Below are 115,343 nucleotides of genomic sequence, written 5' to 3' on the forward strand. Positions count from 1 at the left end.
CTTACAAGGGCAAGGGTATCAAGTACGACGGCGAGTTCATCTTCCGTAAGGAAGGGAAGAAGAAGTAATGACCAAGGGTCTCTCTCTTTTCGCAAAGCGGCGTCGCCGCAATCGTACCGCGCTCCGCGCACGTGCAGGCACCCGTCCGCGGTTGTCGGTGCATCGCTCGGGCAAGCACATCTATGCCCAGGTGATCGACGATGCCGCTGGCACGACGGTCGCCTCGGCCTCGACGCTGGAGAAGGACGTGCGCGGCACGTCCGGCGCCAACATCGACGCGGCGACTTCGGTCGGCAAGCGCGTCGCCGAGGCTGCCAAGGCAGCGGGCGTGACTCAGGTCGTGTTCGATCGCGGCGGCTTCCTCTACCACGGTCGCGTGAAGGCTCTTGCCGACGCCGCGCGCGAAGCCGGATTGGAGTTCTAAGACATGGCTGACGAAAACAACACGCCGGCAGTGATCGCACCCGAGACGACTGCACAGGACGTCACGGCTCAGAACGTACCGCAGAGCACCGGATACCAGGGCAACAACGGCGGTGGCCGTGGTCGTCCCGGCGGCGGCGGCGGCGGCGGCGGTCGTGGTGGCCCCGGTGGCGGTCGCAGCGGTGGCCCGGGCGGCAACCGCGGTGGTCGTGACGGCGGTCGCGGTGGTCGTGACAATCGTGGCGGTCGTCCTGGTCAGGACGATGGCGGCGAAGAGCTGATCGAGAAGCTGGTGCACATCAACCGCGTCTCGAAGACGGTCAAGGGCGGCAAGCGCTTCGGCTTTGCAGCACTCGTCGTCGTCGGCGACGGCAAGGGCCGTGCAGGCTTCGGTCATGGCAAGGCACGCGAAGTGCCGGAAGCCATCTCGAAGGCGACGGCTGCTGCCAAGAAGAAGATGGTTCGCGTTCCGCTCAAGGACGGTCGCACGCTGCATCATGACGGCAACGGCCACTTTGGTGCCGGCAAGGTCACGCTGCGGTCGGCGCCTCAGGGTACGGGCATCATTGCCGGTGGCCCGATGCGCGCCGTCTTCGAGTCGCTGGGCGTTGCAGACGTCGTGACCAAGTCGGTCGGCACGTCGAACCCCTACAACATGATCCGCGCAACGTTCGAAGCCCTTGGCGAGCAGACCTCGCCCAAGGCCGTCGCACAGCGTCGCGGCAAGAAGATCGCCGACCTGCTCGGCCACGGTGGGTCGAAGACCCCCGAGGCAGACGCAGCTGCGATCACGGAGTAAGCGATCATGGCTACCATCAAGATCACGCAGACCGGTTCGCCGATCCGCCGCGAGAAGGACCAGCGCGCAACGCTGGTCGGTCTCGGCCTCAACAAGATGCACAAGACCCGCGAGCTGGAAGACAGCCCAGAGGTCCGCGGCATGATCCGCAAGGTGCAGCACATGGTGTCGGTCGAAGGCTGAGCCTTCACGACCCACGTGACAAATACGGGAAAGGGGGCTAACGGCCCCCTTTCTTATTCCAGAATCCATTTCCACAGCGCGTAACAAGCGAAAGCGAGTGCATACCATGAAGCTCAACGAACTCCGCGATAACGAAGGTGCCCGTAAGTCCAAGATGCGCGTCGGACGCGGCATCGGCTCGGGCAAGGGCAAGACCGGCGGCCGCGGCCAGAAGGGCCAGAAGAGCCGCGAGGGCGTGTCCATCGCCGGCTTCGAAGGCGGCCAGATGCCGCTCCACATGCGGCTGCCTAAGCGCGGCTTCAACAACATCTTCCGCAAGGACTTCGCAGAGGTCAATCTCGGCGCGATCCAGCTCGCGGTCGATGCCGGCAAGATCGAGGCGAACGCCACGCTCGACCACAACGCGCTGAAGGCTGCCGGCCTGGCACGCGGCGGCAAGGACGGCGTCCGCCTCCTCGCCAAGGGCGAGCTGACCACGGTCCTCTCGTTCACCGTCGACGGCGCGTCGAAGGGCGCGATCGAAGCGGTCGAGAAGATCGGCGGCAAGGTCGAGGTGATCCACTTCGTCCCCGCAGCCGAGAAGGCTGCCGCCAAGAAGGGCGTGAAGTACAAGGAGCGTGCGGCGCACAAGGCGTCGTTCAAGGCCTGACTTTGATGGGGAGGGGGCGCCGGGTGCGCTTCCTCCCTTTTTCGTTCGTGCTGCCTGAGCTTTCTGCAGCATTAACTCGTTCGACCTTAGCTCCCATGCCGTTCGTGCCGAGTAGAGGTCGAGCGTAGTCGAGACTTCGTATCGAGGTATGAGACCCAAGCGGGCCAGTCCTTCGATACGCCATCTCGACAGGCTCGACGGCTACTCGGGACGAACGGAAATGGGGCCGTAGCCTGGGATTTGGTGGTCAGCGTGGTCCTCCACCTCGCCATATCCCACCTAGGCATTAGACAAGCGCGCTCCTGCGCCTATATGAGCGGCGGGGGCGGTCATAACGCATCCCGCCTTCTTTGTTTCCAGGACGATCACACGCATGGCATCCGCAGCCGACCAGATGGCGCAAAGCATCAGCCTTTCGAAATTCGCGAAGGCGACCGACCTCAAGAAGCGGTTGTGGTTCACGATCGGTGCGCTGATCATTTTCCGCCTGCTCAGCTACGTGCCGCTGCCGGGTGTCGACCCGACCGCGCTCGGCCTGCTCTCGCAGCAGACGCAGGGCGGCGTGCTCGATTTCTTCAACACCTTCTCGGGTGGTTCGCTCAGCCGCATGTCGCTGATCGCGCTCGGCGTGATGCCCTACATCACCGCCTCGATCGTGGTGCAGCTCGCGACCTCGCTGTCGCCGACGCTCGCCGCCATCAAGAAGGACGGCGAATCGGGCCGCAAGCGCCTCAACCAGTACACCCGCTACGGCACCGTCGGCCTGACCGCGGTGCAGGGCTATTTCATCGCCGTCGGCCTTGAGACGCTCGGCGCGGCACAGGGCATCCAGGCGGTCATCGAGCCCGGCATGATGTTCCGCGTCGCCGCGGTCATCTCGCTGATCGGCGGTACGATGTTCCTGATGTGGCTCGGTGAGCAGATCACCAGCCGCGGGATCGGCAACGGCGTCTCGCTGATCATCATGGCCGGCATCGTCGCGCATCTGCCCGTCACGCTCGTAAACCTGCTCGAAGGCGGCCGTTCGGGCTCGCTCGATCCGATCAAGCTGATCGGCATCATCGTCGCGGTGGTCGTGCTGATCCTCTTCATCTGCTTCATGGAGCGCGCGCAGCGCCGCATCCTGATCCAGTATCCCAAGCGCCAGACTCAGCGCGGCATGCAGGCCGACCGCAGCCATCTGCCGCTCAAGATCAACACCGCCGGCGTCATCCCGCCGATCTTCGCGTCGTCGCTGCTGCTGATGCCGCTGACGATCTCGCAGTTCGCGGGCCAGCGCGTGGCGGGCGAATCGAAGTGGGGCGATTTCATCATCACCCTCAACCAGTATCTGCAGCACGGCAGCCCCGTGTACATGCTGCTGTACGGCGCCGGCATCATCTTCTTCTCGTTCTTCTATACCGCGGTCGTCTTCAACCCCGAGGAAACCGCCGACAATCTGAAGCGCAATGGCGGGTTCATCCCCGGCATCCGCCCGGGCAAGAACACCGAGAATTATTTCGATTACGTGCTGACTCGCATCACCGTCATCGGTGCGGCGTATCTGACGATCATCTGCCTGTTGCCCGAATATCTGGTGACCGCGTTGCAGATCCCGTTCTACCTCGGCGGCACCAGCCTGCTGATCGTCGTCAACGTGACGATGGACACGGTGACGCAGATCCAGTCGCATCTGCTGGCACACCAGTATGGCGACCTGATCAAGAAGGCGAAGCTCAAGGGCAATCGACTTCGTTAAGTTGCGGGGCTAACCCGGTTTAATTCCTGCACGAACGAGGGGAGTGCGTTTCGTGAATATCATCCTTCTTGGACCGCCTGGCGCGGGCAAGGGCACCCAGGCCGCCACGCTCGTCAGCGAGCGCGGCATGGTGCAACTTTCGACCGGCGACATGCTGCGTGCAGCGGTCGCCGCCGGAACGCCGGTCGGGCTTCAGGCGAAGTCGGTGATGGAATCGGGGGGTCTCGTTTCGGACGAGATCGTGTCGGGCATCATCGGTGAGCGGCTCGACCAGCCGGATACGGCCAACGGCGTCATCTTCGACGGCTATCCGCGGACTGCGGCGCAGGCCGAGGCGCTCGATGGCCTGCTCGCCGATCGTGGCCGGACGCTCGATTACGTGATCGAGCTGGGCGTCGACGAGGCGGCACTGATCGACCGCGTCGTCGGCCGCTACACCTGTGCCAAGTGCGGCGCCGGCTATCATGATCGGTACAAGAAGCCGGCCGTCGCGGGTGTCTGCGACGTGTGCGGGTCGACGGAGTTCAAGCGTCGTCCCGACGACAATGCGGAGACCGTCCACAACCGCATGTCGGAATATCGTGCGAAGACTGCGCCGATCCTGCCGATCTATGACGCGCGGGGTTTGGTCCACCGCGTCGACGGCATGGCCGACATCGCGCATGTCGGTGCGGCCATCGCGGCGGTTCTCGACCGCAAGTGAGCGTGCTCCCCCGCGAAGGCGGGGGAGCAAGCCTTGGGGTGCGGCGGTCTGCCTACCCTTAACGCCCACCCCTCGGATTAAGTCTTCGGTCGGGTAGCCCTCCCCCCTCCGTCATCCCGGCGAACGCCGGGACCCACGGACACGGCGGACCAGGCGAGAGCGTGTAACCATCACCTTCCCCGCAACCATGGGTCCCGGCTTTCGCCGGGATGACGGAGGAGGGGTGTATGCCTGTCTTTCGACTGCCCAGCGCGCGCTTGAGCGTCGCCAGTTACCTCGGCATCGCCAATCCCATTGCACGCATCACCAAACCCGCATCAACATGACGCAATTGTCACCCGTCGGTCATCGCCCTGACCCCCGCCAGATCCTAGAAAGACCCCGTGGCCAGCAACGGCCGCGCGACTTTCCAGAGATCGGTGCCCGTCACTCCCGGGGGTACCGTGGGGGCCGGTGGGAAGACTTCTTTCCGCCGGCCTTTCCGTTTATGAGGGCAGGAGATAGTGACCGATTTCGGTGGCAGGGAAGGTGATAGCGCGTTGAGCCGCAAGATTTTAATCGTCGAGGACGACGCCTCGACGTCCGCCTATCTTGCCAAGGGCCTTGCCGAAGCCGGCCACGCTATCGAAGCGTGCGCCGACGGCCGCGATGGCCTGTTCCTCGCCAGCGAGGGCATCTTCGATCTCATCATCGCCGATCGGATGTTGCCCGGCCTCGACGGCCTGTCGATGGTCAGCGCGATCCGCGCCGCGGGCATCGCCACCCCGGTCCTGATCCTCTCCGCGCTCGCCGCCGTCGACGACCGCGTCGACGGGCTGAAGGCGGGCGCCGATGATTATCTCTGCAAGCCTTTCTCGTTCGCCGAGCTCTCCGCGCGAATCGAGGCGCTCGTCCGCCGCTCCGATCGCGCCGCGACCGAGCCGCAAAAGACCAAGCTGTCGGTCGGCGATCTCGAAATCGACTTGCTCGCCCGCGCCGTCTCGCGCGCCGGTCGTTCGATCCCGCTCGGCGCGCGCGAATTCAACCTGCTCGAATTTCTCGCGCGTCATGCGGGGCAGGTCGTCACGCGGACGATGATGCTCGAGAAGATCTGGAATTATCATTTCGACCCGGGCTCGAACGTCGTCGACGTGCATATCGGCCGCCTCCGTCGCAAGCTCGAGGACGGGTTCCCGACGCCGATTCTCCACACCGTCCGCGGTGCCGGATATCGCCTCGCCGTTGAGAACTGATTTGGCGGCGTGATTCGGCTTTCGGTCACGGCGCGGATCGCGCTTCTCTCGATCTCGCTCGCGCTGGTATCCAACCTCGCGCTGGTTGGTTTCGTCTGGAAGACCACCAGCGCCGACGCGATCTACGCGATCCGGCGGGAGACGACCGAACAATCCGAAGCCTTGCGTGCGGTGTGGCGCAATGGCGGCCTCCCCGCGGTCCGGCAGGCGATCGATAGCGCGGTCGTACCCGGTGACGTGTCGCTGGTGCTCGCGGTGATCGATCCGAAGGGGCGCGCGGTCGTCGGCATCTCGCCCGCGCGACTCGCCGTGCCGCTGCGCGTCACGCAGTTCCGGATCGCGCGGCTTGGTTCGGACGAACTCTGGTCCGCGCGCGAGACGGGCTATGCGCTGCACCCGCTCGGCGATTACTGGCTCCTCACTGGCCGCAACCTCGACCTGATCGCGGCGGAAGAGCGCGCGATCGAACGCGCGCTGGCGGTCGCGGTGTTCCTGTCGCTGGCGCTCGGCGTGTTCGGCGGGCTCGTGCTGACCCGCTATGTCGGGCGCCGTCTCGACGGCATCGCCAAGGCAATCGAGGCCGCGGGCGAGGGTGACCTTTCCCGCCGCGTCGATATGGTAGCCGGAGGGGGGGATGCCTTTGACCGCCTTGCTGCGCGGCTCAACGTCATGCTCGGCAAGCTCGAAGGCGTGATGGCCGAGCTCCGGATCGTCACCGACAGCCTGGCGCACGACCTGCGTTCGCCATTGGCCCGCCTGCGCACCAAGACCGAGCAGGCGGTGCTGATCTCCGACCCGGACGCGCGCGAGGCCGCGCTTGGCGGGCTGCTCGTCGAGACCGATCTCGTCATGCGGATGCTCACGATGGTCATCGAGATCAGCCGCTCGGGCTCGGTCTCGCGCGATCGCTTCATCGAGGTTTCGCCGGCCAATCTTCTTGAGGAGATCGGCGAACTCTACGCCCCCGTCGCCGAGGATGCCGGGCTCGTGTTCACGATCGCAATCGACGACCGCCCGCCGCCGATGAAGCTGCATCGTGAACTTATCAGCCAGGCGATCACCAACCTGATCGACAATGCGCTCCGGCATGGCGCCGGCGGTGGCGAAGTCACGCTGCGGATCGTCCACCGCACCGACGGCGTCGCGATCCAGGTCGAGGACCGCGGCCCCGGCATCGCTGCCGCCGACCGCGCGCAGGCGCTGAAACGATTCGGCCGCCTCGACAGCGCGCGCTCCACGCCCGGTGCCGGCCTCGGCATGGCGCTGATCGAGGCGGTGGCGCGGCTGCACGATGGCCATTTCGAGCTCGCCGACAACGCGCCTGGCCTGGTCGCGCGGATCGTCCTCCCAGCCTGATCCTTCCCTTGGCGGGGGAGGATCTCGCGCGGCAATCGGTTGACCGCAATCGTCGGTGCGGCGATGCCGTGCACATGACGACCTTAGCCTCCAACCGCCGCATCCTCGCCGCCAGCCTGGTCGGTACTGCGGTCGAGTTCTACGATTTCTACATCTACGCGACCGCCGCCGCGCTTGTGTTCGGCCCGCTGTTCTTCGCCGGGCAATCGGACTCGGCGCAGTTGCTGCTCAGCTATGCGACCTTCGGGCTCGCCTTCGTCGCGCGCCCGGTCGGCGCGATCGTGTTCGGACATTTCGGCGACCGGGTGGGGCGCAAGTCCACGCTCGTCGCGTCCTTGTTGCTGATGGGAGGATCGACCGTCGGGATCGCGTTCCTACCCACTTATGCGCAGGTCGGCTGGATCGCGCCGGCGTTGCTCTGCCTGATGCGGCTGGGGCAGGGGCTCGGGCTCGGTGGTGAATGGGGCGGGGCCGCGTTGCTCGCGGTCGAGAACGCGCCGCCGCACCGCAAGAACACTTGGGGGATGTTTCCACCGCTCGGTGCACCGGTCGGGTTTCTTGCCGCCAACGGGCTGTTCCTGGTCATCGGCCTCGTGCTCGACGAAGCACAGTTCGTCGCATGGGGCTGGCGGATTCCGTTCCTGTTGAGCGCGATCCTCGTCGGGCTGGGGCTCTGGGTGCGGCTGAAGCTGACCGAAACGCCCGCCTTCCTCGAGGCCGAGGCGAGCGAAGCGTTGCCCAAGGTGCCGATCGCGACGTTGCTCACAAAGCATCTGCGCGCGACGCTGGCGGGGACGTTCGGCGTCATCGCGTGCTTCGCGCTGTTCTACCTCGCGACCGCGTTCGCGCTTGGCTACGGGACAAAGACGCTCGGTTATTCGCGCGAGGCGTTCCTCGCGGTCGAACTGGTCGCGATCTGGTTCCTGGCGGGCGGCGTGATCGTGGCGAGCGTGCTCGCGGACCGCCACTCCGCCGCGCGGATGCTGGCGATCGGGTTTGCCGGGTGCATCGGCGTCGGTGCGCTGATGGGGCCGATGCTGGGCTCGGGATCGCTGTTCACGGTGTGGCTCTGGCTGTCCGGCGCATTGTTCGTGATGGGGTTCGCCTATGGGCCGCTTGGCGGATGGCTGCCGAGCCTTTTTCCCGCGGGCGTGCGCTACACCGGCGTGTCGATGACGTTCAACCTGGGCGGCGTACTGGGCGGTGCGCTCGCGCCGATCGTGGCGGAGGCGCTGGCGCCGCATGGCCTGTGGCTGGTCGGCGGGTATCTGATGGCGGCGGGCATGCTGAGCCTTGGCGGGCTGCTGATCCTCGGCCGCACCGCCCAACAATAGTATGTTCTCCCGCGAAGGCGGGAGCCCAGTCTGGGCTCCCGCCTTCGCGGGAGAACAAGTTTCTACGCTGACACGGGCCGTAACAGAGTCAGTCGCGCCTTGCCGTGGACGCGAGTCGCGTCGACCTCAAAGCCCGCGAGTTCGACGACTTCGGCCTTTGCCGTCTCCAGGCTGATCCACGTCGCGGGCCCGACCCAACCCAACCGCGACAGCTTGTCGAGCGCAACCAGCCCGGCGCCGGTATTGTACGGCGGATCCATCAGGATCACGTCGAGCGGTGCAGGCGCGGGCCCGAGCGCCATCACCGAGGTTGCTCGGACGTCGCCGCGGATCTCGAGCTTGGCGAGGTTGGCTTTCAGAGCGTCGACCGCCAGCTTGTCCGATTCGACGAACATGCACGTCGCCGCGCCGCGCGACAGCGCCTCGATGCCGAGCGCGCCCGAGCCCGCGAACAGATCGGCGACCGCGAGGCCTTCGAAACTGCCGACCCGGCTGGTCAGCATCGAGAACAACGTCTCGCGCATCCGGTCTGCGGTCGGACGGGTGGAATCACCCTTGGGCGCGACGATCGGGCGTCCACGCCATTGGCCTGCGATGATCCGCATCAGCGTTTCCCTCCACGCGGTGCACGGGGCGGATGACCGCGCCCTCCCGACGGACCCTTGCCGGGTGCGGCAGGCCGCGTGCCGCGCTCAGGCCGGGGCGGCGCATCGCGCATCGGCCGCGGCTCTGCGCCGGGACGACCGGCAGCACTGCGCGCGGCGCGCTTGTCGAGCGAACTGCGCCCGCGCGAATCATCGGCCTGCGGGCGGAAGCCGCGCGGCTGTTCCTGACGCTGCGGCGTATCGGCGCGGCGCGGCGTGGTCACCCCGCCACCGCCTACCCGCGACGGCGCGGCGCGGTCGCGCGGCGGCTTGGCAGCGCGGAAATGCTTGATCTTCGGGCTGGTGCTGAGTTCCTCGCCGCGATCCGCGCGCTCCTGGCGCGCATAGGGCTTGGACGTCTCGCCACTTGTCGGCCGGGCGTGATGCGTCCCCGTCGGCAGGGCGGCGTTCCGCGTATCCGGCCGCGCCCAGGGATCGTTGACGTCGCCGCGCTGCATCGCCGCAGTCGGGCGGATCCGCTCGGGCCGTGCAGGCCGCGACGGACGCTCAGTCGGCGCGTTGGTGCTGGCGAAACCCGAACTCGCAGGCGCGCTGTACGGCGTGCGGAGAGGCGTACGCGCGCCGCCGGGCGCGGGCCGCGCGCCGAAGGCCGGTCGCCCCGTCGACGCGGAATGCCCCGTCGATGCAGGACGGGCGGCGTTGGCGCCGCGCTGGCTCGACCGCGCACCGATCCCGGCCCCCGCGCCGGCACTCGCGCTGATCCCGATATTGGCGCGCGCACCCGGACCCTCGGGCCGCCCCTTCGCCAGCTCCTTCTGGAACGCGACGACGTCATGCTGGAGCACTTCGCCGATCTGTCCCGGCGGCAGGTCGCCAAGCACGAACGGGCCATAGCGAGTCCGGATCAGGCGCGAGACCTGCAACCCCAGATGCTCGAGCACGCGGCGGACTTCGCGGTTCTTGCCCTCGGTCAGGATCATCTCGATCCACACATTGGCACCGGTCCGACGCTCGATATTGGCGTTGATCGAACCGTAGCGCACGCCCTCGATCTCGATCCCCTCGATCAGTTCCTCGAGTTGCGGCTGCGTGATGTTGCCGTAAGCGCGTGCGCGATAGGCGCGCTCGACGCCGGTCGCGGGAAGTTCGAGCTGCCGCTTGAGGCCACCATCGGTGGTCATCAGCAACAGCCCTTCGGTGTTGAGATCGAGGCGACCGACGGGCACAAGCCGCGGTAGGTCCTGCGGCAGGCGATCATAGATCGTCGTGCGTCCGGCGGGATCGCGCTCGGTCACCAGCAGCCCGGTCGGCTTGTGGTAGAGGAACAGCCGCGCCGCGCTGGGCGCCTCGACGGGATCGCCGTCCACCGTCACGCCGGCGAGGTTGCGCAGGATCGTCGCGGGCGTATCGAGCGTCGAGCCGTTCAGCGCGACGCGGCCCTCGGCGATCATCCGCTCGATATCGCGGCGCGAGGCGATTCCTGCGCGGGCGAGCAGCTTGGCGATACGGTCGCCTTTTACCGGAGTGGCGGGGGTTGCAGGCGCGTCGTTCGACGGGCTGGCAGTCGGGTTATCGTCTTTTGAAGTCGTCATGGCGGGACTGATACTATGGATCGGCCGCCAGCGCGAAAATATTTGCGACCGTTCGTGCAGCGGCGCGTTAGGACCCGAGAGCGTAACGACCATTTCGCGTGCGACCGGGGGCCTTTCGGTAATGTTGTTCGGTAAGAAGAAGCGGCAGATCGTCCGGCTCCTCGTGGTAGAGGACGAACCCTTGGTGGCGTTCGACACCGAATATTTCCTGGCAGAGGCAAAATTCACGATCGTCGCGACGATCGACCGGGTGGCCGACGCGCTGCCGATCCTTGCCAGCGACACGGTGATCGATCTCGTGCTGGTCGATGTAAACTTGGCAGACGGTTCGGGGATCGACGTGGCCCGCGCGGCGCAGGCGCGCGGCGTACCGGTGATGTTCGTGACGGGCAGTTGCCCGGTTGAGGCGACCACGCTCGCCGCCGGGTGCCTGTCCAAGCCCTATGCCCCGCGCGACCTGATCGCCGCGATCGAGGCGATCGAGGCCACGCGCGGCGGCATTGCGCCGAAGCGCGTGCCCTTCGGGTTCAAGCTGTTCGACGCGAAAGTCTGAGGTTTCCGACGGTCCATCGCCTGACGGGTAGCGCGTTTGCGATTTCCCGTTAGGGTTCGCGCGAGCGAGTGGGAGCGTAGGTGTAATGGATCGAACCGAAGACAAGCGGTGGAGCGATGGGTTCCGGCCGTATGTCGAGAAGGCGCCGCTGGCCGCGCTCGCGCTCGGCATCTCATCGGGATTCCCGTATGCGATGATCGGCGCGACGCTCACGACGCGGCTGGCGGCGAGCGGTATCGACAAGAAGACGGTCACGGCGTTCAGCCTCGCCTTCCTCGTATATAATCTGAAATTCCTCTGGGCGTGGGTGGTCGATGGCGTCCGCTTGCCGGTGATCGGGCGGCTCGGCCAGCGCGTGTCGTGGCTGATCGTCACCGCCGCGCTGGTGGTCGCCGCGGTCGTCAATCTCGCCTTGGTCGATCCTGCGGCAAGCATCGCCGCCACCGCGACCGCTGCGATTCTGGTCGGCGCGGCGGGCTCGACCTTCGACATCGTCATCGACGCATTCCGCATCGAGACGCTTGAGCCGCGCCAGCTGGGCGTCGGCTCGGGGATGAGCCAATATGGCTGGCGGATCGGATCGGCGGGCGCCGGCGCCCTTGCGCTCGTCGTCGCGGAACGCGCGGGCTGGAGCACCGCCTATCTGGCCTGCGCCATCTTCGCGCTGCCCGCGGTGCTGGCCGGACTGGCGCTGGGCGAGCCCCAGCGCCGCCGCCCGCCGATCGAGCGTCGCGGGCTTGCCGAGGGGTTCCGGGCGATTTCGGGTCCGTTCGTCCAGTTCTTTTCGCGCGAAGGGGCGTTCGTCGTCCTGGCGTTCATCCTGATCTTCAAGGTCGGCGATACGCTCGCCAACCTGACGCTGCGGCTGTTGTTCGACGATCTCGGCTTCACCGGCGACGAGATTGCGTTCTACGATGTCGGGATCGGCTTCTTCGCGTATCTCGTCGGGATCTTCATCGGCGGCATCCTGTATGCGCGGATGGGGATGAAGCGCTCGGTGCTGCTGTCGCTCGTCCTGATGGGCGTGTCGAATCTGTCCTTCGCGGCGCTTGCGGCGGCAGGGCACTCGAACTTCGGGATGGCGGCGGCGATCGGCTTCGAAAACGCCGCCAGCGGGTTCGGCGGCGTCGTCGTGATCGCGTATTTCTCCGCCTTGTGCGATCTCCGCTTCACTGCGGCACAGTTCGCGCTGATCTCCGCCGCGGCGAGCATCGTCGGGCGGATCGTGACGGGCACCACGGCCGGCGCGTTGATCGAGGCCATCGGCTATGTCGACTTCTACCTGCTGACGACTGTGCTCGCGTTGCCCGGCGTCGTGCTGTTCTGGTGGATGAGCCGGTCGGGGATGATCGATCGCTCGATCGGCAGTGCGGGCGTCGAGGGGGAAGGCGACGCCCGCGCCGGCGATCCGGTCTAGGTCGCACTCACATCGTGACCGGTCGTCCTTCGTCGGCAAACGCGGCGGCGAGCGCGGCGGCGCTGGCGAGGACGCCGTCGACCCGGCGGACGCCAAGCAGGTCGGCCATCAGATAGCGTGCGCTCTCGGGCGCGGTCTCGACGCGGGCGAGGATCGACAGCATCGCCGATTCCGCGGGCGTCATCCGCGCGCAGCAGCACGGCGCGATCGCGATCGTCCCTGCCGAGGTGGCCGCAAGGTCCGCCATCAACGCGCGCAATAGCACCAGCGGGCGGCGGAAGCTCTGCCCGAACGCGGTGAACATCGTGTGCGCCGCGCGCGCATCGGCAAGGCCGTTCGCGCCCATGCGTCGCATCGCGAACAGGGCTATTCGCGCGTTTTCACAAGCCGGTAGCGGATGCGGCAACAGCGTCGTCGCGCTGGCGAGCGCATTGGCCGAGGCGGGCGTCGAACTGGGGCGGGTATCGGTCATTCACGCGACTCCGTGGTGGTGCCTACAAACTCGCCTGTTGGTTATTGATAGTCAATAGCAATAAGGACTCAGTCCGGCGGCTGGTCGTTTGCGGCGAGCACTTCACCCGCAAGGTAGAGCGATCCCGCGATCAGCACGAGATTGGGCTGGTCGCTCCCGGCCGCGATCCGGTCGAGCGCGTCCGCCGGGGAGGGCGCGGTGTCCGCCGTGGTCCCATATGTCCGCGCGATCGCGGCAAGTGCCTCGGGCGCGTGATGCGCGTGGCCCGGCACCGGGATCGCGATGACGTGCCCGATCGAGGGCGAGAGGATCCGGATCACCGCGTCGGCATCCTTGTTGGCGAGCATCCCCAGGATCAGCGTCACCGGGCGGCGCTTCGCCAGCGTCCGCAGCGCGCGCGCGACGGGTTGCGCGGCGTTCGGATTGTGCGCGCCGTCCAGCCAGAGGTCGCTGCCACGCGGCAACCGCGCGAGCAGCGGTCCGTCGGACAGGCGTTGCATCCGCGCCGGCCAGTGCGCCCAGTCGGCGGCGGCGCGCATTGCGGCTTCGGGGATGTGCAGCGCGCCCTGATGCCGCAGCATCGCGATCGCCAGCGCAAGGTTGCGCGACTGGTGCGCGCCGACAAGCCGTGGGCGGTTGCTGACGAGCGAGAAACCCTGGTCCGCATAGCGCATCGTCGACCGCGCGGTCTCGCTGGACCACGCCGCGCCGCGCGCAACGACAGGCGCCCCCGCTGCGGCGGCCACCGCGGCGATTTTCGCGCGCAATGGCTTGGGGTAGTCCATCGTGACGAGCGGAACGCCAGGCTTGGCAATGCCAGCCTTCTCGCCCGCGATTTTCAGCACCGTGTCGCCAAGGAACGCCTGATGGTCGATCCCCAGCGCGGCGATCCCGGTCACGACCGGGTTGGGGATGACGTTGGTCGCATCGAGCCGCCCGCCGAGACCGACCTCGACGATCGTCGCGGCAGCGGGCGTGCGCGCGAACGCGAGGAAGGCGGCGGCAGTCGTGACTTCAAAGAAGCTCGCCTGCAGGTCGGCGGCGTGGTCGAGCACCTCTTCCAGCAACGCGGCGAGCAGGTCGTCCTCGATCAGCGATCCGGCAAGGCGGATGCGTTCGTTGAAGCGGACGAGGTGCGGGCTCGAATAGACATGGACACTATGGCCGGCCGCCTCGATCGCGGCGCGCAGGAACGCGCAGGTCGAGCCCTTGCCGTTCGTCCCCGCGACGTGGAACACCGGCGGGAGCGACAGATGCGGATCGCCAAGGCGGCTCAGGAGCGCGGTGATCCGCTCCAGGCCGAGGATGTCAGCGCCGGGCGACAGCATGGTCAGCCGGTCTAGCTGGGCCTGTACGGCGGGCGAGGAGGAAACGGCGTGGTCGGGCATTCTAGCTCCCTCTCCCCTCCGGGGAGAGGGCTGGGGTGAGGGGCTGTTCCAGGCGCAGCATTGCTGGGCTGCCCCTCACCCCGACCCTCTCCCCGAAAGGGGAGAGGGGGCAGAGATTACGCCGCTTCGCGTGCGCTCAGATAGCCGATGACGGTGCCGAGCTGCTCGCGCAGATCCTTCCGGTGGACGACCATGTCGATCATCCCGTGCTCGAGATAATATTCCGACGTCTGGAAATCCTCGGGCAGCTTCTCGCGAATGGTGCTCTCGATCACGCGGCGGCCGGTAAACGCCAGCGTCGCCTTGGGCTCGGCGATCTGCACGTCGCCGAGCATCGCATACGCCGCCATCACGCCGCCCGAGGTCGGATCGGTCAGCACGACGATGTACGGCAGGCCCGCATCGTGGAGCATCTGGATCGCTACGGTGCTGCGCGGCATCTGCATGAGGCTGAGGATGCCCTCCTGCATGCGCGCGCCACCGCTCGCGGTGAAAATCACGTAGGGCACGCGGTCCTCGATTGCCGCCTCGACGCCGCGAACGAAGGCTTCGCCGACCGCGAGGCCCATCGATCCGCCCATGAAGCCGAAATCCTGCACGCCGACGACGACGCGGTGGCCGTCGATCGCGCCGCGGGCGTTGACCAGTGCATCCTGTTCGCTGTTGTCGGTGCGCGCGGCCTTGAGGCGATCGGTGTAGCGCTTCTGGTCGCGGAACTTGAGCGGATCCTCGGGCACTTTCGGCGCAGGGAGTTCGCTGCAGCTACCCTCGTCGAACAGCTGCGCGAAGCGGACCTTCGGCCCGATGCGGTCGTGGTGATCGCATTTCGGGCAGACGTAGAGATTGTCCTCGAGCTCCTTGGTGAAGACCATCTGCCCGCAACCCTTGCACTTGTGCCAGAGATTCTCGGGCGTCTCGCGCTTCGCGACGAAGGGCAGGACGTTGCGGACGCTGTTGAGCCAGCTCATGCGGGAACCTTTCGGGCCGAAGCGACTGCGTCGGCGAGAGATTTGATATAGGCGCGTACGGGCTCGGCCGCAGCGGTGCCGTGTTGTGCGACCAGTTCGACGATCGCCGAGCCGACGACGACGCCATCGGCGACGCGTGCGACGTTGGCGGCCTGTTCGGGCGTGCGGATGCCGAAGCCGACCGCGACCGGGATATCGGTCTGCGCTTTCAGCCGCGCGACCGCGTCCTCGATCGAACCCTGCTGCGCCTGTTGCAGCCCGGTGATCCCGGCGACGGAGACGTAATAGAGGAACCCGCTCGCGCCATCGAGCACGGTCGGCAGGCGCGCGGCATCGGTCGTCGGCGTGGCGAGGCGGATCAGGTCGATCCCCGCGGCGCGCAACTGCGGTCCGAGCGCATCGTCCTCTTCGGGCGGTACGTCGACGCAGATTACGCCGTCGACTCCAGCCTTTGCCGCGGCTTCCGCGAACCAGTCGGCGCCGCGGCGGAGCATCGGGTTGCCATAGCCCATCAGCACCAGCGGCACGTCCGGGTGGCGCGCGCGGAACGCGGTGGCGATCGCGAGGATGTCCGCGGTGCGCGTGCCCTGCGCGAGGCTGCGAATGTTGGCGGCCTGGATCGCGGGGCCGTCGGCCATCGGATCGGTGAACGGCATGCCGAGCTCGATCGCGTCCGCTCCGCCTGCGACGAGCGCGTCGAGGATCGGGCCGGTCGCGTCGGTGGTCGGATCACCCGCGGTGACGAACGCGACGAGCGCGGCGCGGCCGGACGCTGCGGTGCGGGCGAAGGTGGCGGCGAGGCGGCTCAAATCGCCACCCCGAGTGCTTCGGCGACGGTGAAGATGTCCTTGTCGCCGCGCCCGCACAGGTTGGCCAGGATGATCTGATCCTGCCGCATCTCGCGCGCCTTCTTCGTCACGGTGGCGATGGCATGCGATGGTTCGAGCGCGGGGATGATGCCCTCGGTCCGGCACAGCAGCTGGAACGCGTCGAGCGCCTCGGTGTCGGTCGCGCTGTCATATTGGACGCGGCCGATGTCGCGCAGCCAGGCATGCTCGGGGCCTATGCCCGGATAGTCGAGCCCGGCCGAGATCGAATGCGCCTCGGTGATCTGGCCGTCCTCGTCCTGCAACAGATAGGTCTTGTTGCCGTGGAGCACGCCGGGGAAACCGCCCGCCAGGCTCGCCGCATGCTGCTTGTCGAGCCCGTGGCCCGCGGCCTCGACGCCGAGCATCTGCACGTCGGCATCGTCGAGAAACGGATGGAACAGCCCGATCGCGTTCGATCCGCCGCCGATCGCGGCGACCAGCATGTCGGGCAGGCGGCCGGTTCGCGCGAGCATCTGCGCGCGCGCCTCGGTGCCGATCACGCTCTGAAAATCGCGGACCATCTCGGGATAGGGGTGCGGGCCGGCGGCGGTGCCGATGATGTAGAAGGTGTCGTGGACGTTGGCGACCCAGTCGCGCATGCCCTCGTTCATCGCATCCTTCAGCGTGTGCGCGCCGCTGGTGACGGGGCGGACTTCGGCGCCGAGCAGCTTCATGCGGAACACGTTGGGCGCCTGACGCTCGACGTCCTTGGCGCCCATGTAGATCACGCACGGCAGGCCGAAGCGCGCGCAGACGGTTGCGGTGGCGACGCCGTGCTGGCCCGCGCCGGTCTCGGCGATGATCCGCGTCTTGCCCATCCGGATCGCGAGCAGGATCTGGCCGATGCAGTTGTTGATCTTGTGCGCGCCGGTGTGGTTCAGCTCGTCGCGCTTGAACCAGATCTGCGCGCCCATGCCCTCGGGAGCGGACTCGCGCAGGGCCTCGGTGAGGCGCTCGGCGTAGTAGAGCGGGCTCGGGCGGCCGACATAATGTTCGAGCAGGTCGTCGAACTGCGCCTTGAATGCAGGATCGGCCTTGGCGGCGCGATACGCCTCGTCGAGTTCGAGGACGAGCGGCATCAGCGTCTCGGCGACGTAGCGGCCGCCGAAGTCGCCGAAATGGCCGCGCTCGTCGGGCTGGGCGCGGTAGGAGTTGGGGGCGAGGGGAGCGTTCATGGGACGCGCTTTAGCACCTCGGTACGGTGCGCCAAGCCCTTGTATCCCCGCGAAGGCGGGGATCCAGTCTGGGCACCCGCCTTCGCGGGTGAACATGTCAGGTGGTGGTGGCCTTCAGGAACGCCGCGATCTTGGTTTCGTCCTTCGTGCCGGGCGCGCTTTCGACGCCCGAGGACACGTCGACCAACGCCGCGCCGGTGCGCCGGATCGCTTCCGCGACGTTCGCCGGATCGAGCCCGCCCGACAGCGCCCAGGGCAGCGGGTGCTTGAACCCGTCGAGCAGGTCCCAGTCGAACCGCAGCCCCATGCCGCCGGGCAGTGCGGCCGAATCGGGCGTCTTCGCGTCGTAGAGAATGCGGTCGGCGATCCCGGCAAAGCCATGCGCGGCGTCGAGGTCGCCGCGTGTGCGCACCGCGACCGCAACCCAGGTTTCGATCCCGATCTTTGCGCGGATCGCGGCGACGCGTGCCGGCGTTACCTTGTGAAGTTGCAGCACGTCGAGCGCCGCCGACTCGACCGCCTGTTCGAGCATCTCGTCCTCCGGATCGACGAACACGCCGACCTTGGCGACGTGCCCCGGCACGCGGGCGGCGAGTTCTGCTGCCTTGGCGAACGTCACGTGGCGCGGCGAGGCGGGGAAGAACACGAACCCGACATGGCTGGCGCCGTGCTTGATCGCGGCGTCGAGCGTCGCGGGGGTCGAAAGGCCGCAGATCTTGGCGGTGGTCATGGTTTTCCTTTTATGCCTCGCTGCGAAGGCGGCGTGGGCCACCCTCGCACCCACTCGTCATCCTGACGAAATTCAGGACCCAGAGTAACGAGCGCCACCCCTCATAACCCTGGGTCCTGACTTTCGTCAGGATGACGGAAGAGGTGATGGCAGGGCGTGGGCAGGAGGCGCGTCCCTACAGCGTCGCGCCGATCGCGCGGGCGGCGGTGTCGGGGTCTTCGGCCTGCGTGATCGGACGGCCGACCACGATGATCGACGCGCCCGCGTCGAGCGCCTGGCGCGGCGTGACGACGCGCTTCTGGTCGCCGACGACGCCGTCGGGCAGGCGGACGCCCGGCACCACGAAGAATCCCTTGGGCCAGATTTTCTTGGCGGCGGCGACCTCCGCACCCGAGCAGACGATGCCGTCGACACCCGCCTCGCGCGCGAGTTCGGTCAGCCGCGAGACCTGGTCGTGCGCGCTGCCGACGATGCCGGTCGCCGTCAGATCGGACGCGTCGAGGCTGGTCAGCATCGTGACCGCGATCACCTTGGTCCCCGTCGGCGCCGCTGCCTTCGCATCCTCGAGCATCGCCCGGCCGCCGCTGGCATGCACCGTCAGGATCGCCGGCTCGAGCGCGCCGAGCGCCTGCACCGCCTTGGCGACGGTGTTGGGAATGTCGTGCAGCTTGAGGTCGAGGAAGATCGGCAGGCCGAGCTCGGCCATCGCATGCACGCCGGCCTGGCCGTGCGCGGAGAAGAATTCGAGGCCCAGCTTGATTCCGCCGACATGATGGCGGACGCGCGTGGCCAGTGCCTTCGCGCGCGCGAGATCGGGGGTGTCGAGCGCGACATAGACGGGGCTGCGCATCACGCGACTCCCGGCGGCACGGCGCTGGGCGCGGAGAGCGGCGGCACCGTCGCATGCGTCTCACGCTCCGGCGACTGTGCGGGCGCTAGCGGCGGCGCGAAATCCGGGTGCGGCGTGCGGAGTTCGGCGAGCGACCGCTCGGCAGTGGCCAGGCGCTGGCGCAGCCGCCAGCGGATCGCGTGGTTGTACAACATCGTCGGCACGAACCCGATCAGGAACGTCACCAGCAGCAGCAGCGGCAGGTTCACGTCGGCGATCAGCCCACCCCACAGCTGGATCTGGACGGTGTTCCAGTTCGATATGGTGAACACCGCGGCGATGAACGCCAGCAGGCACCAGAACAGGATTTTCAGGAACTGCATGCGGCCACCTCTATCGTCTCCCCCGATGCCGAAGCGCCGATTGGTGTGCCAGAGCTACCGCCAAGCGGCCGGTTTGGCCAGTCTTGTGCAGAACAAGCGCAGCGTCAGCCAATTTCGGTCCTGATCTGCGCGATCAGCGGGAGGATCGCGGTCAGCCGCGGCTCCTCCTCGTCGAGGATCGCGAGGAACGCCGCGCGCTTGATCGCCGCGACCCGCCCGGGCTTCATCCGCACGGTCTGCGGTAGCGTGGAGACGGTGATGTCGATCATCCGCTCCGCCCCGTGCAGCCGCCCCCAGAGATAGTCGTTCTCGCGATAGGCGCGGCTGAAGAACGCGCCGAACGTGCCGAACTGAATCCCCTTCAGCGTCGCCTCCGCGCCCCCCGACCGGATCGCGGTCGCATCGTCGGGCGCGATCCGGTCGACCTTGATCGGATCGAACTCGTCGAGCCCCTCGCCTTGCAACAGCGGCAGCGTCGCGGTGTCGAAATAGGGGAAGCCGAGATAGGCGAGCAGCAACGCGCGCCGTGCCGGCTTGGCCAGCGCGGCGAACGCGTCCGCCAGTCGCCGGTCGGTCTTCGCATCGAGTTGTTCGAGCGCGAACGTTTCGCCGAGCGTTTCGAGCACCGCGGTCGCATCGCCCTTCATCGCGCGCACCGCGTCGTGCATCCCGGCGTGCATCTCGCCACGCAGCCGATCGAGATAAGGCGACAGCGATTCGTAGATCGCGTCGCGCATCGGGGCGAGTTCAGGCTCGTCGGCGGCGGTCTCGACCTCCGACAGGCGCCGCGCCATCAGCCGCAGCCGGCGGATCCGAAAGCCGATGTCGAACGTCCGCAGGAAGGCGATCGACGCGGGACTGGCGCCGCCTGCAAACCCCGATCCGAGACCGTCCGCGCCCGTGGCCACGACCCGCGCGACGATCGCGGCGCGGATCTGCACCAGCCGCCGCGGGCTGTGATGCCGCCCCGCCTCGTAGAGAAGCGCCGCGATCGTCTCGATCACCGCACTGCGTTTGAGATGCCCATAAGCGACGAAGCCATAGCCCGAACTCGCCGCGGCAGCCTTCTGTGCGCGCCGGCGCCACGCGATCAGCCGCGGCGCGGTCGGCCGGTCGAGGAACAGCGTGTGGCCGAACAGCGATTCGACATCGGCCTCTACCTCGGGACGGATCGCGGTGACGATCCCGCGCATCCGGTCGATCCGGGCAGAGCGTTCGGCGATCGCCTCCAGATTGTCGCGGATCGGTTGCTGGCGCGGAATGTCGCTGATCGCGCCGATGATCGTCTGGAAGAATCCGGGCGTGCCTTCGGCGCGGTTGAGACGCAATTTGATGCCGGGGGAGGGGTCGATATAGATGAAGCGCCGGTCGATCTGGCGGCGCGCAGGGCGGTCCTTCAATGCGTCGAGCGCGGGGCGGAACGGCGCGTTGGCGAGCACCGACCCATCGATCAGCACCGCGCCCTCGGCCGCATTCGCCGCGGTATGGCGGGGCAGCACGCGCGCCAGGAATCCGCTGCGTCCCGGCCACGCGATCTCGCGCTGCTCAAGGACGCCGTCCAGTTCGGCAACCGTGAACGGCGGGAACGCGCCCGGAAAGCTCGACGTCGCGCGCGCCGCGAAGGCCAGTTCCGCAGGCGGCGCCAGCGTGTCGCAGGCGCTGCCATTGTCGGTGAAGTCGACCACGAGCCGGTGCTCGGTCTCGACCACTTCGGCGGGCGAATTGAGCTGCAGCCGCTCGGGATGCCCCGAAAAATCGGTCACCGTCACGAACAGGTCGAGCGGCTGGCCCGGCGGTAAAAGCCGCGGTCCGCGCTCGCTCGCCGCCATCGCGTCGAACGCGTCGAGCAGCAGGTTGGTGAAGGTCTTCCCCCCGAACGGCGGCTCGAACCAGCGCGAGCGGATGAAATGCGACAGCTTGGTGCGCACCTCCTCGCGAGTCGGATCGTCGAGCGCGTCGACCTTGTCGGTGCTGCGTCCCGCGGCCATCCACGCCAGCGGCATCGCCCAGGCCTTCGAGAAGCGCGATTTGGGTGCCGCCTCGGTATCGATCAGCGCCTCGACATCGGCAGACGTCATCCACAGGTCGGTCAGCGGATCGAGGCTCTGGCCGGTCGCGATCGCCTGCGCGAGGAAGATGCCGTTGATCCCGCCCGCGCTCGCACCCGCGACGATGTCGGCGAGCACGCGAACGCGGATCGCCGCGTGCGTCTCGATCTCCTGGAGCAGCGCGTGATACACGCCTTGGCTGCCGCCCTTCGGGGCCTCGCCATCATGGAACGCCCGGCTGGCGCAGACCAGCCGCCAGATCTCCTTGGTGATCCCGTGCATGTAGACCGCCAGGCTGATCCCGCCGTAACAGACGAGCGCAAGGCGCAGCTCCTTCTCGCGCATTCTACATCCCGTCCTGCATCGTCGTTGCGGCGATTATGCGGTTTCCTCGACCATCGGCTCCAGCATAGCCCAGATCGGCAGATGATCCGATGCCTTGCGCGCCGCCGGGCTCGTATGCACGCCGCATTCGACCACGCCGAGCTCGCGCGACACCATGATCCGGTCGAGCCGCGCGATCGCGCGCCGTGAGTGGAAACTCGGCCCCGTCTCGGCAAACGCATAGTCGCGCCCGAAATCGCGCAGGCAGCCCGAGCCCGCGCTCCATTCGTTGAGATCGCCCATCATCACGGTCGGATGCCGGTCCGCGCAGGTGTCGACATGCGTCATCACCGCCGCCGCCTGCTTGCGTCGCCACAGTCCCGACAGGTCGAGATGCATGCCCAGCACGCGGATCGTGCCGCCCGGCAGCCTTACGTCCGCCATCACCGCGCCGCGCGGCTCGAGCGCGGGCAGATGGATCGCGGTGCACCCCAGGATCTCGGCGGATTTGCGGACGAGGATGACGTTGCCGTGCCAGCCCATGCTGAGCGAGCGCAGGCCGAAATCGACCGGGACCCAGTCGCTATGCTCTTCGAGAAGATGGTGCGGCAGGACGCACGCCTTGGCGCCGAACCGGCGATCGGCCTCCTGCAGCGCGATGACGTCCGCGTCGATCTCGCGCAACACCTCGACCACGCGCTCGGGGTTGCGCCGACGGTCGAGCCCGATGCCCTTGTGAATGTTGTAGCTGGCGACCTTGATCATGCGTGCGGCCTATAACGCCGCGGGGCGATCCCGGTTGCGGCCGGGCCGTTTATGGCCGGTCATTCGCTGTCGATCGAGCCAACACGTCTCAGTTGGCGTAGCATTTCTGCATGTTGACCATGCGGCCGCGGCCATCGGTGTGCGTCGCGTCGCCGGGAAAGTCGCGCATCGTCGCGCCGAGCTTGGTCAGATCGTCGGGCGACAGCCAGCCCTGGATCTTGCCCTGCTCTACCGCCCAGCAATCGGCGGCGGCCTCGCCCGGACCGAAGATCTGGTGTGCGCATTCATGCGTGTACCAGAACAACTGCTGCGCGCGCGGCAGGTTGAGAACGCGCGGGTGGAGGATGATCCGGCCCTTATAGGCAGCGGCGATATCGTCGATCGGCTGGATCATCGTATCGACCGGGCCACAGGTCGCGCGGTAGCCGGCGAGCAACAGCGCGCCGGGCAGGATCAGCCGCTGGGCAGCGGCGGGTTGCGGGACAAGGGCGAGCAGCGACGCCGCAGCGCCGGCGAGGATATTTTTGAACATGGAGATCCTGGCCCCGCGAGACGCGAGGACGAGCAAGAGTGTCACGCGACGATCGGTCGCGGGCTGGTCAGTGGCGCGGCGGGCGATGCCGGCGGGCGCCGCTACCCAAAATACAGGTACAGGAGGCCGACCCAGATCAGCGCCGACACGAGTGCCGCGGCCGCAGTCAGGCGTGGTGAATGATCCCGGCCGTACAGTCCGGGGTTCGAGGCGAGGCTCAAGGCAAGGGGGCTCGGATGCATGGTCTGTCTCCGCCGATATCGGTCAAATCGCGTCATTCGGTGCGCTCGCCGGCAGCGGCGCAGGGAATGTTTCCGAACTCTTTGGCCTGGTGCGACTTAGCGCATCCAAAAAAGCGGGGTGGTGGCGAATTTCGCTCAACCGAGCCTAACCTATGTTGGTCGTACTTGATATACGCATGACAGGCGATAAGGGTGCATCAACTAAAGATATAAACCTAGGATAAGTTTCGTATTTTCGGATACTATTGGCCCGGATGAACGAAGTGACAAAAATATGTCTGAATTTCTAGATACTGGCGCCTGGTCGACCGGCGGTACGAAAACCGCTCCACCGCAAGCACCATCCCTGTCCGCACTCGATCTGCGCGACGGCTATATGGAGGCATTGGGGCGTTCCGACTCCGCGGCGCGCGTTCGCGAACGGATCGTGCACTATCCCGGCGCCGTCCGGATCCCAGCAAGCGACGTCGAGCTCTACATCGTCCGCAATTTCCTATCGCTTGCGGAATGCGCGGCGTTGGTCGCGCTGATCGATGCCGATCGGGTGCCGTCGCCGGTCGTCGCCGACGACCCCGTGCCGTCCTATCGCACGAGCGAAACCTGCTATCTCTACCCCGGCCCCGATGCGGTGGCGGTGGTGGAAAGCAAGCTCGACGAGCTCACCGGGATCGAATCGATTTTTGGCGAGCCGCTGCAGGGGCAACGCTATGCGGTCGGGCAGGAGTTCAAGCCGCATCACGATTTCTTCGACACCACCCAGCATTACTGGCGAAACCAGGTGCCGATCGGCGGGCAAAGGACGTGGTCGGCGATGACGTTCCTCAACGAACCCACCGAAGGCGGTCGCACGAACTTCCCGACCGCCAACGTGGTGATCGCGCCCAAGGCGGGCAATCTGGTGATCTGGAACAACATGGATGTGCTGGGCCGGCCAAATCCGGGCTCGCTGCATCAGGGCATGCCGGTCGAGCAGGGCGTCAAATACGTGCTGACCAAATGGTATCGCGAGCGGCCCTGGGGCTAATGACGATCCGCGGCTGAGCGCCTTAGTCTATCCGCTCGCTCCGTCTAGTTCGCGGCACCCGTCGGGATCGCGAAGACGCTGCGTAACGGCTTGGTCTCGGGCAGGATGTAGACGATCCCGACCGTGCCGGTGAAAAGCGGCTTGACCACGCCGTCATAGAAGCCCGGCGGGACGTTGACGCAGCCATAGGAGATCCGGTTGTCGCTCGGCGTCGGCGAGGCGAGCCGACCGGCGCGGTTGTCGACCCGGCGGCCGACGATCACCCGGTGGAGCGACAGCGCGGCATCATAGTCGATCCACAATATGTCCTGCTCGAAATCTTGACCGAGCGACGCCTTGAACCGGCCCGCGGGGGTGGTGCGTTCGGCGGGGAGGATAGTGGCGAGCTTGCGCTGGCCGATCCCGGGCACGCTGGCATCGCCGTGCGCCATGCCGAGCAACGCGGGCGCCGTGCCGCGCAAACTGCCGCTGCCATCGAACGCGAAGACGACGGCGTTGACCTTGTCGATGATGAGGAACGGCAGGCTCTGGTTGTCGTGCGACGTCGCCACCCAATCGGCGGTAGCGCGCGCGTCGTCGGAGACGGTCTGGGTCCCGAATCGTGCAGGCGTTGACGCAGGTGCCGGCGTCGCCGTGGGTGCAGACTGGGCGGCGCCCTGGGACGTCGTTGCCAAGGCAACGAGTCCCATCGCTAACGCCCTGCGCCACGACCTGCCGATCATATCAATGCCGCGCCTGCTTGCGGGGGTAGTTGGGCACCGCCGGCGCATTGGGCGGGGTCGGCTGCACGAACGGACGATCGGGCACGGGCTGCACGGTTTGCGGCGGGACGGGAGTTTCGAAAACGGGTTGCACCGTCTCTGGCGTACCCGGGTTCTCGACGATGACCGTTCCCGGACGGACGGGCGGCGGGAACAAGACGCCACCCTCGACCACATCGACCGGCGGCGGCGACGATACCCGCAGGGGAACGGGTGGCACCTCAAGGAACGGACGCGCCGCGGTCGGCAGGTTGGGCACGGGTGTCGGCGTGACCACGATGGGCGTCGTCGGCGTCGGCGTCGGCGTTGGGGTTGGCGACGGTGACGGTGCCGGCGAGGGAGCCGGAGCAGGCGCTGGTGCCGGAGCAGGCGCTGGTGCCGGAGCAGGCGCTGGTGCCGGAGCAGGCGCTGGTGCCGGAGCGGGCGCTGGTGCCGGAGCGGGCGCTGGTGCCGGGGCAGGCGCAGGTGCCGGAGCAGGCGCAGGCGCAGGTGCCGGAGCAGGCGCAGGTGCCGGAGCAGGCGCCGGAGCAGGCGCAGGTGCCGGAGCGGGCGCAGGTGCCGGAGCGGGCGCAGGTGCCGGAGCAGGCGCTGGTGCCGGAGCAGGCGCTGGCGCCGGAGCGGGCGCTGGTGCCGGAGCGGGCGCTGGTGCCGGAGCGGGCGCTGGTGCCGGAGCGGGCGCTGGTGCCGGGGCGGGCGCTGGAGCAGGCGCAGCGGTGATCGTCCCGGTCGTCCGGAACCCGGCGACGCAGCACGAACTTGCCAGCGCATATTGGTCCGCGTTCGCGCCGGTCAGCGTGTAACCGCTATAGCTGACTCCGATCCCGGAGCCGGCATCGGTGCTGTCGAACGTCGCGGTCGCGTTGGTGCCGGCGACCAGCGACACGCCCGTCGGGCTGCCCGAGGTGGTGGTCGTGTTGAACCCGCTGAGCACCGCCGCATTGGTGCCGTCGGCCACCTTCTGCGCGGTCGGGAACAGCAGCATGCGCTGCGTGATCGCCGCGCCCTCGGTCAGGACGAACTCGGTCGAGAAGTCGGTGGGCGTGGTGTACGAGACGGGGTTGTAGTTGATCGACACCGGCGCCGCGGTCACCGTGGTCGGCGGCGACAGCGCGGAGAACACGATCGTGCCGCCGTTGACGCCCGGTCCGGTGCCGTCCGACCCTGCGATCAGCGTCAGCCCGACCGGCAGGCCGAGGCTCTGCGCGGGGATCGTCGTGCCGCGCGTCAGCGTGACCGCCGCGTCGATCATCACGTCATGCCCTGCGCACAAGGCGATGTTGCCGTCGGTCGTCGTGATCGCGTGAAACACCTGCACGTTGCGGCCGGCGTTCAGCAGGATGCTGCCGTTGGTCGTCGTCAGATCGGCGTTGACGTTCACGTCGCGGCCGCAGCACGCGACGATATTGCCGTTGGTCGCGGTGATCGGCGCGTTGATGTTGACGTCGCGGAACGCGTTCATCGTCAGCGTCGTCGGCACGCCCGACGCGGTCCACGCGACCGCGTCGTTGACGAAGATGTCGCCATTCCCCGTCGTCGTGTCACCCGCGGCGGGGATCGTGCTGATCGTGATGCTGGTCGTCACCAGCTGTGCCGACAGCGTCGAGCCCGAGATGTTGCCGCCTGCACCGATCACGTAATCCTGCGGATCGATCAGCCACATCCCGGTCGCACCCGATGGTGCGAAGGTCGAGACCTGCGTGCCGTCGGCGACGTTGACGGTGGCGGCCGACGTCTCGACGAAGCCGCCATTGCCGCCCACGGGGGCGCTGGCGTCGAGCGTGCCGGCGAGGCTGAGCGTGCCGGTCTTCATGTCGCCGAGCAGCAGGATCGTGCCGCCGCGGTTCTGCAACGTGCGCGCCTCGACGATGCCGGTGTTGTTGACCGCGGTGTGGAGCAGGTCGCCCGCGCCTTGCGCGGTCATCACGACCTTGCCGCCGTCCGCGCGGATCAGCCCGCCATTGCGGACCAGCGCGCCGACCGCGCCCTTGTCGACCGCGACGTTGAGCAGCCCGTCGCCGGCCACGTCGAGCGTGATGGCCTCGCCGCCCGCCAGCACGACCGTGCCGAAATTCGCCTTGATCGTGCCGCCATTCCCGACGTTCGCACCGAGCAGCGCGACATAGCCGTTCTTGGCGTTGATCGTGCCGTCATTCTGGACGCTCGCGCTGCTCGTGCCCGCAAAACTGGTCTTGCCGGCGAGGAAATCGGCATCGGAGATATTCAGCGTCGACGCGACAAGCCCGCCGACGTTCACGTTCGCGGTCTGACCGAACAGGATGCCGTTGGCGTTGACCAGGAATACCTTGCCGTTCGCCGACAGGTTGCCGAGGATCACCGACGGGTCCGTACCGAGCACGCGGTTCAGCGCGACCGAGCTGCTGGTCGGCTGGTCGAACACGACGCTCTTGCCCTTGCCGATCGAAAAGGACTGCCAGTTGATCGCCGCGCGGTCGCTGGTCTGCGTCACGGTCAGCGACTTGCCGCCGGTCGCGATGCTCGCCTGGCCCGCCACGACCTCGCCGCCGGTCGGCAGCGTCTGCGCCTCGACCGGACGTGTCGCCGCGGTGCCGGCCAGGCTGAACCCGATCAGCCAGGCGAACCGCGCAAGCCCGGTGGTGCCGAACAGGCCGCCACGCCGCGTCCGCGAGATGGCGGGGACGGCAGGCGCCGATGCGGCCGCCGGTCGGCGGGTATTTCTGATCGATGACGGGATGGCGGTCATGGGCGGTATCCTCGGTAGCGGCGTCGGGCCGCAGAATTTGGGCTGGCCAGCGGAGTCTGGCAGCGCGGTCAGAAGCTTTTCGAAACCTGGAACCAGGCGCGGCCCGACTTGTCGGGCGCGGACGTCGCATCGGCATCGCCAAGCTTGCGCGCATAGGTCGCGCGGACCGTGAAGTCGTAGGGTGCGCTCCACGCCAGGCCGGCGCCATAGGCGCTGCGCTTCGCGTGGTTCGAGCCGGTGAAATACGGATGCTTGACGTAATCGACCTCGCCGACATCGACGAGCCCGAACAGCTGGAGCGCACCCGGCACGATCTGCGGCAAGGCCACCCGCGCCTCGGCGGTCGCGACATAGCCCTGGTCGCCGTAAGCCTCGCCCTCGGGATAAGCGCGCACCGCATAGGCACCGCCCAGCTCCATCCGCTCGGAGATGTCGAGGTTGCTGAACGCGATCTGCCCGCGCGCCGAGGCGAACAGCGACAGCGGGCCGGCGATCGTCTGCAACCGCGCGAAGCTAAACTGCAGCTTCCCGTAGCTGCCGTCGGTGCGCGCGGTCAGCGCATCGATCGACCGCTCATAGGCGCCGCGGATATCGAGATTGCCAACCGAATAGCTCAGCGAATAGGCGCTCCAGCCGCCGCCGAGCAGCGTGTCGTGCTCGTCGCCGCTCAGCCCTGCGGTGATGACCTGCGCACGGCGATAGCTGGTCGTGTCGACGATGCCGATCCGATCGTCGAACCATTTCACGTCGCCGCCGACGGTCACGTACAGATTGTTGTTGCGCGAGCGGATCAGCGGATAGCTCGCATAGATGCTGGCGACATCGGCATTGCCGCTGCCGTCGAGGCTGTCGAATTCCTTGCCGAGTGAATATTCGAGATGCGCATAGGCGACGCCCAGCGTGACCTGGCCGATCGGCGCCTGATAGGCTGCGCGGCCATAGGCGAGGCCGGTGAACGAGGTCAGCGCGCGCAGGCTGAGCACGTCGCCGGAGCCCGTCGGGTTGTTCCAGTTCACCACGCCGCCGACGCGGTACGCGCCGGTGTAGCGGTTGCCGGCGTTGTCGGCGTCGACGCTGCCGGTGATGCTGCGGCCTGGCGCGACGTTGACGAGCAGGTCGGATGTCCCGACCGCAGTGCCGGGGCTCAGTGTCGAGCCGACGCGTACGCCCGGCAGGTCCGACAGCATCAGCAGGCGGCGCTCGAGCGGCGCGGCTGCGACCGGATCGCCGACGTCGAGCCCGGTGAGAATTCCGTTCACGACACGATCGGACAGCGGTGATTCATTCTTCACGCCGATCGCGCCGAAACGCCCCTCGACGACCGCGAGCGTTACGGTGCCGCTCTGCACGTCCTGTTCGGGAAGATAGGCCTGCGCGACGAAATAGCCGCGGCTGGCATAATAGGCCGTGATCCGTACGGCGAGCGTCTTGATGTCGGCCAGATCGAGCTCGCTGTTCGGCGTGAATCCGGACGCAGCGATCAGGTCGGCTTCGGGAAACAGCGTCGCGCCGCTCACGCGGAGCGAGCGGACAAGTGTCTTGGGGCCGCCGGTTGCCGGAATCGCGACCGGGGTCTTGCGCTCGAACCCGAGTTCGGGCGCGGGCTTCTCGACGAGCGGGGTCGGCGGGATCTGCTGGAGCTGTCCGCCGGCACCGATGGGAACCTGCGCCTCCGCAGCCTGGGCCGAAACCATCAGGGCAGCCGGGCTCACAGCCGCAAGCGCGGCCGCCCATAGGGTCGACTTGAACATGAACACCTCGAAAGTCGCCGCGGATGGAAGGCACGAGTCTCCCATCCGCAGCAGCGGGAGCCGTTCGAAGGGGGGTAGTGCGCCCGAAGCGAGGACGAAGCCTTAACGGATCGCAGCGGCCCGATCTGCGTCGAGCTGCACCGCCATCAAATCGGATGGTCGAAGCGTGAATACCGAGCCCAAACCCGGCGCTTGGAGTCGCGCGGGATGGACTGATGTTCCGCTCTTAACCTATGTAAGTCTTCTGAAATTAATACAAGATAGAAACATGCTGCCGTTGTGAAAAAATCACACGTCAGCGGATATTTAACCAACTTATTACCATATGTTACAGAGTAGCCCGCCGGACTGGATTCGCATGCGTGCGGTTTCACGGGTGAAACTGGATACTATCTTATGCCGTTCCGATTATTTGCTCGGTGAAGACTCGCCTCGAGCCAGGCTGTTTCGAACCCGGTACAGACGGCATCATGGTTGCATCGAGCGGGCAATAGTTCGGCTAGGGGGCAGGGGGCGCCGGTATCCGCACTTGCTGTCCCGCATGCAGATAATCCGTCGAGAAGCCGGCGATGTCGCGAAGGCCGTGCCAGTCCGCGAACCGGACGTGACGCCAGCTTCGCTCGACCAGCCCGGCGGTGTGGAGCGTCTTGAGCATCCGGTTGACATGGACCGCGGTCAATCCAGTCGCTTGCCCGATCTGCTCCTGCGACATCGGCAGTTCATAGCCGTCCTCGGGGGTGCGACCGGCGGCGTCGCTGCGCACCGCGAACTCGCACAAGAAATGCGCGACGCGGCGCAGGCCGTCGCGCGCGCCGATATTGACCATCCATTCGCGCGTGATCGCGTGGCGGATCGCCTGATGGACCCCCAAAGCCTGCGCGATCGCCGGGCGGCGCGCGGCGATCTGTCGCACTGCCGCCAGGGGAACCGTCGCGACGACCACGCCGGTCAGCGCGCGCGTGTCGTGATCCACCGCCCGCAAGTAGAGATGCTCAAGCCCGATACTATCCCCGGTGATTGCCAGCGAGACGATCTGAGACTTTCCCTCGCCATCATCCTTCTGACCGTAGCAATATCCGTCGAGCACGATCGACAAGGCATCGCCCCGGTCGCCCTGCCGCATCAGATAGCCCGCGGCTGGATAGGTCTTCCGCGCGAACGGCAATTGGAACAGGTGATTCCGGTCGTCCTCATCTAGCGAGGCGCCGGTGGCAAGCGTGTCGAAGAAACGGGCAAGTGTCGTATCGATGTCGCAGTGTCTCTAAAACCGAGTATGTTGGACTGACGGTCTAGATCGACGCCGCCACGCATATCCCGCCGAATTAGAGGCAGATACTGGAAGAAACAGTACGACATCGCGGCTGTATTGGGAAGATAAGTTGTAAATATGTGCTTCGTCGGTAACGCTATGAATAGTTTGCGTTTCCGTTTAGGTAAATGGCCGATGCGGGCATGATCGCCAGCGGATCTTGCGATCCGTTGGCTCGAAATGCCGCGCCGTACCGCGACACGATCTGGCTCGATCATGTCGCGGTACGGCCGTGATCAGCTCGAGCGCGCCTGCCGTCCGTCGATCGCGATCGTACCGGCGCGCGCCTGCATGGGCACCGTCACCGTTGCGGTCGCTGCAGCATTGTTGTTCACCACGGCCACCCGCGTGGTCTTCGCCAGCGCCGCGCCGGCACCGGCCCAGTTGTGGACGGTTACCGCGATGCTCTTCCACCAGGGCTTGAAGCTGCCCTCGGGCTTGGCGAAGTCGATCGACAGGCCGGTCGGCGTGATCGTGCAGCGCACCGTCTGGCGGAAATAGCCGCGGCGCGTGTAGGCCAGACTGCGGCCATCGTCCTCGTAGAGCGTCCCCATGCAGTCCGCGCCGGGATAGACGTCGAGGCGCAGCGGACCGTTCGGGGTTTCGCTCGTGCTCTGGACCAGCGGCTGGCGGGGCAGGATCGTTCCTGCGCGCACGAACACCGGCAGGTGATCGAGCCGCGGCGTCTCGATCACGCGGTCGCCGAGCGTGCGCGCGGTGGGTACGGCCTGCGTCGCCGACTGGATCGGCCCGGCGGCGGCGGGTTCGGGCGTGCCGACGCGCTGGCCGGTCCAATAGTCGTACCAGCCACCCGCGGGCAGGCAGACGTCGTAGGTCTGCGGCGATTCGGGCTTGGGCGGCGGCGCGACCAGCAACGACTTGCCCAGCGTGAACGCCATCGACTGGTCGCACGACGCGCTTGCGGCTGCCGGATAGTCGTAGAAGACCGGGCGCATGATCGGATCGCCTAGCCGCGCATTCTGGTCCGCCAGCGCGTAGAAATACGGCATCAGCCGATAGCGCTCCTCGATGAAGCGGCGGCGGATCGCGAGATGGTCGGGGCCGTCGACCCAGGGCTCGACGCGCGGCGTGCCGGTCGCCGAATGGTTGCGGAACACCGGCGTGAACGCGCCGATTTCGGTCCAGCGCGTGAGCAGATCGGGGCTCGGGCCCCCTGCGAACCCGCTAACGTCGGCGGCGCTGTAGCCGAAGCCCGACAGGCCGAGGTTGATGATCTGCTGCACCGACAGCTTCAGATGATCCCAGGTCGCGCTGTTGTCGCCGGTCCAGGTCACCGCGTAACGCTGCCCGCCGGCGTAGCTGGCGCGCGTCATCACGAACGGGCGCTCGTCGGGGCGCAGCTTGAGCAGGCCGTCATAGGTCGCGCGCGTGTTGAGCATGCCGTAGACGTTGTGCGCCTCGCGGTGATCGGTGATTCGGCCTGCGAAATCGTCGCTGTCGATCCGGTGGCGCGTGTCGAGCGGCATCGTCTTGGTCGGCGTCTCGAAGATCGCCGGCTCGTTCATGTCGTTCCAGAAGCCTGCGATCCCCGCGTCGAGGACCCCCTTATACTGCTCGCCCCACCAGGTCCGTGCGGTGGTCTTGGTAAAGTCGGGGAACACCGACGGGCCAGGCCAGACCGGCGCGACATAGGGGGTGCCGTCCGCGTTCTTGATGAACGCATCTGCCTTCATGCCACTCTGGTACGGCGCATAGCCCTGCTCGACCGCGGCGATGTGCAGATCGGTGATCGCGACGAGCTTGATCCCGTCCGCCTTCATCTCGGACGCCAGCTTGGGCAGATCGGGGAAGGTCTTGGCGTCGGTCGTGAACGGGCGGTTGCGATCCTGATAGCCGATGTCGAGCCAGATCACGTCGGTCGGCACGCGATCGCTGCGCAGGCGGGCGGCGATCTGGCGGACCTCGTCGGCGCTGCCATAGCTGTAGCGCGACTGCTGGTAGCCGAGCGCCCATTTCGGCGCGAGCGGGGCGTGGCCGGTCAGGTCGGCATAGCGCCGCGTGACCTCCGCCATCGAGGGGCCGGCGATGAAGTAATAGTCGATCGGGCCGTCGGGGCCGCCGAACGAGAGCGTCTCGGCATCGCGGTGGCCGAAATCGAACCAGGTGCGATAAGTGTTGTCGAGCAGGATGCCGTAGCTGCCGCCCGCACCGCCGCTGCCGATGAAGAACGGGATCGACTTGTAGATCGGATCGTCTGCGCTGCTGAACCCGAACGCATCGGTGTTCCAGTCGACAAAGCCGTGGCCGCGGCGGTCGAGCCCCTGAGTCTTGTCGCCGAGACCGTAGAAATGCTCGGCGATCGGCAGCGTCTTGGCGATCGTGAACGCCTTACCGTCGGTGGTGACGGGGGCGGCGTCGGCGGAGATGATCTTGCCGTCGAGCGTCTCGAACGTGATCGCGCCGCCCGCACCGATGCGGACGCGGACGCTGGCGGTCGCGAAGCCGTCGGGGGCAGCGGTCACCTTGGTGGTCTGCTTGCGGGTCGCGGCCGTCACCGCCCAGCTCGCATCCTCGGCGAATGCGCCGTTCTTGGCGACGCGGACGCGGACGAGCCCGTCGGTCATCGCGGTGATCCGCAGGGTCGTCGCGCCTGCACGAACCTCGACGCCGTCATTGCGCGGGGTGAGCGTGGGCGCCGCGAGCGTGCTCGTCTGCGCCTGGACGGGGACACTGCACAGGCCGGCGGTCGCGGCGAGCAGGAGGGCGATATGTTTCATGCAATATCCTTGAGGTCCGCGGCGCGGAGACGAGAGGCGTGCGACCCGAAATTCATCGCGCATCGGGTCAGGAAATCGTCGATCCGGGTCATGTCGACCGGGTCGATATCCGCACCGGGCGGGATCAGCCGCGCAGGCTCGGGAAAGGTGCCGTAGCCCGCGAACAGGCAGTGCCAGCTGATCGCGGAATAATAGCGGGCAAGCCCGGCGCGATCGATCGCCGCGACCATGTCGGCGCCGGTAAACCAGGCGGACATCAGCATCTTCAGGTCGTCCGACAGGACCTCGATGCCGCGCGCTTGCGCCCAATAGCCGGTCGGATCGTCGTGGCGCTGGTTCAGCCTGTAATGCGCGACGATGTAATCGCGGACGCCGTCATAGCGTGCGGCGATCCGCGCGTTGAACGCGTTTCGCACCGCATCCGTCGCGCCGCCTGCGTCCACCCCGTCGAGGAACGCCTCGACCGTCGCGATCACGAAATGCAGCGCGGTCGCTTCGAGCGGCTCGAGAAAGCCCTGCGCCAGCCCGACCGCTAGCGCGTTGTGCGACCAGCTGTCACGCACGCGACCGACGCGCATCTTGAGGTGGCGGGCTTCGCCAGCCTCGGTCCCGACGTGCGCGCGCAGCTCGGCCTCGGCCTGCGTTTCGGTCAGGTGGCGGCTGGAATAGACATAGCCGTTGCCGTTGCGACTGGTCAGCGGGATGTGCCACGCCCAGCCTGCCGACAGCGCGGTGGCGCGAGTCTGGCTGGGGATCGGCGCGCCGGGGGCGTGCGCGGTCGGCATCACCACCGCGCGGTCGTTGAACAGCGCGTCGGCATAGCTGACGAACGGGACGTCGAGCGCCGCGAAGATCGTGCTGCGAAACCCGCTGGCGTCGACGAAGAAATCCCCGGAGATCCGCCCGCCGTCGGTATCGATCAGCGCCGTGATTTGGCCGGTCGGGATGCGCTCGACGTTGGCGATCCGGCGCTGGAGATGGTCGACGCCGAGCGTCCCGGTCGCATGTCCGGCAAGAAACGCGCCGACCTTGTACGCGTCGAAATGATAGCCGTAGCTCACCTCGAACGGGAAGCTCTCGGCGGGCTGCGGCGCGCAGTGCGCGGCGGCGAGGCGGGCGGGGAGCAGGAACCGGTCGGGATGCGCCTCGACATCGCGGCCCGTTCGGCGCGCGCGCGCGTTGTAGAAGAATTGCGGCGCGGTGTGGCCGTCGAGCGCGGTGGGGAAGGGGTGGAAATAGCGCTCGTACCCGGCACGGTCCGACCAGCCCTCGAACCCGATCCCGAGCTTGTAGGTCGCGTCGCACGCGGGCATCCACGCGTCCTCGGCAATGCCCAGCGTGTCGAAGAAGTGCTCCAGCTGCGGCGTCGATCCTTCGCCGACGCCGACGATGCCGATCTCCGGGCTTTCGACCAGCGTGACCCGCATGCCGCGTGCACGCCAGCGATGCGCGATCAGGCACGCGGTCATCCACCCGGCGGTGCCGCCGCCGAGGATGACGATGTGCTGGCCGAGCCCGTCGATCACCGCCGCAGCACCAGCCCCGACAGCGGCGGCAGGCTCGTCGTGTCGGCGCCCTCGGTCGCGAACAGACAGTCGCCATAGGTCGCGATCCCGATCGGCCAGTCGCGCGGCTGCTCGCCCAGATTGAACGCGCAGAGCAGAGTCTCGTCGTCGCACACGCGCTCAAACGCGATCACCGCGTCGTCGCTGTGCACGATCCGCAGGCTGCCCGTCCGCAGCGCAGGATGCGCTTTCCGCGCGGCGATCAGCGTCCGGGTCCAGTGCAGCAACGACGTCGCGTCCGCTTCCTGCACGTCGACGGCGATTGCCCGGTGGTCCTCGCCGAAGGGGAGCCAAGGCCGCGTGCTGCCGAATCCGAGATCCGCCGCCGCACCGATCCACGGCATCGGCGTGCGCGCGCCGTCGCGCGACAGCGTCAGCGGCCAGTTGGCGATCGCCTCGGGATCGAGCAGGTCGGCAAACGCGATGTCGACCTGCGTGAGCCCCAGTTCCTCACCCTGGTACAGGAAGATGTTGCCGCGCAGCGCGACCAGCAGCAGCATCTTCATCCGCGCGAACGCCTCGCGCCGGTCGGGCGTCGTCCAGCGCGAGATTGCGCGCGGCGCATCGTGGTTCTCGAACGCCCAGCTCGGCCAGCCGAGCCCGGGCGTATCGGGCCAGTTTCCGACCGCGTCGACGATCAGGTCGGGCGTCAGTCGGTCCGCATACAGGAAGTCGAATCCGTATGCGCTGTTCAGCCGTCCGTTGCCGCCGGTGAACAGCTTCATCTCGCGGTCGCTGTCGTCGCCGCCGACTTCGGCGACCGTGAACCCGGTGCCATGGTCGTCGAGCAGCGCGCGGATCCGCTCGATGAAGCCGACGATGTCCGGATGGCTCTGGTTGTGCAGCTTCAGCTGGAAATCGAACGACCGCGTGCGTGCGCGGTTGGTCGCAGGCGCGGGCGGATTGTCGGTCAGCGCGGGGTCGTGCATCGCGAAGTTGATCGCATCGAGGCGGAAGCCGTCGACACCGCGATCCAGCCAGAACTTGGCCGTGCCGATCAACGCGTCCTGCACCGCGGGATTGTGGCCGTTGAGCTGTGGCTGGTCCTTGAGGAAATTGTGCAGGTAATATTGCCCACGCCGCGCATCCCACGTCCAGGCCGGGCCGCCGAACACCGACTGCCAGTTCGACGGCGGGGTGCCGTCGGGCTTCGCATCCGCCCAGACATACCAATCGGCCTTGTCGCTGCTGCGCGACGCGCGGCTCTGCCGGAACCAGTCATGCTCCTCCGACGTGTGCGAATAGACCTGGTCGATGATGATCTTGAGGCCCAGCGCATGCGCACGTGCGATCAGCGCGTCGAAATCGTCGAGCGTGCCGAAGATCGGATCGACGTCGCGGTAATCCGACACGTCATAGCCGAAATCCTTCATCGGCGAGGTGAAGAACGGCGACAGCCACACCGCGTCGACGCCGAGCGCGGCGACATAGTCGAGATGCGCGGTGATGCCGTTCAGGTCGCCGATCCCGTCGCCATTCGTATCGGCGAAACTGCGCGGATAGATCTGGTAGATCGTGGCGCCCTTCCACCAGGGCGTCGTCGGTGTCTGGGTAGCGGTCATCGGTCTCGATCGTAGAAGGGGGGCGTCGGCGGGGGTCATGCCGCAAGGCTCGGCGCGGCGGCGCAATGCTGGGCGACGAACGCCGCATGGTCCTGCATCTGGTGCGCCTCGCGCGCGTTCAGCTTGTCGATCGTGTCCATGAATTCGCCCAGGTCGGCGGTCGATATCGCGTCTGCCAGGGGGTGATGGCCGTCCGGCACGATGCCTTGTCCGGCCAGCACCTGCAGCCAGCCGACTTCGGTGAACAGCTCCTCATGCTCGCGTACGATGTGACCATTGCCGCGCCACAACGCGATCTTCGCGGCCAGCGTATCGGGCACGGCCATGTCGCGGCACTGGCGCCAGAACGGCGTGTCGTCACGCTCGGTCGCCTTGTAGTGAAGGATGATGAAGTCGCGGATGCGCTCGTATTCGAAGTCGCTCTGGCGGTTGAACTCGGTGCGATCGGCCTCGGCGATGACTCGCCCCGGCAGCAGCTTGAGCAGCCGCGCGATCGCCGACTGGATCAGGTGGATGCTGGTCGATTCGAGCGGCTCCATGAACCCCGCCGCCAATCCCAGCGCGACGACATTGTGGTTCCACATCCGCTTGCGACGACCGGTGCGGAACGTGATCGTGCGCGGATCGGCCATCGCCGGCGTGTCGAGCCCGCGCAGCAGCGTGGCGGTCGCCTCGTCCTCGCTCATATGCGCGCTCGAATAGACGACGCCGTTGCCGGTCCGGTGCTGCAACGGGATCCGCCACTGCCAGCCGGCAGCGTGCGCGGTCGAGCGCGTGTAGGGCGTGAACTTTTCGCCGCGCGCCGACGGCACGGCGATCGCGCGATCGCACGGCAGCCAGTGCGTCCAGTCCTCATACCCCGTGCCGAGCGCCTCCTCGATCAGCAGCCCGCGAAACCCGGTGCAATCGATATACAGGTCGGCAGCGACGGTCGTGCCATTCTCGAGCACCAGCCCGGACACATCGCCGCTATCGCCGTCGCGCGTCACGCGGACGATCTTCCCCTCGATCCGGTTGACGCCGCGCGTCTCGGAATAGCGCCGCAGGTAGCGCGCGTAGAGGGCCGCATCGAAATGATAGGCGTACGGCATCGACGGCAGCGTGCGGGCGGTGCGCGCAGGTCCGCGTTGCATGCGATTGGCGAGCGCGGCATGCGTGTTGAGCGAATAGGCGCCGAGGTCGCCGGCGAGCCCGAGCGACCGCGCGCGCAACCAATATTGGTGGAACGGCAACAGCCCGACATCGCGGCCGACATCGCCGAACGCATGCAGGTAGCGACGGCCCGGCTTGAACCAGTCGATGAACTCGATCCCCAGCTTGAACGTACCGCCCGTCGCGCGCAGGAACGCGTCCTCGTCGAGACCGAGCGCGTCGTTGAACAGGTGGATCTGCGGGATCGTCGCCTCGCCGACGCCGACCGTGCCGATCGCATCGGACTCGATCAGGTCGATCTCGTATCCCGTCTCCAGGAACCGCGCGAAGGTAGCGGCGGCCATCCAGCCGGCGGTACCGCCACCGGCTATCACGATACGCAAAGGGTGATTGGCCATCGTCTGCGTCCCCGCCTCGAAACCGTCAGGTGCCGCCATTGCGGAGCAAGCGCGGGGCGGCGTCGGCCGCCCCGCTATCGGCATCAGAACTTGTACGTGATGCCGACATAATAATCGCGGCCATAGCGCTGGTAATCGATCACCTGGCGCGGATCGTCGTTCTGGTACGTAACAAACGGCCGGTCGGTCAGGTTCTTCGCCTGCGCCAGGATCGCGAAGTTCGCGAGCGGCCCTGACTGGAACTCATACCCGATCTGCGCATCCAGGATGCCCTCCGACCGCGCGGTGCGGTAGGTCGGGTTGGCCGACAGACCCGCGACCTCGGCGAGGAAGCTTGACCGGTAGCGATAGTTCGCGCGCGCCTGGAAGCCCCATTTCTCGAAATAGATCGTGCCGCTGGCGGTGTATTTGGACAGGCCGGGCAGCGTGATCGCCTCGGTCGGGTTGCTGCCATATTTGATCGTCGACTGCGTGTAGTTGCCGCTCGCGAACATGCCGAACCCGTCGAGCGCCGACGTGATCGCCTTGAACGGCAGCGACAAGGTCGCCTCGACGCCGAGCACTTCGCCGCGACCGGTATTGGCGGGCGAGGAGACGTTGCCGGTCGTCTGGCCCGCTGCGATCACCTGCGCCTGCTGCGCCGCGGTCAGTGCGGGGAGCAGCGCGGAGAAGTCATAGGGCAGCGAGTTGTTCGGGTCGACGAAGTCGGTCAGGTGCTTGAAATAGCCGGACAGCGCCACATAGCCGCCCCCTGCGAAATACTTCTCGAATGACAGATCGACGTTGGTCGACTGATAGGGCTTCAGGTTGACGTTGCCGCCGGTCGAGGTGAACACCGGGAACAGCCCGGCAGGCGTCTGGCCGATATTGGTCAGGTTGATCGCGACGTCCTGCGTGACGCGCTCCTGATCGAGACGCGGGCGCACCATCGTCTGCGACGCGCCGACCTTGACGAAGCCCAGCGGCACCAGTTCGACCGACATCGTCGCGGAGGGCAGTAAGTTGGTGTACTTCACCGACTGCGTCACGGGGGCGATCGTCACCGCGCCGCCGACGACGCTGGCGATCTGCCCGGTCGAGCTCTGGTCCGAATGCACCACCTGCGCACCGATCGAGCCCTTGAGCGGCTTGTCGCCGACCAGGCCGTCGATCGTGACCTTGGCATAGCCGGTCCAGATCTTCTCGAGCACGACGTTGTCGCGGACGAGTGCCGAGGGACGGCCGTCGAACGCCGAGGTCAGCGACTGGTTGTAGAGGTACAGCGGATCGAGCGTCAGCATCTGGGGGATGCCGAGATAGTCGAGTGCCACGTTCGAGCCGAGCAGCGCCTCGCTGGGGACGTTGCCGCTGAGCGGCGTTCCGCTGGCGACGGTGCAGTTGGTGCCGCCGCCGCTCGGGCAGAGGAAGTACGACGTGTACGCGCTGGTCTTCTTGCGCTGGCTGTAGTTGGCGCCAGCTTCCCAGCCCTTGACGACGCTGTCCGAAAACTCGCCGTTCAGGCTGGCGCGCAGCGACTTCAGGTCGTCCTTGAAGCTCGGCCGGTTGAGGAAGCCCGTCTGGACCACCGGCTGATTGCCGTTGTTGCCCCACCCTTGCGGATCGGTCAGCTTGAAGATGTTGGTGTTGGTGTAGTCGAGCGTCGGCGCGAAGGTGTAGGTGCCGTTGCCGTTCTGCTTGACGGTGACGGTGTCCGCCGCGCCGCTCTTGGCAAAGCCGGTGCCTGTGTTCGTCTCGAGCAGGAAGTCGGTGCGGTCCGCGCGGCTCCAGCTCGCATCGACGTTGAGGTGGATCGTATCGGTCAGCTTGAGGTCGTTGTTCCAGCCGAACGAGTAATTGTCCGCCTTGCGCTGGTTATAGTCGTTGCGCTGCACCGCGAAGACGTTGCTGAACGTCGCACCCGTGGCAAAGCCGTTGCTGACGGTCACCCCGGACACCGTCGTGCCGTTGGGCGACGTCGGCGTCGTCAGCTGGCCGGCCAGCGGGAATTCGATGCCGCGCAGGATCTGCGTTTCTTCGAAATGCGAATACAGCGCGTCGAAGGTCGAATGGAACGTGTCGGACGGCTGCCACTCGATCGTGGCGACGCCGCCATAGCGCTTCAGCTTGTTCGACTGGACATAGGGCTTGGCGCCGTTGACGAGGTACGGGTCGCTCGCGGTGCCGGTGCCGCTATAGCCCCACGCGTTGTAGCGCTCGTTCTGCGACGGCGTCTGCGTTGCGGATACGCCGATCGCGATGCCCAGCGTGTCGTTGGCGAACTTGTCGACATAGGTCGCCGACGCACGATAGCCGTAGCGCGTGCCGTCGGGATTGAGCTTGTCGATGCCGTTCATCTGCGCGCGTGCGCTGACCGCGATGACCCGGTGTGCCTGGTCGAGCGGACGCAGCATGCGCAGGTCGACCGTGCCGGCGACGCCCGCCGCGATCAGCGACGCGTCGGCCGACTTGTAGACGTTGACGGTCTTGAAGAATTCCGACGGATACTGGTCGAACTCGACGCCGCGATTGTCACCGGTGGTCACCTGTTCGCGGCCGTTGAGCAACGTGGTCGAGAAATCGGGGCCGAGCCCACGGATCGACAGGCGCTGGTCGCGGCCTTCGAGCCGCTGCGCGGTCACGCCAGGCAGACGCGCGAGCGAATCTGCGATCGACACGTCGGGCAGCTTGCCGATATCCTCGGCCGACACCGAGTCGACGATCAGGACCGACTGGCGCTTGATCTTGGCGGAGGATTCGAGGCCGGCACGGATGCCGGTGACGACGATCTCGCCGCCGCCCGGTGCGTCGTCCTGCGCCGCTGCTTCGGGTGCCGGTGCGTCCTGCGGGGTGGCCGGCACCGCGTCGGCGGGCTGCGGCGTCGGTTCGGCGGCGGTGGTCACCGCATCGACCTGTGCAGCTGCGGTCGGGTTGGCGTTCGCGGTCCCCGGCGTCACGCTCGACGGCGCGACCTGCGCGAAGACAGCTTGGCCGGGCAGGATCAGCGCGGCGGCGAGCGCGGTGGCGCTGACGCGAAGTGCTAGGCGCGTGTGCGTCGTCGGGCCGAACGTCGCGAGAGCGCGGTATGATTTGAAACTGCTCATGAAATCCCCTTCGGCGAGACGGGTCCCGCGCATCCTCAACGCTGTTTGTCAGTGTCCTCGACGTCGTTCAGGCGCGTCGATTGTCCTGGGGATGCTGTACCGCCCTCGGGGTCGTAACAGAAGAAACCAGCATACGTATTCACAGCGATGTCAGCGCTGTACGCGCCAGCGGTGCGCGTGACGTGGGCGCGCGCGCTCTCAGTCGTCGAACAGGAACAGGTTGAGCGTCAGCCGCCCCGCCAGCGGATCCGTATGCAGCGCGACCTCGGGGGGCAGATAGGCGCAGTGCAGCGTGTTCCCCGCATAGACGATCGCGCGATTGAAGACGGCGGGCTGCACCGCGATCCGTTCGTACAACGGCGTGTCGCCGGCGATATAGCCCGCGTCAGGCAGACCGTGCGTGCGCACGTCGGTGTCGAGCGCTGCCCTGTAGCGGTCGAGCCGCGACGCATCGACGGTCTCATACCCCGTCGCGCGCTGCCGGTAGAAGGCGGTGCCACCCTGTTCGCCGTGGCCGAGGAACAGCAGTACCGCAATGCGGCGTGCCTCGACTCCATCGAAATGCGGCAGCCGCTGGATCGGCGCGAGGTCGGCGGGGGCGGTGGTGACCAGCGAATAATAGCTTTCCGATACCGCCGGCGCGGGGTCGAGCGCGAAATGCTCGGCGAGCAGCGGCGCGATCCGCCGGCGCATCGTCTCCGCCAGGCGAGCCGGCACCGCCGCGCGCACGCCGGGATAATGCGGCCCGATGCTGGTCATGCGCAGGCTTGCGGCATCCTCACGCAACGCGTCGGGGTCCGGCCAGAAATCGTCGATGGCGATCAGCGGGCGTCGCTCGGTGCCCTGTTGGTGGATCGTGAGTTTGGCGGCGTCGGTCATCGGCGTACCCATGCCGCTGCCGCCGGGCGAGGCAAGGGGGAAACACATGGCGCCGTCCCGTCCGCTGGTGACAAGCGCGGCATCGCGTGCCGCCGCGGTTCCAGCGTTGCGGCGGTGGCGAGCGTGGCCTAGATGTCAGAGGCTTAGCGACAATCGAGGCAGCCTTGACCGATACGACCGACACTGCTGCCCAGACCCCCCCGATCCTGACCGCCGATGCCGAGCGCATCGCGGCGCAGGTGCTGGGTCACGACGTCGGCACCGATCCGTTCGTCGCGGCAGTGCGGGCGACGCGGATGCCGATGATCATCACGAATCCGCGCTTGCCGGACAATCCGGTGGTGTTCGCCAACGACGCGTTCTGCCGGTTGAGCGGTTATACGCGCGAAGAGATTCTCGGGCGCAACTGCCGGTTTCTCCAGGGGCCGGAAACCGATCCCGCGACGGTCGCCACGATCCGCGATGCCGTGCGGCAGGTCCAGTCGCTCGAGATCGACGTCCGCAACCACCGCAAGGACGGCGAACTGTTCTGGAACCGGCTGTTGCTGGCGCCGGTCTACGATACCGAGGGCGTGCTTGCCTATTTCTTCGCGAGCCAGGTCGATGTGACGATCGAGCGCGACAAGATGCGCGGGCTCGAGACGAGCAACGCGTCGCTGATGGCCGAGCTGACCGATCGGCTGCGGCTGCAGAAGGAGCAGGAGCGCGAATTGTCGTTCACGCTGCGGGCGGCGCGGTTCGGCACCTGGACGCTCGACATCGTCAGCCACCAGTTGATCGCGTCGGAAACCTGCAAGGAGATCTTCGGTCGCCCGATCGATCAGCCCTTCACCTATGAAGATCGGTTGCAGGCGATCCATCCCGACGACCGCGAGAAGAGTGCATCGGAAGCGCGTCGCTGCATCGCCGAAGGCACTGACTATGACGTCGTCTACCGGATCCGGCGCCCGGATGGCGAAGTGCGCTGGATCGCGTCGCGCGGTCAGCCCTTCTACAATGCCAAGGGCGAGGCGTTGCGGATCGCGGGCGTCTCGACCGATATCACCGAGCATCAGCGCAACGAGGTCATGCGCGCTGGGCTCGTCGAGCTGGGGGACGTGTTCCGCGATATCGACGAGCCCGACGACATCGCGTTTGCGGCGGCGCGGATCATCGGCAGCACGCTGGAGGCCAGTCGCGCGGGCTTTGGCGAGATCGACCTGTCCGCCGAGACGGTGACGATCGTCCGCGACTGGAGCGCACCGCAGGTAGCCCCTCTGGCCGGTACCTTCGCGCTGCGCAGCTATGGGTCGTACATCGACGATCTAAAGCGCGGCGAGGAGGTGTGCGTCGAGGATGCGCGGACCGATCCCAGAACCGGCACGACCGCAGCGGCGCTCGAGTCGCTTGACGCGCGCGCGATCATCAACATGCCGGTCATGGAGAACGGCGCGCTCGTCGCGATGCTGTATATCGGCTCGGCCAGCGCGCGGCGGTGGCGGGCGGACGAAGTCGTGTTCATCCGCGAAGTCGCCGAACGGACCCGGATCGCGACGCAGCGGCGTCGATCGGAACGGGCGCTGAGCACGCTGGCCGCCTCGCTCGAACAGCAGGTCGCGGCGCGCACGAGCGAGCTCCAGACCGCCGAAGACGCGCTGCGCCAGTCGCAGAAGATGGAGGCGGTCGGCCAGCTGACCGGCGGCGTGGCGCATGATTTCAACAATCTGCTCACCGTGATCCGTTCGGCCACGGATCTTCTCAAACGCCCCGATCTCAGCCCCGAACGGCGCGAGCGGTATATCGACGCGATCTCCGATACCGCCGATCGCGCGGCCAAGCTGACCGGCCAGCTGCTCGCCTTCGCACGCCGTCAGGCGCTCCAGCCCGAGGTGATCGACGTCGGTCAGTCCCTGCGCGTCATTTCCGACATGCTCGGCACGCTGACCGGATCGCGGATCGTCATCTCGATCGATCTCCCCGAAACGCCGTGCTTTACCAGCGTCGACCCCAGCCAGCTCGATACCGCGCTCGTCAACATGGCGGTCAACGCGCGCGATGCGATGGACGGGGCCGGGCGGATCGACATCACGGTGCGCTCGACCGGGCGCATCCCGATGGTCCGCTCGCACCCCGCGGTCGAGGGCCGCTATGTCGCGATCTCGATGTCTGACAGCGGCTCGGGGATCGAACCCGACGCGCTCGAGCGCATCTTCGAGCCGTTCTTCACCACCAAGATGGTGGGGCAGGGGACCGGGTTGGGCCTCAGCCAGGTGTTCGGATTCGCCAAGCAATCGGGCGGCGACATCACGGTCGAGAGCGAGGTCGGGCGCGGCACGGTCTTCACGCTCTATCTGCCGCAGGTCGATCAGGCGGCACCGGCCGAGGTCGACGCTGCGGGCGAGGGCCTTGCCGATGGGCACGGTACCTGCGTCCTGGTGGTCGAGGACAATGCCGAAGTGGGCACCTTCACGACCCAGTCGCTCGCCGAGCTCGGCTACAGCACGGTGTGGGCGGCGGACGCGCAGGAGGCGCTCGCCGAACTCGCGGCCGATGCGACCCGGTTCGACATCGTCTTTTCGGACGTGATGATGCCGGGCATGAACGGGATCGAACTCGGCAAGGCGATCCGCGAGTCCTATCCGACGCTGCCGGTGGTGCTGACCTCGGGCTATAGCAGCGTGCTGGCGCAGGACGGCACGCACGGGTTCGAACTGCTGCACAAGCCCTATTCGGTCGAGCAGCTTTCGCGGATCCTCAGCCGGGCTGCGGGCTGCGGGCTGATCGCGAGCGGGGATGCGGTGAACCGTCCCTAATCCGGATCGTTCGCGGATCGTAATGACGCCCGCGACGTTACCGACACGCTGCATCCCCGAACGAAGCTTTTATAATCGAAGCTTTTTCGGTCCGTTAACATCCAAGGAGACGATCTATGAACACCGACACGCTCGCAGGCGCCGCAACCGATTTCGGCGGCAAGGCCAAGGAAACGCTCGGCACCGCAACCGGCGATACGGCGCTGAAGAGCGAAGGCGTCGCGGATCAGCTGAGCGGCACGGTTCAGAAGACCGTCGGCCAGGCCAAGGACGTCGTCGAAGAGAACGTCCGCCCGCTGGTCGACTATGTCCGCCAGTTCTCCAAGGAGCGTCCGTTCGCGGCAGCTGCGGTCGCCGGCGTGCTCGGCATCGCGCTGATCAACACGCTTCGCGGCAAGTGATCGTGCGGCCGGCGGGGGATGTCCCTCGCTGGCCCGTTCGATAATGTAAAGACCGGTGATACCGGGTGCCAGCGAGGCGCCGGACAATCGCCCTACCGCCGCGGAAAGAGGCCGCACCGGATGGACTATAGCGACTACGACACAGAATTGGACGAACCCCGCCACCCGCGCGCCGACGAGGACTGGGACGGTGTATGGGATTCGGATGACCGCCCCCGCGAGCGGCCCTACGCAGCTGGATTGGCGATCGCGCTGGTCGTTGCCGCTGCCACCTTCGCGATATTGCGCAGCGGATGGCGTCGCATGCCGTCTCGACCCGACCCCGTCGTGCCCTCTGCCGCAGAAATCTTCGTACGGCCACCACCGCCGCGCTGATCGCCGTTATTTCCCCGGGTTTTGATCCCGCACTGCGAAATCGGGATAGCGGTCGAGGATCGCGCTGGCGACGCCGTTGGTCCAACCAAAGCCGTCCTGCACCGGATACTCGCCCCCGCCGCCGGGCGTGCGCTGCTCGATATTGTACTTCTCAAGCATTTTGCCGGTCTCCGCATAGGCCGCGCCTACCGTCCCGATCCAGCGGCGCGCAATGTCCTTGGCAAGTGCCGGTTCGCCATTGGCGTCGAGCCCGGCGATCGCGATCCATTGCAGCGGCGCCCAGCCATTGGGCTCATCCCATTGCTGCCCGGTCTTGAGCGTCGTGGTGCGCAACCCGCCCTCTGCGACCAGCGATCGGCGCACCGTCGCCGCGACCGACTTGGCCTGCGGGGGCGACGCGAGCCCGACGAACAGCGGGTGCAGCATCGCAGCGTTGACGCTCGCGGTCGGCTTGCCGGTCGACAGGTCCCAGTCCGCATAGCGCGCGGTCGCCGCCTGCCAGAGATAGCGGTCGATCGCGGTTCGGCGCTGTGTCGCGCGCGCTGTGAACGCAGTGGCGCACGCCCCGTCGCCTGCAGTGCGGCAGCGCGCGGCGATCGCGCGCTCCATCGCGAACATCAGGCTGTTGAGATCGACGGGGACGATGTCGGTGGTGTGGATCGTCGTCAGCGACTGCGGATCGCGCAGCCAGCGCGAGCTGAAATCCCACCCGCTTTCCGCGCCGGCGCGTAGATCGCGCTGCGTCGCCGCGGCGGGGCGGGGGGCGGCCTTGGCGGCGGTCGCGACGTCCTCGGCATAGGATTCGTCGCGCGGCGTATCGCGGTCGTCATAATAGCGGTTGAGCACGCTGCCGTCGGGCATCCGCACGACGCGCAGGCATGCCCGCCTGCCGGCTGCACAGGTTTCGCCCTTCATCCAGAAGGCGTGTTCGGTGCGCAAAGCCGCCAGCCGCCGCTTCGCGATTGCGGGGTCGGTGTTGGTCGAAAGATCGAGCATCAGCGCGTAATAAGGCGGCTGCGAGCGGCTGAGATAATAGGTCCGCGTGCCGTTCGGAATATGCCCATACCGCTCGATCAGGCTCGTGAAATCGTCGAGCATCGATTCCACCAGCGGTTGCTGGCCATCGACCTTCAGCCCCAGCATCGTGAAATAGCTGTCCCAGTAATAGATTTCGCGAAAGCGCCCGCCGGGCACGACATAGCGGGCAGGAAGCGGCAGCGCGGAGCTGCCCGCAACGGGTATGACCGGCTCGCGTACCAGTTGCGGCCAGAGCGCGCGGACATGCGTCCGGAGATCGCCCGAGCCGCGATCATTCTCGCCCGGCACGACGAAATTGGCGAGCACGAACGCCTTCAAGGCGGGGCCGTAAGGCTTGGTCCGCGCATAGGCTGCCATGATCGTGTCGGCGGAACGCTTGGGCACGGCATCGACGAACGTCTTGCCGTCCGCGAACACGTGCTGCTGTTGCACTGCGCGGAACAGCGCGCCGTACACGTCCGCGGGTGACCGCGCGGTTGCAGCCTCCGCCGCAACCTTCGGTGGGGGTACCGTCTGCGCCGGGGCCATCGCCGCGACCGAGGTGAGGGCAGCAAAACGGCAAAGAGTCTTCATCACGTCGCAATCATCCCGGTAGAGCGAACGATCCCGCCAATGCAGCGCGAACGATCGGCAAGGCGCATATCAGTAGTCGACCGCGGCGCCGAACCGGATCGACCGACGCTGGCCGTGGTGGCGTGATGAGATCCGGATCGGGCCGGTACGCTAGCACGAACGCGATCACCGTTTCGGCCGGCATCTCGCACGGGCGCAGCACCGGCCCGTCCGCCAGCCGATAGAGGTTGAAGCTCACCCGTCCGGTCCCGCCAAGCTGCTCTCCCCATAGCCAGCATCGCCGGCGATCCGCCGCCATGTCCAGCGTCACGCCCCAGCGATGGCCCGCATATCGGCCTTCGCTATAGCCGATCGGCAGCTGGTCGAGCGCGGCGAGAAACTGGTCCACGGCGCCGTGCCTCCAGTCTCAGAGCGTGTCGAGCACACCGCCATCGACGCGCATCGCGGCGCCCGTGGTGGCGGAGGCGAGCGGCGAGGCGAGGTAGACGACCAGGTTCGCGACCTCTTCGACGGTTGCGGCGCGGCGGATGATCGAACTCGGGCGGTGAGTCTGCACGAACGCCGCGGCAACCTCGTCGATCGGTTTGCCCGTCTTTGCGCGTTCGTCCTCCAGCATCGCCTCGACGCCTTCGGACAGCGTCGGCCCCGGCAGCACCGAGTTGACGGTGACGCCGGTGCCCGCCATCCGCTTGGCGAGACCGCGGGCCAGCGCGACATCGGCCGTCTTGCTGACGCCGTAGTGGATCATCTCCACGGGCACGTTGAACGCGCTTTCGGACGACAGCAGCAACAGGCGACCCCAGCCGTTCGCCGCCATCCCCGGCAGATAGGCGCGCGCCAGCCGCACGCCGGCCATCACGTTGACCTGCCAGTGCCGATCCCAGGTCGCGTCATCGACGTCGAAGAAATCAGCGGGCTGGAAGATTCCGAGGTTGCTGACGATGATGTCTGCGTTGGGCACCGCAGCGACCAGCGCGTCATGGCCCTCGACGTTGCCTAGGTCCGCCGCCACTCCGCGCGCCTTGCTGCCGAGCTTTTCGACCGCCGCATCGACTTTCGCCTGGGTGCGGCCATTGACGATGACGGTGGCGCCCGCCTGCGCGAGCCCCTGCGCGATCCCGAAACCGATGCCTTCGGTGGAGCCGGTGACGAGTGCGGTCTTGCCGGAAAGATCGATGAGCATGGCGAACTCCTGCTGCATGCGCGCGCGTCATGCGCGCGCAACTTGGCAACCAAATCCCCGAACATGACGAAAGTGTCCGCGCGTGCCGCGCCAGCGCAGGGTTTAGGCCGGTGTGAGTTCGACCATCACCACGTCATGATCGCGCATCGGCAGGTCCAGCGTCGCCGTCCCGTCGGCATGGACACGCACCGTGCTGGTCATCAGCGGATCCTGCGTCGTCGTCTGCAGCCGTGCGAGCTGTGCCTTGGTCAGTACTGTCGGACGGCCCATCTCGAGATACGCGGTATAGGCGTCGTTCTGGCGAAAGCCCGTGCGGCGTATCGTCACGCGGTACGACCCGGGCTTCAGGCCGCCGACCTTCATATCGATCGGCGCCGCGCGCGCGGGAACGCGGACCTTGGAGAAGAACGGGCGATTGCTCACCGGCTGGTCGGGCAAAACGTCGCGCCACGCGAGCAGCTGGATCGTCCGCCCCTTGATCGCCGCGATGCTCTGGTCGTCGCCGGTCGGCAGCTCGCGGTCGCCCAGTTCGGCGAGATATTTATACGCGAACCAGGTCGCCTTGCGCACGCCCTGCGGCGTCATCAGCCCGAAGCCGCCCTCGAACGGTTTGGTCTGCGGGCCGGGTTCCTCGAACAAATCGCTGAACGTCCAGTAGCTCATGCCCTGCGCGATGCCTTCGGTCCGCCTCAGCTTGCCCAGGATATACGCCGCGCCGAGATAATCGTCGTGGATCGGATCGCGGGGATTGTAGCTGGTGCTCCACTCGGTGAAGAACAGCGGCAGCCCGGGCCGACCGGCGGCATCGATCTGCGCGCGCACCGCACGCACGTCCTTCACCACCGCATCGGGATCGCGTGACAGCTTGTTGTCGCCTTCGCCCTTCTCGTCGAGAAAACCGCCCTCGACGCCGTAGGTGTGCGTGCTGACGAAATCGACCGGCAACGCCTGCGCCTTCGCATAGGCCAGGAATTCGGGGACCCAGGCTGCCCCCGCGGTCGAGGGGCCGCCGACGCGCAACGCGGGGTCGATCGCCTTGATCGTGCGCACGGTGCGCCCGTAATAGTCGAAATAGGCGGCCTGATCGCCATCCTGCCAGAAGCCGGCGAGATTGGGTTCGTTCCAGAATTCGAAATACCAGCTGCGAACTTCCTTCGCGCCGTAGCGGTCGACAAGGTGCCGTGTGAACGCGTCGACCAGCGCGGTCCATTTTTCGGGCTGCGGATGCGACGTATTGCCCTTCCAATAGAAGATCGTCTGGTCGGACGTCTTCATCGCATCGGGCGTGAAGCCGAGCTCGATGAACGGCTTGAGGCCCAGCGAAAGCAGGCGATCGTACAGGGTGTCGATCTTGCGCCAGTCATAGACGGGCGCGCCGTTCACCTCGCGGTACACGCCCAGCTGGTCGGCGAACACGTTGTGGAAGCGGATATAGCGAAAGCGGAGTTCCTTCTGGACGGTGGCGAGTTGCGCCAGGCTGTCCTCGCGCTGCAGCGTGCCGGGGAAATCGGCACCGACCGACAGTTCCGCCATCCGGTCGCGCGGCGTTGTCCGGGCCGACGCGTCGATCGCAATCGTCCGCGCATCGGCCGCCCAAACCGGGACGGTCACAATTGCGCTCAACGCTAGTGCTGCGGCATATCCGCATTTTGGTATCGACACCGTCATCCTCCCGCTCTTATCCATGTCTCTTGAGCGATAGCGCTACCAAGTGCAACGCGGAGGATGTCGGCAATGTCGTGGGGACCAGCAGGACGGGACCATCGTATGCCCGCGCCACCGCGTCGTTTGGCGGTCGACCGGCGCAGCGTCCTGATCGGCGGGCTGGCGATGCTCGGCACCGAAGGACCGGGACTGGCGGCGGCGGCTCCGGCGGTCGTGCCGCGGATCACGCGGATGTCGCCGCCGCTCGATCGGATCATCGCGCCCGATGCGGTGATCGAGACGATAGCCACCGGGATCCGCTGGGCGGAGGGACCCGTGTGGGTGGAGGCAGGGGGGTATCTGCTCTTCTCCGATCCGCCCGCCAATATCGTCCGGCAGTGGCGCAGCGGCGGGCCTGCGACGCCGTTCCTCGATCCCTCGGGAGCCTCTGGATCCGATCCGACCCGCGTCCGCGAGCCCGGCGCCAACGGCCTCGCGCTCGACCGCGAGGGCGGGCTGCTGATCGCCAACAGCGGCGGCCGCTCGATCGACCGCGTGGATCTCGTCACGCGCCGCCGCACCGTGCTGGTCGACCGGTACCGCGGCCGGCGGTTCAACAGTCCCAACGATCTGCACGTCGCGCGGAGCGGCGCGATCTACTTCACCGATCCGCCGTACGGGCTGGTCGGCGGCGATGCGTCGCCGGACAAGGAGATGGCGTATAATGGCGTCTATCGCTGGACCCCGGGCGGCGGCGTCGACCTGCTCGACGACAGCCTCACCCGCCCCAACGGGATCGCGTTGTCGCCCGACGAAACCCGGCTCTACGTGTCGGTCTCGGACGAAGCAGCACCGCGGATCATGGTCTATGATCTGGAGTCCCGCACGCCCGACCTGTGGCTCGATCTCAAACCGATGCACGCGCGCGGCGGCGCTGGCCTGCCCGACGGCATGAAGGTCGCGCGCGACGGCACGATGGTCTGCTCGGTGCCGGGCGGAATGATGATCCTGACGCCCGAAGCCGAACCGCTTGGGCTGATTTCCACCGGAGCGCCGATCGCCAACTGCGCGTTCGGCGAGCAGGGGCGCGTGCTGTACCTGACCGCGAACGACCGTGTTCTCCGCCTGCCGTTGCGCGCCGGCTGGCAGGGCTGAGTTCAGCGGCGAACCGGCAGCTTGGTGCCCAGCAGCACCAGGCGACCACCCGTGATGCCGAACCAGTGCGGCACCCCCGCCGGGATCAGCATGACGTCGCCGGGTTTGAGCGTCCGGGTCGTTCCGCCGATGATATGGTCGCCCTCGGTCAGGTCCGGCTTGACGGGTTTTGCAGCCTCGAGCGTTCCGCCAGAGATCAACGTCCCCGCACCGGCGATGACGATCGCATATTCGGCCTGATCGGGATGCACGGCCGGGCGCCCCGGCGTCTTCCAATATTCGAGCGCGGCGACCGTCTCGCCGTCGCGCACCAACGGCTGCCACGCAAAGCCTTGTCCCGGTTTCATCGCCTTCGCCATCGCCGCAACCTGCGCCGTGACGTCGACACCCGACGCGAACGCGGTCGGATCCGTCGTCTGCGCGATCGCGGCGGTCGAACCGAACGCCAGCAGCGTCACAAGCATCCGCGCGATCATGCGCGGCCGTCCAGACGAATGGTCCGTCCCTCACGAGCGGATCGATAGATCGCCTCGACGATCCGCATGTCGCGCAGACCCTCTTCGCCGGACACGATCGGCTCGCGTCCGCTGCTCACGCACGTGGCGAGATGGTCGAGCTGGCCCGCGAACTGAGTCTTGCCGGGGCCACCGGGCGGCAGGACAGCGCGCTCGCGGCCGTCCTTGCCGACCCACATCTGGTTGCCGTCATAGCGCGTTGCCGGTTCCAGTTCGATCCGGCCGGCGTCGCCCATCAACAGGATGCGGTTCTGGTTGGCGCTGTACATCGACTGGCACCCAGCCATCGCGCCCGAGGGGAATTCCAGCGTCCAGTCGAGCATGTCCTCGACCTCCGTAAAGCGCGGATCCCTGCGGTCGGTGGATTCGCGCGCGGTCACCGCGATCGGCTCCTCGCCGATCATGTAGCGTGCGGCCTGAAGGCTATAGATGCCCATGTCCATCAGCGATCCGCCGCCGGACAGTGCCCGCTTCAACCGCCATTTCGCCGGGTCGCGCTGCACGAAGCCGTGCTCGGACCGGACGTAGCGGATCTTGCCCGCGGCACCCGTACGCGCCAGCCGCATCGCCTCCAGATTATAGGCCTCGAAATGGCAGCGATAGCCGATCATCAGCTTGCGGTTGGCGGCCTTGCACGCCGCGATCATCGCCTCGCATTCCGCGACCGAGACCGCCATCGGCTTTTCGCACAGCACATGCTTGCCGGCCTTGGCCGCGCGGATCGTGTACGCGGCATGCAACGCGTTCGGCAGGCAGACATAGACGATGTCGACGTCGGGATTGTCGCGGATCGAATCGAACGTTTCGTAGGAATAGATTCCGCTAGCCGGCAGGCCGTGCGCCGCCGCGACGCGCCGCGCCTTGACGGGGTCACCGCTGACGACCGCCGCCAGCCGGCTGTGCGTGCAATTGGCGAATTGCGGGATGATGACGTCGAGCCCGTACGACCCGAGCCCGACGATCGCATAGCCGAGCTTGCGATCGGGCCGGGTCGCGCCGAACGCCGCCGCGCTGCCGGCACCGATCGCGAGGGCTGCGGCAGAGAGAATGAGGTCGCGTCGTGCAATGGTCATGGAGCTTGGCCCGGCATGAGAGTGGCAGAAATCCGGTGTCAGAACCGTGCGCGCACGCCGATCCGATAGAACCGACCCAGTGTATCGTAGAGTGCAGGGTTTACGTCGAGCCCCGTATTGGTCTGCGGCGAAGGTTCGGGATCGTGATCGAACAGGTTGTCGACCTTGAAGAACATGCTGACCTGCTTGGTAACGTTCAACGCACCGCCGACATCGAAGTAGAACGCGCCCTTCATCCTGTTGTAATCGATCGTCGGATTGTTGGCGGTCGATACCGGGCAGTTGCCGGGCTTGCACACCACATATTGATGACCGATCACGCCATCGCTGAACCAGCGCTGTTGCAGCGTGATGCTGAACCGGTCGTTGTCATAGCTTTCGGTCGCAAGCCATTTCCAGTCGGGGATCGCGCCGGAATTCGCGCCCGCCGTATCCACCGGAATCGTGCCGGGCAGGCCGGGATCGGTCACGAACTTGATGACGTGGGTGGCAAGGGCCCGGACCGAGAAGGTGCCGTCCATCCCCAGCGGCTGGCGCCACTGGTAGCTGCCCTCGATGTCGAAGCCCTTGGTCTTGATCGATGCCAGGTTGAAGGACTGCACGTTGACGAAGTTCGGTCCGGCCGCGTTCTGCAGATTGAACGCGCTGCAGGTGTCCGTATTGCCCTGAAAGCACAGGTTGACGATCTGCGCCGCCGACAGGCTGGAGACGACGTCGTTCACCTTGATGTCGTAATAGTCGAACGACAGGCTGAGCCCCGGCAACCATTTCGGCCGCGACAACACGATGCCCGCCTCGGTGCTGCGCGCGATCTCGGGACGCAGCGCCGAATTGCCGATGGTGTTCTGGATGATCAGCACCTGCGTATTGCGGAAAGGATCGGTGAAGTTGGGGACCGTCGTCGTGGTCGGTGCCGCAAACAGTTCCGACAGGTTCGGCGCCCGCACGTCACGCGACGTCACCGCGCGCAGGCGGAACCCGTCGAGCGGCGTCTCCCATGTCCCGCCAACCTTCCAGGCGTAGACGACACCCGAGGTCGAATAGCGCGTGGCGCGTCCGGCCCCGTTGATGTTCGCGCGCCCCAGCGTTTCCGAATTGAGGATCGGAAGGTTGAGCTCGAGGAAGCTCTCGAGCACGGTGTATCGGCCCGTCCCGTTCTTGTAATTGCCGGCGTACCAGTTGCTGCCGACGGTCGAGTTCAGGTTCGGATCGCTCGGATACAGCGCCGAATTCGGGCTGAGGGCCGAGACGCCCGCGCCGTAGGGATCGGCGTTCACGCGGTAGAATTCGCGGCGCCATTCGATGCCGGCTGCCAGCGCGACGGGGCCTGCCCATAGCGTGATCGGTTCACCCGAGATGCTCCCGGCGGCGGCATCCTGCGTCTGCTTGGTATGCTGGAATGGACCGGCTTCCGGCGTGATATACGCCAGCGCACCCGCAGACGGCGTAGCGCCGCCGAAAATGTTGATCGGTTGACAGCCGGCGGCACGTGCGACCGCATCGGCGCAGACGATCTGACCGTTGATACGCGTGGCATTGATCGCCTGGTTGTAACGGCCGGTCAGGCTGACGTTATCGACGTTGATGTCGGTGATGTTGGTGCCGTGCTCGTACGATGCGTCATAGGTCCAGCTGGTCCCGATCAGATCGGCCTTGCCCTTCAGGCCCCCGACGAAGCGATATTGGCGGCGGTCGGTGTTGACCTGGATGTTGGGCAGGATCGCGTTGCTCAGCCCGTACGAGAACGTGGTGATGCCGTTGGCGGCACAGGCGGCCGAGATCGAGGCGGGCAGATAGGGGTTCGCGCACTGGATCGTCAGTCCGGTCTTGGAGGCGCCGGGGTTGGGCTGATTGTGCGTCTTCACCTGCGCGACGTTGGCGGTCATGTAGACCTCCATATCGGGCGCGACGTCATAGCTGATGCGGGTATAGCCGTTGAGGCGCTGGATCGCGGATTGCAGCGATGTGCCAGAGCCGACATGCCCCGACTGGTCGCCGCCGACGCAGAAACCGACATAACATCCCGTGACCGTCCCCGCCGCGTTCTTCGCGGGAACGCCGTTGGACCCGTATTGGAACGCGAACGGCTGGCCGTTGGCGTCGAACGCCGTTCCTTGCAGCGGCCCCGCGCTGATCAGGCCGTATTTGGTGTATTGATAGGCCTGGCCGTGGTCGCGGTACAGGAACTGGGGCGAACCATTGTTGCGGATGCCCGTGTCGACCAGGGTCGTCGCCCGGTACCAGTCCCGGCTGCCGGCAAGGTCTTCGCCGAAATTGCCGGGTCCGACACCTTGTTCCTTGGCATATTCGCCGCTCAGGATGACGTGCAGCTTGTCGTTCGCGAAGCTCTTGCCGACCGCGGCCTGCACCAACACCTGGCCATCGTCGCCATAGGTGGTCACGCCCGTCTGGACGTTCGCCTTGAACCCGGTGAACTTCGTGTCGGTGATGAAGTTGATCACGCCGCCGACCGCGTCCGATCCATAGGATGCGGACGCGCCGCCCGTGACAATGTCGACCCGCTTGATGAGGAGTTGGGGGAACTGGCTGATGTCGGGAACGCCCGTCACATTGGCGCCGACGACGCGCTGGCCGTCGAGCAGGGTCAGCGTCCGGATCGTGCCGAGACCCCGCAGCGAGAACGAGCTCAGCCCTTGCGCACCGCTCGACGTGCTGAACGTCCCCGTGCTGGCGCCGGTCGAGCCCTGGAGCGACGGCAACTGCGCCACCGTCGTGAAGATGTTGGGTTGCGCGTTCTTGAGGATCTGTTCCTCGCCGATCACTGTCGTCGGCGTCGGCGCGTTGAAGCCGCTCGACGTGATGCGCGTACCGGTGACGACGATGTCGCTGACGGAGGCGGGCGCCGGCGTGCCCGCGGCCTGATCGCTGACCGGGGCAGGGGGCGGGGTAGCGGTTTGGGCCGAGACTGGCGCGCAGGCTAGGACCGCCGCGAGCGCAATAAGGCTGATAGCGATACCATCCATCCGTCCGAAAATCCGCGGGTCGCGTATGGCCATCGTCATCCGTCCATCCCCCATGCGCATGGTACGAGCCGGTTCTCCGGCCTTGTCCGTCCATCGTGTCGGCAGCGGTCTACGGCATTGCAGCCCGCGCGGCATCTACGACCAAGGTCGCACTTCGCCCCGTATCGCCGCGTGCGGCCGTCCTCTGCGGTCGCGCGGGCTAGGACGACTGCGACAAAGGTCGTAATGGCCAAGCCCCCGCCGCCGCCCGATAGCGGTGGCGCGGAGCAGTCGATGAGGGTGCGTGGTGCAAGCAGAACGACAGATTTCCGGAAACGCGCGCGGCATCGTCGTCATGGGCGTGAGCGGCAGCGGCAAATCGACGCTGGCGGCCTATCTGGCCGAGCAGCTCCACTGCCCCTTGCTGGAAGGCGATACGTTCCATGCGCCGGCGAGCATCGCCAAGATGCAGTCGGGTCACCCACTCGACGATGCGGACCGGTGGCCCTGGCTCGATCGGCTCGGGAGAGCGCTCGGCGAAGCGGCGCTGGGCGCGCAGGCCGACCATGACGGCCTTGCGGTGGCCGCGTGTTCTGCGCTCAAACGCAGTTATCGCGAGCGTCTGGCCGCGGCTTCCGCTGTGCCGTTGTCGTTCGTGTTGCTCGATACGATGCCCGCCGAAATTGCGCGCAGACTTGCGACGCGGTCGGGGCATTACATGCCGGCAAGTCTGCTCGACAGCCAACTCGCAACGCTCGAGCGGCCGACAGCGGACGAAAACGCGCTGATGCTCGATGCGGGCCGGACCCCGGATGCGCTCGGCAGCGACGTGCTGACGTGGCTGGGGATCACCATCCCTGGGTCGGCGCAGCCGCCCGGCTGACGCGGCGCACCGGCACGCGTCAGGGCATGAGGCGCTTGCGGCCCTGCGACAAATGCCAGCGCATCGCCAGCGCTGCCCCGTCCGCATCCTCCGCGCGGATCGCCTCGACGATCGCGTCATGCTCCTCCATCATCGCACCGATCACCTCCGGCGGGCGCGAGCGGGAGATGTCGACGCCGGCGCGCAGGATCCGCATCACCTCTTCGTGGAGATGGTCGAACACCAGCAGGAACGCGGCGTTCGCAGTAGCTTCAACGATCGTGCGGTGGAGAATCCAGTCCTCGTCATGCGCCGGCGCATTCGACAGCAGCGCACCGCGCAGGGCTTCCAGCGCACGCTCGATCGCCTCGAGTTGATGATGCGACCGGCGTAATGCGGCCAGCCGTGCCGCTTCCGCCTCCAGCACGAACCGCACCTCGTAGGTGCCGAGCGTCGTCGCCAGTGCATCCATCGGCATGTGCGTGCCGAGGCGCTCCGACGGGCGCCGCTTGACGTACGACCCCGCGCCGCGCCGCGCCTGTGTGATCCCGTCCGACGCGAGCCTCGCCAGGGCTTCGCGGACTATGGTTCGGGACATACTGAACATCGTCGCAAGTTGCGCTTCGGACGGGAGGCGATCGCCGACCGCCAACTTGTCGTCGGTGATGATCCGGACGATCGCCGTATAGGCGCGGTCCGCGAGCCGTAATTCGGTCATGAGCGGCTCCTGGCTGCGTCAGACGACATGGCTGAGCGCCATCACCAGCGCGAGGCCGACGACCGAGATCGCCGTCTCGAGCAGCGACCAGGTGCGGAACGTGTCCGCGGTGCTGGTGCCGACATAGCTCTTCACCAGCCAGAAACCGGGATCGTTCACATGGCTGAAGAACACCGACCCCGCGCCGATCGCCAGCACGACGAGTTCGGGCGACACGCCCGAGCTTGCCACGACGCCGGGCATGATCCCGATCGCGGTGATCGTCGCCACCGTCGCCGACCCCGCGGCGAGCCGGATCGCGACCGCCACCAGCCAGCCAAGCAGCAGCGGCGATATCGCGTACATCATCACCGTCCGCGCGAGCAGATCGGACAGGCCCGCGGTCACCAGCACCTGTTTCAACGCGCCGCCCGCGCCGATCGCGAGCAGGATCGCGCCGGCCGCGCCCATCGTCTCGTGCCACACGGCCTCCTGGATCGCCGATTCACGCAGCCGGCGACCGAACAGGACCGGCAGCGCGAGGAGGTTGGTCAGGAGCAGCGCGACGACCGGATTGCTCGCCGCGACCAGCCCCGGCGCGCCCTTCCAGGCCGGGACCATCTGGCCGAGCTCGCCGGTGGCGATCAGCACGACCGGCAGCATCACGATCACCAGCGACAGCATCCGCGAGGGCGTCGCGATTCCAAGACCGGTGTCGCGCAGGACGGGCGAGGCCAGCCGCACGCCGCGCGTCGTGAACTTCGCCAGCACAGGGCCGGCGACGATCGCGGTCGGGATCGCGATGAGGATCCCGTACAGCATCGTCAGCCCGAGATTGGCGCCCAGCGCCTCGACCGCGAGCAGCGGGCCGGGATGCGGCGGGACGAGCGCGTGCACGACGCCGAGCCCCGCGAGCGCGGGCATGATCAGCCGCAGCTTGGCCTGGTCACGCGCGGCATCGCTCGTGCCTGCGGACATCGCCGACATTTCCTCCGCCGCCGCGACGACGATCGGCAGCAGCAGGACGAGACCGGTTTCGAAGAACAGCGGCAAGCCGATGACGATCGCGATGCCGAGCGTCGCCCAGGGCGCGGCGCGCGTCCCGGTCAGGTTCAGCGCGCCCTTGGCGAGCGACGCGGCGGCGCCCGAAAGATGTAGCATCGCGCCGAGCGACAGCCCCAGCGCGACGACCAGCCCGGTGCCGCCGACGATGTCGCCGACGCCCTTCTGCACGGCCTTGGCGACTTCCGGCAGCGGCAACCCGGCGAGCAACCCGACGGTGAACGCGCCGCACAACAGGCCGATGAACGGATGCAATCGCCCGCGGACGATCATCAGCACGGCGAGCAGGATTCCCGACAGCGCGGCAACGATCAGCCTCAGATCGCCGCCGATCATCGGCGCCTGTCCCCGGTCCGTACGCGGCGCTTGCATGGTGGCGACATCGACATCCTTCCCCGCGATCCGACGGCGTGTTCGCCTGTCGAGTAGAGTCAATCTGTAGGACAGCTATTCGCGAACTGCCATCAGAAAAGGCTTGATAGCGCTATAAAGAGCGGAGCATAGTATAAACCTGTCCAACCGAATCTGTAAAAAGCAGGCTGGTGGATCGGGAGCTTGGACCTTGCTGTCGCGGCGTCAGACCGCGGAGCGAAAAGCTGCGGCACAAGAGCCGAAACAGTGGAGGATGATCATGGAAGCGACTGTTCGGGATGCTTACCGACCCCTGCGCACACCTGCCGATACGGCCGCCGGGACGCGCTCTCCGGAACTGACCCCGACGCAGATCAAGGTTCTCCGCGGCGTGCATTCGGGGTTGCTCAACAAGCAGATCGCCTATGACCTCGGCATCGCTGAAGCGACGGTCAAGGCGCACATGACCGCGCTGATGCGCAAGCTGAACGTGCGCAATCGCACGCAGGTGGCGATCGTCGCGCAGACGCTGGTGCTGCGCACCGCCTGAACGGCCCCGGTCATCGGACCTGCAACCGCGACATCGATTTTTCCGCAATCACCACCCGCAATCCGGGGGACAGGATCACCATGACGATGAAATGGCTGCTGGGCGGCGCGGCTTTGCTGCCGCTGCTGTCCCCCGTCGCGGCATTCGCGAAGACGAGTTCGGTCTATCTCACCCGCCCCGACGATCCGCGCGCGGTGACCGTCAAGGGCGTCGGCGACGGTCGCGCCGATGACAGCGTCGCGCTGCAACAGGCGATCGACTCGGCGGCGGCGGGTGGACAGGGGGGCGGGCAGGGCGGCGTCGTGTTCCTGCCGTCGGGCCGGTACCGGATCAGCCGCACGATCTTCGTCCGGTCGGCGGTCCGAATCTTCGGGATCGGGCCGACCCGTCCCGAGATCGTCCTGGGCGATAACAGCGCGGGCTACGCATCGGGCGTCGCGGCGATGCTGAGTTTCACCGGCGAGGATCAATACAAGGTCGGCAAGGCGCCGGTTCCGCCCCCCACCAGCGTACCGTTCGATCCCGCGATCTTCGATGCGACCTCAAGCACCTTCTATTCCGCGCTGTCGAACATCGATTTCCGGATCGGCGACGGCAATGCGGGCGCAGTCGCGGTGCGCTTCCGCGTCGCGCAGCACGGCTATCTGCGGCATGTCGATTTCCACATCGGCTCGGGGCTTGCCGGGGTCTACCAGGCGGGCAACGAATTCGAGGATTTGCGGTTCTTCGGCGGTCGCTACGGGATCATGTCCGAAAAGACCTCGCCCGCCTGGCAGTTCACGCTGATCGATTCCGAATTCCAGGGCCAGCGCGACGCCGCGATCCGCGAGCATGAGGTCGACCTGACTCTGGTCAACGTCGCGATCCGCGATACGCCGGTCGGCATCGAGATCGACCGCGGCTATTCGGATTCGCTGTGGGGCAAGAACGTGCGGTTCGAGAATGTCTCGCGGGCCGGCGTGATCGTCTCGGCCGAGAACAGCGTCTTCACACAAATCGGTTTTGACGACGCCACCGCGGTCGATACGCCGACCTTCGTCCGGTTCCGTGAGAGCGGCAAGACCGTGGCCGGGGTCGGGCGGCGCTACCGCGTGGCGGATTTCTCCTATGGCCTGAAACTGCCGGGGCTCGGCAAGATCGGCGACTATGCGACCGACGTGACGATGGCGCCGCTGGCACGCGTTCCGGCGCGAACCACGCGGGCGATCCGCGCGCTGCCGCCGGTCAGGGACTGGGCGAATGTCCGCGATCTGGGCGTGAAGGGCGACGACACGACCGACGACACCGCCGCGCTGCAACGCGCGATCGATACGCACCGCGTGCTCTATTTCCCCACCGGCCGCTACCGCGTGTCCGACACGGTGAAACTGCGCGCCGACAGCGTGCTGATCGCGCTCCACCCCGGGCTGACGCATCTTTACCTCGTCGACCAGACGCCGGGTTATGCGGGTGTCGGCGCGCCCAAGGCGCTGGTCGAGAGCGCGCGCGGGGGCAATGCGATCGTCTCCGGGCTCGGCCTGTGGACCGGCGGCGTCAATCCGCGCGCGACCGCGCTGCTGTGGCGTGCGGGCGAGGCGTCGATGGTCAACGACGTCAAGATTCAGGGCGGCGGCGGCACCGCGCTGACCAAGGGGAGCCCGATCGGCTTCGGCGATCCGCGGGCGCGCTTCGACGGCCAGTCGCCGAGCATCTGGGTGACCGATGGCGGCGGCGGCACGTTCGCGGCGATCTGGTCGCCCAACACCCTGGCGTCGGCGGGCTTCCACGTATCGAACACCAAGACGCCGGGGCATGTGTACCAGCTGTCCGCCGAGCATCATTATCGCGCGGAAATCGTCCTCGACCATGTCGAGAATTGGGAGTTTCTCGCGCCGCAGACCGAGCAGGAGGTGCGCGACGGGGTCGATGCGATCTCGACCGAGATCCGGGATTCGCGCAACATCCTGTTCGCCAATTACCACGCGTATCGCGTCACGCGGTCGATCAAGCCGATGGACGCCGCGGTGAAGCTGTACGGGGCGGGCGACATTCGATTCCGCAACGTGCACGTGAACGCCGAAAGCGGGTTTGCGAGTTGCGACGCGAAGGGCTGCGGCACGTATATACGCGCGAGCAAATATCCGTTCGAAAACGCGATCAAGGACATGACTGGGCGGCAGGAGGTGCGCGAGCGCGAGTTTGCGCGGCTCGACGTGCCGCCGGCGCCAACGACCGCCGCCCTCATATCCGCGCCGCCGGTGTCGCCGGGGATCAGGACACTCGTGGACGGCTTCTATTCGATCGGCGGGGGGTGTTGGTGGGGGAAGGACTTCTACTTCATCGACCGGCATTTCCAGCGGATCTATCGCTGGACCGACGCGGGCGGGCTGTCGATCGTGACGGATGCGCCGAGCGATGCGGTCAGCCTTGCGGTCGATCGATCGGGACATCTGCTGGTGCTGTCGTCGGCCGGGCGCGATGCGACCGTCTACAGCCTCGATCCTGCCAGGCCGGACTCGATCCGGGTCATCGCGCCGACCGCTGTCTCGGGGACGCCCGCGGCGACTTTGCTTCCCGGCAACGTCTGGGCGAACGGCGAGTTCGCCGACCGGATCGATCCCGTGACCTACCACTATCCGACGATGGCCGAGCTGTTCGCGACCAAGATGGGCGAGGCCAAGCCGCAGGAATATCGATCGCCCGACGGATCGCTGGCGCTGCCCGCGTTCCGTGTCTGGAACCAGGGGCCCGACGATCACCAGGGGTGGCGCTGGTCAGACACGCTCGACGCCTATGGACTGGTATCCGCCGCGCCCGGAGCGCGCGTCGTCCTGACCAACGCCTCCGAGAACCGGACCTATGACGGTCTCGTCGGTGACCAGGGACGAGTCACCGACCTGAAGGTCATCGCCGAGCGTGGCGGCGAGAGCGCGGTCCGCGACGGCAGTGGGCGGCTGTATGTCGCGAACGGGCAGGTGTTCGTCTATGCCGCCGACGGCACGCAGCTACGCCGTATCGACATGCCCGACCGCCCGCTGCAGCTCGTCATCGGCGGCGCGGACGGGCGGACGCTGTATGTGCTGACGCATCACGCTTTGTACGCGGTGGCGATCTGAACAGCGCGAGCGGCACGGCCTCGCCCATCCGGCGATACCCGGCTTCGGAGGGGTGGAGGTGATCGCCCGAATCGACTGCGGGGTCGAGCCGGATGGGCTGCGCCGGATCGCGCATCACGCGGTCGAAGTCGATTACCGCGTCGAACACGCCCGACGTGCGGACGAACGCGTTGACCGCCTGGCGATCGGCTTCGGTCGCGGGGCCGGGGTGATAATAGTCGTTGCCGCCAAACGGCATGATCGTCGCACCGATCACCCTTATGCCGTGCGCGTGCGCGCGCGCGACGAGTTCGGTGTAGCCGGTGGTGATCTGCGTCACGAGCGCGGTATGCGCCGCCGGTGTCGCGGGGGCCTCGCGCGTGAGGACGCCGAGATCGTTGACGCCTTCAAGCACGATCGCCCAGCGGACGCCGCTGCGCGCGATGACGTCGCGATCGAACCGCGCCATGAGGTTGGGGCCCAGCCCGTCGAGCAGGATGCGGTTGCCGCCGATCCCGGCATTGACGACGCCGATGCCGCGCGAGGCCGGCACGCGCCGCAAGCGCTCGGCGAGCACGTCGGTCCAGCGCGTGTTCCGGTTCGGCTTGACCCCGTATCCGTCGGTGATCGAGTCCCCGATCGCGACGATCGTCGCGGCGTTTGCCGGGCCCGAGACTTCGAGATCGGCGAGCGCGTACCAGTGCGTGGCCTGCGCGGCGCCCGCCAGATCGGCGTCGGCGACGTGATCGCCCGCGAGCGTATAGCTGATCGCGCGCGCGCCTGGATGGCCGGTCTGCGGCGCGGCGGCTTCGGGCAGATACAGGCTGATGGCGAGATCGGCGCCGGCTGCGAGCGGCAGCGCGACGGGATCGGAATAGAGTTCGGCGCCCGCGGGGATGACGGCGTCGGCGCGGCCCGAGAAGGTCAGCCGCATCCCGCCGGCGATCTGGCTGGTCGCAGGCGCCGCGCTCCGGGCGACATGACCGGCGCCGATGACCAGCGGCCGGGTCCCGAACGCGTTGGACAGCCGGACGCGGATGCGAGTCCCGCCTGCGGAGATCCGGATCACCTGGCGCAGCGTGATCGCACGCGCCCGATCCGCGGGCAGCGCGTTGTCGCCGTCCGCGATCATCTGCGACGATCCCCAGCTTGCGATCCAGGTGTGTGCGGTATCGCGAGCCTCCGCGCTGGCGCTCAGCAGGCATGCGCTTAGAAATGCTATGGTCCAGCGGCTCATCGGCGGTGTCCTTGGCCGTCGGCGACGGCGTTCGAGGGGGCCGGCTTCGGGGCTGAGGCTAGCGCGGCGGCGATCGCCGTGCGCATGGGCTTGGCGACGAACCGGTCGTCATAGGGGCAGGGACGGCGGCGCGCCGTGTCGGGGCGGGGCTCGAACCCCTCGATCCAGCTGTAGCGGTCGGACAGTCCCCATAGAAGAATATCGCGGACCGAAGGGTAGGACAGCATCAGATCGAGATAGCCGCGCGTGAAATCCGCCACCGCGCGATCGCGTGCACCGATGTCGGCCGGGAGTTTGTTGTCGCGAACGTCCAGTTCGGTGATGACGAGGCCGTACCCCATCGCGGTCACCGCATCGAGGAAGCGACGCCATTCGCCCTCGAGCGCAGCCGTTGCAGCCCGCGCGTCGGGGCCCTGCGTGACGAGGTGCGACTGTACCCCGAGCGAGTCGACGGGGACGCCACGGCGCTTGAAGCCTTCGAGCAATGCCAGCACGCCGGCGCGGTGCTTCGCGTTGCCGGGTTCCCAGCTCATATAGTCGTTATAGACGAGCTCGGCGTGGGGGGCGGCGGTGCGCGCGGTGTGGAAGGCGAGGTCGAGCGTGGCTTCGGGACCGCCCAGCGCGCGCGACAGCGCGGTCTGGTACAGCGTCGAGTCCGCCGGGTTCACCGCCTCGTTGACGACGTCGTAGCTGCCGATCCGCGTGCCGTAGCGACCGCAGACGGTGGTGATATGCTCGACGAGCAGCCGCGCCGCCGCCTGTGCGGGGTTTGCGCCGAAATCATGGTTCTCCTCCCAGCGCGGCATCCATTTCGGCTGATGCCAAAGCAGGTTGTGACCGCGCACGGGCAGGCGCTTCGCCGTCGCCCAGGCCATTATCGCGTCCATATGTGTGAAGTCGAAGCTGGTCGCGCTGGGCCGGATCGCCTGCCACTTCATCTCGTTTTCGGGCACCAGCAGGCCGCAGTCGCGCGCCAGCAGCGCGGCATAGGCCGGGTTGGCGAACGATCCGCGATCCGCGCCCGGGCGGCCCCATGCGACGCAGGACCCGAGGCGCATGCCCTTGCTCGCGGCGATCGCCTGCAGGCCGGGCATGCTGCCGGCCTGCGCGAGCGCGCCCCCGGCGGTGCCCGCCGCGACGGCGAGCCCGCCCAGCATCGTCAGCCCGTCGCGTCGCGTGATCTCCACCGAACTCTCCCTCTTCATAGTCGTCATCGTGGCTGTTCAGCGGCGGACGTCGAACCCGCCTTCACGGAACGTCGCCAAGTCGCGCGGCGTCGTTTCGCTCTGGTCGCCGGGGGTGGCGTGCTTGAGCACCGCCAGCGCGAGCCCGGTCTGCGCGGCGCGCTCCGCTCCCTCGGCAAGGTCTGCGAGGACGCCCGCGGCGAAGGCGTCGCCGGTGCCGATCCGGTCGACGATCCCCGACACCTCTACCGCGTCGGTCTCGATGACGTCGGTCGGCGTGTCGATCCGCGCGCGCAGGATGTTGCACCCGGCGTCGCGGACCTCGCGCGACATCGAGGCGATGTGGCGCAGGTTGGGGAAGCGGTCGAACGCCGCCAACGCTGCGTCGCGACGGCCCTGCGGCGTGGTTCCGTCCATCGGACGGCGCAGCAGCAGCGCGATGTCGCGATGATTGCCGAACAGCAGATCGGCGCGGTCGACGAGCGGGAGGAGGATGGCGGCGGGATCGTCGCACCATTTCGCCCACATGCTGGCGCGGTAATTGCCATCGAACGACACCGGCACGCCGACCGCGCGCGCCGCAGTCATTGCCGCGAGACAGACGTCCGCCATCGCCGGACCGATCGCCGGGTTGATCCCCGACAGATGCAGTCGCGCGGCGCCCCCCAGCAGCGCGTGCCAGTCATAGGCGGTCGCCGAGGTCGTCGCGAACAGGCTCTGCTGGCGGTCATAGACGATCGCCGAGGCGCGCAGCCCTGCGCCGGGCGCGAGATAATAGAGGCCCAGCCGCCCATCCCCGCGCAGGATCCGCGAGACGTCGACGCCCGTCCGGCGCAACGCATCGATCGCCGCATCACCGACGACGTCGTCGGGAACCGCGGAGATCACGCCGCTGCCGATGCCGAGGCGCGCCAGCGCGACCGCGACATTGGCCTCCGCGCCGCCGAAATTCGCGTCCAGCCGCGCCTCCCGGAACAGGGGGCCATGCCCCGGCGGCGAGAGCCTGAGCAGCAGTTCGCCGAAACAGAGTATCGGTCCATCGGTGCGTGTCATCGATCAGCCTTTCGCTCGGTCACCGTGCATCCACTGCGCCGGCGGATCATTGCGGGTTGCCGGGTGCGTAGGGAAAATGCTGCGCCTTGTACCAGGCCAGGTCGTGCGCGGGGGCGGCAGTGCCTGCGGGAATCGGCAGGCCGTTGACCGACATCCAATAGGCGAGGCTCGCGTCGCGCCACCACTGCGCCTCGCGCTGCTGGACCGCCAGATACGTCGCGGTCTTCGTCCAGCGTGCCGAGTCGATCGAGGGCTTCAGCGCATCCCATTGGCGGCGCATGCTCGCGACATAGCCCACCCCCTGGTCATAGTCGCCGACCATTTCGGCCCACAGCGTGCGACCCGAGGCCATCCGGCGATCCCATGCGACATGGTGGAACCAGAGGAGCTCGCGTTCGGGGGTGGTCGCCGGGTTTGCCAACTGGCGTGCCAGAGCGGGGCTGTACTGCGCGATCGCGTCGCTGCCGGTCTTCGTCCGGTCGAAGCCGATGCCTGCTTTGTCGGCGCGGTGGTAATAGACCGGGTTCCATTCGGGGCGCTTGAGATTGGCCACCCACGGCCCCGGACCATAATGATGGCCGGTCGCCATGACGTGCGCGAGCCCGAGCGGCGTCATGTAATCGACCACCGCCTCGCGCGAGCCCATCATCATCGCGACCACCGGATCGACGATCTTGGGTGAGGGCGCGAAGGTCATCGCCGCCCACTCGCGCGCGACGGGGGCGGCACCGAGCGTCGGATCCCACGCCATCCGCCCGAACGCATACCAGTTCGCCTGATTGAAGGTGGAGCCCGCCCAATCGCGGTCGCGTCCGATATTGGCGACGCCCGCCATGCCGGTCAGCGTATGATGCTCGACCGAACCGTCGACGACCTTGGCGACGGTCTCGCCCGGTGTCTGCATCGTCTCGCTGCCGAGCGTCTCGGCGAACATCGGCCCGAGATAGGCGAGGTGAGTTGCAAAGCCGAGATATTCCTTGGTGATCTGGAATTCGATCATCAGCGGCGTCTTGGGCATCGCGCCGAACAGCGGATGGAACGGCTCGCGCGGCTGGAAGTCGATCGCGCCGTTCTTGACCTGGACGATGACATTGCTGGCGAACTTGCCGTCGAGCGGCTTGAACTCGGTATAGGCCTGTTTCGCGCGATCCTCGGGGTCGGTCTCGGCATAGACGAACGCGCGCCACATCACGATCCCGCCATGCGGCGCGACCGCGGCGGCGAGCATGTTGGCACCGTCGGCATGGGTGCGGTGATAGTCGCGCGGGCCGGGCTGGCCCTCGCTGTTCGCCTTGACCAGGAACCCGCCGAAATCGGGGATGCTGCGATAGATCTCGTCGGTCTTCGCCTTCCACCATGCCGCCACCTGCGGGTCGAGCGGGTCGGCGGTCTTCAGCCCGCCAAGCTCGATCGGGGCGGAGAAGCGCGCCGACAGATATACCTTGATTCCGTACGGCCGGAACACATCGGCCAGCGCCGCGGCCTTGGCGATGTACGGCGCGGTGAGGCTGTCCGCCTTCGCGTTGACGTTGTTGAGGACGGTGCCGTTGATCCCGATCGAAGCATTGGCGCGCGCGTAATCGGTGTAGCGCGGGTCGCGGAAATCGGGGAGCGTCCACCAGTCCCACAGCGACGCGCCGGCATAGCCGCGCTCGACCACGCCATCCAAATTGTCCCAATGGTTGAGCACGCGCAGCTTGACGCGCGGGGTCGATGTCAGGTCGATCCGGTCGAGGCTGCCACCGGTCTGGAGGTGACGCAGCAGCGCGAAGCTGCCGTAGAGTACGCCGCGATCGGTGTTGCCGGTGACGAGCAGGGTGCGGCGGTTGCCCAGCGTGACGTAGCCGACCCGGTAGCCCTCGTCACCGAGCGCGGCGAGCGGAAGGCGGAGTGCGGCGACGTCGCGATCGGTGGCGGTGGCGAGCAGGATCGTCGGGGCTTTGGTGGCGAAGAAATTCGAGCGCCGCAATTCTTCGCCGGCGGCGCGAAGGGTGGGCGTATCGCCGCGTGCCTCGATCTTCAGCGCACTGCTTGTTGTCGCGGGGGTGCGATACCGTAGCCAGAGGTCGTAGCCGTCCTCGGCATGCGCCGGTCCGGTCAAACCAATTACCGCTGCACACAGCAGCGCGAACTTACCGATCGATCGACCGAATGCCGTCATAATCCTCTCCCGCCGTTCCGCGCCACATTGACAGGATCGCGGATGATCAGCCATGTTATCGCTATCACGACGACGGCTTCGACAGCAATGCCGCGTTTAACATTAGGAGAGAATGGTGTCCGGCACGAAGACAATGACGACCGCGCCGGCCCTCCAACCGACCCGCCGCGACCTTTTCGCGCTGTTCGGATCGGTGTCCGTCGCGGGGCTCATTCCCGGTGTCGCGCAGGCGGCCGCCGCGCTTCCGATCTACCGCGATGCGCGCGCACCGGTCGACCTGCGCGTGCGCGATCTGATGGCGCGGATGACGCTGGAGGAAAAAGTTGGCCAGACCATTTCGCTCTGGGCGACGAAGGCGGACGTGATGACACCGGGCGGGCTCGAGTTCGACCCGGCGCGCGCGACTGCGGCGTATCCGGCAGGGTTCGGTCAGGTGACTCGGCCCTCCGACAAGCGCGGCGGCCCGTCGGTCGCGGCGGTCGCGGGCGGCACCGGCGCGCAGTGGCGCGGGTCGGCCTCGACAATCGCGTTCGTCAACGCGGTTCAGCGCTGGGCGCGGGGCACGCGGCTCGGCATCCCGGTGATCTTCCACGAGGAATCGCTGCACGGTTACATGGCGCCCGATGCGACGATGTTCCCGCAGGCGATCGGCATGGCAGGCGCGTTCGATCGCGACCTGATGCGGCGCGCGCAGGCGATCATCGGCCGCGAAGTCCGCGCGCATGGCAGCCATTTGTCGCTGTCGCCGGTCGTCGACATCGCGCGCGATCCGCGCTGGGGGCGGATCGAGGAGACGTTCGGCGAGGACCCGTATCTGTGCGGCGAGATGGGCGTCGCCGCGGTCGAGGGGCTGCAGGGCGACAGCCGGACGCTGGCGCCGGGCAAGGTGTTCGCGACGCTGAAGCACATGACCGGCCACGGCCAGCCGCAGGCGGGCAACAATATCGGGCCTGCACCGATCGGCGAGCGTGAACTGCGCGAAAGCTTCTTCCCGCCGTTCCGCGCGGTCGTGACGCGCACCGGGATCGGCGCGGTGATGCCGTCGTATAACGAGATCGACGGCGTGCCGAGCCATGCGAACCATTGGCTGCTCGGCGACGTGCTGCGCGGCGAATGGGGGTTTTCGGGCGCGATCGTCAGCGATTACGGCGCGATCGAGGAACTCGACACGATTCACCACATCGCGCCCGACCTGGCCGGCGCGGCGCGGCTGGCGCTGGCGGCGGGGGTCGACAGCGCGTTGCCCGACGGGATCGCGTATCGGACATTGCCCGCGCAGGTGCGCGCGGGGACGGTGCCGATCGCTGCGGTCGACACCGCGTGCGCGCGGATGCTGGCGCTGAAGTTCCGCGCGGGGCTGTTCGAGGAGTCGGCGGTCGATCCGCGCGTCGCGGCTCGATTGACCGGCAATGCCGAAGCGCGGGGCGTTGCGCTGGAGGGGGCGCGGAAGGCGCTGTGCCTGCTGACCAATGACGGCACGTTGCCGCTGTCGCCCAAGGGCAGGATCGCGGTGATCGGTCCCAATGCGGCGATCGCGCGGCTGGGCGGCTATTCCGCGCCGCCGCGGCAGAGCGTCACGCTGCTCGACGGCGTGCGCGCGCTGGTCGGCAATGCCGCCACCATCGTCCATGCGCAGGGCGTGTTCATCACGCAGAGCGACGACCGATCGCAGGATGCCGTCCTGCTCGCCGATCCGGCCAAGAACCGCGCGCTGATCGCCGAGGCGGTCGAGGTCGCGCGTGGTGCCGACACGATCATCCTGGCGATCGGCGATACCGAGCAGACCAGCCGCGAGGGGTTCTCGGCGAACCATCTCGGCGATCGCACCACGCTCGACCTGATCGGCGAGCAGAACGCGTTGTTCGAGGCGCTGCATGCGCTGGGCAAGCCGATCGTGGTGACCGCGATCAACGGGCGGCCGCCTAGCTGGCCGACCGTGATGGCGAAGGCGAATGCGGTGCTCGAATGCTGGTATCCGGGGCAGGAGGGCGGCACGGCGATGGCCGAGGCGCTGTTCGGGCGGATCAATCCGGGCGCCAAGCTGCCCGTGACCGTGGTGCGCGAAGTCGGGCAGGTGCCGTTCTACTATAACCGCAAGCCGTCGACGCAGCGCGGCTATCTGTTCGCGGAGACCGCGCCGCTGTTCCCGTTCGGCCACGGGCTCAGCTACACGCGCTTCGAGATCAGCGCGCCGCGGCTGTCGGCGGCGAAGATCGGTGTCGCGGGCAGCGTCGGCGTCGAGGTCGACGTCGCCAATGTCGGGCAGCGCGCCGGCGACGAGGTCGTGCAGGTCTACGTCCGCGATCAGGTCTCGTCGGTGGCGCGGCCGCTGCTGGAATTGAAGGGCTTCGAACGCGTGACGCTGGCGCCCGGCGAACGGCGGACGCTGCGCTTCACGCTCGGCCCCGACGCGTTCGCGCTGTGGGACGTGGACATGCGCGAGGTCGTTGAGCCCGGGCTGTTCACGATCATGGCCGGCCCCGATTCGGCGCATCTGAAAACCGCCACCCTCGAAATCGCCTGAAGGACCCGCGATGCCCAAGATCGTTTCCGCCCGCGTCATCGTCACCTGCCCGGGGCGCAATTTCGTCACGCTGAAGATCACCTGCGACGACGGTACCACCGGCGTCGGCGACGCGACGCTGAACGGCCGCGAGCTGAGCGTCGCGAGCTATCTGACCGATCACGTCGTGCCGTGCCTGATCGGCCGCGACGCGCACCGGATCGAGGATGTCTGGCAGTATCTCTACAAGGGCGCCTATTGGCGGCGCGGGCCCGTGACGATGGCGGCGATCGCCGCGGTCGATACCGCGCTGTGGGACATCAAGGGCAAGCTGGCGGGGATGCCGGTCTACCAGTTGCTGGGCGGCGCGGCGCGCGATGCGTGCATGGTCTATGCGCACGCCAACGGCACGACGATCGAGGACACGATCGCGGTCGCCAAGGCCGAGCAGGCCAAGGGCTACAAGGCGATCCGCCTGCAATGCGGCGTGCCCGGCCTCGCCTCGACCTACGGCGTCGCCAAGCATGGCGCGCGCTACGAGCCCGCCGATGCCGACCTGCCGAGCGAAAGTGTCTGGTCGACCGAGAAATACCTCCGCGTCGTCCCCGAGCTGTTCAAGGCGGCGCGCGAGGCGATGGGCTGGGACGTCCACCTGCTGCACGACATCCACCACCGGTTGACCCCGATCGAGGCGGGGCGGCTCGGCAAGGCGCTCGAGCCGTATAACCTGTTCTGGATCGAGGATCCGACGCCGGCCGAGAACCAGGAGGCGTTCAAGCTGATCCGCCACCACACCACGACGCCGATCGCGGTGGGCGAGGTGTTCAATTCGATCTGGGACGCCAAGGACCTGATCCAGAATCAGCTGATCGACTATATCCGCGCGACCGTGGTGCATGCGGGCGGCATCACGCATCTGCGCCGGATCGCCTCGCTCGCCGACCTGTACCAGGTGCGGACCGGCTGCCACGGCGCGACCGACCTGTCGCCGGTGGCGATGGCGGCGGCGCTGCATTTCGGGCTGTCGGTGCCCAATTTCGGCGTGCAGGAGCATATGCCGCATACCGACGAGACCGATGCGGTCTTCCCGCATGCGTACAGCTTTGACGACGGCATGATGCATCCGGGCGACTCGCCGGGGCTGGGCGTCGACATCGACGAGGATCTCGCCGCGACCTACGACTATAAGCGCGCCTATCTCCCGGTCGCGCGTCTCGAGGACGGCACGCTGTGCAACTGGTGACCGGAGCCGCCGCCGCGCCCGAGAAGCCGCGCGGCAAAGTCCGCTGGATCGTCTGCTCGCTGCTCTTCGCGGCGGTGGCGCTCAGCTATATCGACCGGCTCGTGCTGCCCGTGCTGAAACCCGAACTCCAGGCGCGCTACAACTGGAGCGAGCAGGGCTATGCCGATCTCGCCATCGCATTCCAGGCCGCCTACGGCATCGCCTATGTGCTGTTCGGCCGGTTCGTCGACCGGGTAGGGGCCAAGATCGGCTACGCCGTCGCGGTGACGTTGTGGACGATCGGCCATGTCGCGCACGCGCTGTTCACCAGCGCCGGCATGATGATCTTCGCGCGCATCCCGCTCGCGATCGGCGAGGCCGGCGCGTTTCCCGCCGCGCTCGCTGCGGCCAATGAATGGTTTCCGCAACGCGAACGCGCTCTGGCGATCGGCATCTTCAACGCGGGCTCGAACATCGGGGCGATCCTGACGCCGCTGATCGTGCCGGTGATCGCGGTGACGTTCGGCTGGCGGATGGCGTTCATCGCGACCGGCGCGCTGACGGTGATCTGGCTGGTCGCATGGCTCGCTTTCTACCGCACGCCGCGCAAGCACCGCCGCGTCACGCCTGAGGAACTGGCCTGGATCGAGGCCGACCCGGTACCCGCCGCCAAGCCCGTCCGCTGGCGCACGCTGCTGCGGTTGCGGCAGACCTGGGCGTATATGCTCGGGCGGTTCCTGATCGATCCGGTGTGGTGGACGTTCCTGTTCTGGCTGCCCGATTTCTTCAACCGGCAGTACGGCGTGAAGATGCTCGATTTCGGGCCGCCGCTGGTCGCGGTCTATGTGCTGGCCGATGTCGGATCGATCGCGGGCGGCTGGTTCTCGTCGCGGTTGCTTAGCAAGGGCGCGACGCCGAACCGCGCGCGCAAGACAGCGTTGTTCGTGTGCGCGTTGTTCGCGCTGCCGATCATCTTCGCCGCGCAGGCCCCCGGGCTATGGTGGGCGGTCGCGGCGATCGGGTTGGCGTGCGCGTGTCACCAGGGCTTCTCTGCCAACGTCTATGCGATCCCCGGCGATCTGTTTCCGCGCGGCATGGGCGGGTCGGTGATCGGTCTGGGCGGTCTGGCCGGCGCATGCGGTGGCATGCTGATGGCCAAGTTCGCGGGCACGATCCTCGCCGGGGTCGGCAGCTATGGACCGATTTTCGCGGTTGCCGGTTGCGCCTATCTCGTCGCATTGCTGGTGATCCATCTGCTCGTCCCGCACTACACCCCCGTCGATCCGGAACGCCTTGCATGACCCAGCCGCTACGCCTGCACCCAGACCGCCTTTTCCCTGCCGACATCCGGACGCGCGACATTGCGCGCGCGCTGCATGCGGGCGTGAAGGACCTGCCGATCGTCAGTCCGCACGGCCATACCGACCCGGCCTGGTTCGCGCGCGACGAGGCGTTCAGCGATCCGGCATCGCTGCTGATCGTGCCCGATCACTACGTGTTTCGCATGCTCTACAGCCAGGGCGTGCCGCTCGACGCGCTGGGCGTGCCGACGGTCGATGGCAGCCCCACGGAAAGCGACCCGCGGAAAATCTGGCGGATCTTCGCCGACAACTATCACCTGTTTCGCGGCACGCCGTCGCGGATGTGGCTCGACTGGGTGTTCGCCGAGGCGTTCGGGATCGACGTCCGCCTCGAACCCGCGACCGCGGACCTGTATTTCGACACGATCGATGCGGCGCTCAAGACCCCCGCATTCCGCCCCCGCGCGCTGTTCGACCGGTTCGGGATCGAGCTGATCGCGACGACCGAGAGCCCGCTCGACCCGCTTGAGCACCATGCCGCGATCCGCGCGAGTGGGTGGCAGGGGCGGGTCGTCACCGCCTATCGCCCCGACCCGGTCGTCGATCCCGACACGCCGGGCTTTGCCGCCAACGTCCGCCGCTTCGGCGAGACCGCGAACGAAGACGTCGGCAGCTATGCGGGCTATCTGGCCGCGCACCGCTTCCACCGCGCGCGGTTCCGCGCGGCAGGCGCGACCTCGACCGATCATGGCCATCCGTCGTCGGCGACCGCGGACCTCACCCCCGCCGAAGCCGAGTCGCTTTATGCGCGCGTCATGGCAGACCCGACGGCTGCGGAGGCCGAACTCTTCCGCGCGCAGATGCTGACCGAGATGGCGGCGATGTCGGTCGAGGACGGGATGGTGATGCAGCTTCACCCCGCCGTCTCGCGCAGCCACAATGCGCAGGTGCTGGCACGGTTCGGTCGCGACAAGGGCGGCGACATCCCGCTGCCCGGCGAATTCGTCCGCGCGCTGAAACCCTTGCTCGACCGGTTCGGTAACGATCCCCGGCTGACGCTGATCCTGTTCACGCTCGACGAGGACACCTACTCCCGCGAATTGGCGCCGCTTGCCGGGCATTATCCGGCGCTGCGGCTGGGGCCGCCCTGGTGGTTCCATGACAGCCCGGAGGGGATGCGCCGGTTCCGCGAGCGCGCGACCGAGACCGCGGGCTTCTACAACACGGTCGGGTTCAACGACGATACGCGGGCGTTCCTCTCGATCCCGGCGCGGCACGATGTCGCGCGGCGGATGGACTGCGGGTTTCTCGCGCAGCTGGTGGTCGAGCATCGGCTCGAGGAGGACGAGGCGCATGAGGTCGCGCGCGCGCTCGCCTATGATCTCGTCAAGCAGGCGTATCGGCTGTGAGATTGTCGCAGGAAACGCTCGACCGGCTGCCCGCGGGCGTCGTCCGGCCCGGCTATGACCGGTCGCGCGTGACCCGCGGCGTGGTGCATCTGGGCATCGGCGCGTTCCACCGCGCGCATCAGGCGGCGGTGTTCGAACAGGCGCTGGCGGCGGGGGACCTGCGCTGGGGAATCACCGGCGTGTCGCTGCGATCTGCCGGCGTGCGCGATCAGCTCGCGCCGCAGAACGGACTCTATACGCTCGTGGTGCGCGACGGCGCGGGCGAGCGGTTGCAGGTGATCGGCGCTGTGATGGACGTGCTGGTCGCGCCCGAGGATCCGGCCGCGGTCGTTGCGGCCCTCGCGTCGGTGGACACGCATATCGTCACGCTGACGATCACCGAGAAGGGGTATAAGCTCGATTCCGCGACGGGGCTGTTGCAGGTCGGCGACGCTGACGTCGCGCACGACCTGGCCTCGCTCGATGCCCCGCGAACTGCGCCCGGGTTTCTGGTGGCCGGGCTGGCGGCACGGCACGCGGCGGGTCTCGGTCCGCTCACGATCCTGTCGTGCGACAATCTGCCGCATAACGGTACGCTCCTGCGCGATGCAGTGCTGGCGATGGCGGGGGCGCATGACCCGGCCTTGCGCGACTGGATCGCCGCTGCAGTGACGTTTCCGCAGACGATGGTCGACCGGATCGTGCCGGCCACGACGGCGGACGACATCGCTGCGACGCGCGCGACGCTGGGTGTCGAGGATCAGGCGATGGTGAAGGCGGAGCCGTTCACCCAGTGGGTGATCGAGGATCGCTTTGCGGGCGAACGGCCCGATCTGGCGGCGTTCGGTGTCCAGCTGACCGATGCGGTGGCGCCGTGGGAGGATGCGAAGCTGCGGCTGCTCAACGGTGCGCATTCGGGGATTGCGTATCTGGGCGGGCTGGCCGGGCTCGATTTCGTGCACGAGGTGGTCGCGCGGCCCGAGGGGCGGGCGTTTGTCGAGGCGTTGTGGGACGAGAGTGCAGCGACGCTCGATCCGCCCGCTGGGCTCGACATCGCGCAGTATCGCGGGGCGTTGATGGCGCGGTTCGCTAACCCGGCGCTCCAGCATCGCACGCGGCAGATCGCGATGGACGGGTCGCAGAAATTGCCGCAGCGGCTGTTGGCGCCGATGGCGGAGCGTTGCGCGGCGGGGCTGCCGGTCGATGCGCTCGCGCTGGCGGTGGCGGCATGGATGCGGTGGCAGTCGGGCGTTACCGATGCGGGGGAGGTCTTCGCGATCGACGACCCGATGAGCGACCGGCTGGGAAAAGCGGTCCGCGATGCGGGGACGATGCAGGAGCGTGTCGACGGGCTGTTCGGGCTGTTGTCGTTTAGGCCCGACTCGGAGCTGCGCGTGTTGGTAGCTGCCAAGCTGGCGGCGCTGGAAAGTTCGGGGGCCATGACGGCGATCGACGGGCTGCGCAGGGCGTAGCGCCGTCGATCGGCGACACGAAAATGGGCCGGGGTTACCGGCCCATTCGCTTAGTTGCTGTCGGAGTTGTCGTCTTCGTGATCGATGATCAGATAGGCGACGCCCGCGAGGATGCCTGCGCCGATGACGATCGGAACGATGCTCGACTCCTGGAGGCCGGCAAGCTTGCTCGACTTCGAAGTAGCCGTGCCGGTGCGGACCGACGATGCGACCGACAGCGACTGCGCGGGGTTTGCAACAGGCGCTGCGTTCGCTGCGACCGGCAGTGCGGTCATAGCAACGGCGGAAACGCCGAGAATCCAAGATTTAATCATAAGTCACTCTCTCATGTACCAGCCGAAGCGGCTGCCCATACTGCAACGGTTCGGAGTCGCGGCCGTTCCCACCGTCGAGTCCGCCATGCCGGGCAATCCGTAGGGGAAAGCGGGTAAGTGACTGTATCGCCTGCGAGGATTTGCTGCATTGCGGAATGAAATATTTTCCGCCGCCGGGAATAGGTTGCGGGTCAGGTGCCGGCTTCGCGGGTGGCAAGTCCCGGTTTGGCGGGATCGATCGCGTCATGGTCTCGATCGTCATGGTAGCGGACGGTCCATTGGGGATGTCCGGTCGGGCTTAGGACGATATCCGGCAGACCGACCGGATCGCTACCGGTCTCGACCCAGCCTGCGCCGTGGCACGCATCGCAGGTCGTGCGACGGCAGCGGAAGCTGACGAGATCTATCTCGGTGTTCCATTGCCCGCGGCCGCGACAGACGGGACATAGCGCGTCGAGCGTGCCGGTCCGCGACTGGAGCGGGATCGTGTCGAATGCGTTCGGACTGTCCGGACCGTCGCAAAAGACGATATTGCTGGCGTGGGGCATGCAACCTACTTGATCGAGAGGGTCCATCGGCGAGGCACCGCCGGACGGCAATCCATCGCATCCATAGCAGCATTGTCCGGCAAATCGCGGGGGATTCCCCCGCCGCGATGCCGGACCAAGGTCATTCCTGTTATGCGGCGGACGTGATCGGCGCTGGCGTCTGCTGGTGCTGGACCACGCGCCATTCCTCATGTTCGAGCCGGCGCATCGTCGTCGTGCAATAGGCGACATAGCCATCGGCGCCCTCGCGCTGCGCCTCGGCCTTGTAGGCGATCGCGATCAGCCCCTCTTGCGGGCGCATGATCTGCTGCTCGCTGAACGTAACGCTCGACCAGCGCGGTGTCTTCGAGACTGCCTCGATCGCCTGTGCGCCAGTGAGGACGAAGGGCTGCTCCGGCAGCACCATGACGCACTCGTCATCGATGAGTGCGTGATACTGGTCGGCGTCGCCCGTCCAGAGGCTCTCTTCGAAATTCCAAACCCGATTGTCGTCCATCAAACGTCTCCTGTGTCGGCTAAGGAGCGTCAGGGACTCGAATTCGTTCCTCGAACAGGACGAAAACACGCGTCAATGTAACGTAGGATAGCTGCGCGGTGCCGCCGAGACGTATCGGTGCGACACACGGTGCTCGCAACGGCATGGCGCATGGCGTATGCACGCAAAAGTGCCGCCGGCGCGCTAAGGGCACCGGACGACAGGCGGGGGCGGATCGATGGATCCTGCCCCCGTTTCATCATCCCAGCGAGCGGCGAACCGCTCGGCTGGAGGACTTAATTGTCGCGTTCGGCCCGCTTGCGGTCTGCCTTGCGTGCACGGCTCACAGCAGCGGCATGCTCACGTGCGCGCTTCTCCGAGGGCTTCTCGTAGTGACGGCGCAACTTCATTTCACGATAGACGCCTTCGCGCTGCAGCTTCTTCTTGAGAGCGCGGAGGGCTTGATCGACATTGTTGTCGCGAACGATGATCTGCATGGTAGAAAGGCTTTCGACGCGCAGCGGCGCAATGGTGAGTTGCCGTCGCTTTATGGCGCAGTGGCAAGGAAGCCAACCCCGGAAATGCATTGGAAGGCGCAGATCGGCGCTTCCGGGCACGATCCGGCGCCTTCAATCCGGTAATTTCAGCGGGACCGGTCCCGCAATGGGCGGTCGCAGCCGATACCTGCCGGATCCCGAGTCGCCGATCCGAATCGGCTCGCGCGCTGGTATCTCGCGTTTCTGCGTAGTTCCCGAGGGGCACGGCGCCGATCGCGATCGGGTAGACCGGCCACGACTTTCCGAACTCCGATCCGCCGGTCGCCGCAGCGCGGGCGGAGCTTTCCTGCGAGGACGTTGCGATGATCGTCGATGAGCGAACTTCACCGGGCGGGGGCCATGCGGTGATCCTGTGCCACCCCGATCCGGCGAGCTTCAATCACGCGATCGCACGGACCTACCGCGATACGGTGATCGCGGCCGGGCAGCGCGTCGTCCTGCGCGACCTGTATGCGATCGGGTTCGACCCCGTGCTGACCGCGGCGGAGCGCCCGACTCTACCGAGCCCGGCCTGTCGCCAGGACGTGCTGGACGAGATCGCCGCGATCGACGGGTGCGAGGTGTTCGTGCTGATCTACCCGATCTGGTTCGGGAGCGCGCCGGCGATGCTCAAGGGCTATGTCGAGCGGGTGTTCGGCGCGGGGGTGAAACCCGAGCCGATGCAGGGCCGGGTACGGACCAACCTGCTCGGGGGACGGCGCCTGCTGAGCTTCTCGACGTCGGCGGCCAACAAGACCTGGCTCGACGAACAGGGTCAGGGTCAGGGGCTGAACGCTATCTTCGACCAATATATCGTCCACGCCTTCGGGATGCGATCGCAGGAGCATCGGCGATTTACCCAGATCGTGCCGGGCCTGACCCCGTCTGCCGCCAGCCTCCACCTCCAGGATGTCGCTGCGCAGGCGCGCCGGACCTGCGCGCAGATCGCGTTCGGCGACGAGGCGCTGTTGGCCGATCCGGGACTCGTCGCGCGCATCGCATGCTGAACCGCATGCCCATCGAAGGAAACCATATGCCCTACACACCGCGCTCCGCCGCCGATTGCGCGTCACGGCTGCGAAACCGGACATGAGCGATGCTGCAACGCTTGCGCCGACCAGGACGCGGCCGCTGTCGCCCGACATGCTGCGCCGGATGGACGCCTATTGGCGCGCCGCAAACTATCTGTCGGTCGGCCAGATCTATCTGCGCGACAATGCGCTGCTCGAACGGCCGCTGACGATTGCCGACGTCAAGCCGCGGCTGCTCGGCCATTGGGGGACGACGCCGGGGCTCAACTTCCTTTACGTCCATCTCAACCGGCTGATCGTCGAGCATGACCTCGACATGATCAACATCATCGGGCCGGGGCATGGCGGGCCGGGGCTGGTGGCCAACACCTATCTGGAGGGCTCGTACACCGAACGCTATCCGGCGATCGAGCGGAGCCGCAGCGGCATGCACCGGCTGTTCCGGCAATTCTCGTGGCCGGGCGGGATCCCGAGCCATGTCGCGCCCGAGACGCCGGGATCGATCCATGAGGGCGGCGAGCTCGGCTATTCGCTGGCGCATGCCTATGGCGCGGCGTTCGACAATCCGGACCTGCTGGTCGCGTGCGTGGTCGGCGACGGCGAGGCGGAGACGGGTGCGCTGGCGGCGAGCTGGCACTCGAACAAGTTCCTCAACCCCGCGCGCGACGGCGCGGTGCTGCCGATCCTGCATCTCAACGGCTTCAAGATCGCCAACCCGACGATCCTCGCGCGGATCGACGGGCATGAGCTCGATGCGTTGCTGCGCGGTTATGGGCATGAGCCCTATTATGTCGGGGGCAGCGATCCGGCCGCCGTCCACCAGCAGCTCGCCGCCGCGCTCGACAAGGCGCTGGCGAAGATCCAGGCGATCCAGGCCGCGGCGCGCGTGCCGGGCGCGACGGCGGCGCGGCCGCGCTGGCCGATGATCGTGTTCCGCACGCCAAAGGGGTGGACCGGGCCGAAGATCGTCGACGGCAAGCCGGTCGAGGGTACGTGGCGCGCACATCAGGTGCCGATCGCGGACTTCAAGAACCCTGAGCATCTGCGCCAGCTCGAGGACTGGATGCGCAGCTATCGCCCCGAAGAGCTGTTCGACGCGTCGGGCAAGTTCCTCGCGGACTATGCGTCGCTCGCGCCGACCGGGCATCGGCGGATGGGATCGAACCCGCATGCCAATGGCGGCGAGCTGATGGTGCCGCTGTCGCTGCCCGATTTCCGGGCGTATGCGGTGCCGGTCGAAGCGCCGGGCCAAATGAAGGCGGAGGCGACGCGCGTGCTGGGGCGTTATCTGCGCGACGTGATGAAGCTCAACCTGGCAAGCGTGAACTTCCGCCTGTTCGGGCCGGACGAGACCGCGTCGAACCGGCTAGCCGATGTGTACGACGTGTCGGGCAAGGTGTGGATGGCGGAGGTCGAGCCGGTCGACGAGCATCTCGGGCCCGATGGCCGGGTGATGGAGGTGCTGAGCGAGCATCTGTGCCAGGGCTGGCTGGAGGGGTATCTGCTGACCGGGCGGCACGGGCTGTTCTCGTGCTACGAGGCGTTCGTCCACATCGTCGATTCGATGGTCAACCAGCATGCGAAATGGCTGAAGGTCACGCGTGGTATCCCGTGGCGGCGGCCGATCGCGTCGCTCAACTATCTGCTGACGTCGCATGTCTGGCGGCAGGATCATAACGGGCTGTCGCATCAGGATCCGGGGTTCATCGATCACGTCGCGAACAAGACCGCGGACGTCGCGCGGATCTATCTGCCGCCCGATGCGAACTGCCTGCTGTCGGTGGGCGATCACTGCCTGCGCAGCCGCGGCTATGTGAACGTGATCGTCGCGGGCAAGCAGCCCGAATGGCAGTGGCTCGGGATCGACGCGGCGGTGCGGCACTGCACCGCGGGCGCAGGGATCTGGGACTGGGCGGGCGACGATGCCGACCCCGACGTGGTGATGGCGTGTGCGGGCGACGTGCCGACGCTCGAGACGCTGGCGGCGGTGACGATGCTGCGCGCCTATGTGCCCGACATCCGCATCCGCGTGGTCAACGTGGTCGACCTGATGAGCTTGCAGCCGCGATCCGAACATCTGCACGGGCTCGACGAGCGCGAGTTCGATGCGCTGTTCACGACCGACAAGCCGGTGATCTTCGCGTTCCACGGCTATCCGGCGATGATCCACAAGCTGACCTATCGACGCGCCAACCATGCGAACATTCATGTCCGCGGCTACAAGGAGATGGGCACGACGACGACACCGTTCGACATGGTCGTGCTGAACGATCTCGATCGCTATCGGCTGGCGCTCGACGCGATCGAGCGGATTCCGCGGCTGCGCGATCATGTTCCGCGCGAGACCGCGCGCTATTGGACGACGATGGAGCGGCACAAGCTGTATATCGCCGAAGAGGGCGACGATCTGCCGGAGGTGCGTGACTGGCAATGGTCGCGCTAGTGGCGCGCGCGGTCGTTCTGGCGCTCAACAGCGGGTCGTCGTCGCTGAAATACGGGCTGTACGCGGTCGAGGATGCGGTGGTCCTGCTGGTTGGCGGGACGATCGAGACGACCGACGACCATGGCCATTTCTTCGACGCGATCGAGCGCGCATTGCGGGGGTGGCCGGCGCCGACGGTGATCGGCCACCGGATCGTCCATGGCGGCCCGCACCGCGATGCGCATTGCCGGATCGACGATGCGGTGATGGCGGATCTGGCGACGGCGTGCGCGTTCGCGCCGCTGCACGGGCCGGCGTCGCTCGCGCTGATCCGCGTGGCGGGCGCGCGCTATCCGGGGGTGCCGCAGGTCGCGTGTTTCGATACCGCGTTCCATGCGGGGATGCCCGATCTCGCCACGACGCTGCCGATCCCGCGCGCCTACCGGGCGAGCGGGATCCGCCGCTATGGCTTCCACGGGCTGTCGTGCGAGTCGATCGTGCGCCAGCTCGGCAGCGAGTTGCCCGCGCGGCTGGTGATCGCGCATCTCGGCAATGGCGCCAGCGTGACGGCGGTGCGCGATGGCCGGTCGATCGACACCAGCATGGGACTGACCCCGACCGGCGGCGTGATGATGGCGACGCGGACGGGCGATCTCGATCCGGGCGTGCTGCTGCACCTGTTGCGCGAAACCGGGCTGGACGCACCCGCGCTGGCGACGCTGGTCGATCATGCATCGGGCATGGCCGGGGTGTCCGGGGTGTCCGGGGACATGCGGATCCTGCGCGCCGCCGCGACCGATGAGGCCGACCTCGCGATCCGCATGTTCGAGCGATCGGTGTGCAAGCAGGTCGCGGCGATGATCGCCTCGCTCGGGGGGGCGGACATGCTCGTGCTGACCGGCGGGATCGGCGAGCATGACGCGCCGACGGCGCGCGCGATCCGGGCGGGGCTGGCATGGGTACCGGGGTTGGAAATCCGGATACTGCCCTCGCAGGAAGATGTGCAGATCGCGCGTCACGCCGCCACGCTCGCCTGACGAAACCCGGGGATTACGTGTTTCCCGATGCCCGACTCTATGGCCCACTCGCGATAGTGTCTTGATGTGGATCAGCTCTCCAGACCCCGCATGGTGCGGCAGCGGGCGCGGACCAGCGGGGAATTTGCGATGAACGCCATCCAGACCGAGATGCTCTACATCCAGCGCCGCCTCGCTGCCACGCGCGCGATGGCCGATGCCGCGGCGGGGCCGTGCGCGCGTGCCGCACATGAGACGCTCGCGCGGCTGTACGCCGCTCGGCTCAACGCACTCGCTGCTGCGGTGCCGTGCCTGATCACCGAGCCGGCGGTCGCGACCCCGCGGCGTGCGGTCTTGCCGGTCTTGGCACCGGCGTTGCGACGCGGGGCGCCGCGGCCTCGTTTGACGCTTAAGCTCGCCAGCTGATTCAGCCTTCGGACCTGCGACCCGCGATCGATCCGGCGATCGCGGTGAGGAGGGGGGCGTCGCCCGCGGCACGGTCGAGCAGGCGGTCGCCATTGCGTTCGGCCGCGTGGACCAGCGCGGGCGCGGGGGCGGTGCCGAGCAGGATCGCGCCGCCGCGCCACCCCGATCGCCGCATCGCGTGGAGCGTGTCCATGCCGCTGCCGCCGATATCGACGACGATGCACGCGGCCGCGCGCGAGCGGGGATCCGCGAGCAGCGCCGCGCCGGTCGCATAGGAGCGCACGTCATAGGCTTCGGAGAGCAGCATGATCTGGCGCGCGCGACGGAGCGCGGGATCGCCGTCGACCAGCGAGACGGCGATGCCGTCATGCGGCGGGATGGGGTGGCTTGTCATCGGGCGTCCTTGTCGGACCCCTGGATGCCATGCGCGTCCGCATGCGTCTGTACGTAGTAGGCGAGGGGGTTAGCCAGGCTCGGCAGGATCGCCCAGCCCCGCCGCAAATGCGATGCGCAGGACGTCCGACAGGCTGCGCGCGGCCAGTTTGTCCATCAGGTTGGCGCGGTGGACCTCGACGGTGCGCGTGGCGATGTCGAGGTCGAACGCGATCAGCTTGTTCGGACGGCCGAGCACCATGCCGTCGAGCACGTCGCGTTCGCGCGGGGTGAGCGCGGCGAGCCTGATGCGCGCATCGACCGCGGCGAGATGCTCCCGGTTCGTCCGTGCGGCGTGCGCGAGCGCGGTCTCGATTGCGGCGAGCAAGGCGGTGCGTTCGAACGGCTTTTCGAGAAACTCGATCGCGCCGGCCTTGATCGCGCGGACCGCCAGCGTCACGTCGCCGTGCCCGGTCAGCATGATCACCGGCAGCGCGATGCCCGACTGGGCGAGCCGCGCCTGCACCTCCAGTCCGTCGAGATCGGGCATCCGCACGTCGAGCAGCACGCAACCGCGAGTCTCGCGCGTGACCGCCTTCAGGAACTGCGTGCCGCTGGGATAGGTCTCGACCGCATAGCCGCCCTTGCGCAGGAGGAAGCCGATCGACTGGCGGATCGCCTCGTCGTCGTCGACGATATGGACGATGCGGGTCGGATCGGTCACCGGCGTTGCCCTTCGTCGACTGTTTCAGAGGAATCCGGGCGGGCGGCGAGCGGCACGGTGAAATGGAAGGCGGTGCCGCCGGTGGCGATTCCCTCCGCCCAGATCCGTCCGCCATGCGCCTCGACGATCGTCCGGCAGATCGACAGGCCGAGCCCCATGCCGTCCTCCTTGGTGGTCGCGAACGCCTCGAACAGGCGCGCGCGCACCGCGGCGTCGATCCCGGCGCCGGTGTCGGCGACGGTGATCTGCATGCAGCCGTCGCGTTCCGGCGCGGTGGCGATCGTCAGTACCTTGTCGGGCGAGGCCGCCATCGACTGAATCGCGTTGCGGATCAGGTTGACGAGCACCTGCTGGATCTGGATGCGATCCACGAGCACCATCGCGCCGCCCGGTGCGACATGGGTGGCGACGGTGATCCCCGCCTCGCGCGCGCCGAGCAGGCCGAGGCTGGTCGCCTCCTCGACGAGCAGGTCGAGCCGTTCGTCGCGGAACCCGGTATCGCCGCCGTCGACGAACGCGCGGACCCGCCGGACGATCGCGCCTGCGCGCAACGACTGGGCCGCCGCCAGCTCCAGCGCCTCGGCGATCTCCGAAAGCAACGCGTCGGGGCTGTCGCCGATCATCGCCCGTGCCGCCTCCAGATAATTGGCGATCGCGGTCAGCGGCTGGTTGATCTCGTGCGCGAGCGTCGACGCCATCGTCCCCATCGCGCTGACCCGCGAGACATGGACGAGCTCGGACTGAAGCTCCTGCAGGCGGCGTTCGGTCGCACGGCGGTTGGTGAGATCGCGGATGAACCCGGTGAAGATTCGTTCGCCCGCGATCGACGCCTCGCCGACCGCGAGCTCGATCGGGAAGGTCTCGCCGCCGTTGCGCATCGCGCGCTCGAGCCGGACGTTGCCGATCACGTGGCGCTCGCCCGTCTCGCGGTAGGTGCGCAGATGCCGGTCGTGATCGCGCGCCTCGGTCTGCGGCATCAGCATCGCGACGTTCTGGCCGATGACGTCGCTCGCCGCATAGCCGAAGACGAGTTCGGCCGCGGCGCTGAACGACGAGACGATGCCGTTTTCGTTCATCACGATCATCGCATCGGGGACGGTGTTCAGGATCGAGCGGAGATGATGTTCGCGCCGCACGATCGCGGCCTCGGCGGCCTTGTCCTGCGTGATGTCACGGATGACCTTGCCGAACCCGCGCAGCGCGCCCGCGTCGTCGTGGAGCGCGGTGATCGTGACGTGCGCGAGGAATTCGGAGCCGTCCTTGCGGACCCGCCAGCTCTCCTCCTCGATCCGTCCGCAGGCGTGCGCGCGCGCGAGGTCGGCGTGCGGCCTGCCCGCGGCGATATCGTCGGCGGGATAGAAGATCGCGAAGTCGCGGCCGATGATCTCCGCTTCGCCCCAGCCCTTGATCCGCTCGGCGCCGCGGTTCCAGATCGTCACCCGGCCCTGCGGATCGAGCATGTAGATCGCATAGGTCGTGGCGCCATCGATCAGCAGCCCGAGTTCCTCCGCCAGCGTCGCATCGCCGCGCGCGACGGACTCGGGCGTCTCGTGGCGCTCCCCAGATTGGGACGCGATCACGCGGGCGGTACGATTGCTCGTGGCGCGAAGCGGCAAGTCATTGAGCGATGGGCCCTGTTCGGCGAACGGTTCCGATCCGCCGGGAGTCGAGGTATCGACAGCCGACATCGCAACATGACCCATGTTAGGCAAATTAGCCACTATACGCCAATACTCCTTCGATCGCCGTGATCGCAAACAGGATCGTGCCGCCAATCCCTAGTCTTGGATTTATTACCGCGAGCGTTCCCAGATACTTGTGGATTGCACGGCGTGTCATCGCTCAATGCGACAACAAAGTGCAGCGCCGGCTGTGCAGCAACAGGTCGCGCGTCACGCCGCCGAATGCCCATTCGCGGATCCGGCTGTGGCCATAGGCGCCCGCGACGACGAGGTCCGCCTCGACCCCGTCGGCGAGCGCGGCGAGCGTGTCGATGCTGGTGCCCTTCATCCGCGCGACGACCTTGTCCGCATCGACGCCGTGGCGCGCGAGCCAGGCGGCGGCATCGTCGATCGGTGCGCGTGCGTCGATCGGGTCGATCGCGACTTCGGCGATCACGACGCGGTCGGCGGCGCGGAGCATCGGCAGCGCATCGCTAATCGCGCGGCGGCATTCGCGCGTGTCGGTCCACGCGACCATGATGGTCGAGAAGGTCGCGGTCGCGGGACCGTCGGGAACGACGAGCACCGGGCGGCCCGCGCGCAGGATCAGGTCGCCCGTGTCGGCATGCGTCGCGAGATCGGCAAAGCCAGGCCCGGCGGTGGTGATGATCAGATCGGCGGCGCGCGCCTGCTCCGCGACGACGTGCGCGAGGTTGGCGAGCGTCGGGATCGACCGCCATTCGAGACTGTGCCGCGCGAGCCGTTCATGCGCGTGGAACTCGGTCTCGGCGCGAGCGAGTTCGTCGGCGACGATCTCGCGCTCGATCACCGCATATTCGCCGCCGAGATAGCCGTCGCACGTCGCGATCGGGATCGGCCGGCAGGCCGCGATCCCGATCACCGCAGCGTCATACTGGTCGGCGAGCGCAGCGGCGACATCGAGCAGCGCGGCATTGGGGCGGCCACCGTCGAGGTGCACCATCAGGGTCGAATAGGTCATGCGTGGTCTCCCTCCTTGCCGCCTTGTCGGCGTTCGGGCGCGCGCGGAAAAGGATCGGGAATTACGCAAGGGGGCGATCTGCGTAGTTCCCGACACTGTCGGCGGACGACCGCGTCGATAGGGTTGCGGGCATCGGTACGGGACTGCCCGCGCCGCGCTTTGGGAGAGTGTCATGTCGCACGACGCAAGACTGCAAAAGGCCGTGCTCGCCGAACTGAACTGGGATCCCAGCGTCCCTGCCGGGCATATCGGCGTGACCGCGAACAACGGCGTCGTCACGCTGAGCGGCCATGCGGGCAGCTATGCGGTGAAATACGCCGCGGAACGCGCTGCGGCGCGCGTCGACGGCGTCAGGGCGGTGGTGGAAGCCATCGAGGTGCAGCTCGAGGACCGCTTCAAGCGCGGCGACGAGGCCATCGCCAGCGCGATCGTCGAGCGGCTGTCCTGGGATACGACGATCCCGCACGACAGCGTGAAGGCGCAGGTCGAGGATGGCTGGGTGAGCCTGCGCGGCGAGGTGCGGTGGCATTTCGAGAAGGACGCCGCCGAAGCGGCGGTGCGGCCGCTGGCGGGCGTGGTCGGCGTGATCAACCACATCACGCTGAAACCGCGCGTCGACGTGACCGATGTCAGCAACGATATCCGGACCGCGCTGCACCGCTCGTGGTTTTTCGATGGCGACACGATCAAGGTGTCGGTGGATGGGGGCACGGTGCGGCTGACCGGATCGGTCGATTCGCCGCACGACCGGATGGTCGCCGAGCGCACCGCCTGGGCCGCGCCGGGCGCGGTGAAGGTCGAGAACATGCTCGAGATCGTCTGAGGTGCGCGCGCTGTCGTCGCACCGCGAACGCCATGTCGCCGACCGGATCGGCTGGCTACGCGCCGCGGTGCTCGGCGCCAATGACGGTATCGTCTCGACGGCGAGCCTGATCATCGGCGTCGCGGCGGCGTCGGTGCAGGCGGCCGGCCAAACGAGCGCCATCGTCATCGCCGGAACCGCCGGGCTGGTCGCGGGCGCGATGTCGATGGCGGCGGGCGAATATGTCTCGGTCAGCGCGCAGGCGGATACCGAGAGCGCCGAACTCGCGCGCGAACGGCGCGAACTGATCGACGATCCCCGCGGCGAGCTGGCCGAGTTGGCGGCGATCTACGTCGCGCGCGGGGTTCATCCGGACACCGCCAACGCGGTCGCCACGCAGCTGATGGCGCGCGACGCGATCGGCGCGCATGCCCGCGACGAGCTCGACATCACGCCGGGTGCACGCGCGCGGCCGGTGCAGGCGGCGTTCGCGTCGGCGGCCAGCTTCACGGTCGGCGCGGCGTTGCCGTTGCTCACCGTGTTCGTCGCGCCGGCGGGGTCGCTGATCTGGGCGGTCGGCGCAGGATCGCTGCTGTTCCTCGCGTTGCTCGGCGCGGTCGGCGCGAAGACCGGGGGCGCGACCGTCTGGCGCGGGACGGCGCGAGTCACCTTCTGGGGCGCGTTCGCGATGGCGGCGACCGCGGCGATCGGTCACCTGATCGGCGGCGCGGTGTGATCCGCGCCGTTTAGCGCAGATCCCCGGCCGGTGACTTTGCGACGACGCCGCGGTGCATGACGAAGGTCACGTGCTCGAGCTGCGTGACGTCGTTCAGCGGCGAGGTCGCGACGGCGATGATGTCGGCGGTCTTGCCGGGCGCGAGCGTGCCGATGTCGCTGCGGCCGAGCAGGTCTGCGGCGCCGACGGTCGCCGCGGCGATCGCTTGGGTCGGGGTGAGGCCGTTCTTGACCATCACTGCGAACTCGGTCGCGTTGTCGCCGTGCTTCGACACGCCGGTATCAGTCCCGAACGCGATCTTGACCCCGGCGGCGTAGGCGCGGCGGTGGCTGGCGGCCATCGCGGCGGCGGCTTCCTCCGCCTTGACGATCGTCGCCGGCGGCAGCGCGCCGCCGCGCGCCTGCGCGAGTGCGGCGACCGGTGCGATCTCGGTCGGCACGAGATAGGCGCCCTTGGTCTTGAACAGCCGGATCGTATCGTCGTCGAGGAACGTGCCGTGCTCGATCGAATCGACGCCCGCCTCCAGCGCCGCCCTGGTCCCCTCGGCCGCATGGCTGTGCGCGGCGACCTTGCGGCCCAGCGCATGCGCGGTCTCGATGATCGCGCGCATTTCCTCAGGGGTCATCGCGCGGCCCAGCCCGCCGCTGACGTTGGAGAGCACGCCGCCGGTCGCGGCGAACTTGATGACGCGGGCGCCCATCGCCACCTGCGCGCGCACCGCGCGGCGACAATCGTCGGGGCCATCGCACAAATTCACTTCCTTGGCATGGACCATCTCGGCGAACTCCTCGGCGAGGCCGTTGCCGCCATCGCCATGCCCGCCGGTCACCGAGATCATCTCGCCGGCGTTGGTGATGCTCGGCCCCTCGACCGTGCCGGCGTCGATCGCATCGCGCAGCGCGCGGATGCCGCGCGGGTCGCCGCCGAGATCGCGGACCGAGGTGAAACCCGCGGCGAGCGTCGTCCGGGCGTTGGCGACCGCGGTCATCTCGTCGTCGAACCGGTCGCGGTTGAGCGCCTCGAGCCGCGCGCGCAGCGGATCGCCGCCGATACCCCAGAGATGGACGTGCATGTCGACCAGCCCCGGCAGCACGAACGCATTGCGCAGATCGACCAGCGTCGCGCCCGTTTCGGGGGCGACGAAGCCATCGCGCAGCGCGACGACCTTGCCGTCGCGAACGATGATCGTGGTGTTGCCGCGCGGCGCCTGGCCGGGCCGATCGAGCAATGTTCCGGCGTGGATATAGTTGATCGTCGCGGGCTTGGCCTGGCCCAGCGCCGGCATTGCGACGGTCATCGACGCGGTCATCGCAGCAGCGGCCAACAGACCGATCACACGTGCCCTCATGGTTATTCTCTCCCCCGTTTGCGCCATGTTTGCCGAAGCGCGACGCGGCCGCAAGGGGCGCGGGGAAGGTTAGGGACCGTCCAGACGGGTGTCTCGACGAATAGTATGACAATTTATGGTACGGGCCGCATCAGCGCGCCATTGCCAGCTTGGTATCCTCCAGCGCGAGATCGACCAGCGTCCGCATCGCCGTGCTGGCCGCGTTCGCGTTGCCCGCGGCGATCGCTTCATAGACCAGCATGTGATCGGGGAGCGGGTTGCGGGGGAGGGCGCGCCCGCGTTGCTTGAACTGTGTGGTCCAGTTGACCGCGGCGCCGATACTGGCGCTCAACACGATCAGCGCATCGTTGCGCGTCGCGGTCAGCACCGCGTCGTGAAACTCGCGATCCGCCGCGCGGCCGGCTTCGGTGGCCAGCGTCAGCCGGCGCATCGCCGCGAGCGAATCCTTCATGACCTTCAGATCGCTGCGCTCGCGACGTTCCGCGGCGAGCGCGGCGGCGGCGGGCTCGACGATCGCGCGCAGTTCGAACAGCCCGCGCACGAAGGTGATGTCGGGTTCGCCCGCAAACGCCCAGGCGAGCACGTCGGGATCGAGCAGGTTCCACCGGCTGCGCGGCAGGACTCGCGTGCCGATCTTCGGGCGGCTTTCGACCAGCCCCTTGGCGGTCAGGACCTGGACCGCCTCGCGGTACGCGCTGCGCGAAACGTCTAGCGTCTTGGAGAACTCGACCTCGCCCGACAGCGTGTCGCCGGGGGCATATTCGCCCGACAGGATCGCCGTGCCGAGCTTGTGCGCGACCGCGCCGTGCAGCCGCCGGCCGGTGCCGCGGGGAACGCGCGCGACCGGCGTTTCGTCTTCGCCATTGCCCTCAATAATATCGATGTCCGTCATAGCGCGTGCTCCCTGAACTCGGCGTAACAGCCCCTGCGCAATCAAGGAACGACAAAGATTGCCAAAGCCCGGGCGCGCTTATATGTCGGAGTATACAGGCGCGGGGGCGACGGCGGCCCTGCTGCCTGACCGAAGGATCAAAGGCGAACCGTAACGACGGCGCGCTGCGGAGGAGAGACTGATGACCTTGCGCTTGTTGCAGCATGTTGGCGTCGACGGCGCGCGATCGGTGATCGCGGCCACCGAGACGGGGGCGGCGTTCGTCATCGGCGTCGACAGCGTTCGCGCGCTGGCGGAGCGTGCGATCGCCGCGGGCAGCGATCTGGCCGCCGCGGTCGCCGCGTGCGGGACGGGGGCGAGCGTCGATATTGCTGCCGAGCTTGCCGCGGGGCGGCTGACCTCGCCGATCGATCATGGCGATCCGGCGCATCTGATCATGACGGGCACCGGCCTGACGCATCTCGGCTCGGCCGAGGGGCGCGACAAGATGCACCGCGCCGCCGCGGACGCCGCGACGCAGACCGATTCCATGCGGATGTTCCTCGAAGGCGTGGAGGGCGGCAAGCCGGCGGAGGGCGCGCGCGGGCAGCAGCCCGAATGGTTCTACAAGGGCGATGGATCCGGACTGGTCGCGCCGGGGGCGGCGCTGACGATGCCCGATTTCGCGCAGGACGGCGGCGAGGAGCCCGAGCTTGCCGGCATCTATCTGATCGGCCCGGACGGCACGCCGTTCCGCCTTGGCCTGTGCCTCGCCAACGAGTTCAGCGATCACGTGACCGAGCGGCATAATTATCTGTGGTTGGCGCATTCGAAGCTGCGCCAGGCGTCGCTCGGCCCCGAATTGCTGGTCGGCACGCCGCCTGCACATATCGAGGGCATGAGCCGCATCCACCGCGACGGCGAGGTTCTGTGGGAAAAGCCGTTCCTGTCGGGTGAGGCGAACATGTCGCACAGCATCGCCAATCTCGAGGCGCATCATTTCAAATACGACCTGTTCCGGCGTCCGGGCGACGTGCACGTCCATTTCTTCGGCACCGCGACTCTGTCGTTTTCCGACGGCGTGGCGACGCGCGAGGGCGATATGTTCGAGATCGAGGCCGCACCGTTCACGCTGCCGTTGCGCAACACGCTGACCAAGGCTGCGCCGCAGCCGGTCGCCGTGAAGGCGCTGTGAGCATGGCCGCTATCCGCATCGCGGTCGTCGGCATGGGCAAGATCGCGCGCGACCAGCATCTGCCGTCGATCGCACGCAACGCCGATTTCGACCTCGTCGCCAGCGTCAGCCCGCGCGATCCGGGCGTCGACGGCATCGCCAATTTTACCTCGCTCGACGCGCTGCTCGCCGAGGGGCCGGCGATCGACGCGATCGCGCTCTGCACGCCGCCGCAGGTGCGGTACGAGCTGGCGTCGATGGCGCTCGCCAGACGCGTGCACGTCTTCCTCGAAAAGCCGCCCGGCGCGACTTTGGCCGAGGTCGATGCGCTCGAAACGCAGGCCGCCGAAACGGGAACGACGCTGTTCGCCGGCTGGCATTCGCGGTTTGCCGCCGGTGTCGCGCCGGCCAAGGCGTGGCTTGCCGACAAGCGGATCGAGCGCGTGTCGATCGTGTGGCGCGAGGATGTGCGCGTCTGGCATCCGGGGCAGGCGTGGATCTGGGAGCCGGGTGGGTTGGGCGTGTTCGATCCGGGGATCAACGCGCTGTCGATCGCGACCGAGATCCTGCCGCAGCCCTTCTTCCTGACGTCCGCCACGCTGTCGACGCCCGCTAACCGCGCCGCGCCGATCGCCGCCGACCTGGCGTTCCGGACCGCCGCCGGCGCGCCGGTGACGATGGATCTCGACTGGCGGCAGACCGGCCCGCAAAGCTGGGACATCGTCGTCGAGACCGATGCCGGCACGCTGAGCCTCGCCAAGGGCGGTGCGGTGCTGACGCTGCCGAGCGGCACGGTGCACAACGACGACGAGGAATATCCCGGCCTCTACACCCGCTTCGCCGCGCTGGTCCGCGATGGCCGCAGCGACGTGGACACGACCCCGTTCACACTCGTCGCCGACGCATTCCTGCGCGGCACCCGCAATTCGGTGGAGGCCTTCGATGATTGAGCCAAGAATGACCCGAACTCTGAAGGGCCTGGCGGGTGCGTTGCTGTTGTCGAGCGCGGGTATCGCCACCGCGCAGACCGCCGCCCCCACGACATCGGCCCCGGCTCCGGCCACCACGCTCACGGTGCACGCCGACACGCCAGGGCCGACCTATGACCGGCACATCTTCACCCAGTTTGCCGAGCATCTGGGCAACGGCGTCTATGGCGGGCTGTGGGTTGGGCCGAACTCAAAGATCCCCAATGTCCGCGGCTTCCGCACCGACGTCGTCACCGCGTTGCGCGGGATCGCGGTGCCCGCGGTGCGCTGGCCCGGCGGGTGCTTTGCGGACGAATATCACTGGCGCGAGGGGGTCGGCCCCAGGGGCAAGCGCCCGGTCAAGATCAACACCAACTGGGGCGGCGTGACCGAGCCGAATGCGGTCGGCACGCACGAGTTCATGGACCTGGTCGAGCAGCTCGGCGCGCAGGCCTATATCTCGGGCAATGTCGGCAACGGCACACCGCAGGAAATGGCGGAGTGGGTCGAATACATGACCTCGCCCGCGGGGACTTTGGCCGACGAGCGCACGAAGAACGGCCACAAGGCGCCCTGGGCGGTGCCGTTCTTCGGGATAGGTAACGAGCTATGGGGCTGTGGCGGCAACATGCGTGCACCCTATGCCGCCGACGTGACGCGCCGCTATGCCACCTTCATCAAGGCACCGGCGGGCACCAAGGTCACCAAGATCGCGAGCGGGGCGAACTCGGCCGATTATGCCTGGACCGAGACGATGATGCGCGAGGCGGGCGATCAGGTCGATGCGCTGTCGATGCATTACTATACGGTCGCGGCGCCCTGGGAGCACAAGCTGTCGTCGACCGTGTTCGGCGAGGAGGAGTGGGCGCACGTCCTCGCCGAGACGCTGCGGATGGACGAGATGCTGACCAAGCACAGCGCGGCGATGGACAAATATGATCCGCAGAAGAAGGTGTGGCTGGCGGTCGACGAATGGGGCACATGGTATGCGCCCGATCCGGGGACCAATCCGGGCTTCCTGCGCCAGCAGAACACGCTGCGCGACGCGATGGTGACCGCGGTCAACCTCAACATCTTCGCCAAGCATGCCGATCGCGTGAAGATGACCGCGATCGCGCAGATGGTGAACGTGCTGCAGGCGATGATCCTGACCGACGGCGCCAAGATGGTGCTGACGCCGACCTATCACGTGTTCGCGATGTACAAGCCGTACATGGACGGCACCGTGCTGCCGATCGACATCGCCTCGCCCTGGTACAACAAGAACCAGTGGACGATGCCCGCGGTCAGCGCGTCGGCGGTGCGCGGCAAGGACGGCATCGTGCGGATCGCGTTGGCCAACCTCGATCCGAACAAGGCCACCAGCGTCTCCGCGACGCTGCCCGGCGTGACCGCGCAGGGCGTCACCGGGCAGGTACTGACCGCATCGACGATGACCGCGCATAACAGCTTCGAGACGCCCAATGTCGTCGCGCCGACGGCGTTCGACGGCGCCCGGTTGAGCGGCGGAACGCTGGCGGTGACGCTGCCGCCGATGTCGGTGGTGATGCTCGAACTGAAATAACCGGACAGCGCCCGCCGGACTAGCCGGCGGGCGCTTGGCTAGCCTATGGGCGTGCCGGCTTGAGAAGCTCGTGCATCGCCATCCAACGCGTGAATTCGTCGAACCACCCGGTGCTCGTGGTCGGTTTGGGGTACATGCCGAAGCCGTGGCCGCCCTGTTCGAACAGGTGGAACTCGACCGGACGCTTCGCCGCGCGCCAGCTCTCGACAAGCCCGAACCCGCCGGTGCCGAAGAACGGATCGTCGGCAGCCAGCGCGACGAACATCGGTGGTGCATCGGCGGGGACCGTCATCGCCGCGAGCGGGCCATAGATGTTGCCGATGAACGCGGGCTTGGCATCGCCGCCCGCGACCGTCGTCGCCATCGTCAGCATCGCGCCGGCGGAAAACCCGACCATGCCGATCCGCGCGGGGTCGATATGCCATTCGCCCGACCGGCGGCGCACGAGCGCGAAGGCCGCGCGCGCATCGGCGATCTGCGGCGCGAGGCCGGCGATCATCGCATCGGGGCTAAGCCGCGGCGCACGGGCGCCGGGCGCGAACATCTCCGCCATCGACCGCTCGAACGCGGGCATTGCGACGGGCGTCGGGTTCAGCCGATATTTCAGGACGAACGCCGCCACGCCCTTGGCGGCAAGCGCTCGCGCGACGTCCCATCCTTCGTTCTGCATCGACAGCGTTCGGAACCCGCCGCCCGGCGCGACGATCACCGCGGTACCCGTCGCGGTCGCGGCATCGGGCAGGAACGGCGTCAGCGTGGCGAGCGTGACGTTGCGCGTGAACACGCTGCCATATTGACTGTGCCACGCTTCGGGCGCGGTCGCGCCGGGCAGTTTTCCGGTGTCGAGCGCGATCGCATCGGGCTGGGCGGGCGCCGCGATCGGCACCATCTTGTCGTTTTGCGCGGAGACTGGCGCCGCCAGCAGCAGCGCGGCGGCAATCCCGATCCAGCCCGGGCGGGCGCGCGCACCCCGACCGGTCGCGGTGACTCTCGGCGCACGAATCATGCTCGCTCTCCCCCTGTGTTTTATTGTTGATGCGGACAATAAAGAGAGCGCTACCATTGTCCAATACTAAGCGTATCCGGGTCCAAACTCTTCCAGAATGAATGCGATTTCGGGATCCTGCTCTACGAAATTTCCACCAGAATGAAGAAGCGTGAAGAAATGGATGCATCTGCGCGTGGATGGTCCCAATCCGCATGCAATGAGGCCTTACTGACCTAGGTGTGGAAGGCAGGGGGCATGTATTACCGTCAAGTATCGGACGAGGTTCGTGCTGTTCCCGCCGATGGGGATAGTATCGCTATCGTCGGTATGGCGTGCCGCTATCCTGGCGGCTGTGACGATCCGGCGGGTTTGTGGCAGCTTCTCGAACGGGGTGGTTCGGCGGTACGGCCGGTGCCGGCTGGGCGCTGGCCGGAGACGCCGATCGCGACGAAGGACGCCGTGGGCCGGTTCGGCGGCTTCCTCGATGCGTCGTTTCCCGAACATTTCGATGCTGCGTTTTTCGATATGTCCCCGGCCGAAGCACGCGCGCTCGATCCGCAGCAGCGGCTGCTGCTCGAGGTCGGCTGGCGCGCGCTTGAAGCCGCGGGGATCGTCGCGGATCCAGAGGCCGGACGCGACATCGGCGTGTTCGTCGCGATCAGCACGGCCGATCATCAGGGGCGCGGGTTGTGGTATCCCGGCGCTGGTACCGATTCCTTTACCGCGACCGGGGCATCGTTCGCGGCGGCGGCAGGGCGGCTGTCCTACAGCTTCGGTCTGACCGGGCCGAGCCTCGCGGTCGATACCGCCTGCTCCTCCTCGCTCGTCGCGCTGCATCTCGCGCGCCAGGCGATCCGCAACGCAGAATGCGAGGCGGCGCTGGTGCTTGGCGTCAATGCCTTGCTGCGGCCCAATCTGTTCGCGTGTCTCGAAGCGATGAACCTGCTCGCGCCCGACGGCGTCTGCCGTGCATTCGATGCGGCCGCCAGCGGCTATGTCCGCGCCGAGGGAGCGGGGGCGCTCGTGCTCAAGCCGCTCGACGCGGCGCGACGCGATGCGAACGCCGTCCTGGCGCTCTATCGTGGATCGGCGATCAACCAGGATGGCCGCACGGCAACGCTGACCGCGCCGAGCAGCGTTGCCCAAAGCCGGGTCATCGCCCGCGCGCACAGGGATGCCGGGCTCAATGCCGACGATATCGACTATGTCGAGGCGCATGGAACCGGAACGCCGTTGGGCGACGCGATCGAGCTCAAGGCGCTGGCCGAAAGCTATGCGAAGACCCGCGATCCGGCGACGCCGCTGCTGATCGGATCGGTCAAGACGAATATCGGCCATCTCGAAGCCGGGGCCGGGCTGGCCGGCGTGATCAAGAGCGTATTGGCGCTGGAGAAGGGCGTGGTCCCCGGTCACCCGCACCTCGATGCCCCCACGCCGCATGTCGACTGGGCGACGGTCGCGATGCGCGTCCCGTCGGCGACGATGGATTGGCCCGCACGCGATCGACCGCGCCGCGCGGGCGTCAGTTCGTTCGGTTTCAGTGGTACGAACGCGCACATCATCCTCGAACAGGCGCCGCCCGCACCAAGCCGGGATGCCGCGGGGATGGCGGGGATGGCGGGGGTGGTGATCCTGCCGCTGTCGGCGCGAACACCCGCCGCGCTCTCGGCGATGGCCATCACGCTCGCAGACTGGCTGGAGGCGGCGCCGCGAACGTTGGTCGACGCGGCGTTCACCTTAGGGGTGGGGCGCACTGGCTTTCCCCATCGGTGGGCAGTGATTGGCGATGATGTGGCGGCGATCGTACGAACGCTGCGTGAGGGGGCTACGCAATCGCGTGTCCAATCGGGGGAGGATCGCGCGCTGCTGGAGGGGCGGTTGCGCGCGCTTGCACTGGCCTGGGAGGCCGGGGATGCGGTTGACTGGCGACGGTTGTACCAACCGCTGGGCGCGCGGTTCGTCGCGATGCCGGGCCATCCGCTGGATCCGCAGCGTCACTGGATCGACCTAGCGGGCAAAACCGCGCGCGCGCCCACGGTGGAGCGCCAGCCCGGGGATGGACCCGCCGGGTTGCCCGATCGCATCGACGACTGGCGGGCGCTGGTACGCGATCATGCGCGCACGGTGCTTGGCGGTTCCCCCGCGCTGGACGAGGATGTGCCGTTGCAGGAGCAGGGCTTTACCTCGTTGCTGGGGGTCGAACTGCGCCGCCAGCTCGAGCGCGCGACGGGGCGGACGCTGCCGGTCGGGTTGCTCTACGACTATCCGACGCTCGCCCGCATCGCGGGGTTGCTTGCGGGCGAGGCACGCCCCGCCGCCACGCGCCGCGCCTTCGTCGCGCCGCCGGCCGAGCCCGATCGCGATTTCGAGTTTCTGGACGCGCTTTCCGCCGATGACCTGGCGGCCCTCATCGATCGTGAAGTGGACAGGCTATGACGGACATGACCGCCCAAGACACCAACGTCGACACGCTCAAGAAGACGTTCATCGCGCTCAAGCGTACGCAGGCGCGTGTCGCCAGCCTTGAGGCGCGGCGCGCAGAGCCGATCGCGATTGTCGGGATTGCGTGCAGGTTGCCGGGGGGCGCCAACGATCCCGATGCGCTGTGGTCGCTCCTGTGCCGCGGCGAAGACACCGCGGGTCCGATCCCCGCCGATCGCTGGGATGAATCGCAATTCTACAGTGCGGCGCCGGACACGCCGGGGCGGACGCATGCCGCGCAGGCCAATTTCCTGGACATCGCGGTCGATGCCTTCGACGCGCCGTTCTTCGGTGTTTCGGCCAAGGAAGCGCTGAGCATGGACCCGCAGCAGCGCTTGCTGCTTGAACTGGGGTGGGAGGCTCTCGAAGATGCGGGCGTCGACCCGACCAGCTTGCGGGGCAGCGCGACGGGGGTGTTCGTCGGGATCTCGAGCGACGATTATGCGCAGGCGCATCGCCATTCGGGGCGGCTCGAACTGATCGACGGCTATTCGTTGACGGGGACCTGCATGGCGCCGGCGGCTGGCCGTATCTCGTACACGTTCGGGTTCGAGGGGCCGAGCCTGGCGGTCGACACCGCCTGCAGTTCCTCGCTCGTCGCGGTCCACCTCGCATGCCAGAGCCTGCGGGAGGGCGAAAGCGACGTCGCGTTGGCGGCGGGGATCAACCTGATGCTGTCGCCGGTCTTCCACATCGCGTCGTCGAAGCTGGGCACGATCTCGCCCGACGGCTTGTGCAAGACCTTCGATGAGTCGGCGGATGGCTATGGTCGCGGCGAAGGCGGGGGCATGGTGGTCCTCAAGCGGCTCGCCAATGCGCAGGCCGATGGCGATCGCATCCTGGCGGTGATCCGCGGGTCCGCCGTGAACCAGGACGGCAAGAGCAACGGGCTGACGGCACCCAATGGCCTGGCGCAGGAGCGCGTCATCCGCGAAGCACTCGATCGCGCCGGACTGATGCCCGCCGATATCGACTATATCGAGGTGCACGGCACCGGGACGTCGCTGGGCGACCCGATAGAGGTCGAGGCGATCGGCCGGGTGATGCTCGACCGTCCCGTCGATCGCCCCGTCGTGCTGGGCACGGTCAAATCGAATATTGGGCATCTGGAGGCGGCCGCCGGAATCGCGGGGCTGATCCGCGCGGTGCAATGTCTTCGCCACGAGGAAATTCCTGCGCACCTCCATCTCGACCGGCCGAGCCAGCACATCCCCTGGGGGCGCTATCCCTTCAAGGTCGTCACCGAGCGGACCGCCTGGTCGCGCGGCGATCGGCCGCGGCGCGCGGGGGTCAGCTCGTTCGGGTTCAGCGGCACCAACGCGCATGTGATCCTGGAAGAGGCGCCTTTGCTTGAGGACAAGGCCGGCGCCTTTCCCGAGATGGGTGAGGGCGAAGCGCTGATCCTGCCGCTGTCGGCGCGCACCGAGGAAGGCCTGGTGGCGCTTGCCACGCGCTGGCGGGAATGGCTGTCGGTACCGACGGCGCCCATCCCGGCGGGTGTGGCCACCGCAGCTGCGGGGCGGCACCATATGGCGCAGCGGGTGGCCATTGTCGGGCGCGATGCCGAGGAGTTAATCGCCGGGCTTACCGCGTTCGTGGAGGGCAAGCCGGACCGCGCGGTCGCTACCGGGAGCGGTGGGACGCGGCCGCGGATTGCCGGGCTCTTCACGGGGCAGGGATCGCAATATGCGGGCATGGGACGTGGCCTCTATGCCGGCGAACCGGTGTTTCGGGCAACGATCGACGCTTGCGACGCGGCGGTGGGGGATCGCCTCGGACGGCGGCTGGTCGATCTGCTCTATGGCGATGACGCGAGCGATGCCGAGCTTCAGCAGACGGGGTTTGCGCAGCCGGCGCTCTTCGCGGTCGAGCTGGCGCTGTATCGGCTGTTGGAATCCTGGGGCGTCGTGCCGCAGGTCGTGTGCGGTCACAGCATCGGCGAATTCGCCGCGGCGCACGTCGCCGGCATCCTGTCGTTCGACGCCGCGATCGAGATGGTATGCGCGCGGGGCCGGCTGATGCAGGCACTTCCCGACGGCGGCGCGATGGCGGCGGTCTTCGCCAGCGAGGAGAAGATCACGCAGTTCCTCACGTCCAGCACGGATATTTCGCTGGCCGCGGTCAATACGCCAGACGATGTCGTCGTTTCCGGCCCGGCCGAGGCGGTGCGCGTGCTGCTCGCGGAGTTGGAGCAGCGCGGCATCCGGGCGCAGCCGTTGCGCGTGTCGCATGCGTTCCATTCGACGCTGATGCGGCCGATGGTCGCGGACTTCGTAAACGTCGCCGCGCGCCCGTTCGGGAGCGCGAGCATGCCGATCGTCTCGACCGTCACGGGCCGCCGCGCAGGCCCCGACGAGATGGCATGCGCCGACTATTGGACAGGGCAGATTGGTGCAACGGTGCGCTTTGCCGCCGCCGCCGCCGCGCTGGCCGAAGACGGCGTGTCGCAGTTTCTCGAATATGGCCCGGCGCCCGTGCTGGCCGGGCTCGCGCAGCAATCGATCGATCCGGAAGGGCGCCAGTTCCTGGGTACGCTCGTGCGGGGGGCGGACGATGACCGCCGCTCGACGTTACAGAGCCTCGCGCGGCTTTACGCCAGCGGCGTCGATATCGACTGGAAAGCGGTCTATCACCGCCACCGCGCGCGGGTGGCGGTGCCGACCTATCCCTTCCAGCGGACGCGCTATTATCGCGCGCCGATCGTCGATGCCGGACGCCATGCGCCGATCGTGAGTGCGGGCCATGCGCATCCGTATCTCGGCCAGCGCATCCATTCGCGCTTGTTGCCGAGCGGGGCTGCGCTTTATCAGGCGCTGTTCACTGCGGCGGCGCCGTCGTTTTTGGTGGAGCACCAGATCTTCGGTGTGATCATCTCCCCTGCCGCCGCGCATCTGTCGATGGCGTTTGCCGCGGCGGGGCATGGCCGCGGGCTGGAGGATGTGTCGTTTACCGCGCCTCTCGTCATCGAGGCGGCCGCGCCGCGACTGGTCCAGCTTGGCATGACGGGGGACCCCGCGCCGGTGTACACCGTGGCCAGCCAGGCGGTCGACGCACCGGGAGACGTGTGGACCGTCCACTCGGAAGGCTGCATGACGGCGATGCCGGGCAGGCCCGATCGGGTCGACCTGGACGCGTTCCGCCGCCGTTGCACCGTGCCGATGGCACCCGCGGAGTTTTACGCGCTGATCGAGACGCTCGGCTACAAGACCGGCGAGAACTTCCAGTGCATCCGCGAGATCGCCAAGGGGGATGGCGAGGCGCTGTGCCGGATCGCCGCACCGCAGCCGATCGATGGCGAGGCGATCCATCCGGGACTGATCGATTCGATGCTGCAGACCGTCCTGCCGGCATGCGAGCGATCCGCCGGCCATCTTCTCGACGGCGAGAGCGTCCTGATCCCGCTGCACATGGCCCGGGTCGCCCTGTACGGCAGCCTGGACCAGCCGCTCTTCTGCCACAGCCGGGTCGAGGTGGGCGGCGAAGTGGTCAAGGCCGAGATCCTGGCGTGCACCGCGCAAGGCGAGGCGGTGCTGGCGATCGAGGGGTTCCTGCTCAAGCGGACCGATCGCGCGACGCTGTACCAGGAGATGCGCGACGACGACCGCGAGCGTGTCCAGCGGATCGCGTGGCAGCCGATCACCATCACCGCCGACGCCGAGCTGCAGGGGAGCGGCTGGATGGTCCTGTCCGGGGGCGACGCCGGCAATGCATGGGGTGGCGCATTGGCGGCGCATATCGTCGCATCGGGCGGCGAATGCCTCGTCCTGGAACCGGGTGCTGATTTCGCGCGTGCCGTCCAAACATGGCTGGCGCGGCGCGCGATAGCGCGGGTGACGGTGGTGTTTGTCGCGGAGGAGTCGGGCGTCGATCCGGTTGCGGAAACGCGCGCGACGCTCGCCGCGGTGCTGCCCGTGGTGCAGGCGCTCAACCGTGGCGCGATACCGGTGGAGGCACGGTTGTGGCTGCTGAGCCGGCAAGCGCAGGCGGTGGTTCCGGAGGATGCGGGTGCGACCCGGCCGATGCTCGCGGGGGCCGCACTTTGGGGTTTCGGACGCGCGATCGCGTCGGAAATGCCCGAATTGTGGGGCGGGCTGATCGACGTCGACCCGCGGGCGAACGCCGCCGGCATCGCTGCGTTGGCGGCGCTGGTCGCGCATCCCGGCGGGGAAGACCAGCTTGCGATCCGCCGCGGTGGGCAGGTCTTTGCCGCGCGGCTGGTGCCGTCCACGGATCGTCGGCAAGAGGCGCTGCCGAAGCTTGCCGAGGGGCAGAAATACAGGCTCGATCGGGGGCCGCTCCGGACGCTCGACGATTTGCGGTTTGCACGGCTTGCGCGCGCGGCGCCCGGCAAGGACGAGGTCGAGATCGAGGTTCTCGCCGCCGGCCTCAACTTTCGCGACGTGCTGAACGCGCTGGGGCAATATCCCGGAGAAGCGGGGCTGCTCGGATTCGAGGCGGTCGGCAGGATCGTCGCGCTGGGTAATGCGGCGGGCGGACTGGCACTGGGCGATACCGTGATCGCGCTGGCGGCACCGGGCTGTATCGGTAGTCATGTCACGGTCAACTGCGCGCTGGTCGTCAGGAAACCCGCGGACATGTCGGCCGTGACCGCGGTGGCGCTGCCCGCCGCGTTGCTGACCGCCTATTATGCGCTGCATCATTTGGGGGGCATGCAGCGCGGTGATCGCGTGCTGATCCACGCGGCGGCGGGTGGCGTCGGGATGGCGGCGGTGCAGCTTGCGCTGGCGGCCGGGGCCGAGGTGTTCGCGACGGTCGGCTCGCCCGAGAAACGCGCGGTGCTCGAAGCGATGGGCGTCACGCATATCTTGAGTTCGCGCACCCTCGATTTTGTCGAGCAGATCCGGCGCGCCACCGACGGCCGCGGGGTGACGATGGTGCTCAATTCGCTGAGCGGAAGCTTCATCGCGGCCAGCTTCGACGTGCTCGCGCCCGGTGGGCGTTTCCTCGAAATGGGGAAGATCGGCATTTGGGACGAGGCGCAGGTGCGGGCGCGCGACCCGCACGCGCTGTATCGCCCGTTCGATCTCGCCGCGGTTGGGCGTGTCGAAGTGGATGCTGGGCGGCAGCGTGCGATGGCGGATCGCCAGCACCGCCTTGATCACTCCCGCAATCCCCGCTGCCGCTTCGGTATGGCCGATATTCGTCTTGACCGAACCCAGTTTCAAACCTTGCGCGCGCGGCCGGTCTCCGAAGACCGCATCGAGCGCGCCGAACTCGATCGGATCGCCGAGCGGCGTGCCCGTACCATGTGCCTCGACATAGTCGATCCGGTCGGGAGTGATCCCGGCATCCGCCAGCGCCGACCGCAGCACCGCCTGTTGCGCCAGCCCGTTGGGGGCGGTGAGGCCGTTGCTGCGACCATCATGATTGACCGCGGACCCGGCGAGGACGCCGTGGATGAGGTCGCCATCGCGCACCGCGTCGCTCAGTCGCTTAAGGACGACGAGCCCGCAGCCTTCGCCACGGCCATAGCCGGTGGCGTCATCGTCGAACGCCCGGCTGCGACCGTCTGCCGCCAGCGCCTTGACCTTGCACAAGGCGACGCTGCTGTCGGGGGACAGCATCAGGCTGACGCCCCCAGCCAGCGCGACGTCGCAGTCCCGCTGGCGCAGTGCGGTGATCGCCGCATCGAGCGCGACCAGCGACGAGGAACAGGCGGTGTCGAGCGTGATGCAGGGGCCGCGCAGATCGTAGAAATAGGACAGGCGCCCCGCGGCGGTGCTGAACATCACCCCGCTGCCCGAATAGGCCGTGATACGCGCAGGATCGCCCGAATGGACATGCGCCTGGATGTAATCATAGTTCGACAGGCCGATGAATACGCCGGTGCGGCTGCCCGCGAGCCGACGCACGTCGATCGCGGCGTCTTCGAACGCTTCCCAGCTGACTTCGAGCAGCAGGCGTTGCTGCGGGTCGAGCGCTTCGGCTTCGGCCGGCGTGATCCGGAAGAAGGCGGGGTCGAAGCTGCGGACGTCGTCGATCAGCGCGGCTTCGCGGACGTAGATGTGGCCCGGCGCATCGGGGTCCGCGCTCCACCAGCGATCGAGATCGAACCGGTCCACGGGTATCTCTGCCACGGCATCACCGCCGCGTTCGAGCAGGGTCCAGAATCGTTCGGGATCATTGGCGCCGCCGGGAAAGCGGCAGCCCATGCCGACGATGGCGATCGGCCGCTCCAGCGCGCGCGCGGCCTGATCCGCCGTCAGCGCCCTTATGTGCGCCGACGCTTTGCGCAACGCTTCGACATAGTGATCGCGGCTCGCAGCATCCATGGCGATACAGCCCCTCCCCTGAGACAAGGATCGATTCGGTGATCGGGCCGGCGCTTGACCGGGGTGCGAAAGGTGAAAGCGGGCTAGGCGCGCGATCGTCAGCCTAGCTGCGATCAAGCCGTGGGCTCTTCCTAGGCGGTGAGCCGTCCCACCCTGGCCAGCGCGGTCGACGCTACCGGCCAGGGGCAGGGGGGCATTAGTTCGCCGTCTTGGGCGCGGTGCCGGTGTTCTTGGGCGCGTCGAAAGACGGCATGATGTCCCGTACGCTCGTCATCATGCTCGTGCCGGTGGTCGCCAGCTTGTACGAGTTGATCCGGAGGCCGATGGCGGCGAGGCCGGCGAGGAGCGGGGAGAGTGGTGCGAGAACCGCGATCGCGACACCGGTACCGACCAAGGTTCCGAGACCCGCGCCGATATTCCCCGCGATGATGTTGCTGGTGCCCGGAATCAGGACTTCCCCGGCAACCAGAGCAGTCCGCGCCAGGGCTGTGTTACCGTCCATTGTTTGCGTGCTAGCCATTTGCTGTCCTTTCAATAGGATAAACGCGACATCTAACGATTCCAGCAACCGTAGCGGCTACTGATGACTTCGTATCATCGCGCTTCGAAGATGGCAGCATGAGTCGCAGTCAAAATAGATCGAAACGCCGCAGATATGGATGAACCAAATCCGCAAGTACTTGCGCATACGAAGCAAGTGCTCTGTCTGCCGCGCAAAATCGTACTCACTTGAATGTGATGGTGTCGAGCGGACCTTCTGCGACCAATGCGGCCCTGTAGTCTGCCTCGCACCACGTTATTACCGACCAGCGCCGTGCTGCCGAATCGTCATCCGGGTCACGTATCGTCTCGGCGCCGCCCAGCAATGCGCTGCATTCCAACAATGTCGGGGAGCGGGCGAGGCCTTCGCCCCGTGCCTTGAGATAGGCCTCCTTGCGGGTCCAGGCGCTCAGGAAGAGCTCCAGCCGATCGTCCGGCGTGCAATCCGTGAACACGCGATATTCGGCCGGGCTGAGAACGATCGCCGCGACCCCGTCGAGATCGTGCATCGGACGGACATGCTCGATATCGATACCGATGGCGCGCTGCCGGGTAACCGCGACGAGCGCTTGCTGCCCCGAATGCGCCACGTTGAACTGAACGCCGGTCAGGTGGCAGGGCGCGCCCAACTGGGGTTTGCCGAAGGTACCCGTGCTGAGTGGCACCCGATCCGCGGGGAGGCCGACATATCCTGCGAGGATATGGCGCAGCGCCGCGCGCGCTATCGTGAATGCGGTGCGGTCGCGTTCGAAGACGAACCGTGCGGCGCGCGCACGCTCCGCTGCGTCGAGCACGGCCGCTGCCGCGACGACATCCGCACTGCCTGCGTCGAGCGATATCGTCCAGACGTCGATGGTGGAGAGTGCTTGTCCCGCCGCATCGGCGAGGACTGCGGCGCCAGGGGCGGGTGACCGGAACGGCGTTGCGGATCGAAGCATGCGCCGTCGCCCCTTTCAGTCCCCGCCCCGCGATAGGACGTCCTGCCGATGATGCCGCCAAGCTACAGGCGGCTGCATCGCAGAGTCTAGCCTGCCGGCACGGTATCGGTCCTGATCCGTACAGTGCTCACACCGCGCCGCTCCCCGGGGTCACGATCAACGCGAACCGTGGTGGCGAGCGCGAGTACGGCCCGACTGTCCGATCGACCCACCGACTGTTTCGTGAGAATTGAGGTAACGGCTTTCGGGTAGCCGTTCGCACTTGAGAGCGCGCGCCCTACGCTGGACTGGGGGCTGCACGTAGCAACCGCTCGGTAATACATCGTTTAAGGAGAATGGTGGACGCACTTGGGCTCGAACCAAGGACCCGCTGATTAAGAGTCAGCAGTTTCTTCAATGTTTTCAACGCGTCATCCGATAGATTCTCGTTCTGTACCGCGTTGACCTGCCGAGGGAAGCGTCAATTTGTCGGAATGGTGATCGGTCCTCAAAGTGTCCCGCGTACCGTCGAGATGGTCGATGATGCCGCGACTGGCGGGCAACAATGAATGCGTTCATTTTGGATCGAAAAGAGTCAGGCTGCCTCATATTCCGGCGGTGAAGAGTCAGCATCGATTACCTATTTGTTCGGAATGTTCAGTGCAGATTTCGAACCAAAGGAAGCAAACAGACGGCGGTCGGCGCGGTCGCCGATTGCCCTTGATGCTGAACTCGACGGGTCGCGCCGCACCCTTTGTAGGGTTGCCGATATATCTATCGGAGGCGTTCGGCTCCGAACGTATTCCGCCCTGAAGGTTGGAGCAAAGATATGGCTCACCCTCCCCTGATCGGTCGAGTTTCAGCAGTCGTGAAATGGGCAGATGACTACAACGCGGGATGTCAATTCGATGATCAAGTAAGCTCCGATGTTATCCAAGCACTTTTGGCGGACAAGGCACCGAGCGCTACGCCCCAGCCACAGGATCGAGACAATTTAATGGTTTCAGGGTGCTGCCGAACTCGTGCATGCTTCTACTATTTACTAGGGGAACTGCAAATAAAGATGGGTGCGAAGCGTGGTCGAACATTGGTTGTCGACAGAGGTGTGCAACTGCCTCAGTGTCCGACAATGAGGGAACGCGAGGGAAGGACAATTGCGGATCTTGTCGAGGGCCTATGGCACTTGCGAGCGCTGGCGATACAATTGGATTTGAAGGTCGTCGGGGCGCTCATAAAGGCTGCTATCGGGGTGATACCGACCACCTTGCACTGAACGTTTACAGGCAAGATGAGGGCGGCTTCGAGGAGTGCGCTGCCTCGAAAAAATTTGAGTAACGCCTTAAGTCCAGCTGGAATCGACCGTTATTCCCTTCGTCAGATCTGCATGACCGCGCAAGCGGCGTGTTTCGTCCAAGATCACGGAGATTCTCATGACTGTAATCGGTACTAACGTCTCTGCACTTCGTGCGACCAATGCGTCGACCAAGGCCTCGAACATGCTGGCCACGTCGATGGAGCGCCTGTCGACCGGCAAGCGCATCAATTCTGCCAAGGACGATGCCGCTGGCCTCGCCATCTCGTCGTCAATGACTTCGCAGATCAAGGGCATGAACCAGGGCGTCCGCAATGCGAACGACGGCATCTCGATGGCGCAGACCGCCGAGGGCGCACTCGACGAGGTCAGCAATAACCTACAGCGCATGCGTGAGCTCGAAGTTCAGAAGTCTAACGGTACGTATTCGACGAGTGACATCGCTAACATCAAAACCGAGCAGGACGCGCTTGCTAAGCAGATTTCGAACGTCCTCACGAACACGAGCTTTAACGGCGTCAAACTGTTCGATGGCACGGCCGCTGTAGCTCCTGCCACGACCACCACGGCGAAGACGATCAAGGTGCAGGCTGGTGCAAACGCAAGCGACTCTATCGACCTGAACCTCGGGAGCAGCCTGAGCGAGGCCGCGACTGGTTCCGGCTCCACGTTGACCGGCGGCGGCGTCGGCACGGTGGTCGTTGCTACGACCACGAATGGCACGACGACCGTCGCGGCGGGGGGCACGCTGCAGAACTACGACGATGCTATTTCCCTCGTGTCCAACCGTCGAGCGTCGCTTGGCGCTGCTCAGAACCAGCTTCAGTCGGCGGTTAACAACCTGACCTCGAACGCGACCAATCTGTCAGATGCCAAGAGCCGTATCGAAGATACCGACTTCTCGGCAGAAACGACTGCTCTCGCCAAAGCGCAGATCCTGAGCCAGGCATCGACCGCGATGCTCAGCCAGGCTAACCAGAGCCAGCAGAGCGTGCTGAAGCTTCTCGGCTAAGTTTACGCGACCGTTGCCCCCAACTTAACGGTCGCGTATTTCCGCTGTTCGTGTGATCCGGATGGCGAGCCCCGGCAGTCTAAGCTGCCGGGGTTTTCGGGTTTTCCTTACCGGCAGTGAGGGCAACGGACAATACCTTCATCTATAGCCCGTCAAACGAGCACTCGCGTCGTCAGAGGTCATTTTGGCCTGTCGCATCACGTATCTTAATGCGGGTGCCATCTAAGCCCCGAACTCCGACCCGCCCTCATCAAAATTGAGTGCGGGTGAGGTGATACCTCAAGTCATTTCCGACCAACTTCCGTCGGTGGTGGGCCCGCAAAGGCGCGCGTCGCGTTCGAGCCTTGATTGGAACCGATTATGGCTTGTGAACCCGAGCGCTTGCCTACGAACGTCGAAGCTGAAGACGGATTTGTTTTTCTCAACGATGTATCAGGACCGTTGGCGATGACACCGGAAGACGCCTTGGCTTTGGCGGACGGTTTAACAGACGCGGCCGCTACAGCTGTTGGGCAGCAAGCTATCGCTAAGCTCCAGCGTGGCGAGGAATGGATATAACTACGCCGGCATTTAAAGAACGGCTACGATCAGCCGGGATATTGCGGTAGCGCTCGTGGCGCTTTATTCGAGCTCCCATGGGGATACGAAATACCCTGCGCGATGCGTTCGTGCAGGCGGGGCAACGAGGCGAGCACACCATCAGTTGGCGGCTTCGCATTGGATCGATACAGCAACTAGCTGATGATACCGAACGCGTCCTTGGGTATAAACCTAAGGCGCTAAACTCGTTCCTTGGTTTGCCTATAGACGTCTGCCCAATTGGCGCACCGAATGAGCTCGTAACCTCGATAGGGGCTGTAACGCTAGATATGAGGCCTGATTCGACAACTGTGCGCCGCTGACGCGCTACGGTCTTGCGTTCATCGGTATCGAAGCTGGCCCCCCGGACGGCACAGGGAACTTGTGCCTCAGGACGGGTGCGATTGTTCGGCCTCAAGTGTGTCCGCTGATCGATCAAGCGCTTCTGCGACCTGCTCAATTGCGTCGCTGAGCACGGTTCCTGCCATGCTCGCGTGAAGATCTCGATATTCCTGCGCCTGCTCGCGCAATTCTTTGGGCGTCTTAGTCATGTGACATAGGTAGCGGCATCAACCTTTACGTGGCATGACGCATTTTTACTACGCTGCCTTGCTAAAAGTACCAATCTGCTTGTCAGGATGGCAGTATCGCACCGTTGCGCGGGCTCCCGATCATGCACCGAACTCCGGGCCCTCGTCATCAGGGTAGAACGCGTGGGGATCGTACACCGGTCGCTGCGCCGGCCGCATCTGGCGGGGTGGCGGACGTTTCTCGCCGTCGGGGACGGGCGGGGGCAGGGTAGGCAACTCACCTCCGAACCGGATCCGGATATAGGCCCCGTTCCCGTGCATCGCCTGGAAGACCGCGGTCGCGTCGTCTTCCTTCATCCGCTTGCCAATCAGGGGCGCGCGCTCGGCGCTGACGTAGCCCAGCTGCGTGCCGCGATCGCTGAAGATGGCGACGGCGTTCGAGTCGAACGGGTTGGTCGGCTCGAGCCGTAGTTCGACCAGGTCGCCCGGCGCGCACATCATGCACTCCATCCGACGGTTGCTCTTGCTCGCATCCTCGTTCGGGAAGTCGATGCCGACAATGGAGGTGGTGAGTTCGTCCATGTGATCGATGTATCCTGCGGCGTCAGATAGCGAAAGGGCGGCCCGATGAGGGACCGCCCAGGACCTAAACGCGAATTACAGGCAAATCGAAGTCACGAGCATCTGCAATGGCTTCGGTTTCCGAAGCGCGATCAGACACGATCATTTTGCCGCCGTCGAAGCAGTGCTCGACAAACCACCGTGGGCTTCCGTCCAAGCGACCGAACCATACTTCGACCCACTCCTTACGGAGCGCGACAACGCTCATGCCGCACGCTTCAGTTCGCCTGCGAACACCGTCGCGAGCTTTGCAAGCCCCTTCGGAGTGATGTGACAATAAGGCCGGCAACACGGCATGCCGGTCTTCTGGTCCGTATAATTGGCCTCCTTGTATTCCAGGCGACCATTTTCGATTTGCGGTCGATACGCGACCCAGCTTCCGTTCTGGCGATATGCCCATCGGTTGGCGTTCAACCAAGCGGTCAGGACTGCCATCTTGACACCAAGAACCTTCGTCGCCTGAGTGAAAGTGACGCTTCCGTCACTCGCGGCGATGAGATCGAAAGCGTCAGCCTTGGGCGCCAGCTCCGCGTTGACGACTTCAAGCTGCAAACGCTGGCCTCGTTCGGCTTGAAGTTCCTGCTCGGCCGCGAGCGCCAGCTGGATCAGGTCCATTCGAGAGAGGACGGCCGGCGCTGGCTGGAATCTTCGCGTTTCAAGTTCCTGCCACCGCACGACGATCTTGTGACGGGTTTTCACGTCGTAGCCAGAGACCAGTGTGATCGCCAGATCCTTGGGCAGCGCCAACTCCCTGTAGGTTTGCCCATTTTGGGGGTGCGTCCAGTTCTGGACATACCCCTCGACCGGCAGATCAAGCGCTTTGAGCATGACTTCGCCGTCGCGCAGGACGTGCCGATGCTCTTTGCCGGCGAGTTCGGCGATTTCACGGCTCGACATGGTGGGCTGCTGCCCATCAGACCCGTTGCCCGACTTAACGAGCATTTGCTTGTCGAGGTCGGTCGTATCTGCGGGTTTCAGGAAGATGCCGTTCGGTGTATCGATTGATTCGGGCATGCTGGTTCATGTCCTTCTAGTGCGCGGGCTTGAACACCGCTGTTGCTGGGGAAAGGCGACCGAGAGGGATGCTTCTCAGGGCTAAATGCCCTCTCGGTCGTCCACGGCGCTGGAGATCCCTGCACCGATTACCATTGCGGAAACCGCGTGGCGGGAACTAGTCAGGTCGGGGTTTCCGACCAAGATGCGATACCGGTCATGATATACCGGATATCAAAGGGTAGGGACAAGCGGGCCGACCCTTCTTCGCAAGAACATATTCCGAACATCCGGCACACCGACTGTCAAGCCACGTGTGCCGTTCGAGAACTGTTGGTGCCAAATGGTGCGACGAGTTGAGCAGATCGCAGTCGGAAGCAGCAGATATTTTGCCCGAATCGGTCGACCGCGCATAGGCTAGCGTGATGAGCAAAAAGCCCCTGCATCCCGACGTCATCGAGTTTCTCGACGATCAAAGCCTGCTTGAGGCATATCAGCAGACCAACGGATCACCAGAGAGTGCCGAGGCCAACGCCCTACTCGCTGAGATTGAGCGGCGTAACCTCGACATATGATGACCGATCGCGATGTTTGGATGAAAGCCGGAGCTATTCTCGCCGAACACGGGGCGATGACGGCAGACTATATCATCGACCAGATCAGCGACGCGATAGGCGACAGGGTCGCGGTCGAGGACTGGCGCCGGGTCGCTGCAGCGGTTGACGCGATCAGCGACGCGCAATCGCGGGGTGCCAATTGAGAACAAACGCGGAACGGTGTAGCCCGGGGATCTGACGAGTCGGAGCCGATTGCCGTGTCTGAGCCCAACCGAACGACGTTCATCGCGCTAGTCGTATTGGACGACGCGATCCGACGATTGCAGACCGCGGGCTCGCTGAAACCGCCTGAGCATGGCGTGCGGTTAGCGCTCGCCTACCTTTACAGCCTGTGCCTTTCTAAGAATCGCGATCCGTTCGACAGCCTTTGGCTGACGCTGCTCGGTCGAGATCGCCACCCGCCTGACTTCAGGGTGACGTGGGCAGGCACACAGTTCTCTCGCATCTGCCAGGACATCGGCGTCCCTCACGACATCAACCTGATTGAGGCCCTAGCAAAGGGGAGGGCGGACCCTAAGCCCAACCCCCAGCGACCCGCGCAGCTTGGAACGACATATCGTACCCGATGACGAGTTCCGGCCTGCCTACCCCGCCGATGCCTCTGCCGTCGGTTCGGATTGCGAAGGGCGAACATACATTGTGACCATGCCTGTTGCTCTGGATATAGTCGGCAGCGGCTCCACCTCACATGACTGATCGCCAACCTGGCCTCGCCCGGAAATGCCCTCAGCGAATACGCTCAAATCCGCGTCACCCTCACCTGACTCTGGTGCAAGATTGAGCCCGTTAGTCTCCGCCTGGCGACGATCTTGGTCATGCTTATCGGGCAAGTATGCCATCATGAAAGCGATGAGAAGCCGGCCATCGGTCAACTGGCGGATCCCGGCGGGACCAGTAAAGAACGGGAAGTCAATTCTGGCCGTGGCAGAGTTGTCGACGGTGCCGATGATCATCGCCGATCCTTTCCGATGCCCCGTCACGCGAGGGTGCCGTACTGCTGCGCCACCCGCAGCACGAGGGTCCGCTGCTTGATGCGTGGGGGGACGTTGTTCGTCGTGATGGTCAGGTCGACGCCCAGGCGCACGCCATCGCCGTCGAAGATGGTCGCCGACTGCTGCCCCGCTGCGATGACCGGCCAGAACGTGATCTTGTTGCCGACGCACGTCGGGGCGTAGCCGCTGTCACTCCGGATCGACAGCCCCGCGGCCGCGGACTCAACCGACACGGCCAGGACGAAAGACGCGACCGCCTCGCCGGTGATCAGGAACGGTGCAGGCTTCGCGTCGAGCGCGCCCTGCGATAGCGTGACGACGAACTCCTGCACGTCGGAGGGATCGACCGGCTGTTCGAACGCCGGTGCGGATGCTGGAACTGGCATAGCTCTTCCTCAGGTTAGGATCGTTGCGCTGCGGCTGCCGGTGTCGACCAGCGTTGCAGATCGAGGGGCCTTATCGCCCAAGCTGATTGTGCGGCTCGCGGGCGTTTGCAGGATGCTGACCGAGCGGATCGTGTAGCTGTTCAGGCTTGCCGGGCTGATGGTCGACACGCCCCCTGTGACCTGCTGCTGGACCGGTTGCATCGTGCCGTCGGCGAAGGTGTAGAGGACGCTGTAGAGGCCGTCGGTGACCCCTTGGGGAGCCCAGTTCAGCGACAGGGTTTCGCCCGGGCGTGTGGCCGGCGCGGTAGGCGCGGGGATGAACGAGGTGGCGACAAGGCCATCCTCCAGCTGCACGCCCGAAACATAGACGCCAGAGACGCCATCACCCTGCGAGGTCTGCTGGACCGTCCAAGCTGAGGTGCCGGCCTCCATGATGTATGTCTGGACGGCCGCAGCCGAGGTGCCGGACGTCGAGCACCGATACCGCCCGCTGCCGTAGCTGACGATCGCAGCTGTCCCCACGCCGCCTAGAGCACCGACCGTTCCAGTCGTCAGGTCGAAGGTGCCGCGGTGGAAATACTTCGCGCCGTCGTAGGCCCGCAGCCCAAACCGGGGCAGGCCGGACACCTGGGCGAATGCGGACAATGTCAGCGGCCCGGCGGGGCGGCTAGACGAGGCGTTCAATACGAAGCCGTGGGAGGTGTTCGCATTGGTGTTGACGAGACGGTCTGCCGTCGTGGTGCCGTCTGGCGCGACCCCCGTGTTAGCGACCCATGTCGATCCGATATTTTGCGCGAGGGGAATCGTTGCGGCATCGCTGACGATATAGTTCGTCCGCGGGGGCTCGAGCAGAAGACCGCGGCACGCCAGCGTCACCGGATCGAAATCGAAGCGCGCGACATTCGCCGCGCTGCCGAACTGGGTCAGTCCATTCGACCCAGTGAACGAGTAAGGCCCTGCCGCACGGGTTACCGTGGCACCCGACGGCAGGATCCCTGCGGCGAAGGAAAACCCTGCCATTTGGAATTAGGCCCAACCGCCAGCGACGAGCGCGGCTTGGAAAGACATCGCGTACCCCGCTACCTTCTCGGCGCGGTCGATCCCGTTGATGATGCGGCGCGCGGAAGTAAACTGGACAGGAGTGGCCGCCCCCTTCGCGGGTAGGTAGGTGCTGAACTTCCGCGCCGTGAACCAGCCCTCGGTCATGCCCAGCACCATGATCTTCGCCGAGATATCGGTCTCGAGCGCGCGATCGTAGTTGGACGTAAGCGCGCCCTTGAGCCCGAGCTCGTCGTCTGCCCGCTCGTAGTTATAGTCCCACGTCAGCTGGACATCGCCGCGACCGTAGGCAATCTGACCGCCATGCTTGCCCGGCTTGCCATATGGATAGTTTCGGCCGCGTCCGATCTCTGGGATCGGCTGCATGCGCTGGGCGGTTTCGTGGAACGAGGTGGCGAGCCCGTACGCGACATGCGCCAGGGGCGAACCCTGCGCAGCGAATGCGGCAAGCTTCGCTTGGATGCCCTCGACCTGCGCCTTCGTCATCGCCCCGAACAGCGGGCGAATCGCCGCGAAGAATTTTGCCGGCGCCGCCAGCCCGTGCGCAGGACGCGCAGAGGCAGCCGCCGACTTTGATGCCGTCGTCATCTTTATTCCTTCGGGTGTGAGCCTATTCGGCTGGTGGACTGTTCGGAGAGTGCCAGGGTGGCGCTCCCACGTGCTCGGGCCGGCCCGCCTCGCGATTCACACGGCGCTTGAGGCGGGCCGTTACCTCGGAAACATTCTCAGGGCAGGGCGTTCACCGGTCGCTGAGCTAACCCCAACGCAGCTCGGTCGGCCCGCCATCGCCCCCCGGTGATGCGGGCCGTTACGCCGCAGGCTTGTCTTCGCCCCCCGGCAACGTCTTGCGGACCCAACCGAGCGCAATTGAGATGATGCCCGCGCCTAGCGCACCGAGCCCCGTACCGATCATCAGGGCCAGAGCTGGGTCTGGACGCATCCGGATCACGCCGGCAGCGGAAAACATGACGACAAGCACAGTCACTGGGAGGTCGACCGTCCAGCGATGCTGCTCACGTCCGGTCTGTACCACGTAGAACCGCACCGCCAGGCACGCGCAGATTGCCGCAATCATGCTGCCGGCCTCGAATGGATAACCAACGAAATACCAGATCGCCGGGCCCGAAGCAGTAACGACCGCACCGCGGTCACTTGCGATGGCCGCCGCAGCGACCGGTAGAAATGCCCCCATGGTGGCCCCCGCTTTCCAAATCATCGAGTAGAGACCACGCCGATCGCGGCGATGAGGCTAAGTACGCCGATCGCGGCTGGCCGCTTCAGCATTGGCAGGCTCGCCCACATATCAATCGGGAACGGGCGGCGACGCAGCTGCGCGACCATTCCGCGAGACGACAGATAGAACATGCCCAACCCCGTGACGCCGAAGAGCAACGCGAACGGGTCCATGAACCGCTTGAGGGTGAGGAACCAGCCGGTCGCGGCCGGGTCGCGCGGGTTCCAGTTCCAGAGCGAGACCGCCTCGCCGCCGCAGCGGATGACGATCGCCAGCGCGAAGCAGAAGCCCGCAACCCGCCAGATGGTGACGGGGTGATTCCAGAGATCCCGCGCGCGGTTGCGCCGCCACGCGATCCACGCATCGACGGCGAACATCGCGGCGACGACGCAAACTGCCGTCATGCCAGCGAGATTGACCACGACGAGCCAGCCGTGGCCATCGAAGCTAGGGGGAGCGAGCGTCATGGGTCCATTCGCGACCGCCTGGGCCGCGAGGCTGCTATTGTTCATCGGTCTGTTCCTTCGTCGAGGCCGCCTGTCGGGCTGGCGAATGCCGGATGATCGCGGCGGAGAGCGCGCCTCAGCGCTGCTCAGGCTCAGTTGGCGACGTTGTATTCGGTGCCGAGCAGATTGAGCAGGGCGGCCCCGGTCGGCAGGTTCGCGTCGAGATGAAGGGCCTTGTTGAAGACCATGAACCGCCCGGCTTTCATCGTCGGATCG

99 protein-coding genes and 2 pseudogenes (2 of these 101 cut by a window edge) are annotated in these 115,343 nt (G+C 66.9%); 39 read left to right on the forward strand and 62 right to left on the reverse strand.

The window, feature by feature from the left end; all coding sequences use genetic code 11:
* The 10 genes from rplF to C8J26_RS12230 form a co-directional block, all read left to right on the forward strand.
* Nucleotides 1–68 carry the 3' end of a 50S ribosomal protein L6 gene (gene rplF / locus C8J26_RS12185; RefSeq protein ID WP_107958338.1) on the forward strand. 466 nt of this gene lie to the left of the window's left edge, so the window shows 68 of its 534 coding nt (coding positions 467–534); its start codon lies off the left edge, out of view; it ends in the stop codon at nt 66–68.
* Complete coding sequence (rplR, locus tag C8J26_RS12190) at nt 68–424, forward strand: 50S ribosomal protein L18 (protein WP_031393749.1); 357 nt, start codon at nt 68–70, stop codon at nt 422–424. The genes rplF and rplR overlap by 1 nt, the downstream gene beginning before the upstream one ends.
* A 3-nt stretch (nt 425–427) precedes the next feature.
* Complete coding sequence (gene rpsE, locus C8J26_RS12195) at nt 428–1,222, forward strand: 30S ribosomal protein S5 (RefSeq protein ID WP_107958340.1); 795 nt, start codon at nt 428–430, stop codon at nt 1,220–1,222.
* A 6-nt stretch (nt 1,223–1,228) separates the two neighbouring features.
* Nucleotides 1,229–1,405 (forward strand): 50S ribosomal protein L30, encoded by a 177-nt coding sequence (rpmD, locus tag C8J26_RS12200; protein ID WP_031393747.1) that lies wholly within the window; start codon nt 1,229–1,231, stop codon nt 1,403–1,405.
* Nucleotides 1,406–1,511: 106 nt separating this feature from the next.
* On the forward strand, nt 1,512–2,054 hold the full coding sequence (gene rplO, locus C8J26_RS12205; RefSeq protein WP_031393746.1) for a 50S ribosomal protein L15: 543 nt from the start codon (nt 1,512–1,514) through the stop codon (nt 2,052–2,054).
* A 373-nt stretch (nt 2,055–2,427) separates the two neighbouring features.
* Nucleotides 2,428–3,792, forward strand: a complete 1,365-nt coding sequence (gene secY, locus C8J26_RS12210; RefSeq protein WP_060524134.1) for a preprotein translocase subunit SecY — start codon at nt 2,428–2,430, stop codon at nt 3,790–3,792.
* 52 nt (nt 3,793–3,844) lie between these two features.
* Nucleotides 3,845–4,495, forward strand: coding sequence for an adenylate kinase (locus tag C8J26_RS12215; RefSeq protein WP_107958916.1), 651 nt, complete (start codon nt 3,845–3,847; stop codon nt 4,493–4,495).
* Nucleotides 4,496–5,034: 539 nt separating this feature from the next.
* On the forward strand, nt 5,035–5,727 hold the full coding sequence (locus tag C8J26_RS12220; RefSeq protein ID WP_056411241.1) for a winged helix-turn-helix domain-containing protein: 693 nt from the start codon (nt 5,035–5,037) through the stop codon (nt 5,725–5,727).
* Nucleotides 5,728–5,736: 9 nt separating this feature from the next.
* Nucleotides 5,737–7,083, forward strand: a complete 1,347-nt coding sequence (locus C8J26_RS12225; protein ID WP_056411239.1) for a sensor histidine kinase — start codon at nt 5,737–5,739, stop codon at nt 7,081–7,083.
* 74 nt (nt 7,084–7,157) lie between these two features.
* Nucleotides 7,158–8,417: an MFS transporter gene (locus C8J26_RS12230; RefSeq protein WP_107958917.1), complete on the forward strand. Its 1,260-nt coding sequence runs from the start codon at nt 7,158–7,160 to the stop codon at nt 8,415–8,417.
* A 62-nt stretch (nt 8,418–8,479) separates the two neighbouring features.
* On the opposite strand, the gene rsmD is transcribed toward C8J26_RS12230, so the two are convergent.
* Both rsmD and C8J26_RS12240 read right to left on the reverse strand, forming a co-directional pair.
* Nucleotides 8,480–9,022 (reverse strand): 16S rRNA (guanine(966)-N(2))-methyltransferase RsmD, encoded by a 543-nt coding sequence (gene rsmD, locus C8J26_RS12235; RefSeq protein ID WP_060524136.1) that lies wholly within the window; start codon nt 9,020–9,022, stop codon nt 8,480–8,482.
* Entirely contained in the window at nt 9,022–10,614 is a 1,593-nt protein-coding gene (locus tag C8J26_RS12240) for a pseudouridine synthase (protein WP_107958342.1), read from the reverse strand. The genes rsmD and C8J26_RS12240 overlap by 1 nt, the downstream gene beginning before the upstream one ends.
* Nucleotides 10,615–10,735: 121 nt before the next feature.
* Here C8J26_RS12240 and C8J26_RS12245 point away from each other — a divergent pair, with 121 nt between their 5' ends.
* Nucleotides 10,736–11,167 (forward strand): response regulator, encoded by a 432-nt coding sequence (locus C8J26_RS12245; RefSeq protein ID WP_056411232.1) that lies wholly within the window; start codon nt 10,736–10,738, stop codon nt 11,165–11,167.
* An 85-nt stretch (nt 11,168–11,252) separates the two neighbouring features.
* The gene (locus C8J26_RS12250) at nt 11,253–12,584 is read left to right on the forward strand and encodes an AmpG family muropeptide MFS transporter (RefSeq protein WP_107958344.1); all 1,332 of its coding nucleotides are present in this window, start codon (nt 11,253–11,255) and stop codon (nt 12,582–12,584) included.
* A gap of 7 nt (nt 12,585–12,591) precedes the next feature.
* Here the strand turns inward: C8J26_RS12250 and C8J26_RS12255 are convergent, their stop codons facing one another.
* The 12 genes from C8J26_RS12255 to C8J26_RS20485 all read right to left on the reverse strand — a co-directional run bounded on the left by C8J26_RS12255 (nt 12,592) and on the right by C8J26_RS20485 (nt 23,309).
* Nucleotides 12,592–13,056 (reverse strand): DUF6628 family protein, encoded by a 465-nt coding sequence (locus C8J26_RS12255; RefSeq protein WP_208631386.1) that lies wholly within the window; start codon nt 13,054–13,056, stop codon nt 12,592–12,594.
* 68 nt (nt 13,057–13,124) lie between these two features.
* Nucleotides 13,125–14,444: a bifunctional folylpolyglutamate synthase/dihydrofolate synthase gene (locus tag C8J26_RS12260; RefSeq protein ID WP_107958346.1), complete on the reverse strand. Its 1,320-nt coding sequence runs from the start codon at nt 14,442–14,444 to the stop codon at nt 13,125–13,127.
* Between the two features lie 116 nt (nt 14,445–14,560).
* On the reverse strand, nt 14,561–15,412 hold the full coding sequence (gene accD, locus C8J26_RS12270) for an acetyl-CoA carboxylase, carboxyltransferase subunit beta (RefSeq protein WP_055872612.1): 852 nt from the start codon (nt 15,410–15,412) through the stop codon (nt 14,561–14,563).
* The gene (trpA, locus tag C8J26_RS12275) at nt 15,409–16,221 is read right to left on the reverse strand and encodes a tryptophan synthase subunit alpha (protein WP_107958348.1); all 813 of its coding nucleotides are present in this window, start codon (nt 16,219–16,221) and stop codon (nt 15,409–15,411) included. Before trpA ends, accD begins: the two co-directional genes overlap by 4 nt.
* Nucleotides 16,218–17,456 (reverse strand): tryptophan synthase subunit beta, encoded by a 1,239-nt coding sequence (gene trpB / locus C8J26_RS12280; protein WP_107958350.1) that lies wholly within the window; start codon nt 17,454–17,456, stop codon nt 16,218–16,220. Before trpB ends, trpA begins: the two co-directional genes overlap by 4 nt.
* A 97-nt stretch (nt 17,457–17,553) precedes the next feature.
* Nucleotides 17,554–18,186 (reverse strand): phosphoribosylanthranilate isomerase, encoded by a 633-nt coding sequence (locus C8J26_RS12285; protein ID WP_107958352.1) that lies wholly within the window; start codon nt 18,184–18,186, stop codon nt 17,554–17,556.
* 175 nt (nt 18,187–18,361) lie between these two features.
* Nucleotides 18,362–19,036: an orotidine-5'-phosphate decarboxylase gene (gene pyrF, locus C8J26_RS12290; protein WP_107958354.1), complete on the reverse strand. Its 675-nt coding sequence runs from the start codon at nt 19,034–19,036 to the stop codon at nt 18,362–18,364.
* The gene (locus C8J26_RS12295) at nt 19,036–19,398 is read right to left on the reverse strand and encodes a lipopolysaccharide assembly protein LapA domain-containing protein (protein ID WP_107958356.1); all 363 of its coding nucleotides are present in this window, start codon (nt 19,396–19,398) and stop codon (nt 19,036–19,038) included. The genes pyrF and C8J26_RS12295 overlap by 1 nt, the downstream gene beginning before the upstream one ends.
* A 104-nt stretch (nt 19,399–19,502) precedes the next feature.
* A complete protein-coding gene (locus C8J26_RS12300; protein WP_107958358.1) occupies nt 19,503–21,791 on the reverse strand; it encodes a patatin-like protein in 2,289 nt (762 codons plus the stop codon).
* 33 nt (nt 21,792–21,824) lie between these two features.
* On the reverse strand, nt 21,825–22,535 hold the full coding sequence (locus tag C8J26_RS12305; protein WP_107958360.1) for an endonuclease/exonuclease/phosphatase family protein: 711 nt from the start codon (nt 22,533–22,535) through the stop codon (nt 21,825–21,827).
* Between the two features lie 88 nt (nt 22,536–22,623).
* Nucleotides 22,624–23,067, reverse strand: coding sequence for a hypothetical protein (locus tag C8J26_RS12310; protein WP_056411208.1), 444 nt, complete (start codon nt 23,065–23,067; stop codon nt 22,624–22,626).
* A gap of 101 nt (nt 23,068–23,168) precedes the next feature.
* A complete protein-coding gene (locus tag C8J26_RS20485; RefSeq protein ID WP_167398826.1) occupies nt 23,169–23,309 on the reverse strand; it encodes a hypothetical protein in 141 nt (46 codons plus the stop codon).
* A 274-nt stretch (nt 23,310–23,583) separates the two neighbouring features.
* On the opposite strand from C8J26_RS20485, the gene C8J26_RS12315 reads away from it, so the two are divergent.
* Entirely contained in the window at nt 23,584–24,333 is a 750-nt protein-coding gene (locus C8J26_RS12315) for a prolyl hydroxylase family protein (protein ID WP_107958362.1), read from the forward strand.
* 44 nt (nt 24,334–24,377) lie between these two features.
* Here the strand turns inward: C8J26_RS12315 and C8J26_RS12320 are convergent, their stop codons facing one another.
* From C8J26_RS12320 to C8J26_RS12365, 10 genes are all read right to left on the reverse strand, one after another.
* Nucleotides 24,378–25,007 (reverse strand): L,D-transpeptidase, encoded by a 630-nt coding sequence (locus tag C8J26_RS12320; protein ID WP_244185280.1) that lies wholly within the window; start codon nt 25,005–25,007, stop codon nt 24,378–24,380.
* 49 nt (nt 25,008–25,056) lie between these two features.
* Nucleotides 25,057–27,816, reverse strand: a complete 2,760-nt coding sequence (locus C8J26_RS12325; RefSeq protein WP_244185281.1) for a two-partner secretion domain-containing protein — start codon at nt 27,814–27,816, stop codon at nt 25,057–25,059.
* 68 nt (nt 27,817–27,884) lie between these two features.
* Complete coding sequence (locus tag C8J26_RS12330; protein WP_107958365.1) at nt 27,885–29,567, reverse strand: ShlB/FhaC/HecB family hemolysin secretion/activation protein; 1,683 nt, start codon at nt 29,565–29,567, stop codon at nt 27,885–27,887.
* Nucleotides 29,568–30,066: 499 nt separating this feature from the next.
* Nucleotides 30,067–30,732, reverse strand: a complete 666-nt coding sequence (locus tag C8J26_RS12335) for a Crp/Fnr family transcriptional regulator (RefSeq protein WP_107958367.1) — start codon at nt 30,730–30,732, stop codon at nt 30,067–30,069.
* A 380-nt stretch (nt 30,733–31,112) separates the two neighbouring features.
* A complete protein-coding gene (locus C8J26_RS12340) occupies nt 31,113–33,614 on the reverse strand; it encodes a glycoside hydrolase family 31 protein (protein ID WP_107958369.1) in 2,502 nt (833 codons plus the stop codon).
* Nucleotides 33,611–35,140 (reverse strand): tryptophan halogenase family protein, encoded by a 1,530-nt coding sequence (locus C8J26_RS12345; RefSeq protein ID WP_107958371.1) that lies wholly within the window; start codon nt 35,138–35,140, stop codon nt 33,611–33,613. The genes C8J26_RS12340 and C8J26_RS12345 overlap by 4 nt, the downstream gene beginning before the upstream one ends.
* On the reverse strand, nt 35,137–36,741 hold the full coding sequence (locus tag C8J26_RS12350; protein ID WP_244185282.1) for an alpha-amylase family glycosyl hydrolase: 1,605 nt from the start codon (nt 36,739–36,741) through the stop codon (nt 35,137–35,139). Before C8J26_RS12350 ends, C8J26_RS12345 begins: the two co-directional genes overlap by 4 nt.
* A gap of 35 nt (nt 36,742–36,776) precedes the next feature.
* Nucleotides 36,777–38,330 (reverse strand): tryptophan halogenase family protein, encoded by a 1,554-nt coding sequence (locus tag C8J26_RS12355; RefSeq protein WP_244185283.1) that lies wholly within the window; start codon nt 38,328–38,330, stop codon nt 36,777–36,779.
* 44 nt (nt 38,331–38,374) lie between these two features.
* Nucleotides 38,375–41,371 carry a TonB-dependent receptor gene (locus C8J26_RS12360; protein WP_244185284.1) on the reverse strand — a complete coding sequence of 999 codons (2,997 nt, stop codon included), beginning with the start codon at nt 41,369–41,371 and terminating at the stop codon, nt 38,375–38,377.
* Nucleotides 41,372–41,569: 198 nt separating this feature from the next.
* Nucleotides 41,570–42,298, reverse strand: coding sequence for a DUF6445 family protein (locus C8J26_RS12365; RefSeq protein WP_244185285.1), 729 nt, complete (start codon nt 42,296–42,298; stop codon nt 41,570–41,572).
* A gap of 116 nt (nt 42,299–42,414) precedes the next feature.
* Between C8J26_RS12365 and C8J26_RS12370 the strand changes: the two genes are divergently transcribed.
* Nucleotides 42,415–45,042 carry a PAS domain-containing protein gene (locus tag C8J26_RS12370; protein ID WP_244185286.1) on the forward strand — a complete coding sequence of 876 codons (2,628 nt, stop codon included), beginning with the start codon at nt 42,415–42,417 and terminating at the stop codon, nt 45,040–45,042.
* 116 nt (nt 45,043–45,158) lie between these two features.
* Nucleotides 45,159–45,443 carry a CsbD family protein gene (locus C8J26_RS12375; protein WP_056411191.1) on the forward strand — a complete coding sequence of 95 codons (285 nt, stop codon included), beginning with the start codon at nt 45,159–45,161 and terminating at the stop codon, nt 45,441–45,443.
* A gap of 381 nt (nt 45,444–45,824) precedes the next feature.
* Here the strand turns inward: C8J26_RS12375 and treF are convergent, their stop codons facing one another.
* The 4 genes from treF to C8J26_RS12395 all read right to left on the reverse strand — a co-directional run bounded on the left by treF (nt 45,825) and on the right by C8J26_RS12395 (nt 50,223).
* Complete coding sequence (gene treF / locus C8J26_RS12380; RefSeq protein WP_425275409.1) at nt 45,825–47,429, reverse strand: alpha,alpha-trehalase TreF; 1,605 nt, start codon at nt 47,427–47,429, stop codon at nt 45,825–45,827.
* A gap of 10 nt (nt 47,430–47,439) precedes the next feature.
* Nucleotides 47,440–47,817 carry a hypothetical protein gene (locus tag C8J26_RS12385; protein WP_208631387.1) on the reverse strand — a complete coding sequence of 126 codons (378 nt, stop codon included), beginning with the start codon at nt 47,815–47,817 and terminating at the stop codon, nt 47,440–47,442.
* An 18-nt stretch (nt 47,818–47,835) separates the two neighbouring features.
* A complete protein-coding gene (locus C8J26_RS12390; protein ID WP_107958923.1) occupies nt 47,836–48,612 on the reverse strand; it encodes an SDR family NAD(P)-dependent oxidoreductase in 777 nt (258 codons plus the stop codon).
* A gap of 102 nt (nt 48,613–48,714) precedes the next feature.
* Nucleotides 48,715–50,223, reverse strand: a complete 1,509-nt coding sequence (locus tag C8J26_RS12395) for a GH39 family glycosyl hydrolase (protein ID WP_244185287.1) — start codon at nt 50,221–50,223, stop codon at nt 48,715–48,717.
* A 156-nt stretch (nt 50,224–50,379) separates the two neighbouring features.
* Between C8J26_RS12395 and C8J26_RS12400 the strand changes: the two genes are divergently transcribed.
* A complete protein-coding gene (locus C8J26_RS12400) occupies nt 50,380–51,411 on the forward strand; it encodes an SMP-30/gluconolactonase/LRE family protein (protein ID WP_107958377.1) in 1,032 nt (343 codons plus the stop codon).
* Nucleotides 51,412–51,413: 2 nt separating this feature from the next.
* Here the strand turns inward: C8J26_RS12400 and C8J26_RS12405 are convergent, their stop codons facing one another.
* The 3 genes from C8J26_RS12405 to C8J26_RS12415 are packed head-to-tail and all read right to left on the reverse strand — an operon-like array spanning nt 51,414 to nt 56,022.
* Entirely contained in the window at nt 51,414–51,887 is a 474-nt protein-coding gene (locus C8J26_RS12405; RefSeq protein WP_208631388.1) for a cupin domain-containing protein, read from the reverse strand.
* Complete coding sequence (locus tag C8J26_RS12410) at nt 51,884–52,999, reverse strand: Gfo/Idh/MocA family protein (protein ID WP_107958378.1); 1,116 nt, start codon at nt 52,997–52,999, stop codon at nt 51,884–51,886. Before C8J26_RS12410 ends, C8J26_RS12405 begins: the two co-directional genes overlap by 4 nt.
* Before the next feature lie 38 nt (nt 53,000–53,037).
* A complete protein-coding gene (locus C8J26_RS12415; protein WP_244185288.1) occupies nt 53,038–56,022 on the reverse strand; it encodes a TonB-dependent receptor plug domain-containing protein in 2,985 nt (994 codons plus the stop codon).
* A 247-nt stretch (nt 56,023–56,269) separates the two neighbouring features.
* Here C8J26_RS12415 and C8J26_RS12420 point away from each other — a divergent pair, with 247 nt between their 5' ends.
* Entirely contained in the window at nt 56,270–56,845 is a 576-nt protein-coding gene (locus tag C8J26_RS12420) for a gluconokinase (RefSeq protein WP_416354494.1), read from the forward strand.
* A gap of 19 nt (nt 56,846–56,864) precedes the next feature.
* On the opposite strand, the gene C8J26_RS12425 is transcribed toward C8J26_RS12420, so the two are convergent.
* Both C8J26_RS12425 and C8J26_RS12430 read right to left on the reverse strand, forming a co-directional pair.
* Nucleotides 56,865–57,542 (reverse strand): FadR/GntR family transcriptional regulator, encoded by a 678-nt coding sequence (locus tag C8J26_RS12425; protein ID WP_056411175.1) that lies wholly within the window; start codon nt 57,540–57,542, stop codon nt 56,865–56,867.
* Nucleotides 57,543–57,560: 18 nt separating this feature from the next.
* Nucleotides 57,561–58,919, reverse strand: coding sequence for a GntP family permease (locus C8J26_RS12430; protein ID WP_107958382.1), 1,359 nt, complete (start codon nt 58,917–58,919; stop codon nt 57,561–57,563).
* 289 nt (nt 58,920–59,208) lie between these two features.
* Here C8J26_RS12430 and C8J26_RS12435 point away from each other — a divergent pair, with 289 nt between their 5' ends.
* Nucleotides 59,209–59,484 carry a helix-turn-helix domain-containing protein gene (locus C8J26_RS12435; protein WP_244185290.1) on the forward strand — a complete coding sequence of 92 codons (276 nt, stop codon included), beginning with the start codon at nt 59,209–59,211 and terminating at the stop codon, nt 59,482–59,484.
* 80 nt (nt 59,485–59,564) lie between these two features.
* Entirely contained in the window at nt 59,565–62,579 is a 3,015-nt protein-coding gene (locus C8J26_RS12440) for a glycosyl hydrolase family 28-related protein (protein ID WP_208631389.1), read from the forward strand.
* Here C8J26_RS12440 and C8J26_RS12445 read toward each other — a convergent pair.
* Genes C8J26_RS12445 through C8J26_RS12460 form a run of 4 tightly spaced genes read right to left on the reverse strand, consistent with a single transcriptional unit; the run spans nt 62,509 to nt 68,193 of the window.
* The gene (locus C8J26_RS12445; RefSeq protein ID WP_107958384.1) at nt 62,509–63,795 is read right to left on the reverse strand and encodes an SGNH/GDSL hydrolase family protein; all 1,287 of its coding nucleotides are present in this window, start codon (nt 63,793–63,795) and stop codon (nt 62,509–62,511) included. The genes C8J26_RS12440 and C8J26_RS12445 overlap by 71 nt on opposite strands.
* Entirely contained in the window at nt 63,792–64,982 is a 1,191-nt protein-coding gene (locus C8J26_RS12450; protein WP_244185291.1) for an endo-1,4-beta-xylanase, read from the reverse strand. Before C8J26_RS12450 ends, C8J26_RS12445 begins: the two co-directional genes overlap by 4 nt.
* 36 nt (nt 64,983–65,018) lie before the next feature.
* Nucleotides 65,019–66,032, reverse strand: a complete 1,014-nt coding sequence (locus tag C8J26_RS12455) for a sugar kinase (RefSeq protein WP_107958386.1) — start codon at nt 66,030–66,032, stop codon at nt 65,019–65,021.
* Nucleotides 66,033–66,078: 46 nt separating this feature from the next.
* Nucleotides 66,079–68,193 (reverse strand): alpha-glucuronidase family glycosyl hydrolase, encoded by a 2,115-nt coding sequence (locus tag C8J26_RS12460; RefSeq protein WP_107958388.1) that lies wholly within the window; start codon nt 68,191–68,193, stop codon nt 66,079–66,081.
* A gap of 133 nt (nt 68,194–68,326) precedes the next feature.
* Between C8J26_RS12460 and C8J26_RS12465 the strand changes: the two genes are divergently transcribed.
* Genes C8J26_RS12465 through C8J26_RS12485 form a run of 5 tightly spaced genes read left to right on the forward strand, consistent with a single transcriptional unit; the run spans nt 68,327 to nt 76,079 of the window.
* Nucleotides 68,327–70,717 carry a glycoside hydrolase family 3 N-terminal domain-containing protein gene (locus C8J26_RS12465; protein ID WP_107958929.1) on the forward strand — a complete coding sequence of 797 codons (2,391 nt, stop codon included), beginning with the start codon at nt 68,327–68,329 and terminating at the stop codon, nt 70,715–70,717.
* A gap of 10 nt (nt 70,718–70,727) precedes the next feature.
* On the forward strand, nt 70,728–71,939 hold the full coding sequence (gene manD / locus C8J26_RS12470) for a D-mannonate dehydratase ManD (RefSeq protein ID WP_056411162.1): 1,212 nt from the start codon (nt 70,728–70,730) through the stop codon (nt 71,937–71,939).
* Nucleotides 71,933–73,219 (forward strand): MFS transporter, encoded by a 1,287-nt coding sequence (locus C8J26_RS12475; protein ID WP_244185313.1) that lies wholly within the window; start codon nt 71,933–71,935, stop codon nt 73,217–73,219. The genes manD and C8J26_RS12475 overlap by 7 nt, the downstream gene beginning before the upstream one ends.
* Entirely contained in the window at nt 73,216–74,628 is a 1,413-nt protein-coding gene (uxaC, locus tag C8J26_RS12480; RefSeq protein WP_107958390.1) for a glucuronate isomerase, read from the forward strand. Before C8J26_RS12475 ends, uxaC begins: the two co-directional genes overlap by 4 nt.
* On the forward strand, nt 74,625–76,079 hold the full coding sequence (locus C8J26_RS12485) for a mannitol dehydrogenase family protein (protein ID WP_107958391.1): 1,455 nt from the start codon (nt 74,625–74,627) through the stop codon (nt 76,077–76,079). Before uxaC ends, C8J26_RS12485 begins: the two co-directional genes overlap by 4 nt.
* 50 nt (nt 76,080–76,129) lie before the next feature.
* Here C8J26_RS12485 and C8J26_RS12490 read toward each other — a convergent pair whose 3' ends face one another.
* The 4 genes from C8J26_RS12490 to rpsU all read right to left on the reverse strand — a co-directional run bounded on the left by C8J26_RS12490 (nt 76,130) and on the right by rpsU (nt 77,913).
* Nucleotides 76,130–76,393 (reverse strand): hypothetical protein, encoded by a 264-nt coding sequence (locus C8J26_RS12490; RefSeq protein WP_107958393.1) that lies wholly within the window; start codon nt 76,391–76,393, stop codon nt 76,130–76,132.
* Between the two features lie 191 nt (nt 76,394–76,584).
* Nucleotides 76,585–76,941, reverse strand: coding sequence for a hypothetical protein (locus C8J26_RS12495; protein ID WP_244185292.1), 357 nt, complete (start codon nt 76,939–76,941; stop codon nt 76,585–76,587).
* A 130-nt stretch (nt 76,942–77,071) separates the two neighbouring features.
* Entirely contained in the window at nt 77,072–77,437 is a 366-nt protein-coding gene (locus tag C8J26_RS12500; protein WP_107958395.1) for a DUF4440 domain-containing protein, read from the reverse strand.
* Nucleotides 77,438–77,712: 275 nt separating this feature from the next.
* A complete protein-coding gene (gene rpsU, locus C8J26_RS12505; protein ID WP_031393196.1) occupies nt 77,713–77,913 on the reverse strand; it encodes a 30S ribosomal protein S21 in 201 nt (66 codons plus the stop codon).
* 362 nt (nt 77,914–78,275) lie between these two features.
* Between rpsU and C8J26_RS12510 the strand changes: the two genes are divergently transcribed.
* The 4 genes from C8J26_RS12510 (at nt 78,276) to C8J26_RS12525 (ending at nt 82,847) form a co-directional block, all read left to right on the forward strand.
* Complete coding sequence (locus tag C8J26_RS12510) at nt 78,276–78,959, forward strand: NAD(P)H-dependent oxidoreductase (protein WP_107958397.1); 684 nt, start codon at nt 78,276–78,278, stop codon at nt 78,957–78,959.
* Nucleotides 78,960–79,041: 82 nt separating this feature from the next.
* Nucleotides 79,042–81,426 carry a phosphoketolase family protein gene (locus C8J26_RS12515; RefSeq protein WP_107958399.1) on the forward strand — a complete coding sequence of 795 codons (2,385 nt, stop codon included), beginning with the start codon at nt 79,042–79,044 and terminating at the stop codon, nt 81,424–81,426.
* Entirely contained in the window at nt 81,414–82,442 is a 1,029-nt protein-coding gene (locus tag C8J26_RS12520) for an acetate/propionate family kinase (protein ID WP_107958401.1), read from the forward strand. Before C8J26_RS12515 ends, C8J26_RS12520 begins: the two co-directional genes overlap by 13 nt.
* A gap of 129 nt (nt 82,443–82,571) precedes the next feature.
* A complete protein-coding gene (locus tag C8J26_RS12525; RefSeq protein ID WP_146168825.1) occupies nt 82,572–82,847 on the forward strand; it encodes a hypothetical protein in 276 nt (91 codons plus the stop codon).
* Between the two features lies 1 nt (nt 82,848).
* Here C8J26_RS12525 and C8J26_RS12530 read toward each other — a convergent pair whose 3' ends face one another.
* The 4 genes from C8J26_RS12530 to C8J26_RS12545 all read right to left on the reverse strand — a co-directional run bounded on the left by C8J26_RS12530 (nt 82,849) and on the right by C8J26_RS12545 (nt 86,604).
* Nucleotides 82,849–83,241, reverse strand: a complete 393-nt coding sequence (locus C8J26_RS12530; protein ID WP_107958405.1) for a response regulator transcription factor — start codon at nt 83,239–83,241, stop codon at nt 82,849–82,851.
* 69 nt (nt 83,242–83,310) lie between these two features.
* Nucleotides 83,311–83,943 (reverse strand): response regulator transcription factor, encoded by a 633-nt coding sequence (locus C8J26_RS12535; protein ID WP_107958407.1) that lies wholly within the window; start codon nt 83,941–83,943, stop codon nt 83,311–83,313.
* A complete protein-coding gene (locus tag C8J26_RS12540; RefSeq protein ID WP_167398828.1) occupies nt 83,940–85,631 on the reverse strand; it encodes a PAS domain-containing sensor histidine kinase in 1,692 nt (563 codons plus the stop codon). The genes C8J26_RS12535 and C8J26_RS12540 overlap by 4 nt, the downstream gene beginning before the upstream one ends.
* A gap of 154 nt (nt 85,632–85,785) precedes the next feature.
* On the reverse strand, nt 85,786–86,604 hold the full coding sequence (locus C8J26_RS12545) for a universal stress protein (protein ID WP_107958409.1): 819 nt from the start codon (nt 86,602–86,604) through the stop codon (nt 85,786–85,788).
* A gap of 172 nt (nt 86,605–86,776) precedes the next feature.
* On the opposite strand from C8J26_RS12545, the gene C8J26_RS12550 reads away from it, so the two are divergent.
* Together C8J26_RS12550 and C8J26_RS12555 are read left to right on the forward strand one after the other, a co-directional pair.
* Nucleotides 86,777–87,427 (forward strand): BON domain-containing protein, encoded by a 651-nt coding sequence (locus C8J26_RS12550; protein ID WP_107958411.1) that lies wholly within the window; start codon nt 86,777–86,779, stop codon nt 87,425–87,427.
* Between the two features lie 10 nt (nt 87,428–87,437).
* A complete protein-coding gene (locus C8J26_RS12555) occupies nt 87,438–88,142 on the forward strand; it encodes a VIT1/CCC1 transporter family protein (protein WP_425275410.1) in 705 nt (234 codons plus the stop codon).
* Between the two features lie 10 nt (nt 88,143–88,152).
* Here C8J26_RS12555 and C8J26_RS12560 read toward each other — a convergent pair whose 3' ends face one another.
* On the reverse strand, nt 88,153–89,490 hold the full coding sequence (locus C8J26_RS12560; protein WP_107958415.1) for a metal-dependent hydrolase family protein: 1,338 nt from the start codon (nt 89,488–89,490) through the stop codon (nt 88,153–88,155).
* Between the two features lie 130 nt (nt 89,491–89,620).
* A complete protein-coding gene (locus tag C8J26_RS12565; RefSeq protein WP_107958417.1) occupies nt 89,621–90,382 on the reverse strand; it encodes a FadR/GntR family transcriptional regulator in 762 nt (253 codons plus the stop codon).
* A 181-nt stretch (nt 90,383–90,563) separates the two neighbouring features.
* Here C8J26_RS12565 and araD1 point away from each other — a divergent pair, with 181 nt between their 5' ends.
* From araD1 to C8J26_RS12580, 3 genes are read left to right on the forward strand one after another with little or no spacing between them, the layout of a single operon-like run.
* Nucleotides 90,564–91,556: an AraD1 family protein gene (gene araD1, locus C8J26_RS12570; RefSeq protein WP_107958420.1), complete on the forward strand. Its 993-nt coding sequence runs from the start codon at nt 90,564–90,566 to the stop codon at nt 91,554–91,556.
* 2 nt (nt 91,557–91,558) lie between these two features.
* Entirely contained in the window at nt 91,559–92,485 is a 927-nt protein-coding gene (locus tag C8J26_RS12575) for a Gfo/Idh/MocA family protein (RefSeq protein ID WP_107958422.1), read from the forward strand.
* Nucleotides 92,486–92,492: 7 nt separating this feature from the next.
* Complete coding sequence (locus tag C8J26_RS12580; protein ID WP_107958424.1) at nt 92,493–94,067, forward strand: alpha-N-arabinofuranosidase; 1,575 nt, start codon at nt 92,493–92,495, stop codon at nt 94,065–94,067.
* A 43-nt stretch (nt 94,068–94,110) separates the two neighbouring features.
* On the opposite strand, the gene C8J26_RS12585 is transcribed toward C8J26_RS12580, so the two are convergent.
* Complete coding sequence (locus tag C8J26_RS12585; protein ID WP_107958426.1) at nt 94,111–95,073, reverse strand: alpha/beta hydrolase; 963 nt, start codon at nt 95,071–95,073, stop codon at nt 94,111–94,113.
* Nucleotides 95,074–95,310: 237 nt separating this feature from the next.
* Between C8J26_RS12585 and C8J26_RS12590 the strand changes: the two genes are divergently transcribed.
* Both C8J26_RS12590 and C8J26_RS12595 read left to right on the forward strand, forming a co-directional pair.
* Complete coding sequence (locus C8J26_RS12590; protein ID WP_107958428.1) at nt 95,311–97,491, forward strand: beta-ketoacyl synthase N-terminal-like domain-containing protein; 2,181 nt, start codon at nt 95,311–95,313, stop codon at nt 97,489–97,491.
* 5 nt (nt 97,492–97,496) lie between these two features.
* A pseudogene (locus C8J26_RS12595) lies at nt 97,497–102,539 on the forward strand (beta-ketoacyl synthase N-terminal-like domain-containing protein); the annotation flags it as partial.
* A gap of 123 nt (nt 102,540–102,662) precedes the next feature.
* On the opposite strand, the pseudogene C8J26_RS21170 reads toward C8J26_RS12595, so the two are convergent.
* The 3 genes and pseudogenes from C8J26_RS21170 to C8J26_RS12605 all read right to left on the reverse strand — a co-directional run.
* Nucleotides 102,663–103,829: pseudogene (locus tag C8J26_RS21170) on the reverse strand (beta-ketoacyl synthase N-terminal-like domain-containing protein); the annotation flags it as partial.
* Nucleotides 103,830–104,025: 196 nt separating this feature from the next.
* Entirely contained in the window at nt 104,026–104,349 is a 324-nt protein-coding gene (locus C8J26_RS12600; protein WP_146168826.1) for a hypothetical protein, read from the reverse strand.
* A 205-nt stretch (nt 104,350–104,554) separates the two neighbouring features.
* Nucleotides 104,555–105,307 carry a 4'-phosphopantetheinyl transferase family protein gene (locus C8J26_RS12605; RefSeq protein ID WP_107958433.1) on the reverse strand — a complete coding sequence of 251 codons (753 nt, stop codon included), beginning with the start codon at nt 105,305–105,307 and terminating at the stop codon, nt 104,555–104,557.
* 632 nt (nt 105,308–105,939) lie between these two features.
* On the opposite strand from C8J26_RS12605, the gene C8J26_RS20900 reads away from it, so the two are divergent.
* The gene (locus tag C8J26_RS20900) at nt 105,940–106,134 is read left to right on the forward strand and encodes a PilZ domain-containing protein (RefSeq protein WP_244185314.1); all 195 of its coding nucleotides are present in this window, start codon (nt 105,940–105,942) and stop codon (nt 106,132–106,134) included.
* A gap of 582 nt (nt 106,135–106,716) precedes the next feature.
* On the forward strand, nt 106,717–107,610 hold the full coding sequence (locus tag C8J26_RS12620; RefSeq protein WP_107958434.1) for a flagellin N-terminal helical domain-containing protein: 894 nt from the start codon (nt 106,717–106,719) through the stop codon (nt 107,608–107,610).
* Nucleotides 107,611–108,578: 968 nt separating this feature from the next.
* Here C8J26_RS12620 and C8J26_RS20490 read toward each other — a convergent pair.
* From C8J26_RS20490 to C8J26_RS12630, 4 genes are all read right to left on the reverse strand, one after another.
* The gene (locus C8J26_RS20490; RefSeq protein ID WP_156359614.1) at nt 108,579–108,740 is read right to left on the reverse strand and encodes a hypothetical protein; all 162 of its coding nucleotides are present in this window, start codon (nt 108,738–108,740) and stop codon (nt 108,579–108,581) included.
* Nucleotides 108,741–108,860: 120 nt separating this feature from the next.
* Nucleotides 108,861–109,301 (reverse strand): HIRAN domain-containing protein, encoded by a 441-nt coding sequence (locus tag C8J26_RS12625; RefSeq protein WP_107958436.1) that lies wholly within the window; start codon nt 109,299–109,301, stop codon nt 108,861–108,863.
* A gap of 64 nt (nt 109,302–109,365) precedes the next feature.
* Nucleotides 109,366–109,548: a hypothetical protein gene (locus tag C8J26_RS20660; protein WP_208631390.1), complete on the reverse strand. Its 183-nt coding sequence runs from the start codon at nt 109,546–109,548 to the stop codon at nt 109,366–109,368.
* Nucleotides 109,545–110,354: a phage antirepressor KilAC domain-containing protein gene (locus C8J26_RS12630; RefSeq protein ID WP_107958438.1), complete on the reverse strand. Its 810-nt coding sequence runs from the start codon at nt 110,352–110,354 to the stop codon at nt 109,545–109,547. The genes C8J26_RS20660 and C8J26_RS12630 overlap by 4 nt, the downstream gene beginning before the upstream one ends.
* A 404-nt stretch (nt 110,355–110,758) precedes the next feature.
* Between C8J26_RS12630 and C8J26_RS20495 the strand changes: the two genes are divergently transcribed.
* Nucleotides 110,759–110,908, forward strand: a complete 150-nt coding sequence (locus C8J26_RS20495; protein WP_167398831.1) for a hypothetical protein — start codon at nt 110,759–110,761, stop codon at nt 110,906–110,908.
* Nucleotides 110,905–111,093, forward strand: a complete 189-nt coding sequence (locus tag C8J26_RS12635; RefSeq protein ID WP_107958440.1) for a hypothetical protein — start codon at nt 110,905–110,907, stop codon at nt 111,091–111,093. The genes C8J26_RS20495 and C8J26_RS12635 overlap by 4 nt, the downstream gene beginning before the upstream one ends.
* Before the next feature lie 441 nt (nt 111,094–111,534).
* Here the strand turns inward: C8J26_RS12635 and C8J26_RS12645 are convergent, their stop codons facing one another.
* The 7 genes from C8J26_RS12645 to C8J26_RS20115 all read right to left on the reverse strand — a co-directional run.
* Entirely contained in the window at nt 111,535–111,903 is a 369-nt protein-coding gene (locus C8J26_RS12645; RefSeq protein ID WP_107958444.1) for a hypothetical protein, read from the reverse strand.
* A gap of 23 nt (nt 111,904–111,926) precedes the next feature.
* Entirely contained in the window at nt 111,927–112,328 is a 402-nt protein-coding gene (locus tag C8J26_RS12650; protein WP_107958446.1) for a hypothetical protein, read from the reverse strand.
* Between the two features lie 9 nt (nt 112,329–112,337).
* Nucleotides 112,338–113,348, reverse strand: coding sequence for a phage head spike fiber domain-containing protein (locus tag C8J26_RS12655; protein WP_107958448.1), 1,011 nt, complete (start codon nt 113,346–113,348; stop codon nt 112,338–112,340).
* A 6-nt stretch (nt 113,349–113,354) separates the two neighbouring features.
* Complete coding sequence (locus C8J26_RS12660; protein WP_107958450.1) at nt 113,355–113,975, reverse strand: lysozyme family protein; 621 nt, start codon at nt 113,973–113,975, stop codon at nt 113,355–113,357.
* Nucleotides 113,976–114,195: 220 nt separating this feature from the next.
* A complete protein-coding gene (locus C8J26_RS12665) occupies nt 114,196–114,579 on the reverse strand; it encodes a hypothetical protein (RefSeq protein WP_244185294.1) in 384 nt (127 codons plus the stop codon).
* A 20-nt stretch (nt 114,580–114,599) separates the two neighbouring features.
* On the reverse strand, nt 114,600–115,133 hold the full coding sequence (locus C8J26_RS12670) for a hypothetical protein (RefSeq protein ID WP_107958454.1): 534 nt from the start codon (nt 115,131–115,133) through the stop codon (nt 114,600–114,602).
* 86 nt (nt 115,134–115,219) lie between these two features.
* A protein-coding gene (locus C8J26_RS20115) for a hypothetical protein (RefSeq protein ID WP_146168827.1) crosses the window boundary here: on the reverse strand, nt 115,220–115,343 show its 3' end. 638 nt of this gene lie beyond the right edge of the window; only the last 124 of its 762 coding nucleotides appear in the window; its start codon lies off the right edge, out of view; the stop codon is at nt 115,220–115,222.

This window comes from Sphingomonas aurantiaca (assembly GCF_003050705.1).
Taxonomy (GTDB): Bacteria; Pseudomonadota; Alphaproteobacteria; order Sphingomonadales; family Sphingomonadaceae; genus Sphingomonas; species Sphingomonas aurantiaca.

Excerpts from the sequence above, each read along its gene's own strand:
- rplR (WP_031393749.1), top strand. The coding sequence starts at position 68 with ATGACCAAGGGTCTCTCTCTTTTCGCAAAGCGGCGTCGCCGCAATCGT.
- rpsE (WP_107958340.1), top strand. The coding sequence starts at position 428 with ATGGCTGACGAAAACAACACGCCGGCAGTGATCGCACCCGAGACGACT.
- rpmD (WP_031393747.1), top strand. The coding sequence starts at position 1,229 with ATGGCTACCATCAAGATCACGCAGACCGGTTCGCCGATCCGCCGCGAG.
- rplO (WP_031393746.1), top strand. The coding sequence starts at position 1,512 with ATGAAGCTCAACGAACTCCGCGATAACGAAGGTGCCCGTAAGTCCAAG.
- secY (WP_060524134.1), top strand. The coding sequence starts at position 2,428 with ATGGCATCCGCAGCCGACCAGATGGCGCAAAGCATCAGCCTTTCGAAA.
- C8J26_RS12230 (WP_107958917.1), top strand. The coding sequence starts at position 7,158 with ATGACGACCTTAGCCTCCAACCGCCGCATCCTCGCCGCCAGCCTGGTC.
- rsmD (WP_060524136.1), bottom strand. The coding sequence starts at position 9,022 with ATGCGGATCATCGCAGGCCAATGGCGTGGACGCCCGATCGTCGCGCCC.
- C8J26_RS12240 (WP_107958342.1), bottom strand. The coding sequence starts at position 10,614 with ATGACGACTTCAAAAGACGATAACCCGACTGCCAGCCCGTCGAACGAC.
- C8J26_RS12245 (WP_056411232.1), top strand. The coding sequence starts at position 10,736 with ATGTTGTTCGGTAAGAAGAAGCGGCAGATCGTCCGGCTCCTCGTGGTA.
- C8J26_RS12250 (WP_107958344.1), top strand. The coding sequence starts at position 11,253 with ATGGATCGAACCGAAGACAAGCGGTGGAGCGATGGGTTCCGGCCGTAT.
- C8J26_RS12255 (WP_208631386.1), bottom strand. The coding sequence starts at position 13,056 with ATGACCGATACCCGCCCCAGTTCGACGCCCGCCTCGGCCAATGCGCTC.
- C8J26_RS12260 (WP_107958346.1), bottom strand. The coding sequence starts at position 14,444 with ATGCCCGACCACGCCGTTTCCTCCTCGCCCGCCGTACAGGCCCAGCTA.
- accD (WP_055872612.1), bottom strand. The coding sequence starts at position 15,412 with ATGAGCTGGCTCAACAGCGTCCGCAACGTCCTGCCCTTCGTCGCGAAG.
- trpB (WP_107958350.1), bottom strand. The coding sequence starts at position 17,456 with ATGAACGCTCCCCTCGCCCCCAACTCCTACCGCGCCCAGCCCGACGAG.
- C8J26_RS12285 (WP_107958352.1), bottom strand. The coding sequence starts at position 18,186 with ATGACCACCGCCAAGATCTGCGGCCTTTCGACCCCCGCGACGCTCGAC.
- pyrF (WP_107958354.1), bottom strand. The coding sequence starts at position 19,036 with ATGCGCAGCCCCGTCTATGTCGCGCTCGACACCCCCGATCTCGCGCGC.
- C8J26_RS12295 (WP_107958356.1), bottom strand. The coding sequence starts at position 19,398 with ATGCAGTTCCTGAAAATCCTGTTCTGGTGCCTGCTGGCGTTCATCGCC.
- C8J26_RS12300 (WP_107958358.1), bottom strand. The coding sequence starts at position 21,791 with ATGCGCGAGAAGGAGCTGCGCCTTGCGCTCGTCTGTTACGGCGGGATC.
- C8J26_RS12305 (WP_107958360.1), bottom strand. The coding sequence starts at position 22,535 with ATGATCAAGGTCGCCAGCTACAACATTCACAAGGGCATCGGGCTCGAC.
- C8J26_RS12310 (WP_056411208.1), bottom strand. The coding sequence starts at position 23,067 with ATGTTCAAAAATATCCTCGCCGGCGCTGCGGCGTCGCTGCTCGCCCTT.
- C8J26_RS20485 (WP_167398826.1), bottom strand. The coding sequence starts at position 23,309 with ATGCATCCGAGCCCCCTTGCCTTGAGCCTCGCCTCGAACCCCGGACTG.
- C8J26_RS12315 (WP_107958362.1), top strand. The coding sequence starts at position 23,584 with ATGTCTGAATTTCTAGATACTGGCGCCTGGTCGACCGGCGGTACGAAA.
- C8J26_RS12325 (WP_244185281.1), bottom strand. The coding sequence starts at position 27,816 with ATGACCGCCATCCCGTCATCGATCAGAAATACCCGCCGACCGGCGGCC.
- C8J26_RS12330 (WP_107958365.1), bottom strand. The coding sequence starts at position 29,567 with ATGTTCAAGTCGACCCTATGGGCGGCCGCGCTTGCGGCTGTGAGCCCG.
- C8J26_RS12340 (WP_107958369.1), bottom strand. The coding sequence starts at position 33,614 with ATGAAACATATCGCCCTCCTGCTCGCCGCGACCGCCGGCCTGTGCAGT.
- C8J26_RS12350 (WP_244185282.1), bottom strand. The coding sequence starts at position 36,741 with ATGACCGCTACCCAGACACCGACGACGCCCTGGTGGAAGGGCGCCACG.
- C8J26_RS12355 (WP_244185283.1), bottom strand. The coding sequence starts at position 38,330 with ATGGCGGCACCTGACGGTTTCGAGGCGGGGACGCAGACGATGGCCAAT.
- C8J26_RS12360 (WP_244185284.1), bottom strand. The coding sequence starts at position 41,371 with ATGAGCAGTTTCAAATCATACCGCGCTCTCGCGACGTTCGGCCCGACG.
- C8J26_RS12365 (WP_244185285.1), bottom strand. The coding sequence starts at position 42,298 with ATGTGTTTCCCCCTTGCCTCGCCCGGCGGCAGCGGCATGGGTACGCCG.
- C8J26_RS12375 (WP_056411191.1), top strand. The coding sequence starts at position 45,159 with ATGAACACCGACACGCTCGCAGGCGCCGCAACCGATTTCGGCGGCAAG.
- treF (WP_425275409.1), bottom strand. The coding sequence starts at position 47,429 with ATGAAGACTCTTTGCCGTTTTGCTGCCCTCACCTCGGTCGCGGCGATG.
- C8J26_RS12390 (WP_107958923.1), bottom strand. The coding sequence starts at position 48,612 with ATGCTCATCGATCTTTCCGGCAAGACCGCACTCGTCACCGGCTCCACC.
- C8J26_RS12400 (WP_107958377.1), top strand. The coding sequence starts at position 50,380 with ATGCCCGCGCCACCGCGTCGTTTGGCGGTCGACCGGCGCAGCGTCCTG.
- C8J26_RS12405 (WP_208631388.1), bottom strand. The coding sequence starts at position 51,887 with ATGATCGCGCGGATGCTTGTGACGCTGCTGGCGTTCGGTTCGACCGCC.
- C8J26_RS12410 (WP_107958378.1), bottom strand. The coding sequence starts at position 52,999 with ATGACCATTGCACGACGCGACCTCATTCTCTCTGCCGCAGCCCTCGCG.
- C8J26_RS12415 (WP_244185288.1), bottom strand. The coding sequence starts at position 56,022 with ATGACGATGGCCATACGCGACCCGCGGATTTTCGGACGGATGGATGGT.
- C8J26_RS12425 (WP_056411175.1), bottom strand. The coding sequence starts at position 57,542 with ATGACCGAATTACGGCTCGCGGACCGCGCCTATACGGCGATCGTCCGG.
- C8J26_RS12430 (WP_107958382.1), bottom strand. The coding sequence starts at position 58,919 with ATGATCGGCGGCGATCTGAGGCTGATCGTTGCCGCGCTGTCGGGAATC.
- C8J26_RS12435 (WP_244185290.1), top strand. The coding sequence starts at position 59,209 with ATGATCATGGAAGCGACTGTTCGGGATGCTTACCGACCCCTGCGCACA.
- C8J26_RS12440 (WP_208631389.1), top strand. The coding sequence starts at position 59,565 with ATGACGATGAAATGGCTGCTGGGCGGCGCGGCTTTGCTGCCGCTGCTG.
- C8J26_RS12445 (WP_107958384.1), bottom strand. The coding sequence starts at position 63,795 with ATGAGCCGCTGGACCATAGCATTTCTAAGCGCATGCCTGCTGAGCGCC.
- C8J26_RS12455 (WP_107958386.1), bottom strand. The coding sequence starts at position 66,032 with ATGACACGCACCGATGGACCGATACTCTGTTTCGGCGAACTGCTGCTC.
- C8J26_RS12460 (WP_107958388.1), bottom strand. The coding sequence starts at position 68,193 with ATGACGGCATTCGGTCGATCGATCGGTAAGTTCGCGCTGCTGTGTGCA.
- C8J26_RS12465 (WP_107958929.1), top strand. The coding sequence starts at position 68,327 with ATGACGACCGCGCCGGCCCTCCAACCGACCCGCCGCGACCTTTTCGCG.
- manD (WP_056411162.1), top strand. The coding sequence starts at position 70,728 with ATGCCCAAGATCGTTTCCGCCCGCGTCATCGTCACCTGCCCGGGGCGC.
- uxaC (WP_107958390.1), top strand. The coding sequence starts at position 73,216 with ATGACCCAGCCGCTACGCCTGCACCCAGACCGCCTTTTCCCTGCCGAC.
- C8J26_RS12490 (WP_107958393.1), bottom strand. The coding sequence starts at position 76,393 with ATGATTAAATCTTGGATTCTCGGCGTTTCCGCCGTTGCTATGACCGCA.
- C8J26_RS12495 (WP_244185292.1), bottom strand. The coding sequence starts at position 76,941 with ATGCCCCACGCCAGCAATATCGTCTTTTGCGACGGTCCGGACAGTCCG.
- C8J26_RS12500 (WP_107958395.1), bottom strand. The coding sequence starts at position 77,437 with ATGGACGACAATCGGGTTTGGAATTTCGAAGAGAGCCTCTGGACGGGC.
- rpsU (WP_031393196.1), bottom strand. The coding sequence starts at position 77,913 with ATGCAGATCATCGTTCGCGACAACAATGTCGATCAAGCCCTCCGCGCT.
- C8J26_RS12510 (WP_107958397.1), top strand. The coding sequence starts at position 78,276 with ATGATCGTCGATGAGCGAACTTCACCGGGCGGGGGCCATGCGGTGATC.
- C8J26_RS12515 (WP_107958399.1), top strand. The coding sequence starts at position 79,042 with ATGAGCGATGCTGCAACGCTTGCGCCGACCAGGACGCGGCCGCTGTCG.
- C8J26_RS12520 (WP_107958401.1), top strand. The coding sequence starts at position 81,414 with ATGGTCGCGCTAGTGGCGCGCGCGGTCGTTCTGGCGCTCAACAGCGGG.
- C8J26_RS12525 (WP_146168825.1), top strand. The coding sequence starts at position 82,572 with ATGAACGCCATCCAGACCGAGATGCTCTACATCCAGCGCCGCCTCGCT.
- C8J26_RS12530 (WP_107958405.1), bottom strand. The coding sequence starts at position 83,241 with ATGACAAGCCACCCCATCCCGCCGCATGACGGCATCGCCGTCTCGCTG.
- C8J26_RS12540 (WP_167398828.1), bottom strand. The coding sequence starts at position 85,631 with ATGTCGGCTGTCGATACCTCGACTCCCGGCGGATCGGAACCGTTCGCC.
- C8J26_RS12545 (WP_107958409.1), bottom strand. The coding sequence starts at position 86,604 with ATGACCTATTCGACCCTGATGGTGCACCTCGACGGTGGCCGCCCCAAT.
- C8J26_RS12550 (WP_107958411.1), top strand. The coding sequence starts at position 86,777 with ATGTCGCACGACGCAAGACTGCAAAAGGCCGTGCTCGCCGAACTGAAC.
- C8J26_RS12560 (WP_107958415.1), bottom strand. The coding sequence starts at position 89,490 with ATGAGGGCACGTGTGATCGGTCTGTTGGCCGCTGCTGCGATGACCGCG.
- C8J26_RS12565 (WP_107958417.1), bottom strand. The coding sequence starts at position 90,382 with ATGACGGACATCGATATTATTGAGGGCAATGGCGAAGACGAAACGCCG.
- araD1 (WP_107958420.1), top strand. The coding sequence starts at position 90,564 with ATGACCTTGCGCTTGTTGCAGCATGTTGGCGTCGACGGCGCGCGATCG.
- C8J26_RS12575 (WP_107958422.1), top strand. The coding sequence starts at position 91,559 with ATGGCCGCTATCCGCATCGCGGTCGTCGGCATGGGCAAGATCGCGCGC.
- C8J26_RS12580 (WP_107958424.1), top strand. The coding sequence starts at position 92,493 with ATGACCCGAACTCTGAAGGGCCTGGCGGGTGCGTTGCTGTTGTCGAGC.
- C8J26_RS12585 (WP_107958426.1), bottom strand. The coding sequence starts at position 95,073 with ATGATTCGTGCGCCGAGAGTCACCGCGACCGGTCGGGGTGCGCGCGCC.
- C8J26_RS12590 (WP_107958428.1), top strand. The coding sequence starts at position 95,311 with ATGTATTACCGTCAAGTATCGGACGAGGTTCGTGCTGTTCCCGCCGAT.
- C8J26_RS12600 (WP_146168826.1), bottom strand. The coding sequence starts at position 104,349 with ATGGCTAGCACGCAAACAATGGACGGTAACACAGCCCTGGCGCGGACT.
- C8J26_RS12605 (WP_107958433.1), bottom strand. The coding sequence starts at position 105,307 with ATGCTTCGATCCGCAACGCCGTTCCGGTCACCCGCCCCTGGCGCCGCA.
- C8J26_RS20900 (WP_244185314.1), top strand. The coding sequence starts at position 105,940 with ATGTTCAGTGCAGATTTCGAACCAAAGGAAGCAAACAGACGGCGGTCG.
- C8J26_RS12620 (WP_107958434.1), top strand. The coding sequence starts at position 106,717 with ATGACTGTAATCGGTACTAACGTCTCTGCACTTCGTGCGACCAATGCG.
- C8J26_RS20490 (WP_156359614.1), bottom strand. The coding sequence starts at position 108,740 with ATGACTAAGACGCCCAAAGAATTGCGCGAGCAGGCGCAGGAATATCGA.
- C8J26_RS12625 (WP_107958436.1), bottom strand. The coding sequence starts at position 109,301 with ATGGACGAACTCACCACCTCCATTGTCGGCATCGACTTCCCGAACGAG.
- C8J26_RS20660 (WP_208631390.1), bottom strand. The coding sequence starts at position 109,548 with ATGAGCGTTGTCGCGCTCCGTAAGGAGTGGGTCGAAGTATGGTTCGGT.
- C8J26_RS12630 (WP_107958438.1), bottom strand. The coding sequence starts at position 110,354 with ATGCCCGAATCAATCGATACACCGAACGGCATCTTCCTGAAACCCGCA.
- C8J26_RS20495 (WP_167398831.1), top strand. The coding sequence starts at position 110,759 with ATGAGCAAAAAGCCCCTGCATCCCGACGTCATCGAGTTTCTCGACGAT.
- C8J26_RS12635 (WP_107958440.1), top strand. The coding sequence starts at position 110,905 with ATGATGACCGATCGCGATGTTTGGATGAAAGCCGGAGCTATTCTCGCC.
- C8J26_RS12645 (WP_107958444.1), bottom strand. The coding sequence starts at position 111,903 with ATGATCATCGGCACCGTCGACAACTCTGCCACGGCCAGAATTGACTTC.
- C8J26_RS12650 (WP_107958446.1), bottom strand. The coding sequence starts at position 112,328 with ATGCCAGTTCCAGCATCCGCACCGGCGTTCGAACAGCCGGTCGATCCC.
- C8J26_RS12655 (WP_107958448.1), bottom strand. The coding sequence starts at position 113,348 with ATGGCAGGGTTTTCCTTCGCCGCAGGGATCCTGCCGTCGGGTGCCACG.
- C8J26_RS12660 (WP_107958450.1), bottom strand. The coding sequence starts at position 113,975 with ATGACGACGGCATCAAAGTCGGCGGCTGCCTCTGCGCGTCCTGCGCAC.
- C8J26_RS12665 (WP_244185294.1), bottom strand. The coding sequence starts at position 114,579 with ATGGGGGCATTTCTACCGGTCGCTGCGGCGGCCATCGCAAGTGACCGC.
- C8J26_RS12670 (WP_107958454.1), bottom strand. The coding sequence starts at position 115,133 with ATGAACAATAGCAGCCTCGCGGCCCAGGCGGTCGCGAATGGACCCATG.